The organism is Ensifer sp. 4252, assembly GCF_050434565.1.
In the GTDB taxonomy this organism is placed as follows: Bacteria; Pseudomonadota; Alphaproteobacteria; order Rhizobiales; family Rhizobiaceae; genus Ensifer.
Map to the genome: position 1 here is coordinate 56580 of NZ_JBNDIU010000006.1, position 112754 is coordinate 169333.

114 protein-coding genes and 4 pseudogenes (2 of these 118 cut by a window edge) are annotated in these 112754 nt (G+C 61.4%); 68 read left to right on the top strand and 50 right to left on the bottom strand.

Features of this window, described 5'->3' with window-relative positions; genetic code table 11:
- Positions 1-370, bottom strand: the 5' portion of a protein-coding gene (locus ABIE33_RS14645) for a GNAT family N-acetyltransferase (RefSeq protein WP_429126089.1). 218 nt of this gene lie to the left of the window's left edge; only the first 370 of its 588 coding nucleotides appear in the window; it begins with the start codon at positions 368-370; the stop codon falls past the left edge of the window.
- A 9-nt stretch (positions 371-379) separates the two neighbouring features.
- Positions 380-1018 carry an FMN-binding negative transcriptional regulator gene (locus ABIE33_RS14650; protein WP_429126091.1) on the bottom strand — a complete coding sequence of 213 codons (639 nt, stop codon included), beginning with the start codon at positions 1016-1018 and terminating at the stop codon, positions 380-382.
- Between the two features lie 74 nt (positions 1019-1092).
- Between ABIE33_RS14650 and ABIE33_RS14655 the strand changes: the two genes are divergently transcribed.
- The gene (locus tag ABIE33_RS14655; protein WP_429126092.1) at positions 1093-2571 is read left to right on the top strand and encodes a PLP-dependent aminotransferase family protein; all 1479 of its coding nucleotides are present in this window, start codon (positions 1093-1095) and stop codon (positions 2569-2571) included.
- Between the two features lie 13 nt (positions 2572-2584).
- On the opposite strand, the gene ABIE33_RS14660 is transcribed toward ABIE33_RS14655, so the two are convergent.
- From ABIE33_RS14660 to minC, 4 genes are all read right to left on the bottom strand, one after another.
- Complete coding sequence (locus ABIE33_RS14660; protein WP_429126094.1) at positions 2585-3685, bottom strand: NAD(P)/FAD-dependent oxidoreductase; 1101 nt, start codon at positions 3683-3685, stop codon at positions 2585-2587.
- A gap of 162 nt (positions 3686-3847) precedes the next feature.
- Positions 3848-4111 (bottom strand): cell division topological specificity factor MinE, encoded by a 264-nt coding sequence (gene minE, locus ABIE33_RS14665; RefSeq protein WP_429126096.1) that lies wholly within the window; start codon positions 4109-4111, stop codon positions 3848-3850.
- Positions 4108-4923: a septum site-determining protein MinD gene (gene minD / locus ABIE33_RS14670; protein ID WP_429126098.1), complete on the bottom strand. Its 816-nt coding sequence runs from the start codon at positions 4921-4923 to the stop codon at positions 4108-4110. Before minD ends, minE begins: the two co-directional genes overlap by 4 nt.
- Before the next feature lie 32 nt (positions 4924-4955).
- Entirely contained in the window at positions 4956-5699 is a 744-nt protein-coding gene (gene minC, locus ABIE33_RS14675) for a septum site-determining protein MinC (protein WP_429126100.1), read from the bottom strand.
- A 227-nt stretch (positions 5700-5926) separates the two neighbouring features.
- Here minC and ABIE33_RS14680 point away from each other — a divergent pair, with 227 nt between their 5' ends.
- Positions 5927-6214 carry a barstar family protein gene (locus ABIE33_RS14680; protein WP_429126102.1) on the top strand — a complete coding sequence of 96 codons (288 nt, stop codon included), beginning with the start codon at positions 5927-5929 and terminating at the stop codon, positions 6212-6214.
- Between the two features lie 46 nt (positions 6215-6260).
- Here the strand turns inward: ABIE33_RS14680 and ABIE33_RS14685 are convergent, their stop codons facing one another.
- The 6 genes from ABIE33_RS14685 to cyoA all read right to left on the bottom strand — a co-directional run bounded on the left by ABIE33_RS14685 (position 6261) and on the right by cyoA (position 12727).
- The gene (locus ABIE33_RS14685) at positions 6261-7574 is read right to left on the bottom strand and encodes an MFS transporter (RefSeq protein ID WP_429126103.1); all 1314 of its coding nucleotides are present in this window, start codon (positions 7572-7574) and stop codon (positions 6261-6263) included.
- A 132-nt stretch (positions 7575-7706) separates the two neighbouring features.
- A complete protein-coding gene (locus tag ABIE33_RS14690) occupies positions 7707-8450 on the bottom strand; it encodes an SURF1 family protein (RefSeq protein WP_429126105.1) in 744 nt (247 codons plus the stop codon).
- 22 nt (positions 8451-8472) lie between these two features.
- Complete coding sequence (cyoD, locus tag ABIE33_RS14695) at positions 8473-8880, bottom strand: cytochrome o ubiquinol oxidase subunit IV (protein ID WP_429126107.1); 408 nt, start codon at positions 8878-8880, stop codon at positions 8473-8475.
- On the bottom strand, positions 8877-9491 hold the full coding sequence (gene cyoC, locus ABIE33_RS14700) for a cytochrome o ubiquinol oxidase subunit III (RefSeq protein WP_429126108.1): 615 nt from the start codon (positions 9489-9491) through the stop codon (positions 8877-8879). Before cyoC ends, cyoD begins: the two co-directional genes overlap by 4 nt.
- Positions 9492-9501: 10 nt before the next feature.
- Positions 9502-11505: a cytochrome o ubiquinol oxidase subunit I gene (cyoB, locus tag ABIE33_RS14705; protein WP_429126110.1), complete on the bottom strand. Its 2004-nt coding sequence runs from the start codon at positions 11503-11505 to the stop codon at positions 9502-9504.
- Between the two features lie 31 nt (positions 11506-11536).
- A complete protein-coding gene (gene cyoA, locus ABIE33_RS14710) occupies positions 11537-12727 on the bottom strand; it encodes a ubiquinol oxidase subunit II (RefSeq protein ID WP_429126111.1) in 1191 nt (396 codons plus the stop codon).
- A gap of 264 nt (positions 12728-12991) precedes the next feature.
- On the opposite strand from cyoA, the gene ABIE33_RS14715 reads away from it, so the two are divergent.
- From ABIE33_RS14715 to ABIE33_RS14725, 3 genes are all read left to right on the top strand, one after another.
- Positions 12992-14314 (top strand): MFS transporter, encoded by a 1323-nt coding sequence (locus ABIE33_RS14715; protein WP_429126113.1) that lies wholly within the window; start codon positions 12992-12994, stop codon positions 14312-14314.
- 141 nt (positions 14315-14455) lie between these two features.
- The gene (locus tag ABIE33_RS14720) at positions 14456-15169 is read left to right on the top strand and encodes a DUF6065 family protein (RefSeq protein WP_429126115.1); all 714 of its coding nucleotides are present in this window, start codon (positions 14456-14458) and stop codon (positions 15167-15169) included.
- A 128-nt stretch (positions 15170-15297) separates the two neighbouring features.
- The gene (locus ABIE33_RS14725) at positions 15298-15462 is read left to right on the top strand and encodes a hypothetical protein (protein WP_429126117.1); all 165 of its coding nucleotides are present in this window, start codon (positions 15298-15300) and stop codon (positions 15460-15462) included.
- Between the two features lie 252 nt (positions 15463-15714).
- On the opposite strand, the gene ABIE33_RS14730 is transcribed toward ABIE33_RS14725, so the two are convergent.
- On the bottom strand, positions 15715-16920 hold the full coding sequence (locus ABIE33_RS14730; protein WP_429126119.1) for an MFS transporter: 1206 nt from the start codon (positions 16918-16920) through the stop codon (positions 15715-15717).
- Positions 16921-17053: 133 nt separating this feature from the next.
- On the opposite strand from ABIE33_RS14730, the gene ABIE33_RS14735 reads away from it, so the two are divergent.
- Positions 17054-17629: a TetR/AcrR family transcriptional regulator C-terminal ligand-binding domain-containing protein gene (locus ABIE33_RS14735; RefSeq protein ID WP_429126121.1), complete on the top strand. Its 576-nt coding sequence runs from the start codon at positions 17054-17056 to the stop codon at positions 17627-17629.
- Here ABIE33_RS14735 and ABIE33_RS14740 read toward each other — a convergent pair whose 3' ends face one another.
- From ABIE33_RS14740 to ilvD, 3 genes are all read right to left on the bottom strand, one after another.
- A complete protein-coding gene (locus ABIE33_RS14740) occupies positions 17630-18103 on the bottom strand; it encodes a DUF2809 domain-containing protein (RefSeq protein ID WP_429126123.1) in 474 nt (157 codons plus the stop codon).
- A 176-nt stretch (positions 18104-18279) separates the two neighbouring features.
- The gene (locus ABIE33_RS14745; protein ID WP_429126125.1) at positions 18280-23385 is read right to left on the bottom strand and encodes a cadherin-like beta sandwich domain-containing protein; all 5106 of its coding nucleotides are present in this window, start codon (positions 23383-23385) and stop codon (positions 18280-18282) included.
- A 507-nt stretch (positions 23386-23892) separates the two neighbouring features.
- A complete protein-coding gene (ilvD, locus tag ABIE33_RS14750; RefSeq protein WP_429126127.1) occupies positions 23893-25566 on the bottom strand; it encodes a dihydroxy-acid dehydratase in 1674 nt (557 codons plus the stop codon).
- A 110-nt stretch (positions 25567-25676) separates the two neighbouring features.
- Between ilvD and ABIE33_RS14755 the strand changes: the two genes are divergently transcribed.
- Entirely contained in the window at positions 25677-26585 is a 909-nt protein-coding gene (locus ABIE33_RS14755) for a LysR family transcriptional regulator (protein ID WP_429126128.1), read from the top strand.
- 61 nt (positions 26586-26646) lie between these two features.
- Here the strand turns inward: ABIE33_RS14755 and ABIE33_RS14760 are convergent, their stop codons facing one another.
- Positions 26647-27120: an Lrp/AsnC family transcriptional regulator gene (locus ABIE33_RS14760; protein ID WP_429126130.1), complete on the bottom strand. Its 474-nt coding sequence runs from the start codon at positions 27118-27120 to the stop codon at positions 26647-26649.
- 108 nt (positions 27121-27228) lie between these two features.
- Between ABIE33_RS14760 and ABIE33_RS14765 the strand changes: the two genes are divergently transcribed.
- The 4 genes from ABIE33_RS14765 (at position 27229) to ABIE33_RS14780 (ending at position 31668) form a co-directional block, all read left to right on the top strand.
- Entirely contained in the window at positions 27229-28710 is a 1482-nt protein-coding gene (locus ABIE33_RS14765) for an aminotransferase class V-fold PLP-dependent enzyme (RefSeq protein ID WP_429126131.1), read from the top strand.
- Between the two features lie 3 nt (positions 28711-28713).
- Positions 28714-29592: an MBL fold metallo-hydrolase gene (locus ABIE33_RS14770; RefSeq protein WP_429126133.1), complete on the top strand. Its 879-nt coding sequence runs from the start codon at positions 28714-28716 to the stop codon at positions 29590-29592.
- A gap of 97 nt (positions 29593-29689) precedes the next feature.
- Positions 29690-30466 (top strand): sulfite exporter TauE/SafE family protein, encoded by a 777-nt coding sequence (locus tag ABIE33_RS14775; RefSeq protein ID WP_429126135.1) that lies wholly within the window; start codon positions 29690-29692, stop codon positions 30464-30466.
- Between the two features lie 434 nt (positions 30467-30900).
- The gene (locus ABIE33_RS14780) at positions 30901-31668 is read left to right on the top strand and encodes a DUF899 domain-containing protein (RefSeq protein WP_429126137.1); all 768 of its coding nucleotides are present in this window, start codon (positions 30901-30903) and stop codon (positions 31666-31668) included.
- Between the two features lie 634 nt (positions 31669-32302).
- On the opposite strand, the gene ABIE33_RS14785 is transcribed toward ABIE33_RS14780, so the two are convergent.
- Positions 32303-32467: a hypothetical protein gene (locus ABIE33_RS14785; RefSeq protein ID WP_429126139.1), complete on the bottom strand. Its 165-nt coding sequence runs from the start codon at positions 32465-32467 to the stop codon at positions 32303-32305.
- 274 nt (positions 32468-32741) lie between these two features.
- On the opposite strand from ABIE33_RS14785, the gene ABIE33_RS14790 reads away from it, so the two are divergent.
- Positions 32742-33332 carry a 3'-5' exonuclease gene (locus ABIE33_RS14790; protein ID WP_429126141.1) on the top strand — a complete coding sequence of 197 codons (591 nt, stop codon included), beginning with the start codon at positions 32742-32744 and terminating at the stop codon, positions 33330-33332.
- 74 nt (positions 33333-33406) lie between these two features.
- On the opposite strand, the gene ABIE33_RS14795 is transcribed toward ABIE33_RS14790, so the two are convergent.
- The 9 genes from ABIE33_RS14795 to ABIE33_RS14835 form a co-directional block, all read right to left on the bottom strand.
- Entirely contained in the window at positions 33407-34426 is a 1020-nt protein-coding gene (locus ABIE33_RS14795) for a hypothetical protein (protein ID WP_429126143.1), read from the bottom strand.
- Positions 34427-34428: 2 nt separating this feature from the next.
- Entirely contained in the window at positions 34429-35325 is an 897-nt protein-coding gene (locus ABIE33_RS14800; protein ID WP_429126145.1) for an SMP-30/gluconolactonase/LRE family protein, read from the bottom strand.
- A gap of 9 nt (positions 35326-35334) precedes the next feature.
- Positions 35335-36453, bottom strand: a complete 1119-nt coding sequence (locus ABIE33_RS14805) for a mannonate dehydratase (protein WP_429126146.1) — start codon at positions 36451-36453, stop codon at positions 35335-35337.
- 20 nt (positions 36454-36473) lie between these two features.
- Positions 36474-37259, bottom strand: a complete 786-nt coding sequence (locus ABIE33_RS14810) for an SDR family NAD(P)-dependent oxidoreductase (protein WP_429126147.1) — start codon at positions 37257-37259, stop codon at positions 36474-36476.
- A gap of 19 nt (positions 37260-37278) precedes the next feature.
- Positions 37279-38271 (bottom strand): ABC transporter permease, encoded by a 993-nt coding sequence (locus ABIE33_RS14815; RefSeq protein ID WP_429126149.1) that lies wholly within the window; start codon positions 38269-38271, stop codon positions 37279-37281.
- Positions 38268-39803 carry a sugar ABC transporter ATP-binding protein gene (locus ABIE33_RS14820; RefSeq protein ID WP_429126151.1) on the bottom strand — a complete coding sequence of 512 codons (1536 nt, stop codon included), beginning with the start codon at positions 39801-39803 and terminating at the stop codon, positions 38268-38270. Before ABIE33_RS14820 ends, ABIE33_RS14815 begins: the two co-directional genes overlap by 4 nt.
- Positions 39804-39864: 61 nt before the next feature.
- A complete protein-coding gene (locus ABIE33_RS14825; protein WP_429126153.1) occupies positions 39865-40830 on the bottom strand; it encodes a substrate-binding domain-containing protein in 966 nt (321 codons plus the stop codon).
- 93 nt (positions 40831-40923) lie between these two features.
- The gene (locus ABIE33_RS14830; protein WP_429126155.1) at positions 40924-41676 is read right to left on the bottom strand and encodes a FadR/GntR family transcriptional regulator; all 753 of its coding nucleotides are present in this window, start codon (positions 41674-41676) and stop codon (positions 40924-40926) included.
- On the bottom strand, positions 41624-41848 hold the full coding sequence (locus ABIE33_RS14835) for a hypothetical protein (RefSeq protein WP_429126157.1): 225 nt from the start codon (positions 41846-41848) through the stop codon (positions 41624-41626). Before ABIE33_RS14835 ends, ABIE33_RS14830 begins: the two co-directional genes overlap by 53 nt.
- Before the next feature lie 33 nt (positions 41849-41881).
- Between ABIE33_RS14835 and uxuA the strand changes: the two genes are divergently transcribed.
- Both uxuA and ABIE33_RS14845 read left to right on the top strand, forming a co-directional pair.
- The gene (gene uxuA, locus ABIE33_RS14840; protein WP_429126408.1) at positions 41882-43087 is read left to right on the top strand and encodes a mannonate dehydratase; all 1206 of its coding nucleotides are present in this window, start codon (positions 41882-41884) and stop codon (positions 43085-43087) included.
- Positions 43084-43776, top strand: coding sequence for an RraA family protein (locus tag ABIE33_RS14845; protein ID WP_429126159.1), 693 nt, complete (start codon positions 43084-43086; stop codon positions 43774-43776). Before uxuA ends, ABIE33_RS14845 begins: the two co-directional genes overlap by 4 nt.
- A 66-nt stretch (positions 43777-43842) precedes the next feature.
- Here the strand turns inward: ABIE33_RS14845 and ABIE33_RS14850 are convergent, their stop codons facing one another.
- A complete protein-coding gene (locus ABIE33_RS14850; protein ID WP_429126160.1) occupies positions 43843-44346 on the bottom strand; it encodes a sterol desaturase family protein in 504 nt (167 codons plus the stop codon).
- Between the two features lie 392 nt (positions 44347-44738).
- Here ABIE33_RS14850 and ABIE33_RS14855 point away from each other — a divergent pair, with 392 nt between their 5' ends.
- Positions 44739-45278: a ribonuclease H family protein gene (locus tag ABIE33_RS14855; RefSeq protein ID WP_429126410.1), complete on the top strand. Its 540-nt coding sequence runs from the start codon at positions 44739-44741 to the stop codon at positions 45276-45278.
- Between the two features lie 141 nt (positions 45279-45419).
- Here the strand turns inward: ABIE33_RS14855 and ABIE33_RS14860 are convergent, their stop codons facing one another.
- Entirely contained in the window at positions 45420-45725 is a 306-nt protein-coding gene (locus ABIE33_RS14860) for a hypothetical protein (RefSeq protein ID WP_429126162.1), read from the bottom strand.
- A 374-nt stretch (positions 45726-46099) separates the two neighbouring features.
- On the opposite strand from ABIE33_RS14860, the gene ABIE33_RS14865 reads away from it, so the two are divergent.
- The 4 genes from ABIE33_RS14865 to ABIE33_RS14880 all read left to right on the top strand — a co-directional run bounded on the left by ABIE33_RS14865 (position 46100) and on the right by ABIE33_RS14880 (position 50063).
- Positions 46100-47707 (top strand): sensor histidine kinase, encoded by a 1608-nt coding sequence (locus ABIE33_RS14865; RefSeq protein WP_429126164.1) that lies wholly within the window; start codon positions 46100-46102, stop codon positions 47705-47707.
- A complete protein-coding gene (locus tag ABIE33_RS14870) occupies positions 47704-48303 on the top strand; it encodes a response regulator transcription factor (RefSeq protein WP_429126165.1) in 600 nt (199 codons plus the stop codon). The genes ABIE33_RS14865 and ABIE33_RS14870 overlap by 4 nt, the downstream gene beginning before the upstream one ends.
- Before the next feature lie 116 nt (positions 48304-48419).
- Positions 48420-48908, top strand: a complete 489-nt coding sequence (locus ABIE33_RS14875; RefSeq protein ID WP_429126167.1) for a GlcG/HbpS family heme-binding protein — start codon at positions 48420-48422, stop codon at positions 48906-48908.
- An 894-nt stretch (positions 48909-49802) separates the two neighbouring features.
- On the top strand, positions 49803-50063 hold the full coding sequence (locus ABIE33_RS14880) for a DUF1127 domain-containing protein (protein WP_429126168.1): 261 nt from the start codon (positions 49803-49805) through the stop codon (positions 50061-50063).
- Between the two features lie 173 nt (positions 50064-50236).
- On the opposite strand, the gene ABIE33_RS14885 is transcribed toward ABIE33_RS14880, so the two are convergent.
- Positions 50237-51040, bottom strand: a complete 804-nt coding sequence (locus ABIE33_RS14885; RefSeq protein ID WP_429126170.1) for an APH(3'') family aminoglycoside O-phosphotransferase — start codon at positions 51038-51040, stop codon at positions 50237-50239.
- A 340-nt stretch (positions 51041-51380) separates the two neighbouring features.
- Here ABIE33_RS14885 and ABIE33_RS14890 point away from each other — a divergent pair, with 340 nt between their 5' ends.
- The 8 genes from ABIE33_RS14890 (at position 51381) to ABIE33_RS14925 (ending at position 55018) form a co-directional block, all read left to right on the top strand.
- On the top strand, positions 51381-51785 hold the full coding sequence (locus tag ABIE33_RS14890) for a VOC family protein (protein WP_429126172.1): 405 nt from the start codon (positions 51381-51383) through the stop codon (positions 51783-51785).
- A 331-nt stretch (positions 51786-52116) separates the two neighbouring features.
- On the top strand, positions 52117-52443 hold the full coding sequence (locus tag ABIE33_RS14895; RefSeq protein WP_429126174.1) for an ArsR/SmtB family transcription factor: 327 nt from the start codon (positions 52117-52119) through the stop codon (positions 52441-52443).
- Positions 52440-52850, top strand: a complete 411-nt coding sequence (locus ABIE33_RS14900) for an SRPBCC family protein (protein ID WP_429126176.1) — start codon at positions 52440-52442, stop codon at positions 52848-52850. Before ABIE33_RS14895 ends, ABIE33_RS14900 begins: the two co-directional genes overlap by 4 nt.
- A gap of 76 nt (positions 52851-52926) precedes the next feature.
- Positions 52927-53139, top strand: coding sequence for a hypothetical protein (locus ABIE33_RS14905; protein WP_429126178.1), 213 nt, complete (start codon positions 52927-52929; stop codon positions 53137-53139).
- Between the two features lie 11 nt (positions 53140-53150).
- Complete coding sequence (locus ABIE33_RS14910) at positions 53151-53630, top strand: DUF1801 domain-containing protein (protein ID WP_429126180.1); 480 nt, start codon at positions 53151-53153, stop codon at positions 53628-53630.
- A 166-nt stretch (positions 53631-53796) separates the two neighbouring features.
- Positions 53797-54003, top strand: a complete 207-nt coding sequence (locus ABIE33_RS14915; protein ID WP_429126182.1) for a hypothetical protein — start codon at positions 53797-53799, stop codon at positions 54001-54003.
- Between the two features lie 91 nt (positions 54004-54094).
- Entirely contained in the window at positions 54095-54283 is a 189-nt protein-coding gene (locus ABIE33_RS14920; protein WP_429126184.1) for a hypothetical protein, read from the top strand.
- A gap of 204 nt (positions 54284-54487) precedes the next feature.
- Positions 54488-55018, top strand: coding sequence for a dihydrofolate reductase family protein (locus tag ABIE33_RS14925; RefSeq protein ID WP_429126186.1), 531 nt, complete (start codon positions 54488-54490; stop codon positions 55016-55018).
- 182 nt (positions 55019-55200) lie between these two features.
- On the opposite strand, the gene ABIE33_RS14930 is transcribed toward ABIE33_RS14925, so the two are convergent.
- The 3 genes from ABIE33_RS14930 to ABIE33_RS14940 all read right to left on the bottom strand — a co-directional run bounded on the left by ABIE33_RS14930 (position 55201) and on the right by ABIE33_RS14940 (position 59305).
- Positions 55201-57693 (bottom strand): TonB-dependent hemoglobin/transferrin/lactoferrin family receptor, encoded by a 2493-nt coding sequence (locus tag ABIE33_RS14930; RefSeq protein ID WP_429126188.1) that lies wholly within the window; start codon positions 57691-57693, stop codon positions 55201-55203.
- Positions 57694-57788: 95 nt separating this feature from the next.
- Positions 57789-58784 (bottom strand): FecR family protein, encoded by a 996-nt coding sequence (locus tag ABIE33_RS14935; protein ID WP_429126190.1) that lies wholly within the window; start codon positions 58782-58784, stop codon positions 57789-57791.
- Positions 58781-59305 carry an RNA polymerase sigma factor gene (locus ABIE33_RS14940; protein WP_429126192.1) on the bottom strand — a complete coding sequence of 175 codons (525 nt, stop codon included), beginning with the start codon at positions 59303-59305 and terminating at the stop codon, positions 58781-58783. Before ABIE33_RS14940 ends, ABIE33_RS14935 begins: the two co-directional genes overlap by 4 nt.
- Before the next feature lie 514 nt (positions 59306-59819).
- Here ABIE33_RS14940 and ABIE33_RS14945 point away from each other — a divergent pair.
- Positions 59820-60116 (top strand): hypothetical protein, encoded by a 297-nt coding sequence (locus ABIE33_RS14945; RefSeq protein ID WP_429126194.1) that lies wholly within the window; start codon positions 59820-59822, stop codon positions 60114-60116.
- 308 nt (positions 60117-60424) lie between these two features.
- Here ABIE33_RS14945 and ABIE33_RS14950 read toward each other — a convergent pair whose 3' ends face one another.
- Complete coding sequence (locus ABIE33_RS14950) at positions 60425-61036, bottom strand: hypothetical protein (protein ID WP_429126196.1); 612 nt, start codon at positions 61034-61036, stop codon at positions 60425-60427.
- Positions 61037-61391: 355 nt separating this feature from the next.
- Between ABIE33_RS14950 and ABIE33_RS14955 the strand changes: the two genes are divergently transcribed.
- The 5 genes from ABIE33_RS14955 (at position 61392) to ABIE33_RS14975 (ending at position 63392) form a co-directional block, all read left to right on the top strand.
- A complete protein-coding gene (locus tag ABIE33_RS14955) occupies positions 61392-61589 on the top strand; it encodes a hypothetical protein (protein ID WP_429126198.1) in 198 nt (65 codons plus the stop codon).
- A gap of 145 nt (positions 61590-61734) precedes the next feature.
- A complete protein-coding gene (locus ABIE33_RS14960) occupies positions 61735-61890 on the top strand; it encodes a hypothetical protein (RefSeq protein ID WP_429126200.1) in 156 nt (51 codons plus the stop codon).
- Between the two features lie 79 nt (positions 61891-61969).
- The gene (locus ABIE33_RS14965) at positions 61970-62179 is read left to right on the top strand and encodes a hypothetical protein (RefSeq protein ID WP_429126201.1); all 210 of its coding nucleotides are present in this window, start codon (positions 61970-61972) and stop codon (positions 62177-62179) included.
- A gap of 14 nt (positions 62180-62193) precedes the next feature.
- Entirely contained in the window at positions 62194-62643 is a 450-nt protein-coding gene (locus tag ABIE33_RS14970) for a hypothetical protein (RefSeq protein WP_429126203.1), read from the top strand.
- Between the two features lie 413 nt (positions 62644-63056).
- A complete protein-coding gene (locus tag ABIE33_RS14975) occupies positions 63057-63392 on the top strand; it encodes a helix-turn-helix domain-containing protein (protein ID WP_429126205.1) in 336 nt (111 codons plus the stop codon).
- A 31-nt stretch (positions 63393-63423) separates the two neighbouring features.
- Here ABIE33_RS14975 and ligD read toward each other — a convergent pair.
- Positions 63424-64184: pseudogene (ligD, locus tag ABIE33_RS14980) on the bottom strand (non-homologous end-joining DNA ligase); the annotation flags it as partial.
- Positions 64185-64223: 39 nt separating this feature from the next.
- Between ligD and ABIE33_RS14985 the strand changes: the two are divergent.
- From ABIE33_RS14985 to ABIE33_RS15000, 4 genes and pseudogenes are all read left to right on the top strand, one after another.
- A pseudogene (locus tag ABIE33_RS14985) lies at positions 64224-64718 on the top strand (transposase); the annotation flags it as partial.
- Between the two features lie 1218 nt (positions 64719-65936).
- Positions 65937-66227, top strand: coding sequence for a hypothetical protein (locus ABIE33_RS14990; RefSeq protein ID WP_429126206.1), 291 nt, complete (start codon positions 65937-65939; stop codon positions 66225-66227).
- A 150-nt stretch (positions 66228-66377) separates the two neighbouring features.
- Positions 66378-66563: a hypothetical protein gene (locus ABIE33_RS14995; RefSeq protein ID WP_429126412.1), complete on the top strand. Its 186-nt coding sequence runs from the start codon at positions 66378-66380 to the stop codon at positions 66561-66563.
- 171 nt (positions 66564-66734) lie between these two features.
- On the top strand, positions 66735-66974 hold the full coding sequence (locus ABIE33_RS15000; protein ID WP_429126208.1) for a hypothetical protein: 240 nt from the start codon (positions 66735-66737) through the stop codon (positions 66972-66974).
- 155 nt (positions 66975-67129) lie between these two features.
- On the opposite strand, the gene nusG is transcribed toward ABIE33_RS15000, so the two are convergent.
- The 3 genes from nusG to ABIE33_RS15015 are packed head-to-tail and all read right to left on the bottom strand — an operon-like array spanning position 67130 to position 68311.
- A complete protein-coding gene (gene nusG, locus ABIE33_RS15005) occupies positions 67130-67720 on the bottom strand; it encodes a transcription termination/antitermination protein NusG (protein WP_429126210.1) in 591 nt (196 codons plus the stop codon).
- A complete protein-coding gene (locus tag ABIE33_RS15010) occupies positions 67717-68025 on the bottom strand; it encodes a hypothetical protein (protein WP_429126420.1) in 309 nt (102 codons plus the stop codon). Before ABIE33_RS15010 ends, nusG begins: the two co-directional genes overlap by 4 nt.
- Positions 67961-68311 (bottom strand): hypothetical protein, encoded by a 351-nt coding sequence (locus ABIE33_RS15015; RefSeq protein ID WP_429126212.1) that lies wholly within the window; start codon positions 68309-68311, stop codon positions 67961-67963. Before ABIE33_RS15015 ends, ABIE33_RS15010 begins: the two co-directional genes overlap by 65 nt.
- A gap of 385 nt (positions 68312-68696) precedes the next feature.
- Here ABIE33_RS15015 and ABIE33_RS15020 point away from each other — a divergent pair, with 385 nt between their 5' ends.
- On the top strand, positions 68697-69125 hold the full coding sequence (locus ABIE33_RS15020) for an HNH endonuclease (RefSeq protein ID WP_429126214.1): 429 nt from the start codon (positions 68697-68699) through the stop codon (positions 69123-69125).
- Between the two features lie 48 nt (positions 69126-69173).
- Complete coding sequence (locus ABIE33_RS15025) at positions 69174-69878, top strand: hypothetical protein (protein WP_429126215.1); 705 nt, start codon at positions 69174-69176, stop codon at positions 69876-69878.
- Positions 69879-69924: 46 nt separating this feature from the next.
- Here ABIE33_RS15025 and ABIE33_RS15030 read toward each other — a convergent pair whose 3' ends face one another.
- From ABIE33_RS15030 to ABIE33_RS15050, 5 genes are all read right to left on the bottom strand, one after another.
- Positions 69925-70101, bottom strand: a complete 177-nt coding sequence (locus ABIE33_RS15030; RefSeq protein WP_429126217.1) for a hypothetical protein — start codon at positions 70099-70101, stop codon at positions 69925-69927.
- Positions 70102-70111: 10 nt separating this feature from the next.
- Positions 70112-70330: a hypothetical protein gene (locus tag ABIE33_RS15035; protein WP_429126219.1), complete on the bottom strand. Its 219-nt coding sequence runs from the start codon at positions 70328-70330 to the stop codon at positions 70112-70114.
- A gap of 305 nt (positions 70331-70635) precedes the next feature.
- Positions 70636-71325, bottom strand: coding sequence for a hypothetical protein (locus ABIE33_RS15040; protein WP_429126221.1), 690 nt, complete (start codon positions 71323-71325; stop codon positions 70636-70638).
- On the bottom strand, positions 71214-71783 hold the full coding sequence (locus ABIE33_RS15045) for a hypothetical protein (RefSeq protein ID WP_429126222.1): 570 nt from the start codon (positions 71781-71783) through the stop codon (positions 71214-71216). The genes ABIE33_RS15040 and ABIE33_RS15045 overlap by 112 nt, the downstream gene beginning before the upstream one ends.
- Entirely contained in the window at positions 71783-72298 is a 516-nt protein-coding gene (locus ABIE33_RS15050; protein ID WP_429126223.1) for a hypothetical protein, read from the bottom strand. The genes ABIE33_RS15045 and ABIE33_RS15050 overlap by 1 nt, the downstream gene beginning before the upstream one ends.
- Between ABIE33_RS15050 and ABIE33_RS15055 the strand changes: the two are divergent.
- From ABIE33_RS15055 to ABIE33_RS15065, 3 genes and pseudogenes are all read left to right on the top strand, one after another.
- Positions 72258-72584 (top strand): annotated as a pseudogene (locus ABIE33_RS15055) (DUF1643 domain-containing protein); the annotation flags it as partial. The gene ABIE33_RS15050 and the pseudogene ABIE33_RS15055 sit on opposite strands and share 41 nt — an antisense overlap.
- Entirely contained in the window at positions 72581-74170 is a 1590-nt protein-coding gene (locus ABIE33_RS15060; RefSeq protein WP_429126225.1) for a sensor histidine kinase, read from the top strand. The pseudogene ABIE33_RS15055 and the gene ABIE33_RS15060, both read left to right, overlap by 4 nt.
- Positions 74171-74381: 211 nt before the next feature.
- On the top strand, positions 74382-75602 hold the full coding sequence (locus ABIE33_RS15065) for an adenylate/guanylate cyclase domain-containing protein (protein ID WP_429126414.1): 1221 nt from the start codon (positions 74382-74384) through the stop codon (positions 75600-75602).
- Between the two features lie 60 nt (positions 75603-75662).
- On the opposite strand, the gene ABIE33_RS15070 is transcribed toward ABIE33_RS15065, so the two are convergent.
- Positions 75663-76301: an alpha/beta hydrolase family protein gene (locus tag ABIE33_RS15070; protein WP_429126227.1), complete on the bottom strand. Its 639-nt coding sequence runs from the start codon at positions 76299-76301 to the stop codon at positions 75663-75665.
- Between the two features lie 411 nt (positions 76302-76712).
- Between ABIE33_RS15070 and ABIE33_RS15075 the strand changes: the two genes are divergently transcribed.
- Complete coding sequence (locus tag ABIE33_RS15075) at positions 76713-77150, top strand: low affinity iron permease family protein (protein WP_429126229.1); 438 nt, start codon at positions 76713-76715, stop codon at positions 77148-77150.
- Positions 77151-77193: 43 nt separating this feature from the next.
- Here the strand turns inward: ABIE33_RS15075 and hutC are convergent, their stop codons facing one another.
- Together hutC and ABIE33_RS15085 are read right to left on the bottom strand one after the other, a co-directional pair.
- Entirely contained in the window at positions 77194-77922 is a 729-nt protein-coding gene (hutC, locus tag ABIE33_RS15080) for a histidine utilization repressor (RefSeq protein ID WP_429126230.1), read from the bottom strand.
- A 525-nt stretch (positions 77923-78447) separates the two neighbouring features.
- Positions 78448-78627: a hypothetical protein gene (locus tag ABIE33_RS15085; protein WP_429126232.1), complete on the bottom strand. Its 180-nt coding sequence runs from the start codon at positions 78625-78627 to the stop codon at positions 78448-78450.
- A gap of 403 nt (positions 78628-79030) precedes the next feature.
- Between ABIE33_RS15085 and repA the strand changes: the two genes are divergently transcribed.
- From repA to ABIE33_RS15105, 4 genes are all read left to right on the top strand, one after another.
- The gene (repA, locus tag ABIE33_RS15090) at positions 79031-80227 is read left to right on the top strand and encodes a plasmid partitioning protein RepA (RefSeq protein WP_429126234.1); all 1197 of its coding nucleotides are present in this window, start codon (positions 79031-79033) and stop codon (positions 80225-80227) included.
- A gap of 3 nt (positions 80228-80230) precedes the next feature.
- A complete protein-coding gene (gene repB, locus ABIE33_RS15095) occupies positions 80231-81235 on the top strand; it encodes a plasmid partitioning protein RepB (RefSeq protein WP_429126236.1) in 1005 nt (334 codons plus the stop codon).
- 155 nt (positions 81236-81390) lie between these two features.
- Complete coding sequence (gene repC / locus ABIE33_RS15100; RefSeq protein WP_429126238.1) at positions 81391-82695, top strand: plasmid replication protein RepC; 1305 nt, start codon at positions 81391-81393, stop codon at positions 82693-82695.
- Positions 82696-84621: 1926 nt separating this feature from the next.
- Positions 84622-85773 (top strand): RHE_PE00001 family protein, encoded by a 1152-nt coding sequence (locus ABIE33_RS15105; protein ID WP_429126240.1) that lies wholly within the window; start codon positions 84622-84624, stop codon positions 85771-85773.
- 280 nt (positions 85774-86053) lie between these two features.
- Here ABIE33_RS15105 and ABIE33_RS15110 read toward each other — a convergent pair whose 3' ends face one another.
- Both ABIE33_RS15110 and ABIE33_RS15115 read right to left on the bottom strand, forming a co-directional pair.
- Positions 86054-87208, bottom strand: a complete 1155-nt coding sequence (locus ABIE33_RS15110; protein ID WP_429126242.1) for an amidohydrolase — start codon at positions 87206-87208, stop codon at positions 86054-86056.
- A gap of 523 nt (positions 87209-87731) precedes the next feature.
- Positions 87732-88556 carry an IclR family transcriptional regulator gene (locus ABIE33_RS15115; RefSeq protein ID WP_429126244.1) on the bottom strand — a complete coding sequence of 275 codons (825 nt, stop codon included), beginning with the start codon at positions 88554-88556 and terminating at the stop codon, positions 87732-87734.
- A gap of 148 nt (positions 88557-88704) precedes the next feature.
- On the opposite strand from ABIE33_RS15115, the gene ABIE33_RS15120 reads away from it, so the two are divergent.
- The 6 genes from ABIE33_RS15120 to proC are packed head-to-tail and all read left to right on the top strand — an operon-like array spanning position 88705 to position 95886.
- On the top strand, positions 88705-89475 hold the full coding sequence (locus ABIE33_RS15120; protein ID WP_429126246.1) for an enoyl-CoA hydratase/isomerase family protein: 771 nt from the start codon (positions 88705-88707) through the stop codon (positions 89473-89475).
- 57 nt (positions 89476-89532) lie between these two features.
- Entirely contained in the window at positions 89533-90609 is a 1077-nt protein-coding gene (locus tag ABIE33_RS15125; RefSeq protein WP_429126247.1) for a polyamine ABC transporter substrate-binding protein, read from the top strand.
- Between the two features lie 11 nt (positions 90610-90620).
- Positions 90621-91700 carry an ABC transporter ATP-binding protein gene (locus ABIE33_RS15130; protein ID WP_429126249.1) on the top strand — a complete coding sequence of 360 codons (1080 nt, stop codon included), beginning with the start codon at positions 90621-90623 and terminating at the stop codon, positions 91698-91700.
- Positions 91697-93463 (top strand): ABC transporter permease subunit, encoded by a 1767-nt coding sequence (locus ABIE33_RS15135; RefSeq protein WP_429126251.1) that lies wholly within the window; start codon positions 91697-91699, stop codon positions 93461-93463. The genes ABIE33_RS15130 and ABIE33_RS15135 overlap by 4 nt, the downstream gene beginning before the upstream one ends.
- 21 nt (positions 93464-93484) lie before the next feature.
- Positions 93485-95014 (top strand): AMP-binding protein, encoded by a 1530-nt coding sequence (locus ABIE33_RS15140; protein WP_429126253.1) that lies wholly within the window; start codon positions 93485-93487, stop codon positions 95012-95014.
- Positions 95015-95064: 50 nt separating this feature from the next.
- Positions 95065-95886: a pyrroline-5-carboxylate reductase gene (gene proC, locus ABIE33_RS15145; protein ID WP_429126255.1), complete on the top strand. Its 822-nt coding sequence runs from the start codon at positions 95065-95067 to the stop codon at positions 95884-95886.
- A 24-nt stretch (positions 95887-95910) separates the two neighbouring features.
- On the opposite strand, the gene ABIE33_RS15150 is transcribed toward proC, so the two are convergent.
- Complete coding sequence (locus ABIE33_RS15150) at positions 95911-96837, bottom strand: LysR family transcriptional regulator (protein ID WP_429126257.1); 927 nt, start codon at positions 96835-96837, stop codon at positions 95911-95913.
- 287 nt (positions 96838-97124) lie between these two features.
- Here ABIE33_RS15150 and ABIE33_RS15155 point away from each other — a divergent pair, with 287 nt between their 5' ends.
- From ABIE33_RS15155 to ABIE33_RS15180, 6 genes and pseudogenes are all read left to right on the top strand, one after another.
- On the top strand, positions 97125-97901 hold the full coding sequence (locus ABIE33_RS15155) for a 5-oxoprolinase subunit PxpA (protein ID WP_429126259.1): 777 nt from the start codon (positions 97125-97127) through the stop codon (positions 97899-97901).
- A 148-nt stretch (positions 97902-98049) separates the two neighbouring features.
- Positions 98050-99117: an IS110 family transposase gene (locus ABIE33_RS15160; protein WP_429126261.1), complete on the top strand. Its 1068-nt coding sequence runs from the start codon at positions 98050-98052 to the stop codon at positions 99115-99117.
- A 275-nt stretch (positions 99118-99392) separates the two neighbouring features.
- Positions 99393-99635, top strand: a complete 243-nt coding sequence (locus ABIE33_RS15165; RefSeq protein ID WP_429126263.1) for an acetyl-CoA carboxylase — start codon at positions 99393-99395, stop codon at positions 99633-99635.
- A pseudogene (locus tag ABIE33_RS15170) lies at positions 99632-101013 on the top strand (acetyl-CoA carboxylase biotin carboxylase subunit). Before ABIE33_RS15165 ends, ABIE33_RS15170 begins: the two are co-directional and overlap by 4 nt.
- Entirely contained in the window at positions 101013-101888 is an 876-nt protein-coding gene (locus ABIE33_RS15175; RefSeq protein ID WP_429126265.1) for a 5-oxoprolinase subunit B family protein, read from the top strand. Before ABIE33_RS15170 ends, ABIE33_RS15175 begins: the two are co-directional and overlap by 1 nt.
- Entirely contained in the window at positions 101878-102849 is a 972-nt protein-coding gene (locus ABIE33_RS15180; protein WP_429126266.1) for a biotin-dependent carboxyltransferase family protein, read from the top strand. Before ABIE33_RS15175 ends, ABIE33_RS15180 begins: the two co-directional genes overlap by 11 nt.
- A gap of 109 nt (positions 102850-102958) precedes the next feature.
- On the opposite strand, the gene ABIE33_RS15185 is transcribed toward ABIE33_RS15180, so the two are convergent.
- The gene (locus ABIE33_RS15185) at positions 102959-103969 is read right to left on the bottom strand and encodes a GntR family transcriptional regulator (RefSeq protein ID WP_429126268.1); all 1011 of its coding nucleotides are present in this window, start codon (positions 103967-103969) and stop codon (positions 102959-102961) included.
- A gap of 574 nt (positions 103970-104543) precedes the next feature.
- Between ABIE33_RS15185 and ABIE33_RS15190 the strand changes: the two genes are divergently transcribed.
- From ABIE33_RS15190 to ABIE33_RS15230, 9 genes are all read left to right on the top strand, one after another.
- Positions 104544-105620 (top strand): ABC transporter ATP-binding protein, encoded by a 1077-nt coding sequence (locus tag ABIE33_RS15190; protein WP_429126270.1) that lies wholly within the window; start codon positions 104544-104546, stop codon positions 105618-105620.
- 69 nt (positions 105621-105689) lie between these two features.
- Positions 105690-106580: an ABC transporter permease gene (locus tag ABIE33_RS15195; RefSeq protein WP_429126416.1), complete on the top strand. Its 891-nt coding sequence runs from the start codon at positions 105690-105692 to the stop codon at positions 106578-106580.
- 2 nt (positions 106581-106582) lie between these two features.
- The gene (locus ABIE33_RS15200; RefSeq protein ID WP_429126272.1) at positions 106583-107428 is read left to right on the top strand and encodes an ABC transporter permease; all 846 of its coding nucleotides are present in this window, start codon (positions 106583-106585) and stop codon (positions 107426-107428) included.
- Positions 107428-108177 carry an SDR family NAD(P)-dependent oxidoreductase gene (locus ABIE33_RS15205; protein WP_429126274.1) on the top strand — a complete coding sequence of 250 codons (750 nt, stop codon included), beginning with the start codon at positions 107428-107430 and terminating at the stop codon, positions 108175-108177. Before ABIE33_RS15200 ends, ABIE33_RS15205 begins: the two co-directional genes overlap by 1 nt.
- Before the next feature lie 14 nt (positions 108178-108191).
- Positions 108192-108965 carry an SDR family NAD(P)-dependent oxidoreductase gene (locus ABIE33_RS15210; RefSeq protein WP_429126276.1) on the top strand — a complete coding sequence of 258 codons (774 nt, stop codon included), beginning with the start codon at positions 108192-108194 and terminating at the stop codon, positions 108963-108965.
- Between the two features lie 180 nt (positions 108966-109145).
- The gene (locus tag ABIE33_RS15215; RefSeq protein ID WP_429126278.1) at positions 109146-110378 is read left to right on the top strand and encodes an ABC transporter substrate-binding protein; all 1233 of its coding nucleotides are present in this window, start codon (positions 109146-109148) and stop codon (positions 110376-110378) included.
- Positions 110379-110503: 125 nt separating this feature from the next.
- Entirely contained in the window at positions 110504-111610 is a 1107-nt protein-coding gene (locus ABIE33_RS15220) for an ABC transporter ATP-binding protein (protein WP_429126280.1), read from the top strand.
- A 33-nt stretch (positions 111611-111643) separates the two neighbouring features.
- On the top strand, positions 111644-112525 hold the full coding sequence (locus tag ABIE33_RS15225; protein ID WP_065785125.1) for a polysaccharide deacetylase family protein: 882 nt from the start codon (positions 111644-111646) through the stop codon (positions 112523-112525).
- Between the two features lie 59 nt (positions 112526-112584).
- Positions 112585-112754 carry the 5' portion of a hypothetical protein gene (locus ABIE33_RS15230; protein WP_429126283.1) on the top strand. 163 nt of this gene lie beyond the right edge of the window, so 170 of the gene's 333 nt are visible here — the first part of the coding sequence; the start codon lies at positions 112585-112587; the stop codon falls past the right edge of the window.

Genomic DNA, 112754 nt, shown 5'->3' on the forward strand with positions numbered 1-112754 from the left:
GAAAGGCATGACCGAGCATCAGCCGTTTCAGCTCGAAATTGGTGCCGCCGCCCCAATAGGCATTATCAAGGAAAGTGAAGCCGATCGAGATGCTGTCCGGCATGTCGGGGGCGACGTAATAGCGGGAACATCCGATGATCTTGTCTTTTTGCCGATCGACGGCCACGAGCGTTGCCGCGCTTGCAAGCAGCAGCGCGAAATAGGGCTCGAACTTTTCCCGCTTGTAGCGATCCGTTGCCGGGTGCCCTGCCCAGACCTCGGGATGACTTGCGGCAGAGTACAGCCCCTCAAGGTCGTCCGGCCGCAGCGGCCGGAGGAGGATGGCTTCGCCGCTCAATGCCGGCTGTGGATCGAAATCATTCCTGAACATACTTCTGTCTCACGATGAAGAGGATGGAACGGGGATCATGGCCGCAATCGCGCGGTCGAAATCGCGACGGCTTTCCGAAAGGCCGTTCCTGACGCCCACCCGGTCCGGCTCGGGACGGTTCTGGCTCAGCTTGCGCTTGCCTGCCAGAAGCGTGATCGGCATTCGAATTCCGACGATGCCGCGCAATTGCGCTACGATATACGCCTCAGGGGCGTCGCCGACGGCCCACGGTTTCGCGGCCGTCCCCTCGTGTAGATCGGTCAGCCGCTTGACGACATCGAGCAGCCGGGCCGGATCATCGAAGAACTCGACCGGGCCTTTTGCCTGGACGGATGTGTAATTCCATGTCGGAACCACCTTTCCATGCTCGGCTTTCGCAGCATACCAGGCCGGAGTGATGTAGGCGTCGGGACCCATGAACACGGCCAGACCATCGCCGATCACGGGCGTTTGCCACTGCGGATTGGGCCGGGCGAGATGTGCGTAAAGTGTGCCGCTTTCACCTTCCTCTGCGTCGAGCAACATCGGTAGCGGTGTAGCCACAGGGCCGTGCGCCGTCGCTGTAATGAAATTGGCGATGCGGCATGCCCGCATCATCGCGTGTATTTCGCTGGTGTCGTCGACCACAAAAGCTGGCGGCGTGTACATCGAACTCTCCTTGAACTCAACGCAGCATCGGCGTTAACTGGCACAAAATAAACGTCCAGTTTTGGAGATTTTTATTGGGCCAGTTGAATGGCGGGAGATCGGGACGCACGGGCGCTGCCCGCCGTATTTACCTCGATCTACGCGAGCAGATCGGTGCCGGTGTCTATGCGCCCGGCGACCGGCTGCCATCGAGCAGGGCGCTCGCCGAGGAGCTCGGTGTATCGCGCACGACGGTGACGGCCGCTTTCGACCAACTCGTCTCCGAGGGCTACGTGATCAGTCACCAGGGCTCGGCGTCGATCGTCTCGGATATGGCCGGGCCAGGAGCACGGCACCGGCGACAGGCTGAGCATCGTCTGGAATGGCCGATGTCGGATTATGCCGCCCGGCTGATGGAACTTCCGATCCACTATGCCGGGAGGCGGTCGGCACTGGAGTTCGATTTTCGCTATGGCGATATTGCCGCCGCCGACTTTCCCACGCTTTTGTGGCGGCGGGCGATGAATGCCGCGCTGCTGCGCCGCCGCGACAGCCTTTCCTACGAGCATCCTGCCGGCTCCGCCGCCCTGAAACAACAGCTCCAGGGCTATCTCTGGCGTGTACGCGGCATCCGCTGCGATGCCGGTCAGATCGTCGTCGTTTCCGGCTCACAGCAAGCACTGGATCTCTGCGCCCGCGTTCTCGTCGATAGCGGTGATCGCGTCATCGTCGAAGAGCCGTGTTATGCCATGGCACGCAACGTCATGGCCGCTGCAGGTGCTGAAATCGTTCCAGTTTCCTGCGACAACGCTGGCCTTCTCGTCGAGGACCTGCCGCACCAGGGGAAATCGGCTCTGGCCTACGTGACGCCGAGCCACCAGTTTCCACTCGGTGGCGTCTTGCCCCAGAGCAGGCGGGATGCGTTGCTGCAATGGGCTTATGCGGTCGGAGCCTATATCATCGAGGACGACTACGACGGCGAGTACCGCTATGACGTGAAGCCGATACCGCCGCTGTTTCAATCGGATCATGACCGGGTCATCTATGTCGGCACGGTTTCGAAGACGCTCTCGCCGGCCCTCAGGCTGGGTTATCTCGTCGTTCCCCGGCCGTTGATCGACGTCTTCACGCGATGCAAGCAGATCGCCGACCGTCATAGCCCCAGCCTTGAGCAGGAGGCGCTCGCGATCCTCTTGGAAGCAGGCTCATACGAACGGCATGTCCGCAAGATGCGCCGGTCCAACGCAGAGCGGCGTGCCGCCCTGATCACTGCTCTGACCTCATACTTCGGCGAACGGATAGAAATCGTTGGCACATCGGCCGGCCTGCATGTCGTCGTCTGGTTCCAGGAAATCGGTGCACAATACGAGGCGGAGCTGATCGAAACCGCCCGGGCTGCGGGAATTGGTATCTACCCCGTCTCGCCGCTCTATCTTGAACGCAAGCCGGACCGGGCCGGCATGGTGCTCGGCTATGCCTCGCTTACGCCAGACGAACTGCGCCGGGGAACGGAAAGGCTGGCGTCGGCCGTCCACGGATTTGCCGAGCTGTCATGCGGCTCAAACGACGGTTGAGCGGCGCCAACGGCTAGATTTCGGCCACAAGCTTGGCCAGCGCCAGAGACGCGGTGAGGCCGGGCGACTCGATGCCGAACAGGTTGACCAGTCCGGGCACGCCGTGCACGCTTGGCCCTTGCACGACGAAGTCCTGGCTTGCCACCTTCGGCGGTACGATCTTCGGCCGGATACCGGAATAGGCCGGCACGAGCGCGCCGTCCTTCAGGTCAGGAAAATAGCGGCGGACACCGGCGTAGAACGATGCGGTCTTCGCCGGATCGACGTCGTAGTTCAATGTGTCGACCCACTCGATATCGGGACCGAAGCGACCCTGGCCGGCCATATCGATGGTCAGATGGATACCGAGCCCACCCTTGACCGGAACGGGGTAGATCAGCCGCGAGAACGGCGCCTTGCCGACATGCGCGAAATAATCTCCCTTGGCATAATATTCCTTCGGCACGAGCGCGAGAGGCATGCCCTCAAGAAGACGCGCCAGCTTCGGTGCGGCAAGGCCGGCGGCGTTGACGAACAGGCGGCAGGCAAGGCTCATCGGCTCGGCGCCGCCGACATCGACGACGATGCCGCTGTCGGTCACCTTGCCCCGTTCAACGGGACTGTTGAGTGCGAGAACCGCGCCGGCATTCTCCGCATCACCGAGCAGCGACATCATGTAGGCGTGGCTGTCGATGATGCCCGTCGACGGCGACAGCAGCGCGCCGGTGGTGGCAAGGGCCGGTTCGAGGACGCGGGCATCCGCGGCCGAGATTTGCCGGAGATCCGGCACACCATTCCGCGCCGCCCGCGCCGCGATATCAGGCAGTTGCTCCAATTCGGGGGCCGAGGTCGCCACGATCAGCTTTCCGCACTGCCGATGAGGGATGCCGCGTTGACGGCAATAGGCATAGAGCAGGGCCCGACCTTCGACGCACAGGCGCGCCATCAGGCTGTCCGCCGGATAGTAGATCCCGGCGTGGATCACTTCGCTGTTGCGCGACGAGGTCTCGCTGCCAATGCGATCCGCCGCCTCGACGATGATCACCTCGCGGCCGGCCTGCGCAAGCGCACGAGCGACGGCCAGCCCGATGACCCCGGCTCCTGCGACAATGCATTCCACTTGCTCAACTGACATGGCTGACCTCTACAGCGCCGCGGGGCAAACAGGGCGCGTCAAGGACGCTGCCAGACGATGCAGTAGCACAGGAATGACAGCATGCATCAGGCAGCACGGGAACGGATGATCTGAACCATCGATATCCCCCGCTGCCTGATGTCACATACTGCGGACCAGCGTTCAGGCCGCCCGGGCGCCTGCGGCGAGCGGGATCTCGATATCGACTTCCAGCGTCGTCACGTGTTCGCCGCGGTCCATCTTGACGGTGACCTTGTCGTCGTCGATCTGAACGTGCTTGGAGATGACCGCAAGGATCTCTTCTCTGAGGATAGCGACGAGATCCGATTGGCCGACCGAGGCCCGCTCATGCGCCAGCAGCACCTGCAGGCGCTCGCGCGCCGTCGGGGCCGAGGTCTGCTTTTTGAAGAAACGGAAAATGCTCATGCTGCCCTCCGTCCGAAGATCTTGCCGAATAGGCCGCGTTTTTCACCCGGGATGGTCATCGGCACGGTCTCGCCTGCAAGCCGGCGAGCTGCGTCGAGATAGGCAAGCGCCGGCGCGGACTTGCTGTCGGCGAGCGGCACCGGAGCGCCGATGTTGGATGCCCTGAGCACGTCCATGCTCTCGGGAACGATGCCGAGAAGCGGGATCGACAGGATCTCCAGGACATCTTCGACCTTCAGCATGTCGCCGCGCTCGGCGCGCAGCGCGTCGTAGCGGGTGAGGAGCAGGTGCTTCTCGACCCGCTCGCCCCGCTCGGCCTTTTCGGTCTTGGCGTCGAGCAGGCCGATGATGCGGTCGGAGTCGCGCACCGAGGAGACTTCCGGATTGGTGACGATGACAGCCATGTCGGCATGGCGCATGGCAAGCGTCGCGCCGCGCTCGATGCCGGCGGGGCTGTCGCAGATGATCCAGTCGAAATGCTTCTTCAGGTCGTTGATGACACGCTCCACGCCTTCCGGCGTCAGGCTGTCCTTGTCACGGGTCTGCGATGCCGGCAGCAGGAAGAGCGTGTCCAGGCGCTTGTCGCGGATCAGCGCCTGCGGCAGCTTGGCGTCGCCCTGAATGACGTTGACCATGTCATAGACGACCCGGCGCTCGGCACCCATGACGAGGTCGAGATTGCGCAGGCCGACATCGAAATCCACGACGACTGTCTTCTCGTTGCGCTGCGCGAGCGCTGCGCCTAGAGCAGCGGTTGACGTCGTCTTGCCGACGCCGCCTTTGCCCGATGTAACAACAACTACTTTCGCCATCTTCCGCTCCTGTTTCCTGGCCGGCAGCCGGCTCAGTTAAGTCTCTCTGCCATGATCGAGTCGTCTTCGAGCCAAAGCTGCACCGATTGTCCGCGAAGCTCGGACGCCATGTCGTCGGCGGTCTTGTAGACGCCGTCGATGGCCAGCAGTTCCGCCTCGAGCCGGCGGCAGAAGATCCGCGCCGAGGTGTTGCCCACCGAACCCGCCAGCGCCCGCCCCCTGAGCGCTCCGTAGATATGGATCGAACCGCCGGCGATGATTTCCGCACCCGACGCGACCGACCCGATGACCGTGACATCGCCTTCCGGAAAGATCACCGATTGTCCGGAACGAACGGGCTCCCTGACGATGATCGAAGCCGTTGCTTTGGCGCCCGGTGTTTCTTGTCCGACGACGGAGACCGTGTCGGGTGCCTTAGCCTCTCCGGCGATCAAATCGCCTGCCGCTGCCTCGAAATCCGGTGCTGGTCGGCCGCCTCTCATCGATGGCGGCATGCCCGGCTCGAACAGCGAAGGACGCCCGCCCTCGATACCCAGGACCCGGACGTTTCTCTTGGCGAGTTCGTCGAGCAGGCCCTTCAGTTGCGGCCGGTCGATTTCCAGGTCGACGATATCGAGCACCACCGGTCGGCCGAGAAAAAAGCCCGCCGAGCGGGAGGCCAGATCGTCGAGCCGCGTCAACCACGAATCGAGCGGCAGTTCCGGCGAAAGCGCGAGGCTCAGGAACGAGCGGCCCTTGATACGGATCGAGCGAGCGTCTGTTAGCACTTTGATCATCTTCGTTAATTTTTCGTTGCCAGGATCTAGGCGACGGATGGTTAACAAATGGTTAACGGTCACCTGTCGCTTCTCGCAGGCGGGCTTTTCGAATGGCTTCCCTTGGCACAACTTTAACAAGCGGTACGCTTCATCGCGAATGATCTATCATCGGGGCACCTAGCCGATTGAACCGGACACACCGGTGCCCTATCGGTGCTGACGACGGTTTCTGGAAAGCAGCATGAATGAAGCACTTTGTCATTGATTGTCACGGCATTGCGACCGATACGGATCTTTGGCGCCGCTACCTTGCCGTGACGAATCCTGCGGCGGCTGGAGATTTTGGCTGCAACCTCGACGCGTTCTGGGATGCGGTCGAGGCCGGCGGGCCAGGTTATCCTGGGCGATGCAAACTGACGTTCAAAAATGCAGCAACGCTCAGCCACATCAAGACCGGCAGTGGCGTATCCCTGTTGGATGCCTTGCAGGATATCGCGCGGGCCGCGACCGTCGTCGTAATTGAGCTCAAGTAGCCGAAATCATCAAAGGCGAGCGCTGGAACAGGCAGCATCTCACGTCTCACGTGAGACCCTTGTTGCGGGGTTCCGCATCAATCAGCAACACGCCCAGCGCCGCAAGCAGCAGCAGGCCCGAAATGACGCCGAGCGCGGTCGTGAAACTTGTCGCCATGATCGGGGCGACCATCGACGGCGCGAGCAACCCGCCGACACGGGCGATTGCGCCGGCCGTACCCATACCGCTTGCGCGCAGGCTCGTCGGATAGATTTCGGGCGTCAACGCATAGAGCGCGCCCCACGTACCCAAGAGGGCAAAATTCATCAAAAGCGTGGCCGCAACGACAAGCTCCATGCTCTGCCCAAGACCATAGGCCAAGGAGCCCGCCGCGCTGAGGAGGAGAAACCCGATCAATGTTGCCTTCCGCCCCCAGCGTTCCACGCCATAGGCAGCCAACGCGTAACCGGGCAACTGGGCGATCGCCAGAACGACGAGAAAGACTTCGCCGCGTATGAAACCGAAGCCTTCGCCGGCAAGCTTGACCGGCAGGTAAACGAAGATGCCGTAGTAGGATATGGAAATGAGCAGCCAGGCCGACATCAGAAAGATCGTTCGGCGGCGAAGCGCAGGTGATAGAAGTGCGGTGATCGATTTCCGCTCGGCAGTCTGAGGGACGATCGGCGGGATGGCAACATCCCGGCCGTTCGCCTCGGCGATACGCTTCAACACGCTGCGGGCCTCGGTCGAATGTCCTTGCCGGTTCAGGTAGAAGGGCGATTCCGGGACGTAGAAGCGCAGGACGACGCCGATCAGCGCCGGAATGCCGGTGACGAAAAAGATGGTCCGCCAGGCCTCACCACCCTGGCTGCCAGCCGTAAGCGCGAGGATCGCCAGCGCAACCGTTCCAACGGCCCAGAACCCCTCCAACAACACCAGCCAGCGCCCCCGCCGGTTGGCCGGCAGAAATTCGGCCATCATGGCGTAATCGACCGGCAGCGTCCCGCCAACCCCGAGCCCGGTCAGGAAACGCGCCGCAAATAGCCAGGTAAGGTCGGGCGCAAAGGCCGACGCGATGCCGAAAACTGCGTCGATGATGATCGCGATGAACAGCACGGGCCGCCTGCCGATGCGGTCGGCGAGCCGCCCGAAAACAAAGGCACCGACGAGCATGCCGAGAAAGAAGGACGTTCCCGACTGCAGAGCCTGCGGGATGGTGACACCGAATGTCGCAGCGATTGACGGCGCGCTGAAGCCAATTGCCAACACCTGCATCGCGTCAGCCGCCCAGACGAGGCCGAAGATGACGAAGAGGCGACGCTGAAACAGCCCGACGCCGGCGGCCTCGATGCCCTGTTCGATGCTGATGCCTGACTGCATGGGAGGCCTTTGTATTGAGCGTTGGTCTGCGACGATGCACTTGTCTAGCCGGGGATTTATCTGCGGCCATCGCACGTGGGAGATGTCTTCCTTCGCGGAACCTATCCGGGCAGACGCTCTCTCGCCAAGCGCTTAACTCAATCGCGAGCGACGAACGACAAAAATACCCGCCGCACTCAGCAGTGCCAGCACATACCAGGTTACCGCATAGACGAGGTGACTGTTGCGGAAGCGGACCACCGTCAGCCCGCCGACAGGAAGACCACCCGGATTGGGCGTGGCGTTTGCATCGATGAAGTAAGGCGCGACATTCGTCAGGCCTTGGGCCTTGGCGATCGCAACGACGTCGCGCGAATACCAGCGGCCGGCTGTCGGATCGTTGGAGCGCAGGAAGCCGCCATCCGGCTCCGTCATTCGCAAGAGGCCGGTGACCCCGACGACACCGGAAGTCCGGCTCTGTGAGCGCGCGGCAGCATCGCGACGATCGAGCGGGACAAAGCCACGATTGATCAGAATGGTCGACCGGTCGTCCTGGACGATCGGCGACATCACCCAGAAGCCGGCGCCACGCTCGGTAACCGCCTGGACCAGCACTTCCCGTTCGTGGTCGAAGATGCCCGTGGTGGCCACGCGACGATATTCGTCCTTTTCCGCGCTGATACCGGGCCATTCGGCCGGCGGCGGAGCAGGAACAGGTTCGGCATGCACGCGGGCGTCGACGCGGGCAATCAGGTCGAACTTCCAGAAGAGCCGCTGCACCTGCCAGGAGCCGAGCGCGATGAAGACCAGCGCCAGCACCGACAGAGCGGTGGTGAGGATGACGCGAGAGCGGGAGGTCTCTACCCCCGCCCCGACATCTGCCGCGCGCCCGTTCACGGCCGTCCCCGTCAACGGGCCGTCATGGCATGTTCTTCATCATTTCGTGGGTCATCGGCATCATGTTGACGTTGAGGTGGTGCATGACCCAGAGCGAACCGGCGAGCGCGATGCCGACGATGATGAGCGTGAACATCAGCGCCATCATCGTCCAGCCGCCTTCCGAGCGCGGGTTCATGTGCAGGAAAAAGATCATGTGCACGACGATCTGGATGGCACCGAGACCCATGACGACAACGGCCGTCGCCAGCTTGCTGTCGAGCGCGCCGCTCATGACCAGTCCGAAGGGAATGGCTGTCAGCACGACGGAAAGCGCGAAGCCGATCATGTAGCTCTTGAGCGAGCCGTGGCCCGCTTGGTGACCATGGCTGTGGCCGTGATGGGCCTGGCCGGCATCTTCATGTGTGAGGCTGTTTGGCTGTGAGCTCATCCGATGGCTCCGATCAGATAGACGAAGGAGAAGACGCCGATCCAGATGACGTCGAGGAAGTGCCAGAACATCGACAGGCACATCAGGCGGCGGCGGTTCTCGGGGATCAGGCCGTGCATCTTGACCTGCACCATCATCGTCACGATCCAGATGATGCCGAAGGTGACGTGCAGGCCGTGGGTGCCGACGAGCGTGAAGAACGACGACAGGAAGGCGCTGCGCGTCGGGCCCGCACCCTCAAGGATCAGGTGATAGAACTCGTAGAGTTCCAGACTGAGGAACGCCAGGCCGAAGACGGCGGTGACGCCGAGCCAGAAGATCGTCTCCATCTTGGCGTTGCGCTCCATCTGGAGCATGGCAAAGCCATAGGTGATCGAGGAGAACAAAAGCATTGCCGTGTTGATGGCGACGAGCGACAGATCGAAAAGATCCGCGGGCGACGGACCGGCCGCATAGTTGCGGCCGAGCACGCCATGGGTGGCAAACAGCACGGCGAAGATGAGGCAGTCGCTCATCAGGTAGATCCAGAAGCCCAGCATGGTGCTGCCTTCGGGATGGTGATCCTCCTCCAGGTAGAATTGCGGCGCTTCGGTTGCTTCAGCTTGGGTCATGTTCGCCATCTCAGGTCCGCTCCGCGAGAAGTTCGGACCGGGCGTCCTCGGTTGCCGTCACGGTCTCTGCGGGGATGTAGAAATCCCGCTTGTAGTTGAACGTATGTCCGATCGCCACGACCAGCATGGCAACGAAGGAGACGATCGCCAGCCACCAGATGTACCAGATCAGCGCAAACGCGAGGGCGACGCTGATACCGGCGAGGATGACGCCGGTTCCGGTGTTCTTCGGCATATGGATCGGCTTGAAACCGCCGAGCGGGCGCTCGTAGCCGCGGTTCTTCATGTCGTACCAGCTGTCGTGATCATGCACGACCGGGGTGAAGGCGAAGTTGTAGTCCGGAGGCGGCGACGAGGTCGACCACTCCAGCGTTCGGGCGTTCCACGGATCGCCCGTGGTGTCGCGCAACTGGTCGCGCCGCAGATAGCTGACGACAAGCTGAATGACGAAGGAGGCGATGCCGAGCGCGATCAGCACGGCGCCGAAGGCGGCGATGACGAACCAGATCTGCAGCGACGGGTCCTCGAACTGGCTGACGCGGCGGGTAACGCCCATCAGGCCGAGCACGTAGAGCGGCATGAAGGCGAAGAAGAAGCCGATCTGCCAGAACCAGAAGCTCATCTTGCCCCAGAAAGGGTCGAGCTTGTAGCCGAACGCCTTCGGCCACCAGTAGACAAGGCCCGCCATCAGGCCGAACACGACGCCGCCGATGATGACGTTGTGGAAGTGGGCGATCAGGAACAGCGAGTTGTGCAGCACGAAATCCGCCGGCGGGATTGCCAGCATGACGCCTGTCATGCCGCCGATGACGAAGGTGACCATGAAGCCGACGGTCCACAGCATCGGCACTTCGTAGCGGATGCGGCCGCGATACATGGTGAAGAGCCAGTTGAACATCTTCGCCCCGGTCGGGATCGAGATGATCATCGTGGTGATCCCGAAGAAGGCGTTGACCGATGCACCGGAGCCCATGGTGAAGAAGTGATGCAGCCAGACGAGATAGGACAGGATCATGATCACGCAGGTCGCATAGACCATGGAGGCGTAGCCGAACAGGCGCTTGCCGCAGAAGGTGGCAACGACTTCCGAGAAGATGCCGAAGGCGGGCAGGATGAGGATGTAGACCTCCGGATGACCCCAGATCCAGATCAGGTTCACATACATCATCGGGTTGCCACCAAGGTCATTGGTGAAGAAGTTGGTGCCGGCGTAGCGGTCGAGCGACAACAGCGCGAGCGTCGCCGTCAGGATCGGGAAGGTGGCGACGATCAGGATGTTGGTGCAGAGCGACGTCCAGGTGAAGACCGGCATCTTCATCAGCGTCATGCCGGGCGCGCGCAATTTGACGATGGTCGCGATCAGGTTGATACCCGATAGCGTCGTTCCGACACCCGCGACCTGCAGGCCCCAGATGTAATAGTCGACCCCGACGCCCGGACTGTAGTCGGCACCCGAAAGCGGCGGATAGGCAAGCCATCCGGTGCGCGCGAACTCGCCGACGAACAGCGACATCATGATGATCACGGCACCGGCCGTCGTCATCCAGAACGAGAAATTGTTGAGGAATGGGAAGGAGACGTCACGGGCGCCGATCTGCAGCGGCACGACATAGTTCATCAGGCCGGTGACGAACGGCATGGCCATGAAGAAGATCATGATCACGCCATGTGCGGTGAAGATCTGGTCGTAGTGATGCGGATTGAGATAGCCCTCGTTGCCGTTGAAGGCGATCGCCTGCTGCAGGCGCATCATGATCGCGTCGGCAAAGCCGCGCAGCAGCATGATGAGCGCCAGGATCACGTACATGACGCCGATTTTCTTGTGATCCACGCTGGTGAACCACTCGTTCCAGAGATAGCCCCATAGCCTGTACTTCGTGATCAGCGCCAGGATGGCGATGCCGCCGATCGCCACGGCGATGAACGTCGCGACCAGGATCGGCTCGTGATAGGGGATCGCCTCCCAGGTGAGCCGCCCGAAGATGAATTGTGTGAGGTTGGTGTTACCGAACATAGGGCTATCCAAATTCTCTTGTAATACGGCCTCAGGGCTTTGTGGTGCCGGCGTTGTTCAACTGCTCGGGCGCCGGACTGTCCTGGCTCTCGGCGGACGGCCTGTGATCCCCGTGCATGTTGTGCATATCGTCGTTCATCGACTGCGGCGCCTCGTCGATGCCTTCGGCCGGCTCTTCGCTCTTTGACGGGTTGCCGGTAGCCGGGAAGGTGGCGCCGGGTGCCGCTTCGCCTGCATGGCCGGTCTCACCCGCATGGCGGTTGTCATGCTCGAGCTTGGCGCGGTTCTCATGGCTTTCGACGCCGGCGCCGCCCATCATGTCGATATGCATCATATCCCTCATGCACATCTGGCCGGGGCGCACGCACATGTTCAGCACCGCCTCGTAGAGCCCGTTCTCGACGCTTGAGAAATAGCGGACCGGTTCTCTGGTGCTCGGCTTTTCGAGCTTCAGGTAGGCGTCGCGGTTGAGCATGGTGCCGTTACCCTTGACCCTTGCGACCCACTGGTCGAAGCCGGTCTGGTCCAGTCCATGGAACTTGAAGCGCATGTGCGAGAAGCCGTCGCCGCTGTAGTTGGACGACATGCCTTCATACTCGCCCGACTTGTTGATGACGGCGTGCAGCTTGGTCTGCATGCCCGGCATCGTGTAGATCATGCCGGCCAGCGCCGGCACGTAGAACGAATTCATCACCGAAGACGCGGTGAGCTTGAAATTGATCGGCACGTCCACGGGTGCTGCCATCTCGTTCACGGTGGCGATGCCATAGTCCGGATAGAAGAACAGCCATTTCCAATCGAGCGCCACGACCTCGACGTTCAGAGGCTTGGTATCGGCGGGAACAGGTCGATCGGCATCGAGCCGGTCGAGCGGCCTGTACGGGTCGAGCTTGTGCGTGCTGATCCAGGTGACGGCCCCGAGCGCAATGATGATCGCCAGCGGCGCAGACCAGATGACGACTTCGAGCCCGGTGGAGTGATGCCATTCCGGATCGTATTTTGCGGCCGTGTTGGACTGGCGGTAGCGCCAGGCGAAGAACAGCGTCAGGAAAAGCACCGGCACGATGATGATGAGCATGAGGATCGTCGAAACGACGATCAGGTCTCGCTGCTGCGCCGCGATATCGCCGGACGGCGACATCACGACCATGTCGCACCCGGCAAGGGCCAGGGTCGATAGAAGAACGGCCGATCGTCCGGCGAGCTTCAATGGAGTGGGCATTTCGGGCTCCATTTGCGTTTTGTCTAGTCGGCACTAATCGCGTATCGGGGTCGGCGGAATGAGGTTGTTCGTCGCACTGCAGCATTCTGTCGCATTGCAGCAGAATGGACAGTGACGTCCGCAAATGCCCAATCTAGAGCATCCTCGCCGGCTGACCATTGGGAAGATGCCGATGCGTCCACGTTTTTTTTCGCCGCTTCCTTGATCTCGGGCGTTGATTGATCAACATTTCGACGAGGCGGCACAAATCGCCGGGAGGAATTCATGAGCTCGGTCGTCAATCCTACGTCTTCAGGCCTTGAGCGGGACGCCCGTCGCATCCATGACGACAAGCCGTTGTCACCGGGCAGCATCGCCATCGGCGTGGTCATCGGCCGCATGTCGGAATTCTTCGACTTCTTCGTCTACGGCCTCGGCTCGATCCTGGTCTTCCCGAAGCTTATCTTCCCGTTCGCGCCCAGCCCGGTTGCTGCCACGCTGATGTCGTTCGCGATCTTTCCACTTGCCTTTATCGCGCGCCCGGTCGGCTCCCTCGTCTTCATGTGGATCGACCGCAATTATGGCCGCGGCACCAAGCTGACGATCGCCCTCGTGATCCTCGGGGGCTCGACCGCATCGATCGCCTTCCTGCCGGGCTACGAGACGATCGGCTTCTGGGCGGTGGCGCTTCTGGCGCTTTTCCGGCTCGGACAGGGTTTTGCGCTTGGCGGTGCATGGGACGGGCTTGCCTCCCTGCTCAACCTCAACGCGCCCCCGAACCACCGCGGCTGGTATGCGATGATCCCGCAGCTCGGCGCTCCCATCGGCTTTGCGCTCGCCAGCATCATCTTCTGCTATTTCGTTGCCAATCTTTCCGAGGAGGATTTCCTTTCCTGGGGCTGGCGCTATCCCTTCTTCGTGGCGTTCGCGATCAACGTCGTGGCGCTGTTCGCCCGGCTGCGCATCGTCGCCAGCAAGGAATTCGGTGCGGCGATGGAAGCGCAGGAACTGCAGGCCCGGCCGGTGTTCGAGATGCTGAGCAAGCACGCGCTGGATGTGGTGCTCGGCGCCTTCGTGCCGCTCGCCAGCTTTGCGATGTTCCATCTGGTGACGATCTTCCCGCTCAGCTGGGTGATCCTCACCGGCGGACAGTCGGCCGCCCGGTTCCTGTTGGTCCAGGTCGCGGGTGCAGCCGTCGGCGTGATCGGCATTATCGTGTCGGGCCTGATCGCCGACCGGATCGGCCGCCGCACCGAGCTGATGATCGGCGCGACCCTGATCGCGATCTTCAGTTTCTCCGCGCCCTTCCTTCTAGACGCCGGCGGGGCCGGACAGGACGCCTATATCCTGATCGGCTTTGCCGTTCTGGGCCTCACCTTCGGCCAGGCCTCCGGCGCCGTTTCCTCGCGCTTCACCCAGTATTACCGCTACACCGGAGCAGCGCTCACCTCCGACCTGGCCTGGCTGGTGGGCGCCGCCTTCGCGCCGCTGGTGGCGCTTGGGCTTGCGACCAGCTTCGGCATCGTCTTCATCGGCGGCTATCTCATCTCCGGCGCGATTTGCACGCTGGTGGCGCTCAGCCTCACGCGGGCGCTCGACCAGAACTGAAATGCCCTTTTCCTGGAGGAGGGAGGCGGTTCGGCTCCGCGTCTGGGGTTACCGACCAGGCTCTCTGCGCGCTCTTGTGAATGAGTGTGGAATAATCTCCGGCGCCATCCGTTCTTCCGTCCACCCGAACGGAGAACGAGCATGTTGCACTTTCTGAAGAAAGAACCGTCACGCATCCAATTCCTCTGCCAGCCGGAAGACCTGGGGGTCATCGCGCCGCCGGTTGCCGCCAAGGCCAATCTTCCGGAATGGTACCGCAAGCTTCCCGCGGTCGACCCGCAGCATCTTTCCGCCAGAGACAATGGCCTGACCATCAAGCGCTGCATGCCATTTCTGGATGCGATGACGACCGGCTGGATCCTGCCACTGGCAGCCACGGTGCGTCTCGAAATCAGGGAGGACGGGCGAAACGTCGAGGCCGGCTGGGAATTCGACAGGGTGATGGTCAGCAATCATGGCGCCCACCAGGTTGCGGGCAACCCGAAGGAACCGAGCCCGCCCTGCAAGTTTCACAATTACTGGTCGATCCGCACGCCTCCCGGCTGGAGCTGCCTGTTCGTGCCACCGCTGAACCGGCCGGCACAGCCGTTCGAATGCGTGGCCGGCGTCGTCGATACGGACACCTATTCCGCCAACATCCACTTCCCGTTCTTCGCGACCGCACCTGATGGTGTGCATGTGATCGAGAAGGGCACGCCGCTTGTTCAAGTGATCCCATTTCGTCGGGATGATGCCGCGATCAAGGCGGACATTCGCGTGGAAACAAACGAGGAAGCGACGAGCCGCAATGCGGTCTACCGGAACACCATCGCCGGCCCTGGTTGGTATCGAAAGATGGCACGCGCCGCGCGTTGACTTGGCGCCGACACAAGAAGCGGGGACCGACTGCCCGGTCCCCGCTCTCTTTTTTGCGATCATCCTGTCAGCGCGTATGCCACAGCTTGCCGGAGCGATACGTCCGGTCCGAGCCGTTCGAGCTGGAATTGGACGAGCTGTTCGATGACGAGTTCGAACCGGAGTTCGAGGAACTGTTCGACGAGGAATTGGAGCTCGAATTCGACGAACTGTTCGACGAAGAATTCGAGCTGGAGTTGCTCGACGAGTTGGAGGAGCTGTTGCCCGCAACGATGATCGTGCCGTCGTTGTGACCGCCCGCCGGCCTGCCGACCGACTGCGCCGGCGCGGTGCTCTGCTTTGCCTGCGCTTCGGCGCCAGCAAGGGCGGTTACGCCGGCGATGAGGGCGGCGCTTAGTTTCCAGTGGTTCTTCATGCCCGTAACTCCTTGTTGAAAAACGAACCGGCATCTCCGGTCCGAAGGAGTAACGGGCGTCACGAAGTTCTATTCCATCGGGAGGTGTTTTCTCCGTTCGAACTGTTTTCAGGCGCACCGAGACGATTGGTCATGAAGCAGCCGACATCCCTACCCGGCGCTCGCGGCTTGCCATCAGCCCGGCGACCGCTGTGACGATGATGACGGCGGCGTAGATGTCGGTCGTCGCCTGATAGCCCAGCGTCTTTGCTAGAAAGCCGGCGGCCATCGCCGGCAGGCTGAAGGCAAGATAGCTCTGGATGTAGAAGGCGGAAAGCAGACCCGCGCGCTCATCCGCCTTGGCGAGCGGCATGATCGACCCCATGATGCCGAGAAAGCTGGTGCCGAAGCCGGCACCGGTCAAAAGCGTGCCGAGGATCATGACCGGCACATTCGCAAGGTGCGTGCCGCCAACCACGACCATCATGCCGATGGTCGTGGCCGAGACGCCGAACGTCACATTTGCCCGGGGACTGCATGCGCGGCGCAGGAAGACGCTGACGGCACCGGCCGCCATCAGCGCGGCGACAACGGCTCCCCCTGTCAGCGGAGCCCGGCTGCCGGTGACGGACGCGACGAGCGACGGCATCAGCGAGAGATAGAAGCCGCCAAGCGCCCAGTTGGCGATGTTGATCGGCGTCATCAGTGCGAGCGGCCGCTTGATCTGGGGCGGTATGGCGATCGTCGGCTTGAGCGAGGACAAAGCGCCGGCGCGTTTGCCGCCCGTCTCCGGCGTCAGCCATATCGCCACCGCCTGCAATGCAAAACCGATAAGGAGCAGGCCGTAGACGAGGTGAAGCGGAAACGGTCCGTATTGGATGAGCGCGCTTGTTCCCAATGCACCAACGGCCATGCCGATCAGTGGGGCAAGCGAATTGACGAGCTGGCCCCTGATGCGATCGACGTCGACCAGCGACGCACCGATCGAGGCACCGGCGATGCCGGTTGCGAGCCCCTGAACGATGCGCGCCGCAATCAGCCAGGACGGTGCGTCGGCAACGACAAAGAGCGCCATTGCGGCGATCTCAAGAAGCAGTGCAGCGAAAATCACCGGTTTTCTGCCGAGATGGTCGGATATCGAGCCGGCGATCAGCAGCGCGGACAGAAGCGCGAAGGCATAGACCGCAAAGATCCCGGTCATCGTCACAGGCGAGGCAGCAAAGCTCTCCTGGTAGATGCGGTAAAGCGGCGTCGGTGCGGCCGACGCTCCGAAGAACGTGGCAAGCGTGACCGCGTGGAATGCGATGGGGTTGGCGGCCGGACCGCCGCTCTCACTGGATTTGACAGAGGAGAACATCTATTATGACCCTTAACGCTAAATCGTTGCGTTAGGCCATGTAAGGACGAACATCCGTAAAAGCAAATAATTTGCGTTTATGATGCAGTGAAAGTTTCTGATCCATACGCGGCACACGGAAGGAAGGATTGGAATGGCAGGCAGGGAAGGTCCCCGTCCGGGCGGGCGAAGCGCCAGGGTGCAGGCATCGGTGCACGGGGCCGTGCAGGCCCTTATGACACGAATGGAGCGCACGGAGATCACCATTCCGATGATCGCCATCGAAGCGGGCGTCACGCCGTCGACCATTTACCGCCGTTGGGGAGGCATCCAGGAACTGTTGGCCGATGTCGCTGTCGAACGGCTGAAACCCGACATGGAACCGGTCGATACCGGAAGCGGCGGAGAGGATCTGCTGGCCTGGGCCGAGCAGTATGCCGAGGAAATGTCTTCGAAACCCGGGCGCGAGATGATACGCGACGTGCTTGCGGCGCAGGATGGCAGCGGCGCCTATCAATGCTGCAACTTCACCAAGCAGCAGATCGAGGTGATTGCAGGGCGCGCGCAGGGCCGTGGCGAAGCATTTCCGGATGTCGACGCCGTGATGGACCGGGTCGTCTCGCCCATCATGTACCGCATTCTGTTTGGCGAGGCGCCGGACACGGCGCATGTCGCGCGTCTGGTCTCAGGGGCAATGGGGCTGGTTTCGCCAACGCCCGCTTCCGTCTAATCAAAGCGCATGTGCGCGGACGCGACGGCGCTGCCGGAAGCGGCCGAGCATTGCCATAGCCAACACGAGGACGGCACCGAGCGCATAGGCGAGCACATCCCACCAGTCGGGCGTGGCTCCAAGCACGATCCTCAAGACGGTATTGGAAATGCGGATATCGAAACTGGCCGCCAGATGCTGGGCAAGTTCGATCGCCACGCCCAGCAGGAATGCGATACTGGCGAGCAGCTGGGGTCGAGCTTTCACCATCGATCCGAGCGTGAAGTAAACCCACATCACGGCAAGGACATCGCCGGAAAAACCGCGAATCCAACCCCATCCGGCCCCACGCGTCGCCAAGAGGACGAGGACGAGGAACAGCAAGATGGAAAATAACAAGGCGGTGCGGTCAAAGCGGAGTTCCATGGCAAGCGATGTAACGAGGCGCGACCCGCCTGTCGAGCTATGCGTCTCGGCAATTGGTACGGCTGCCAAACCGAAGATCCATTTGCATCAGCAGGCCCTCGTGAGAGGCGGTCGCCAAGACGTTCGTCGGTCGCCGCCACAAGAGCCGAAATCGGCAGGTGCCCGCTATCAATCGAACGGCCGCTGTCGAACCGACAGCGGCTGAGGAAAATTGGCCAATCTCACCCGGACGTTGGAGGGCCGTGCTAGAACCGCCCACCGACCCCCAGGCGGGCGCCGACATAGGTTTCGCCATCGCCTTCGACGGTAGCGCGCAGGTTTGCGTCGATGACCCAGCTCTCGTTCGCCTGCAGCGAGACGCCAGCCAGAAGCGAGCCGAACGTGCCGCTGCCATCGAGACCGGAGTAACCGGCCGCGGCACCGACCCGTGGCTTGAGCGTCATGTCGTTCTCCAGTGTAAACTGCCGCTCGATCTCCGCCCCGAGGCTCACCCGGAACTGTTCAAGGGCGAACCCTTCCAGCCCAACCTCGCCGCCGGCGTCATTATGGACACCGTAGTCGTCGACATCCTCATTGAGATAGACCGCGCGCAGCTTCGGCGTCACGACCGTATCCTCATCAAGGTCCCATTGTCCGGTGATGGAGCTGTCCCACATCCAGCGACTGCTATCGAAAGAGCCATCGAAGAACGCCGTATCGATGTCGTTGCTGGAACCACCGTAGAGGAGGCTGGTATTGAAGAAGATGCCCGTTGTGAGCTCAAGCGAGGTATACGGACCGGCAAGCCAGCCGGTACCACGGATTTCGGCGTCGTCAGCCGTCGGATCGGTCATATGATCGACATGGAACGAGAAGCCGATTAACGCCTTCTCGTTGATAAGATAATCCACGCCTGCCGAGAACAGGCCAAAACCGCCCCAGCGATCGTCATTCTGTTTCCGGTTGTGGAGCATCATCGTGGCGTCAAGCCATGCGTTGAACGGCGAGACTTCGCCGCCTTCGATACCGTCTGCTGCGTTTCTCGCCGCTTCGAGCTGTGCCAGGCTGGTGGCAAAGCTCATGCCGACCCCATCCGTCGAGGGCGACAGACGCATCGTTACCGGGTCGGTTCCGGCCTGCAGTCGGCGCCGCTCCAGCAGGCCCGGGACCTGAATGCTTGACGCCAACAGATTCTGCCGGGCCTGGACAAAACCGCGCACGAGGGAATCGATTTCACCGACGACGGCGTCCGCATCGAAGCGCAGATTGTAAGTGATCACCCCGACATTCGAGGGCCCGGCGGCGGCCGTCAGTTGGTATCCAATCTTTGCCTGGCCGGAGAAAGCAGGATCCGGCGTAAACTTGAGATAGTAGCCGACCGGTGCGAACGCGCCGACCTGAGCCAGCTCTCCTTCGATGATCTCCGCCTTGCCGGCGTTGGCGGGCGTGATAGTCACGATCTGAGCGTCGCTGAACGGTCCTCCGGTCGCCCCGCCGTTCAAATAGACATTGGGCGGCGAAGAACCGGCGGGAACGTTGACGATCTGGTCGGCGACGCTGACCTCGCGAGCCGTGACCTTCAGCGAATAAGCGGCGCTCGCCGTGCTGCCGGCAGCATCGGTGACGGAAATCGTGAAGCTGTAATCCGTGACCTCGGCATCTTCGCCGAGCGGCCCGGTCAACTCGCCGGTCGAAACGTTAAGGACCATGCCTTTGGGAAGTGTCCCGCCACCGACTGCATAAAGCAGAGCGCCGCTGCCGCCTGTGGCTGTAATCGGCTGCGCATATTTCTCGCCGGCCATCGCCGATGGAAGGGCCCCCGCAGCAGGCGAAAATGTGAACGTTGCCGCCGGCGGCGCGCGGGTGACGGTTATGGTATAGGTGTTCACGGTGCCGTCCTCGGCCGTCACGACTGTCGCCAGCGTGTTCGAGCCGATAGCGAGCGCGATCGAACCGGAAGCAGCACCCGATGCGACCGGCACCCCGTTGACTGTGACCGTTGCCGCTGCATCACTCACTGTCGGTGTCACCGTCAACGACGCCGTCGCGTTGGAAACCGATGCAGTGTAGGACGCCACGCCCGCCGAAAAGCCCGGAGACAGCGTGCCGGTGCTCAACGACAGGCCCGCAAGCTTGGCATCGGTCGAAGCCGGAAGCGCGCGGGTGACGACGACGGTGTAGCTCGTCTGCGTCGTGCCATCTTCAGCCGTGACCACCGTCGTCACCGTGTTGGAGCCGACCGCAAGCGCGATGGCGCCGGATACAGCACCCGATGCGACGGCCACGCCGTTGACCGTCACCGTCGCCGTTGCGTCGCTGACCAGTGGCGTCACCGTCAACGATGCCACGGCATTGGGAACCGAAGCCGTATAGGACGTCGTGGCCGATGCGAATGCCGGCGACAGCGTACCGCCGCTCAAGGTCAGGCCCGATAGCTCGGCATTCGTCGAGGCCGCGCGCGTCACCGTCAGCGCATAGCTCGACTGCGTCGTGCCGTCCTCAGCCGTCACCACCGTCGTCACGACATTGGTGCCGACCGCAAGCACGATTGAGCCCGAGGCAGCACCCGATGCAACAGTTGTTCCATTGACCGTGATCGTCGCCGTCGCATCGCTTGCCGTCGGCGTCACCGTTAGCGACGCCGTGGTATTGGGCACCGAGGCCGTATAGGCCGTCGTGCCCGATGAGAATACCGGAGACAGCGTGCCGCTACTCAACGAGAGGCCGGACAGGTCGGCATTTGCCGACGCCGCGCGCGTCACCGTCACCGTGTATGTCTTCGTCGTGCCGTCCTCGGCCGTCACGACCGTGGTCAGCGCATTCGGGCCGACCGCAAGCGGGATCGAACCGGAGGCAACGCCCGATGCTACCGTCGCGCCGTTGACCGTAACCGTTGCGGTCGTATCGCTGACATCAGGCGTGACGGTCAGCGACGTCGTCGCATTCGGGACGGAAGCCGAATAGCTGGTCGTGCCTGAGGCAAACGCCGGAGACAGCGTGCCGGCGCTCAACGAGAGGCCGGACAGATCAGAATTTGCCGACCCAGCACGTGTCACCGTCACCGTGTAGGTGTTCACCGTCGTACCATCCTGAGCCGTGACCACCGTCGTCACGACGTTGGCGCCGACCGCAAGAGCGATCGTGCTCGAAGCTGCACCCGAAGCGACAACCCCGCCGTTGACCATAATCGTCGCAGTCGCATCGCTTACATCAGGCGTCACCGTCACCGACGTCGTCGCATTGGGAACCGAGGACGTATAGGTCGTCGTACCGGAAGCAAAGGCGGGAGACAGCGTCCCGGCGCTCAGGCTCAGGCTCGAAAGGTCGGCATTCGCTGAAGGCGCACGGGTCACCGTCACCGTATATGTCTTCGACGTGCCATCTTGAGCCGTGACCGCCGCCGTCACGACATTGGTACCGACCGCAAGCGTGATCGGGCCCGAGGCCGCACCCGAAGCGACGGCGGCTCCATTGACGGTGACCGTCGCGGTCGCATCACTCACCGTCGGCGTTGCCGTCAACGATGCCGTCGCATTGGGAACCGTGGCCGTATAGGATGTCATGCCGGAGGCAAACACCGGCGACAGCGTACCGGCGCTGAGCGAGAGGCCGGACAGGTCGGCATTCGCCGAAGGCGCACGGGTCACCGTGACGGTATAGGTTTTCACGGTGGTGCGATCTTCAGCCGTGACGACCGCCGTCACCGTGTTCGAACCGACTGCGAGCGAAATCACACCGGAAGCCGCGTTCGAGGCAACCGGGTCGCCATTGACCGTCAATGTCGCCCCCGAATGGCCGATCACGGACGTCACCGTCAGCGATGACGTCGCATTCGGCACCGAGGCCGTGTAGGAGGTCGTCGCCGCGGCAAACGAAGGCGATAGCGCGCCGTCACTCAAGACCATGCTGTCAAGGTCGGCATTCGACGAGGCCGCACGGGTCACCGTTACGGTATAGGTCTCTGTCGTCGTTCCGTCCTGGGCGGTCACGACGATCGTCAGTGTGTTGGAGCCAACGTTGAGCGAAATCGGACCGGAGGTGGCACCCGATGCGACCGTCGTGTTGTTGACGGTGATCGTCGCATTGGCATCACTTGCCGTCGGCCTCACCGTCAGCGACGCCGTCGAATTGGAAACTGCAGCCGTATAGGACGCCGTGCCCGACGCAAACACCGGAGACAGCGTGCCGCTGCTCATAACCAGGCTCGACAGGTTGGCATCTGCCGAAGCGGCGCGGGTCACCGTCACCGTATAGGTCTTCGTGGTCGTGCCGTCCTCAGCGGTGACCACCGTCGTCACCGTATTGGCGCCAACCGCAAGTGCAATGGCACCCGAGGCAGCGCCGGATGTAACCGCCACCCCATTGACCGTAACCGTCGCCGTGGCGTCGCTGACATCAGGCGTTACCGTCAACGATGTCGTCGCGTTAGGAACTGAGGCGGCGTAGGACGTTGTGGCAGAAGCAAACGCCGGCGTCAGCGTACCGCTGCTCAAGCCCAAACCTGACAGGTTCGCGTTGGTCGAGGGCGGTTCGGCGCGCGTGACCGTTATCGTGTAGGTCTTTGTCGTGATGCCATCTTGTGCAGCCACGATTGTCGTCAAGGTATTCGCGCCAACCGCAAGCGGAAGCGCGCCCGAGGCGATCCCTGACGTCACTGTCACGCCGTTGACCGTAACCGTCGCCGTGGCGTCGCTGACATCAGGCGTTATCGCCAACGATGAGGTCGCGTTGGGAACTGCGGCTGTATAGGACGTCGTGCCCGAGGCAAACGACGGAGACAGCGTGCCGTTGCTCAGAGCCAGGCCCGACAGGTTGGCATTCGTCGAGGCGGCACGGGTCACCCGCACCGTGTAGGTCTTCGTGGTCGTGCCGTCTTCGGCCGTCACCACCGTCGTCAGCGTGTTCTCGCCGGCGTTAAGTTGGATCGAAGCGGAGGCGGTACCGGACGCGACGGCCACGCCATTGACGGTGACGGTCGCCCCGGCGTCATTGACCGTGGGCTTCACCGTCAGCGATGCCGTCGTATTGGGAACAGAGGCCGTATAGGATGTCTCGGCCGACGCAAAAATCGGAGACAGGGTGGCGCCGGTCAGGACCAGGCCCGAGAGGTTCGCATCGGTCGAAACCGGTGCGGCGCAAGTGACCGTTGCCTCTACCGTAGCATCGCCGGCTCCACTCCAAGCATAAACGCTGTAGTGATCGTTTGAAAGCACTGTGTGCGTGCTGTTGAGGTCAAGTTCGTTGCCAACCGTGGCATAGGTCTCGACAATTGTCTCATTCCCGGCATCGGCGTAGATCGCAAACCCACCGCCATTCGCCCAATTGCCAGCGCTGTTTGTGCTGCCCGAGCTGGTCGCCCGATAGGTTATCACTTCGCCCGCTCTAAGGTTCAGAGGATCGTCCCATAGTTGGTCTCCACCTGTTAGAGTTTTGCCCGCACCCCAGGTCGAATTGATCGCCGTGCAACCGGCTGACGGAGCCGCCAGAGCGACTTGCGGCACACCCAACGCAACGACAAACAGGGCCAACAACGCCCACAGAACAGAAGCGAAACGCGACAATGACTTACCCCTCCCGCATGAATCACCAGCGGACGTCCCCAGCACACAACTAGCAATTGGGCAGGAGCGGGCCAAGCCCCATTTCAAATATACGTAAAGTCGCATTCTCCTATCGTTAGCCGCCTTTTAACGAAGGGCCGGCAGCGCCTGCGGACCTCTGGCTGGCCAGGCGCTTGAAGGTAGCGGAAAGGCAGCGTGGGTCCTTTTCATGAGAGCATCGGCCCGAAAGACCGACGCCGTTTCAGACTTTGGAAACAACAGCATGGCGTTTTCGCAGACCCGGCTCGTAGTAGCGACGGACCGAAGCCAGGATGACATTCAGCCGGTGACCGCCCCTTCGTTGGCTGGGCGCACCAGCGCTGCAAATTTGGCCAGCACGCCGCGTTTGTAACGGGGTTCCGGCTGTCGCCACTGGATGCGCCTTCTTGCCAGTTCTTCCGGGGCGACATCGAGTTGCAGCAACTGCTGATGGGCATCGATGACGATGCGGTCGCCGTCCTCCACCAGCGCGATCGTGCCCCCTTCGAAGGCCTCCGGCGAGACGTGGCCGACCACCATACCCCAGGTTCCGCCCGAGAAGCGGCCGTCGGTGATGAGACCGACGCTGTCGCCGAGGCCTCTGCCGATGATCGCTGAGGTCGGCGCGAGCATTTCGGGCATTCCGGGGCCGCCCTTCGGCCCGAGATAACGCAACACGAGGATATCGCCGGGCCTGATCCTGTCCGACAATATGGCATCCATCGCCGATTGTTCGTCTTCGAAGACCCGCGCAGGCCCGCTCATGACAGGGCTTTTCAGGCCGCTGATCTTGGCAACGGCACCGCCTTCGGCCAGGTTCCCCTTCAGCACCGCGAGGTGGCCCTCGCTGTAGATCGGTCTATCATAGGGTCGGATGACCTCCTGGTCCGACCGCGGCTGGTCCGGAACGGCTGCGAGTTCTTCGCCGATCGTCCTGCCCGTGATCGTCAGACAGTCGCCATGCAGAAGGCCTGCATTCAGAAGGATCTTCAACACCTGGGGTACGCCGCCCGCCCGGTGCAGGTCGACGGCCATGTATCTGCCCGATGGCTTGAGATCACAGAGGACGGGGACGTTGCGGCGAACGCGCTCGAAGTCGTCCAGTGTCCATTCGACTTCCGCCGCATGCGCGATGGCGAGATAGTGCAGCACCGCGTTGGTCGATCCGCCCGTCGCCATGATCAGGGCGACGGCATTTTCGATCGACTTGCGCGTGACGATATCCCGGGGCTTGATGCCCTTCTTGACCGCCTCGACCAGGACCTTGGCGGATTGAGCTGAGCTCTCCATCTTCTCCTGGTCGGGATTGGCCATGTTGGACGAGTAAAGAAGCGACATGCCAAGCGCCTCGAAGGATGAGCTCATGGTGTTGGCGGTGTACATGCCACCGCAGGAGCCGGTCGACGGGCAGGCATTGCGTTCGATGCCTTCGAAATCCTCCTCGCTCATCTTGCCGGCCATGAAGGCGCCGACTGCCTCGAAGGCGGAGACGATGGATAGGCTCTGCCCCTTCCAGTGGCCCGGCTTGATCGTGCCACCGTAGACGTAGATCGCCGGAACATTGGCGCGAAGGATGCCGATCATGCCGCCCGGCATGTTCTTGTCGCAGCCGCCGATCACAAGCACCCCGTCCATCCACTGCCCCTGCACCGAGGTTTCGACGCAGTCGGCGATGACCTCGCGCGACACGAGCGAATATTTCATGCCTTCGGTGCCCATCGACATGCCGTCGGAAATCGTCGGCGTTCCGAAGACCTGCGGATTTGCGCCGGCAGCCTTGATGGCCGCAACCGCTGCGTCGGCGAGCGGTTGCAGCCCGGCATTGCAGGGCGTGATCGTCGAGTGACCGTTGGCAACACCGATCATCGGTTTGGCGAAATCGGCCTTTTCATAGCCGAGTGCATAGTACATCGCCCGATTGGGGGATCGCGCGACACCTTGCGTAATGTGTTTCGAGCGCTCGTTGTAGGCCATGGTTTGCTCCCTCAGCTAATTCGAGGTCGAGTTTACTAGCGTTCAACATGCCTGTGAAATATACTTTTCCCGTGCAAATAAGTCGCATAACATATCAATCGGAACGCATCATGGATTTGAGGCAACTTCGCCAGTTCCTCGCTGTCGCCGAAGAACTGCATTTCGGCCATGCGGCCGCTCGCCTCAACATGACGCAGCCGCCGCTCAGCCAATCGATACAGGCCTTGGAAAAGGAGTTGAAGGTACAGCTCTTCCAGCGCACGAAGCGGAACGTGGAGCTGACATCTGTCGGCAGGCAATGGCTTATCCATGTCCGTCAGGTGCTCGACAGCGCGAACGGCCTTGCCGACACCGCAAGAAGGCTCTCGCGCGGCGAGATCGGGCACCTGCGTCTATCCTTCGTCAGCACGGCCGACTACAGCGTGCTGCCCGACATGGTTAGCCGCTATCGCGCCGCCTATCCGCATGTGGAACTGACGATGCGCGAAGCCACCAGCGATATCCAGATCGAGGCGCTGCTCGATGAAGAGATCGATGTCGGGCTGATCATCGCCCCCGGCCGCGCGTCGCTTCATCCGGCCCTTTCCTACCTGTCGCTGCTGCGGGAACCGCTGGTTGCCGCAGTGCCGACGGCCTGGATCGAGGAACAGCGAGTGGGTTTTGCAGGAAGTGTTCTGGAACCAGCCGACTTCTTCAAGGCGCCCCTCATCGTCTTTCCGCGGCGGGCCGCACCGGCCTTTCACGATATCGTCTCGGGATATTTCGCCGAGCACGGAATGGCATTCTCGACCTATCAGGAAGCCATACAGATGCAGACGATCGTCGGTCTGGTCGCATCCGGCCTTGGGGTCGCCTTGGTCCCGCAATCGATGACCAACCTTCAGCGGCGTGGCGCAAGTTATTTGCCGCTGGCCGGCCGCGTACCGGAGGTAGAAACCGGCCTTGCCTGGCGCAGTTCAGACCAAAATCCGGTGCTCGACAGTTTCCTTGCCGCGGCAATGCCGGCCGATAACAAGTGACCGCGCGCTGTCGGCTCGCAGAGCTGCAACGCAACGGCATCTCTGGAATGCCAAGGGTACGCTACCGCATGAGGCCGCGCAGGTCAGGCATGCGGTTGCTGATGATGGTTTCCATCGAGAAAAAGCCGGTGACTGTCATCAGGTCGAAATCGGTGATGAGCTTCTGATAGAAGGCGTCATAGCCGCCCATGCCGCGTGTCACCACCTTGATCAAATAATCCCAATCGCCACCGATCCGGTACAAGTCCGTCACCTCCGGCAGACGCTCGACATGCTTGCGGAAGTTGTCGGCCCATTCCTTGGAATGGTGACGGGTGCGGATCATCACGAACACCGTGAGATCGAAGCCGAGTGCTGCGACGTCGATCGCAGCATGGGTACCAAGGACGAGCCCGCTGGCGTTCAACCGCTGCAGGCGCCGCCAGCAGGCATTCTGCGACAGGCCGACTCGGTCGGCCAGATCACGCTGCGAGATCGTGCCGTCCTTTTGCAGACAGGACAGTATCCGCATATCAATTTCGTCAATTTTTTCCATTTTACCGATCACATGACCCGATTGAGACACACTTGAGCATAAGAATGATGAGGTTTGCACGCAACCGATCGATTAGACTTATCGTCTGTCCGACCCCAGGAGGAGACAATGACGACGCCGTGCCCACGCCAGCCACACCTTACCGGCCCGCTCGGAGCGTTTCGGGAAAGCCTTGCCGGCGACAACGCAATCGCGGCCCTGCGGGCCGGATTGGTCGGCAAGAATGCAAAGATCGAGGGTCCCTTCGGCGTCAGGAACCTCGTCTATGCCGATTATGTCGCGTCGGGCCGGGCGTTGATGCAGATCGAGCATTTCATCCTCGAACAGGTCCTGCCCTATTACGCAAACAGCCACACCGAGGCGTCTTATTGCGGCGGCTCCATGACCCGGCTGCGCCGCGATGCGCGAGCGGTGATCGCCGCCTGCTGCGGCGCAGGGCCAGAGCATGCCGTCATCTTCGCCGGCTCCGGTGCCACCGCCGGCATCAATCGGCTGGTGAAGCTGCTCGGGGTTACCGACGCGGTCACCGGTGGTCGGCGCGTGCGCATTCTGATCGGACCTTACGAACATCATTCCAATATCCTGCCCTGGCGCGAAAGCGGTGCCGAGGTGGTCGAGATCGCCGAGTGTGCTGCCGGTGGGCCGGATCTTGCCGCACTCGACGAAGCGCTGAGGCAATCGGCCGATCTCGTCGTCTGCGCGTTCTCCGCCGCTTCCAATGTCACGGGCATCGTCACCGACGTTGCGACGGTCACCCGCATCGCCAAGGCCGCGGGCGCAAAGATGGTCTGGGACTATGCCGGCGCAGGCCCCTACCTGCCGATCGACATGTCGCCCGATGACGCTGCCGCGATCGACGCCGTGGTCGTCTCGCCGCACAAGTTCATCGGCGGGCCTGGCACATCAGGTGTGCTGATCCTGCGACGTGATGCGGCTGTTACCGTGAAGCCATCCTGGCCCGGTGGCGGCACCGTCAAATTCGTTTCGCCCACCGGCCACGACTACAGCAACAGCCTCGAGGCGCGCGAGGAAGCCGGCACACCGAACGTCGTCGGCGATATCCGCGCCGCACTCGCTTTCCTCGTCAAGGAAGCGATCGGCGCCGAGGCAATGCAGGCCAGAAACGCGGAGCTGACCCGTCGCGCTATCGCCGCATGGCAAGGCATCGAGCGGCTGGAACTGCTTGGCCCTCTCGGACCGAAGCGGCTGCCGATCTTTTCCTTTCGCATCAGGGACGGCAAGGGTGGCCATGTCCACCAGCAGCTGGTGACCCGCATGCTCAGCGATCGCTTCGGCATCCAGGCGCGCGGTGGCTGCGCCTGCGCCGGTCCCTATGTCCACCGGCTGCTGGGCATCGACGATGAAGAATCGCAGCGGCTGCGCGAGGCCATCCTTGCCGGACAGGAAATGCTGAAGCCGGGTTTTGTCCGGCTGAACTTCAGCGTCCTGCTTTCGGACGAGGACGTAGCGTTCATCCTCGACGCCGTCGCCAAGCTTGCGGCCGACGCGACCAGCTACGAGCGACACTATGATTTCGATCCGGCGCGCGCCATTTTCTTCCCGCGCGCAGCACTTGCAATGGGGGCGTGAGCCATGGCGAGGCCTGACATCGCAGCGTTCTTCGACCCGCGAACCTGGTCGGTGCAGTATGTGGTCAGCGACCCGAAAACCCGGGCCTGTGCGATCATCGATCCGGTGCTCGACTTCGACGAGAAGTCCGGCTCGATAGCCACGGACAATGCCGACCGGCTGCTCGACTTCGTGCGGGAACAGAACCTTGACCTCCAGTGGATCCTCGATACCCATCCGCATGCCGACCATTTTTCCGCCGCCGCCTATCTGAAGGCCAAGACCGGCGCGCCCACCGCCATCGGCACGCACATCGTCAAGGTCCAGAAATTGTGGGCCGACATCTACAACTGGCCAAGCCTGAAAACGGACGGATCGCAATGGGATCGGCTGTTTGATCGTGGCGACGCATTCCGGATCGGCAATCTCGAGGCCGGCGTGATGTTCTCCCCCGGCCATACGCTGGCATCGATCACCTATCTCGTCGGGGACGCTGCCTTCGTGCACGATACGGTGTTCATGCCGGACAGCGGAACCGCGCGCACCGATTTCCCCGGCGGCAGCGCCAACGCGCTGTGGGCGAGCATCCGCGATATCATGGCCCTCGCCGACGATACCCGCATCTTCGTCGGCCATGATTACCAGCCGGGTGGACGCGAACCGCGCTGGGAAAGCACTGTTGCAATGCAGAAGGCGGACAACATCCATCTGACCCGCTATGCCTGCGAAAACGAGTTTGTCGCGTTCCGCGAGGGACGGGACCGAACGCTGCCGATGCCCAAGCTCATCCTCCATGCCCTGCAGGTCAACATCAACGGCGGCCGGCTTCCCGACCCGGAGGAAAACGGCCGACGCTACCTGAGATTCCCCATTGACGCCCTGCAGGGTGCGGCATGGTCCTGACGCCGCTCCGTTCGCGGGCACGTTCCGTGTCCGGGCTGTCTTCCGGTTTCGGTGTATCTCGGGCGGCAACTTTCGCCCCCCAGCCCGGCGCCGAACCATGACGCTGGATCTTGTCCAATACATCCTGGCAGCGCTGTGCGGCGGCCTCGTCGGCTTCAGCCTCGGGCTGTTTGGTGGCGGCGGCTCCATTCTCGCCGTCCCTCTGCTCGTCTATGTCGTCGGCGTGAGCAATGTGCATGTGGCGATCGGCACGAGCGCCGTCGCCGTCGCAGCGAATGCGCTCTCGGGGCTGGTGATGCATGCCCGGCACGGCACGGTGAAATGGCGCTGTGCTGCAATGTACTGTGTCACCGGCATCGGCGGCGCCTGGATCGGCGCGGCGCTCGGCAAGGCCCTGGACGGACAGCGGCTCCTGCTGTTGTTCGCGGCGCTCATGGCCGTCGTCAGTGTGACGATGCTGAGGCGGCGCCACATGGTTGGCGATCCGGCATCGAGCTGCACGCCGAGAAACGCGCCGAAAGTTCTCTCCTTCGGGGCCGGAACAGGTATCGTCTCGGGCTTCTTCGGGATCGGCGGCGGGTTCCTGATCGTGCCGGGCCTGATGGTTTCGACCGGCATGCCGACGATCAACGCAATCGCCACGTCGCTGGTCGCCATTTCCGCTTTCGGGCTGACGACGGGAGCAAGCTACACGTTCTCCGGCCTGGTCGACTGGCCGCTCGCCTTTTCCTTCATCGGCGGCGGAGCACTTGGCGCACTGGCGGGCTGTCGCGCGGCCCACAGTTTCAGCAAGTACCAGTCCACGCTGAACCTGCTGTTTGCGGCACTCACCTTCGCCGTCGCCATTGGCCTGGCGTCCTATGCCTCACGATAGGGTCTTCCGTCCGGACCACATAGATATTCGGCGACGCGCCGCTGCTGAATAGCCTTCTTCGCCGAAGGTGCAATCGGTCGCTTGCTTTCCGTGTTCGGCGACAAATGCAGCTAATCTACATTTCCCTTGACACATCGATGAGACGATCAGGCGATCTCCTCGACGGCACGGTCGAGGATCGGCGGACCGCCGCGTTTCAGGCGAACCACCGCCTACCGGTCGGCCACAACAGCAGCATCGTCTCGCTCGCGTCCTCGCGCCCGCAACGCGTACGGTTGCCACGCATGCCGACAAGCCGGCGCCCGGTTTCGCACCGGGCGAGGTAATGCCGCCATACTTGTTACTCCCATCGTTTTCATTCCGGTGCGAAACTACCTCCAGACCAACAACGAGCAATCCGCGGCGAACGCGCCAACAAGGAGGTTTTCAACGCCATGACGTCATCAACGGAAAAAGGCGGACACCCCGCCATGCAAACACCACCGATCGTGTCTTCGCGAGCCTGGGAGGAAGCCCGCCAGCAGCTGTTGGTGAAGGAAAAAGCCCAGACCCGCGCCCGGGATGCCCTGGCCGCCGAGCGTCGGCGAATGCCATGGATGGCCGTTGAAACGGCCTACGCCTTCGACGGTCCTGCGGGCAGGGCCAGCCTCACCGACCTGTTTGCCGGCCGGCGCCAGCTAATTGTCTACCGCGCCTTCTTCGAGCCGGGTGTGTTCGGCTGGCCCGATCATGCCTGCAGAGGCTGTTCCATGGTCGCCGACCAGGTGGCCCACGTCGCCCACCTCAACGCGCGTGACACCACGCTCGTCTTCGTCTCGCGCGCACCGCAGGCGGATATCGTGCGGCTCAAGGCGCGGATGGGCTGGCAGATACCGTGGTTCACCCTCACCGACGATTTCGACGCCGACTTCGGCGTGGCCGAATGGCACGGTACCAACGTGTTCTATCGCGACGGCGAGCGCGTATTCCGCACCTACTTCATCAACAACCGCGGCGACGAACAGATGGGGAGCACCTGGAACTACCTCGACATCACACCGTTGGGCCGGCAGGAAGTCTGGGAGGATTCACCTCAGGGCTATCCGCAGACGCCGACCTACAAGTGGTGGAACTGGAACGACAGTTACGTAGCAGATGCCGCGCCCGACAGAAAATGGGTCGAAGTGTCGGACGCGGGCGAAGCGGCGTTCCGAGACCGATAGGCGGGCAATCAGGCTTGAGCCTGCGCATGGGGAAAAGGCGAGACGGGCCCACAGGCGGTAGGGTGGGCGTCTTCCTTTCGCGCGAGCATTTCCAGGAAAGGGCAGAAGCCGTTTTCCGCCTGGAAGTGCATGCAAGCAAAGAGATAAAGCGGCTTCGTGCCTACGTCTCAGGCACAGGCGCTCTAGTTCCCGGGAACAATTGCCGGGCTCGGGGGTGGAGCCACGTCGGGGCTCGGCCCGATGGCGAGAATGCTTAGCGCGTGCGACGAGCAGGCAGATGAGGATGAGGAAGGCTATTCCGGCTCTGTCCATGGCCTTACATCAAGCCTTCAATGTGGGGAAATCGAGACGAGAGAAATGTTCCTCCCCCAAATTGGGTCAGGCGGCGACCGTTGGACATCCTCCGTACCCTAGCCGTTCTGCACCTGTTCAGGGATGTTTAGGATTTACTATTTTCCGGCCGCGAACTGCCGACCCCATCGGCAGATCGCGCAGCTGAACTCTCTCTTCAGCCCTGGACAAGGTAAGGTGCTACAGCAATCCTCGGGAAAAAGTGCGAAGCGGTTCTCCGACAGGAATGCCTAAAAACAAGGAGATAGAGCGTTTCTGCGACCCCGTCTAAGCCGGAGACATTCTAGTAGCTGGCACCCATGCTATCATTGCCCGTGCCGGTCGGATCGATATCGGGATCAACCCCTTGCGCTTGCGAGTAGGTCGTATTGCCGGAGCCACTGGTCGCACACCCTGATATCGCCAAGAGTGCCGTTAGTGCAAATGCCGTGAGAAATCTGGTGGACATGGTTTCCTCCACTTGCGGGGCTTCTGTTGCAGCCTGGGGTGTCCGGCAGCGGCCTAAGCCTTTTCTGTCCTGATCGGAAGGTTCGCTTACGCCGACGGGAAACGCAAGTCGCATGCGCGCAAGATCACGCCTGCGCCGAGCGCCCGACCGGAACCCCTTGCGGTCTTTGCAGAATCGCCCGCACACCGCTACAGCATCCTTCGTGCGTGCAGGTGCGCGCGAAGAATGCTGTAGCGCTTAGCCCTTGCTGCGCAAGAACAGTCGGGACACCGCCTTGAAGACCATCGCCATTGATTTCGAAACCGCCAACGAGCAGCGCGGCAGCGCCTGTTCGGTCGGCCTGGCCTGGATCGAGGATGGCCGGGTCGTGCGGATCGAGGAGCGGCTCATCCGTCCGAAGCGCATGCGCTTCTCTTCCTTCAACATCGCAATCCACGGCATCCGCCCGGAGCATGTGGAAGACGCAGGCGAGTTTCCCGAAGTCATGGACGAATTCGCCGACGACTTTCGCGGCGCCACCATGATCGCCCACAATGCGGCCTTCGATTTCAGCGTCTGGCGCTCCTGTCTCGATCTCTACCGCCAGGATTACCCGGACCTGTCCTATCTCTGCTCGGTGAAGATGGCGCAAAAGGTTTGGCCGCATCTCGGATCGCACAAGCTAAACATCCTGGCCGGCCATCTCGGCCTGACCTTCGCACATCACAATGCTGCCGAGGACGCGGCGATCTGCGCCGAGGCTGCGATTGCGATTGCCGGGTCTCTGGGCGTTTCGCGGGTCCGCGACATCCCAGTGATGATCGGCATGAGGGCCGGCCGGCTGTTTCCCAATGGCTACGACCCCTGCACCTGCCGGAAGAAATGAGCCCGCTTCCAAGGCACGACGGGGGTGGGTGAGACCCGATGCAGCGGACCTCCCGTGAAACACGCTGTCAGCTGTCAGCCCATGGTGGCCGCTTCGACCGAGATCCGATAGCGCGTGGTGAATGGCTGATCGGGATCGAACGACAGCGAAGTGGGCGCGGCTGGTGATGCCAAGGGGTTGTCGGCTGACGAGACCGCCGGGCCGAGATCGAAGGCCGAGCAAACCGGCTCGACGCCAAGTGCCAGATGTTTCCCGTCCCACGGATAGGCCCTGCGCCCGCAATTGCTGTACCAGAGCAGTAGGCTCGGAAAGTGCTCCTTCTGCCATTCAAGCCGGACACGAAAACCTTCGTCACGATAGTGCAGGGCGGCCGCGCCATCGATGCCGACCAGTTGCAGCAGTTCCTCGGCATTCTGGTCAAGCGGTACGGACGCCGCATCGATGATGGCGCCATCACGGGCATCGACGCTCTGAAGCTTCGGCCATCGTCCCCCGGGCGCAAACAGCGTCGCCCCCGGCTCCACATCGCCGGGAAAACTGCAGACCTCGCGATAGCTTCCGGGCTCGAGCCTGACCGACCCCGGCCGGGGTGACAGGCGGAAGGTGGGGTGCAGGCCGATCGGAAGCGTGCAGGGGCGCCGCACTTCGATTTCGAGCGTGATATCGAGGGCGGCGGCGTTGGGGTCCGGCACGATGCGCCGGCGCAATTGCCTGACCGGGTGGCTGTCCGGATAGCTGCACGTCAACACGATCTGCCGCTCGTCGCAGTCGCCCCAGTTCCAATGTGCGTTCGAACCGTGGCCGTGCGGCACATCCGCTCCAGCGAAAGTCTCGCCTGCGTCCGACCAACCGGCGGCGAGCGGGCGCGAGCCGTCACTGCCGAAAGGAACGCAAGGCCATTCGCCACGCAATTCCCGCAGGATTGGCGGCAGTGTCGTTCTGCTCGGATCCCGGCCCCAGGGTGCCACATGCAGCGGGCTTACCTGCCGCCCGTCGGGCAACAGGAAAAGTACCGGGCCCAGCATGCCGCCCAGGGATTGCACCGCCAGGCATCCATGCGCCCAGGCAAGGCCGCGCCTTGTCGTCTCAGCCATCTCTAAGCCGCCCCGCCAAAACGGTTCTCCACCAGCCCGGGGGTATCGACCTTCAGGGCATAGAGGCTGCCGGCGAGCCGTTCTCCGGGCTTTGAGAGGATGCTGGCCGTCGTGACATAAAGCGTCTTCAGATCGGCGCCGCCGAAGGTGCAGGTCGTAATATTGGTGACCGGCATTTCGATGATCTCAGCGACGGAACCGTCGGGCGATAGGCGCGCGATGCAGCCGCCGCCGAAACGGCAATTCCAGAGATAGCCATCGCTATCCATCGCTGAGCCATCAGGCGAACCGCGCAAGAAATCGCCAACGAAGATCCGCTCGTTCGAAATCGAGCCGTCCGCCATTGCGTAGTCGAAGGCGTAGATCTCGTTGGCAAGCGTATCGCCGAAATAGAACGTGCTGCCATCGGGGCTCCAGCAAAGCGTATTGGAAATGCCGAGCCCACGCCGCCACTCGCTCACCGTTCCATCAGGCGCAAGGCGATAGAGGATGCCCTCGCCTTCTGCCGTCTCGCCAAGCTCGCCGTCGGGCAGAACATTGTTCTTCATCGACCCAACCCAGAAGTTTCCCGCCGGGTCGGGGCGACCGTCGTTCAGGCGCACGCGCGGATAACCGGGCAAGTGGAAGCCATGATCCACGCGCCGGTCGGTTTCCGGCCACCACCAGACGAGTTTTGAGGCGAGCGCCAGAAGCAACCGTCCCGGTTCGTCGCTCAAGGAGACCGCGACCACCGGCTCGTCGAATGTCCAGAAGCGAACCGAACCGCTCGCCTCATCATACCGATGGACAAGGAAGCGGTTGACGTCGCTCCAGTAGAGCGCCTGCTCGGATGCCGACCAGACGGCGCCCTCGCCGCATTTGTCGCCGACCGGGGCAACGCAGATCACCGACCTCTCCATCCGCGCCTCCTATTCAGCTGCGAGATCGTGGGCAAGGGATCGCGACGGTCCGAGAGCATGGGCGTTTTGCACCAGCGCGCGCATGTACCCAAGCGCGAAGGCCTTGCCCGCATGCCATGAGGCGGCACAGGTCATTGCCGGCGTATGGTCGGGGATCATCACGCCCTGGTAATTCTCATCGCGCAGGATGCGCACGATTTCGGCCATGTCGATATCGCCTTCGTCGACGAAGGTTTCGACGTAGCGCGGCATCTTGCCCTTCACATTGCGGAAGTGGATGTAGCCGATGCGCCCCGAGCGCGCGAAACGGCGAACATGTTCGTAGATATCGCCGCCGGGCATTTCCTGCAGCGAGCCGAGACACAATTCGAGCCCGTTCGATGGAGAATCGACGATCGACATGAGCCGATCATACTTCTCCGGCCGGTTGACGAGGCGAGCCGTGCCACGCAGCGCCTCGGCCGGCGGGTCATCGGGATGCGCGCCGAGCATGACGCCGGCTTCCTCGGCGACAGGAACCACATCCTTCAGGAATCGGGCGAGGCGATCCCAGATCTCGGCATTGCTGACCGAGACGGGCTTAGCGCCGGCCACGCCGCGTCGATACCGCATGTTCCAGACCATGCCGTCGGGGATGGGCGCGTCCGGATCGGGCACGACGCCCGGCGCATCCTCGACGCCGAAGCCGACGGATTCCGCACCACCGCGCGCATAGGGACCACGGGTCCAGCCATAGACACCGGCGAGCGAAAAGTTGTAACCGATGCAGGGCACGCCTGCGCGTCCGGCGTCACGGATCAACTGCTTCAATGCCTCGACCTGCGCATCGCGTTCCGGTCCGTCGAGCAGGATATCGTGCCAGAAGCGCGGCGAAAAATTCTCGATCGCGGCAAGTTCGAGCCCAGCTGCGCGCACGTCCTGAACCAGAGCCGACAGCTCCTCATAGGTCCAAAGGCGGTCGGTGGAGCAATCGCCCCATCCGCCGTTGTCGCCGCTGTCGATCTTCGGATCCTTGCCGGCAAAATAGTTGGTCAGGTGCGCAACGATATGGGTCGCGCCGGACTGAAGTGCGAAGCGATAATTGTCGGGCGTGAGCTGTTCACGATAGAGGCCAAGGCCGATTTTCATCCTGTTCTTTCCCTGTGCGATTATTTCACGCCGATGCCGGCGGTGAGCCCGCCGTCGATGCGGAAGTCCGATCCGGTGATGAAGCCGGCGCGATCGGATGCGAGATAGGCGACGAGTTCTGCTACCTCCTCCGGCTCGCCTATGCGGCCGATCGGATGGGCAGCGCCGAAGCGGGCGAAGGCTTCCTCCTCGCTGACACCTTCGCCGCCATAGGTGCGAGCGGCCAGCGACAGAAGCGGCGTGCGGACGGAGCCGGGGCTGACGGAATTCACCCGCACCCTGATGTCGGCATGATCGAGCGCCATCGCGCGGGTCAACGCATGGATGGCGCCCTTGGTGGCGACGTAGGCCGCCACGTTCCGCTGGCAGTTGTGACCCTGAACCGAGGAGATGTTGACGATCGCCCCGCCGCCGCGCTTGGCGATTTCGGGAATGGCAAAGCGTCCGGTCAGGTAGATCGAGCCGACATTGACGGACAAGCACCTGTTCCAGGTCTCGAAGCTGGTATCGAGCACGGTGCCAAAGGGATGAACGGCGGCGGCGTTGACGACGATATCAAGGCCGCCGTGACGCGATACGACGTCCGCAACGGCATCCGCCACGTCTGCCTCGACCGACACGTCGGTCAATCGCGATGCCATTGCCAGGCCGCGCTCGTTTGCGATCCTGTCGAACGCCTGGTTCACCGCGACATCGTTGCCGCAGGCCAATAGCTTCGCGCCGGCCGTGGCAAGCCTAATGGCCGATGCCAGCCCGATGCCGGAGGTTCCGGTCACCAGCGCTACTTTTCCTGCAAATTCAGTCATGATCTGCTCCGAACTCCTCTTAGCGCACACGTTCCAGGACCTGGTTGAGAAGCACGGCGCCGAGGATGATCCCGCCACGCACGACGTACTGCCAGTACTCGCTCACATTCATCAGGGTCATGCCGTTGGAGATGCAGCCGAGAAACAGCACCCCAATCAGGGTTCCCCAGATCCGACCCTTGCCACCGAAGAGCGAGGTGCCGCCGATGATGACGGCCGCGATCACGTCAAGCTCCATGCCGGTTGCGGTCGTGCCGGTGCCGGCACCGATCTGCGACGCGATCAGCGTGCCGGAAATCGCCGTCAGCGCGCCGGTGAGGCCGAGCGTCAGCGCCTTGATCTTCCAGATGTCGATACCCGAGAGCCTTGCTGCCTCCATGTTGCCGCCGACGGCGTAAACCTCGCGGCCGAAGCTGGTGTATTTCATCAGGAAGTGCATGGCGGCAAAAGTGAGCGCGAAAATATAGACCGGGAAGGGAATGCCGAAGAGGTAGCCGCCGCCGAGGAAATCGAAGCCGGTTGGAAACGTCGACAGCGGAAATCCGCCGGTAATGAGGTTCGCAACACCGCGAAGCGCCGCAAAGAGGGCGAGCGTGGTAATGAAAGTCGGGACGTTGAACCATTGCCGGAAGCGACCGGTGAGATAGCCAAGCGAAAAACCGACGGTGAGCGCGACGGCAAAGCCGAGGATGACGGCGCTCCAGCCGCCAATTGCATCCGTGTAGGCGTCAGCGAACCAGGCAACGATGCATCCCGCCAGCGCAACCCCAGCGCCGACCGAAAGATCGATCTCGCCCGAAATGATCACGGCCGTCATGCCGAAGGCGATGATCCCCAGCATCGCCACGGTTCGCAGCACATTGAGGATATTGGCGGTCGAGGCAAAGCCCGGCGCCATCAGGATCAGAAACAGGACCAGACCCGCCAGGATGATCTCCATCGGGTAGGTCTTGAGGAGGCGGAACGATACGTTCTGTCCGCCGGCTTCGGCGCTTTGGCTGACAAGTGTCATTGGGAGGCCCCTTCCATGCATAGGCCGTAGAGTTGGGTAAGATCGGTCCGGGTGGGGTCCACCTCCGCCACCACATTGCCGTGGTGCATCACGAGAATGCGGTCTGCCACTTCGAGGACCTCCTCGAGTTCGGTCGAAACGAAGATGCTAGCCAGGCCGTCTGAGGCCTTTTGCCAGATGATGTCGAAGATCTGCCGCTTGGCCTGGACGTCGACGCCGCGGCTTGGCTCGTCAAAGAACATCACCGAGGGATGTCTGTTGAGCCACTTGCCGATCACCACCTTCTGCTGGTTGCCGCCGGATAGCGAAGAGACCGGCAGTTCCGGATCGCCGCATTTGATGTGCAGATCGGCAATTTGGCGGCTGACATGCGGCTGCTCGCGACGGCGGGAAATGAGGCCGTTCCTTGCGATCGGGCCGAGACTTGCCATGCATAGGTTGTCGGCGGTCGACAACGATTGCACGAGACCGACCTCCTTGCGGTTCTCCGGCGTATAGCCAAGGCCGGCAGCGCGCATCTGGCGCGGCGTGGCGCCTGTCATCGATCGTCCTTCAAGGTGAACCGTGCCGGCATCGGTACGGTCGGCGCCGAAGATCGCGCGCATCAGCTCGGTCCGGCCCGAGCCCAGCAGGCCGGCGATCCCGAGAATCTCGCCGCGATAAAGGTCGAAGGATACGTCGTTGAAGTGTCCTGCGCGGGTCAAGCCGCGCACTTCAAGCACCGGCTTGAGCCTGTCGATCGTCTGGCGCGGCGGACGGGTCGTGCGGGCGGCGTCGCCAAACATCATGCCGACAATCTCGGCAGGCGAGGTCGCGCGCATCTCGACCGCGCCGATATAGTGCCCGTCGCGAATGACGGTGCAGGTGTCGGCGATCTCGAAGAGCTCGCTCATGCGGTGCGTGATGTAGATCATCGTCACGCCGCGTGCCCGCAATCGCTCGATCAGTGCGAAAAGCTGTTTGACCTCTTTCGAGGCGAGCGCCGATGTCGGTTCGTCAAGCAGCAGGATCGATGGGTTGAAGGACATCGCCTTGACGATCTCGACAACCTGCTGCTGCCCGACACTGAGGGCTGAGACCGGCTGGCGGGAATCGATCGAAAGCCCCATGTCGGACAGAAGCTCGGTCGCGCGCTTGTGCAAGCCCTTCCAGTCGACGACACGCAGGCCGGCGCGCCTCATGTGTGGCAGGCGGCCGAGAAAGATGTTCTCGCCGACGGACAGTTCGGGAACCAGCGACAGTTCCTGGTGCACGGTCACGATGCCCGCATCGAACGCATCATGCGGCGAGGTAAAGGTCTGATCCCGTCCGTTGACACTGATCGTGCCGGAGGTGGGTTCGGTCACGCCGGCAAGAAGCTTGATCAGCGTCGATTTCCCCGAGCCATTCTTTCCCATCAGGGCATGAACGCGGCCTGGGGTAAAATCATGAGTAAACTCCGACAGGGCAACCGTCGGGCCGTAACGCTTTGTGACGGATCGGAACTCGAGCCGCCCTTGGGCGGCATCTGTCCGGGGCTGAGAGTAGGTCATCCGTGGTTCCCGGTTGGCGCTGAAAATGGTGGGCAGGGCCGGCAGGCCCCGCCCCGCAGCCTCATTTCAGAGCCTTCAGGCCTTCCTTGTAGGCGGCCACGCCGTCGGCATTTGCGCGCGTCAGAGGAAGGACGGGAACATTGACCTTCGTCTCGAACGTCTTGCCCTCGAGAAGTTTCTGCGCCGCCTCGATCGCCTGCTTACCGACTTCCAGAGGCTGCTGCGCCGTTGTCGCCTGGAGCACGTTGTCCTTGTCGAGAAGCATGTTGGCGAGTTGCTCGGAACCATCGGTCCCGAAAACAAAAACCTTGCCCTCGAGCCCAGCCTTCTTCACCGCCTGGACGGCGCCGATCGTGCCGCCTTCGTTGGCGGCGTAGATCACTTTGATGTCCGGATTTGCGGTCAGCATGTCGCTCGCGACTGCCAATGCTTTTTCGGCCAGCCAGGCGTCCTGCTGCGCAACGATCTCGACCTGAGAGGACACCACGTGAAGGAAACCATCGACGCGGGCGTTCGATTGCTCCGGCAGCAGCGCCTTGAAGGCGAGCGTGCCGATCTTGACCTTCTCGCCGTTGCCGAGCGTCTTCAGGAATGGAGCAGCCGCCTCGCCGGTACCGATGCCGATATCCCTGTCGGAACTCGTCACCGTCGCCTGAGCGACGTCGCCATTGGCAGACGTGCCGTACGTGACCACGGTGATACCGGCATCGCGTGCCTTCTTGAGCGCGGGAACCGACGCGTCGGCCGACAGCGGCGCGACCACGATCGAGTTGACGCCGCGGGCGATATAGGTGTCGATCAGCTGCGCTTCCTTTTCGAGCTTGCTGTCGCTATTTCCGGCGAGCAGTTCGTCGTTGGCAGCTTCCGCCGCCTTCTCCATCCCGATCTGGATGCCGCGGAAATACTGGTCCTGCTGGAAGACGATGCCGGCGATCGCCTTGCCGTCGGCAAGAACGGCGCTCGGTGCGAAGCTGACGCTCACCAGAAGTGCTGCGAACGCCAGGACATGGCGTTTTGCATTGATCATATTGGGTCTCCTCCCCGATGCCCTTGATCGTATTGCCGGACCCGCGGGCAGAGGGGCCGGTTCTGACTGAATGCTGGAAACGACGACGACGCCTCAAGTCTTGGTCGTGGCGGGTTGGCCCGATGGCGCACCGACGAATTTGAGGCCGAATTCGAGATGGCGGCTCATGAGATAGGCATAGGCAATCCGGTCGCGCGCCCTCAGCGCGCCGATGATTTCGGCATGGGCCTCGTAGGTCGCCGACTGGACTGGCCGCTCCGCCTTGCCGAGACGCATGACTTCTTCGATGACGGTGCGCATCATGCGGTAGGCAGCAAGGGTCGTCCTGTTACCTGACAGTTCGACGATCGCCTCGTGGAATTCGTAGTCGTAGCGGGCTGCGTCCTCGGCCTTCTCAGCCGTCCGGATACGAGCATTGGCCGCCTCCAGCCTGTCGAGGTCAGCTTCACTTGCATGAAGAATGATGTGATCGCCGACGCCGGTCTCGATGATGCGGCGAAAACCCTGAAGATCGCGGAAGGAATCGGGCGATATGCCGTTGTGGAAAGCAAAAAGCCTGCGGATCGCCTCACCATGACCCCCGCTGATGACGGCACCGACCTTGGGTCGTGTCTCGATCAGGCCATAGGCGCGCAGGACCTGAAGCGCCTCGCGAACCGTGTTCCGGCCCGCCTGAAACTGTTCGCCGAGATCGCGCTCTGTCGGCAGCGCATCGCCAATGCCCAGTCCACGTTCGGCAATCAGATCCCTGATCTGCTCGACGAGCCTGTCGACCGCCGACGTCTTGCCGACCTCAGCTGGTTCGACACCTGTCGAAAGCTCCGGTTTTGCCGAATTGTGCGCCACGCTCTCCTCCTGTGTGCAGCTCTATTTGTTGGTCCAGATTGAATAACAAGTCAAGCATGACGTCGGAAATTTGATTATTTCGCTGATAAAATGCCAACTTCAGCTTCTTTTCACTTGAATACGCGCCGGAGACGATCCTTAATGCATCATCTGGTCCAACAATAAAGATCATCACGAGATCGCAGGAGTTTAAGAGATGAGGCCGATGGAAGAGTGCTTTCGCTGGTATGGCCCGGATGATCCGGTGCCGCTCAGCCATATCCGGCAGGCCGGCGCGACAGGCATCGTCTCAGCGCTTCATCACGTCTATGACGGCTCGCCCTGGTCCGACGATCAGATCCTGAAGCACAAGGCATTGATCGAGACGGCGGGTCTGCGCTGGAGCGTCGTCGAGAGCATTCCGGTGCACAATTCGATCAAGCTCAAATCGTCCGGCAGCGCACGCTACATCGACTGGTACAAGGACACGATGCGCGCGCTGGCGCGCTGCGGCATCCGCACGGTCTGCTACAATTTCATGCCGGTCGTCGACTGGACCCGCACCGAACTCATGCACCCCCTGCCGACCGGCGGATATGCACTGCGTTTCGATGCCATCGATTTCGCGGCCTACGATCTCTTCGTCTTGAAACGGCCGCGTGTCGAACAGAGCTATTCGCCGGCCCAGATCGAAACGGCTGAGACACGCTTTGCAGCGATGGATGCTGCAAAGGTCGACCGGATCGAACGCAATCTGATTGCCGGCCTGCCGGCGTCGGAGCGCAAGTTCGACCGCGCCGGCTTTCTCGGAGCGCTCGCAGAATACGATGGCGTCAGCGCCGAGGACCTGCATGAAAACCTCGCAGGCTTCCTGCGCGAGGTCGTGCCGGTTGCCGAAGAGATCGGGATAAAACTCTGCATTCATCCCGATGATCCGGCCTTTCCGCTCTACGGCCTGCCGCGGATCGTTTCCACCGCAGATGATGCGCGCCGCATCCTGGCTGCCGCCGACAGCCCCGCCAATGGCCTGACCTTTTGCACCGGATCCTACGGCACCCGCGCCGAGAACGACCTGCCCGCGATGGTGCGTGAATTCGGGTCCCGCATCTATTTCGCCCATCTGCGCAACGTCCAGCGTGAAGCTGACGGGTCGTTTCATGAAGCCGACCATCTCGGCGGCTCGAGCGACATTCCGGCCGTCATTCTCGCCCTCCTTGAAGAGCAGGAGCGCCGCCACGCTGCCGGGCGCGACGACTGGCAGATCCCCGTTCGCCCCGATCATGGCCATCTGCTGGCCGACGATATCGGCAAGGAAAGGATCAATCCCGGCTATTCGCTCATCGGCCGCCTGAAGGGGCTCGCGGAGATCCGCGGAGTGATGCAGGGCATTTCAGCGGTCAGGGCCGCACAGAGTGAGCAGGTGATACTATGAAGACTTTCGAAGACGATACCGACTTGTTTGCGGCGATGCGAAGCCGGCTCTTTACCGCCGTTGTCGGCGACATTCTCGACACGATGGGTCTGCAGCATCAGTTCCTGCCGCCCCGGATCCGCGCCTTGCGCGATGACATGGTAGCGGTCGGCCGTGCCATGCCGGTGCTTGAGGCGGATTTCTTTGCGACTGCCGGAACCGATGGCCACGCCGAAATCAGCACCAAACCCTTCGGCTTGATGTTCCATGCGCTCGATAGCCTGAAACCCAACGAAATCTACGTATGTTCAGGCGCCTCGCCGCGCTACGCCGTCTGGGGAGAACTGATGTCGACACGCGCGATCCAGCTGAAAGCAGCAGGCGCAATCTGCGACGGCTACTGCCGAGACTCTGGCGGCATCCTGGCTCTCGATTTCCCGACCTTCTGCTACGGCTCCTATGCACAGGATCAAGGACCTCGCGGCAAGGTCGTCGACTACGCGGTTCCGATCGAGATCGGCGGCATCCGCATCCGGCCCGGAGATATTCTCTTCGGCGATCGTGACGGTGTTCTGGTCATTCCGCGCGAGGCGGAACAGGAAGCGATCGCGCTGGCGTTCGAAAAAGCCGAGACGGAAAACAAGGTTCGTCTTGCCATCGAAGCCGGCATGTCCACGGTCGAGGCATTCGAACGCTTCGGCGTCATGTAGCCGTTCGAGAGCGGGGACGGCGTCTTCATCGACCTTGCGAGGGATAAATCTGTGGCGCGAACGCGTCTACCTCTCTGCGAGGCGACGCCCGTTGGGTTGGGCGCGCCTTGGATTGCGGCGCGGCTGGATATCGGTTCCAAACACCCGATCCCAGACGCCGGAGGTCACGCCGAAATTGCCCTCCCGCGTCACGTGATGGTGCAACGCATGGCGTCGCTTGAGCGCAAAAAACAGCGACCCTTGGCGCGCCGGCCGATGATGCACGAGATGGTGGACCGTGACGTACCAGAGATAACCGAACAGGAAGCCCGCTGCGAGGCTGAAAGCAAATGCGAGACCGCCGCCCCACCAAAGCGGAGAGACCAACAGAACGAGATATGCAGGCCCACTGACAAATGTCGGCGTCTTGATCAACGCTTGTTGATCGCGATGGTGCGCCTCATGCATGTCGCGAATCCGCGGAATGCGGTGAAGCACGAAGCGATGCAGAAGATATTCGACGAACGTCCAGGCGATGATACCGGCGAAGAATAACAACTCGCAACGCCACCACTCCGTGTCGGGCGTCATCCGCAAAGCCAGGGTCGCGAGGAGAACGACAACGGATAGACGAGGAAGTCACTGTAATAATTCCACCGATTGAGCTGCATCGAGCACATCCCTGCGACCATTGATAGACAAGGTCGTTTGTGTGCATCGCCACCCGTTCGATGGCCATACGGCGGATGCCGTAGAAGCGCAAAGGAGTGGCCGGTGCTTCACAGAATAATCAATCGGCTGTTTACGCATCGACGCAGCCATCATCGCCGGACGTCGAGGGGCCCGCCAAGATCCCGGCTGCGAAACCGGCTTGCGATAGCGGCCGAAAACGTGGAGACCCGACATTGCCGACGATGGTGTCGCAACATATTCGATCGTCTGTTAGAGACAGGCAACGTTACGCGACAGGATTGCAAGGCGAGATGAACCGCATTCCCACCGAGCTCTGCGCTCCCAGCCATACCGCCGGGATGCTGCCCTCTTGCGAAGGCCTTCACATCTTTACGGACGGCTCGTATGAACCGACCTCCGGCAAAGGCGGATGGGCATTCGTCGCCTATCGCGATGGCGCGGAAATCGCTTCAGAGTTTGGCGGCGCCCAATCTTCCGCCGACAACACAATGGAGTTGACCGCGCTCTTCAAGGCAGCGCTGTGGGTCAACGGCAATGCCTCAGGCGAACGCGCAATCGTCTGGTCCGATTGTGTTTACGCGGTGAATGGCTGCAACAGCTGGCGCCACATCTGGAAGAACAACGGCTGGAAAAAGATTGTCCCGAATGCGAAAGCCCGAAGCCGGACAATAGCCAATGTGGAGCTGTGGATGGCGATCGATCTTCAACTGTCCCGCAATCCCCAACTGGCGATCGTGTGGTGCAAAGGCCATTCCGGGCTCGTTGGCAACGAGCGTGCGGATATCCTTGCGGCACTTGGGCGCCAATCTGCCCGAAGCGGCGACCGTTGAAACGGTCAGTGCCTTTCGCCAGTTTGGCCATGCCAAGGACGGCATTCCCAGGACAGCGAGGGCGTTTCCGCGAAACGCCCCGGCCGCTTGTTTTGCGCATTTCCGGACGGAAAACCGCTTCGTACTTTTCCTCGAAAGGATCTAATGGCACGCTTCCGGATTGTCGGTCATCGCGGCCGCGGCACCACCTGATCTCGTCGAGGACAGATGTACGAGCGTAATCCCCATCTCGAGAATTAGTTCGGCCGACTTGAGATCATGCGCTCCGAAGTTGTCGGCGTATCCGCGGATTGTACCTGCGACGCATTTCGAGTTGGCGGCAAAACGGGCGTCGCCCAGATCTTCGGCCTCTTCGGCGACAGCCTCGAGCGCACCGGCCACCGTTTCGAGCATGCAGCACCGTTCGCGCACGCTCATGTCTTCAAGTGTCTTTGGGATCCCGACCATGTTATCTCCTTCGCGCCCGGCAGGATGAGCCGCGGCGCTGGTATCACGTTCGAATTCAGGTGTTGCACCTCATATGGAAATCGCTGTGGCCATAAGCAAATCATGTCGGCCATGCGGCTGCTGCATGGCACACGCCAGGGGCCGCGGCGGCATGTCCGATCGCGCCCTTCAGCTCCCGCCTGGTTTCATCAGCACACGTGCGTGGTATGACGTCTCACGGCCCAATGTTCCGGGCACCAGTGTTGAGGATGCGGTAGACCGCGAAGCAGAGACATGTTTGAATTGAGCGCTCATATTGCATTGCACGTGTTGGATCGGGCCGAAGATATCGGCAGCCGGCCCGCCACGTCATGTCCGATTCTGGTTGAGTTTGCGTGAGCAACGCCCTCTTGAAATCCTGGTTGTTCGGCGTGGCGTTGTGGTTCGCTGCGATCTCGGCGTTTGCGCTCTACTCCGTCGAAGCGTCGCGGCAGCGACTGACCGATGAACTGGCGGTGGCCGGCCGAACCCTGCACCGCTTGATATCCCAGCGCGCGGCGCAGCACGACGCCCACATGACCAGCCTGATCGCGTTGACCGGCGACACCGAACCCGCACGCTTGGACGCCACCCGGCAGGTGATGGAGAGTGTTGCGCGCTTCTATCCGCGCATCGCCTGGCTCGCGCTTGTTTCGCTCGACGACAAGGCCGGACAGCAAGGTGCCGCAGCGGCACGAAGCGGCGGCGCGCCCGGGCTGTTGCTCAAAGTCCCCTCCGGCGGCGGCGAAGATCTTTCCCGGCTGCGCGACGCGATCACGCGACAACAGCGCGGCAAGGTCGAGGCCTATGTCGGCCGAAATGGCCGGTATCTGCTGGCCAAGCGGGCACAGGCGCCTTCGGACACCGCGCTGGTGATATCCATCGACACGCGTCATTTGCTGGAGCCGGAGGAACGCCCGCAATGGGCCCACCTCAAACTCACGCTCAACGAGCAGCCGTTGCTTGACGTGCCGGCCGAGGATGCTGTCAGAGACAAGACATCATTCGTTGCGCCCGCGCATTTCGAATCGACGATAGACAGTGAGAGCCAAAAGATCTCGCTGTCACTCGACCGGCCGATGCCGACTGAGGCGCTCTTGCCTTTGCGACCGTTGATCGGCTTTGCCGCAATGGCCGGACTGGCGTCTTTCGCGCTAGTGTTTGCACTGCGCCAGCGCGCCGCCGTCCAGAAATCCCAGAGATCGACGCAAGAGGCCGAAGCCCGAGCGCTCTTGCAGGAGCGGCAGACGCTGCTTGCCCATGCTTCGCGCGTCAACGCCATGGGCGAGCTGGCGTCAGGCATCGCGCATGAACTGACGCAGCCCCTGACGGCAATGCTGAGCCGCAGCCAGGCGGCGCTAAGGTTGGCCGGCACGGCGAAGCCCGATATCGGGCTGATCTCTGAGGCGCTTGAAGTCAATGTCCGCGAGGCGAAGCGTGCAGGAGAGATGTTGAGGCGCATGCGCGACTATGCCTCCAACCGTACACCGGAACCTGTCACGAGCGCGATCAACGGTATCGTTGCCGAGATCGCGGCGCTCACAGGCGCCGATCTTCAGCGACGCGGCATCCAACTTAAACTCGACCTGACGAAGGAACCGCTTGCGGCCGAAGTCGACCCGATTGAGCTGGAGCAGGTATTGCACAATCTGATCCGCAACGCGGCCGACGCCCTGGAGGGTGCGGAGACCATGAACCCGCGGGTCGAAATCGAGACACGAACCATTGGCGACGAGGTAAAGATCATCGTGCGTGATAATGGACCGGGGATCGCCGCAAACGCGTTTCCCAAGCTGTTTCAGCCGTTTTTTACGACCAAGTCCGATGGCATGGGTCTGGGGCTTTCGCTGTGTTCGACATTAATCGAGCGCGTCGACGGCCGAATAGAAGCGGAAAACGCTCCCGGTGGCGGGGCGTGGTTTACGATTACGCTGCCGCGTGCGCAGGAACAGGAGCAGCAGTGAGCAAATACCGGGTCTATCTGATCGACGACGATGAGGCGGTGCGCACAGCGATCGCCTTTCTGCTCGGCACCTACGGCATCAATGTCGAAACGTTTGGCGATCCCCAGACTTTTCTGACGCATATCGATGAGGAGAAGCCGGGATGCCTTATCGTCGATCTGCGCATGCCCTTGGTTTCGGGGCTGCAAATGCACGCAAAACTGGCCGAGCGCGGCATTGATTGGCCAACGATCATGATCACCGGTCATGGCGACGTTGCAGCCTGTCGGCGCGCCTTCAAGGCGGGTATCCAGGATTTTCTGACCAAACCAGTGGACGGGGAAGTGCTGGTGGAGGCGCTGCAGCAGGCATTCGCCAGCTTCGATGCACGGCTCGAAAAGCGCGAGGCGCGACTGCAGCTCGCACGGCTGACCGAGCGCGAGCGCGAGGTCCTCGATATGGTCGCGTTGGGCTGGGCAAGCAAGGAGATTGCGGCCGCGCTCAACATATCGGCAAGAACCATCGATGCGCACCGGGCGAAGATAGCTGAGAAGCTTGGCACCAGTTCGGTGGCCGAGTTCGTTCGGCTGACGCTGGCTGATAAAGGGTCGGCATAGGTTGTCCTACCTATGTGTGGTGGTGGCATCGCGGATTCTGCAGTCGGGTCCGATTGGGTAGTTCTGGTTTCGGAAAAGCGAAACGCTTCCTCCGGAAAAAGGACAGGAACCACGCCATGATCAAGACCCTTCTCGCAACGGCGTCCGCGCTCGTCATCGTCAGCGGCACCGCTCGGGCCGAACTGCTCACCGAAAAGAACATCCCGTCGAACCTTGCCGTCGAGATCGCCACGAATGCGGTCCAGGCCTGCGCCGCCGACAAGTACAACGTGACGGCGGCAGTGGTTGATCGCGCGGGCGTGTTGCGCGCGCTCGTACGTGCCGACAACGCCGGCCCGCATACGGTTGAGGCGGCTCGCTCCAAGGCGTTCACGTCGGCATCCTCGCGGACACCGACCTCGAAAATGGCAGAGAACGTCGCCAAGAACCCGGCAGCCGCCGAGCTGGTCAACATCGAAGGCTTTCTGGTACTCGCCGGCGGTGTACCGATCAAGGCCGGCGACGTCACCATCGGCGCAATCGGCGTGGGTGGCGCTCCCGGCGGCAACTTCGACGAGGCCTGCGCAGCGGCTGCCATCGAAAAGGCTGCCGGCCAGCTGAAGTAATTCAGGAGCATGTCGCGCAAAGACGCCCAGCCGTTTTGCGCGACATGCAAAGACAAGGCGCAAAGCGCAGCGACAGAATTCTCGAGATCGCGACGCGCTGTAGGCCACCGCTGGTCGGATCCTCCCTTCCGGTGCGATCGAGCGGCCTCTGATCACACTCCTCTGCATGATCCCGGGCAGGCTGGCATCGCTCGAAAAGCGAAGCCGGCCTGCCCTGCCGCTTACGGGCAACGGTCGCCATCCAAATGCAGGATCACACCCCTTGGGCCCCGGCCGATAGATGCGGTCGCGATTAATCAGCCAATAGATGCCACGCCGGAAAAACGCGCCCGGCCAGACAAGTCTCGTCTTTCCGGTTTCATCTAGAATTTCGGCAGGCAAAGGGAGCGAGAAGAACGGCAGGACGTTTCCGGGATGAACGTTCCAGCCGACGGGCACCAGCGGGCGATAGCACAGAGGCAGTCGTTGCGGCGGCGCCTCTCTGCCATCGAAACGGCAGAGTCGGCATGTGCAGATCTATCGATGCCCGGGCAATAGAACAGTGTTGCAACTCAGCAACATATCTCACGTCAATATTTGCAATTCGAAATTGCGACTTGCGGAGAGAATACTCTCATGCGACGTTGCATTGTCAGCAACCCACACTATAGGAGGCGTGAGATGACATATACTCTCTTTAATATGCGCACTTCTGGTGGATTCGTTGCTGTGCTCGGGATGCATCGAGCATGCTGCGTCGACCCATCGGGTTCACAACGCGCCTAAACGCTGACCTTCAACGGTTCGGCATTTCCCAACTGACCTAACGTTACCGGCCCACCGCGCGAACATTCGCGTTCAAGCCCAAATCAACTTTTAGAGGACCCGATCGCGTCGCAGCATCGGGATGAACACATGCGTGAAACATCATTTCCGGTCGCCGGCACTCTGCCGGCAGCCCTCGACGAACTGTGCCGCACATTTGGCATCTGGAGCACAACCACCGGCCTTATTCGGGCAGCCTGGCGGCACCACCGACTGGTCAACCAGACGACCGGCCTCTCCAACCGGATGCGCCGCGATATCGGGCTTCCCGAAATCGACGAACCACCCGACGACCCCTGGATCACTGCGTGGGCATCACCTCGGTGGGCTCCGTCGGTTCTGATCAACTGAATGTGGAAGGCAACCGCCAAGTCCGACGGGCGAGACGGTTGACGCCACAGTTGCAACACGGGCACGACGGCAGTCGTGCCTGTGACCTGCCGTGTGGACAGCGACGAAAACATCATAGCCGCCAGCAAGCCAGCCGGCTCATGCTGGAATCGGCTCTTCGACCGATGGCTCCATCAGCCCCACGTCAGTGGATCGAGACGCAGGTAGAAATCGAGACGCGCACGATCCGGTGCTGCAATTCCCAATATATCAAACAGGACGGCAGAAGCCCGCTCTTCCTGATCCGGCCCCGTCCAGCTTTCCCGGGCGTTGGCGGTCATCAGCGCCAGGTCGGCGTAGCGATCAGCCGTCCCAAGACGACCGAGATCGATCATGCCGGTGCAGCGAAGGGTCCGAGGGTCAATCATGAAATTCGGCATGCACGGGTCACCGTGACAGACGACCCGCCCCCTTGTTTCCTGCTCGAGGCGGACCGGGAGTTCGCGCTCCACGCGGGCCAAAAGCTCGCGAGCCGGCGTCTGCTGATCATCGATCGAAAGGAAATCGGGGTTCACGGCATCCCGGGCAACCACATCCGCGGCACGCGCGAACATCGGTGCCAGACCGCGATCGAATGGGCATTGGCCGGCATCCAGCGCGTGGAGAGCACCGAGCTGCTGCACCATGGACGGCCAGGCCTCGAGCAGGTCGGCAGCCGAAAGATCCGCTGCCGGGATGCCTTCGATTGCGGAAATAATCAGGCAGGCGCCTTCATCGGCAATGCACCAATCGATAACTTCAGGGGCCAGGATCCCTTTGTCGTGCAACCACAAAAGCCGATCGCGCTCACCTGCAAGCTCCGAGGACCGTTCCATCGCAGCCGCTTTGGCATAGGCTCGCCCGTCGCTGCGTCGATAAACGAAATCCCCCGATTCTCCCCTGATGGCCGGAATCCATTCGGCGGTTGAACGTCCGAGCAATGCAACTGTCCAATCCAAAACGACGGCTCCCGGGTTTCGAAACTGCTGTGTTAACTGGGTGCGGCGAACGACGATTGCAACCATCGAGGAGCCGTCAGCTTCGGCGCTTCTGCTTCCAGGGTCCGAGCGTCGTGGCAAGCATGCCTACCGGCCGACCGCGCAACTTGCCGGCCGCAAAATGCGATATAGAACTTGGCTGGAATAACGCTTCGGTGGATACCTGAAGGGTAATCGCTTCAGGCGCCGATATCGCGAACTTATCCGCCGGTCGGTCGGCAGCAGGACAACGGCCTGCATTCGATCGGACGGGTGTGTCGCAGCGCGGAGCTGTACCCCCGGCAGAAAACAAAGGACAGAGATGAACCAGGCGCTTGCACTAATTGCCATTGTTGTTCGGGACTATGATGAGGCGATTGATTTTTATGTAAACAAGCTGAATTTCGCTCTGATCGAGGACAGCTATCAACCGGAACAGGACAAGCGCTGGGTCGTCGTCAAACCTGTCGGCGACGGCAATACCTCCTTGCTTCTCGCGCGCGCTTCCAATGCCCATCAGGAAAGCTATGTCGGCGACCAGGCGGGTGGGCGGGTCTTTCTCTTCCTGCGTACCGACGACTTTTGGCGCGACTACAACAATCTGGTGGAGCGAGGCATTGAATTCGCCCGCGAACCCAAGGAAGCGCCCTACGGTATCGTCGCGGTGTTCAAGGATCTCTACGGCAACCTTTGGGATCTTGTGCAGTTTACCGATGGCAGAACCTGAAGACGCCTGTTTTCAGAATTCTCGACAGCGCGACACGTCGCGGCTCAAGACGGGCCTGTCCGTAGCATTCGTCATCGGCGCAGCTGCCGGTCCAGCGGAGTCGCTTGCCTTGGCAGCGACCGCGCTCGAGCAATCGGGCTCACGCAAAGTTCCGAACGAAGACCCGTATCGATCGCGATGACCTGAACAAGCGATGGCCGTCAGCCTTCGGCGGGTCGGGTTCGATGCTTCCGAAGATTTGACGATTATCGTTGGGGCAGCCCGGCTGGACTTGACTAACACATAGCTCGGTGGTTATTGATTTAACCCATAGCCAACGAGTTATTCAATTGTGACGCCGCAACCGCACGAAATCCTGTTCAAAACGCTTGCCGACCCGACGCGACGGGCGATCTTTGAGCGACTATGCCGCGACGGCGACCAGACGGTCGGGGCACTTACGGCCCATGCCGGGATCTCGCAGCCGGCCGTTTCCAAACATCTCGCGATCCTGAAGCGCGCCGGCCTGGTGCAAGATCGGCACGAAGGCCGCCTGACCCACTATAGCGCGCAGCAAGGCGCGCTTGACCCGCTGATCGGCTGGGCAAACCAGATGGCCGGATTCTGGCAAAACCGCTTCGACGACCTCGAGGACCTACTCAAAAGGATGGACCAATGACCGAAACATCAACCGAAACGCTCACCGTCGTCGTCGAACGGGAGGTACCCTATCCGGCGGAGAAGATCTGGCGGGCTCTCACCCAACCTCACCTAATCGAGGAGTGGCTGATGAAGAACAATTTCAAGCCAGACCGTGGGCACCGCTTCAATCTTACTGCCGACTGGGGCGCCGTCGACTGTCAGGTGCAGGCGGTCGAACCCAACAAATCGCTATCCTATAGCTGGGACACCAAGGATCTGAAGAGCGTCGTCACCTGGACGCTCACCCCGACGGGTGCCGGTACCCGCCTGCGCATGGAACAATCAGGCTTCCGGCCAGATCAGCAGCCGTACTATCAGGGTGCGACGGCCGGATGGCCGAGATTCCTTTCGGCCCTCGAACAGGTTTTGGGCCGGCTAGACTGAAGACCAACCCTATTCTTTGAGTTCGCGCCACGCGGATCGCCCGATCCGTTGCGGCTGGTATTGTGAGGAGGTGCCAATGAACTGGAACAACTGGATTCGTCAAATTCACCGCTGGACGTCGCTTATCTTCGCAGTGGTCGTCGCCGCCATCTTCATCGCTTTGGGAGTAGGAAAGCAGCCGGCCGAATGGGTCTATTTCCTGCCGCTGTTCCCGCTCGCCATTCTCGTGCCCACCGGTCTTTACATGTTCGTGCTGCTTTACCTTAGCGTGCGGCACACGGCCGGATAGGAGAAAGCGCGATGCCCAGCAAGATTCCCAAAAAGCCGGCGGCGGCGAAGGCAGACAAGCCACAAGGAGCGTCGCCGGTTCAGTCCGGCGACGTGCCCCTGCTCTCGGGCGGCAACCCGCAGATCGCCAAGGGCTATGGCGACGCCCCCGTCCAGGCCTATATCGCCGCCATGCCGGGCTGGAAGAGCGATGTCGGCCGGCGCCTCGACGCGCTGATCGAACGCTCCGTCCCCGGCGTATACAAGGCCGTCAAATGGAACTCTCCGCTCTATGGCCTTGAAGGCGAGGGCTGGTTCCTCGGCATCCATGTCTACACGAAATACGTCAAGGTGGCGTTCTTCCGCGGTTCGTCTCTCAATCCGATCCCGCCCGGCCAGTCGAAGCAGAAGGACGTACGCTACCTCGACATTCGCGAAGGCGACCAACTCGATGAAGAGCAATTCGTCGACTGGGTAAGGCAAGCCAGCCAATTGCCCGGCGAACGCATGTGACGGCCTGCGGGTGGCGTGACCTGACGCCGCTGACGCTCAACAGTTGCCCTTAAGGTTTGATTAAGCATAGCTTGAACAGGGCCATCCGATGGACTTGGGGACGCCCGCAGCTTCACCTAAGTACACGCTCCTCACCCGATGCTGGGTGATTTGTTGGAGTGACATGATGTCAATGGAAAATGAGGCAGCCGCTCAGGCGCTGGCGCTCGACCGTTCGGTCAGCGATGCCGAAATAAATATCGCCATCTCCCATGCGCAGAACGCAATCGAAGCTGCGGGCGAGACACAGTCCCCGGGATTGCGCCGCGCGATACAGGTCAAGGATGCGCTCGAGGGCGCGCTGCGCATCCGGGGCAGGGCGAACCACCGGTGAACCGTTGAATTCCGCAGGCCTGATGGTCGCCGGTCCGTTCAATTCCACCGTGCGCGTCCGATAGATTCCGCACCGTCAAACAGGATTCACGATGCAACTGATGTCCATGCCGGTGGTCGCCGGCATATCCTTGGGCGTTGCGATCGCCACCGTCTTCGCCCGAAAGCACCGTGGCAAACCTGCCGGTGAAAGGGCGCTCGTCTCCCTCGGAAGCTTTCTCGCGACGCTTCTTGCGCTGTTCATTCTCAATTTCGCGATCTTCTGCGTCCAGCAATCCTGATGGATAGAATCTGACGCTTGGTACCCGCGCAGAAACCTCCGACCTTTCCCGGAAGCAGAAATTCCAATGTCGCACGTGGGTGGTTAGCGGTCCTTTGGTTATTCGTCGCTCCGACAAAGCGGCGCGCAGTTTATGCCCAACCTCACTTTTGCGGAATGCCGCCTCAAGCTATTCTGAATACCCCGCGGTGGAGATTTTGCAGCAATGGCGAACCTCGTCTTTGGAATGAACCAGTCCCTGGACGGCTACGTCGACCACCTGGAAATGTCGACAGGCCCCTCGCTCTTTCGTCACTGGATAGAGCAGGTGCGCGACCTGACGGGCAGTGTGTACGGTCGCCGCATGTACGAGATCATGCGTTATTGGGACGAAGACCGTCCTGAGTGGAGTGCGGAGCAACGCGAGTTCGCGGCGGTGTGGCGGCGCCAACCGAAGTGGGTCGTGTCGCGCTCGTTGAAGTCAGTCGGCCCCAACGCCACACTTGTCGAGGATGACATCGAGGCAGTGATACGTGACCTGAGGGCTCGGCTCGTTGGGGAGATTGCAGTGTCCGGACCAGACCTGGCACGAAGCCTGACCGACCTTGGTCTTATTGATGAGTATCGACTCTACTTCCACCCCGTCGTGCTTGGTCGTGGCAAGCCATTCTTCGCCGGCCCGCGACCACCACTCCGCCTTGTTTCCACCGATCACGTTGGCGAGGACGTGATTAGGTTGACGTACGTTCCCGCTTAATCGCGCGTCTCGCCAGACGGACCGCGCCGACGCGTCAGGTCCGCTTTGGGTCGAGTTTGCCCCTTTGGTCGCCGGCCGAAGATCGGACATCCGGTGCGGCGACAGGACCGCCGCACTGACATGGCGGCGCATCGTAGCGGGCAACCGGCCCGCTGACGGGCCGGTCGAATTCGGTAGAAGGATTAGAACTTCCGGCTGATCGCGATCTTGAAGTTCCGCCCCGGCATCGCCGAAATCCCGTCGCTGAGATAGGGCTCGTAGTATTTGTCGAAGATGTTGTCGACCGCGAGATGCACCTCGCCGCCGTCCATGAGGCCCGATGTCGGCGTCCAGTCGAGGAAGAGGCCGTGCACCGCGTAGCCGGCGCTCGGCGGGCGGGCATAGGTCTGTCCGCCCTGATTGTAGGGCGTGCGGTTCTGGTCGTCGACGAAAGTGCCCGTCCAACCAAAGGCGAGGTCCTGATCCGGCACCTTGATTCCGGCTGTGGCGATGACGGTCAAGGGGGCGAGATCGTTGATATAGGTATCGGGACCCCAGATGTTGTTGACGGCTCCGGTCCGCTCACCCGTCATCCAGGACACGCCGATGTCCGCGAACATGCGTTCGGTCTCGTAGTGCGATTGCAGTTCGATGCCGCGGATATCGTAGGACGGCGTGTTCCAGTAGAACGGGACGTTGCCCGACACGCCAGCGAGGTTGACCGACCCGAACCGACGCGTCACCGGGTTGGAGACGTGGTTGTTGTAGAGGGAAATCCGCGTCGACAGCATGTCGTCGCTCGTCAGGACGTCATTGAAGCTCATATCGACACCAATGTTGAAGGTGCTGTTGCGTTCGACGTCGAGATCGCGGCTGGTGCCGGAGGCCTTGGTCTGAACACTTTGGGTCGAGTAGATCTCGTCGATGTTGGGAACCCGCATCGCATAGGCCCAATCGGCAAAGAACCGCACCGAGGGCGTTGCCTCCCAGGACAGGCTGATCGCCGGCGTCACGCCCCGATGCGAGACGGCAGAATAATCGTGTCCGGCCAGCGGATTGTTGAAGCGCGGCGCCTCGTTCGGCACGCCCTTGGAACGCACATGGTCAAAGCGCAGGCCCGGCGTCACGGTCAAAGTGTCCGTCAGCTCGATCCTGTCGCGAACGAATGCGGCAAGGGTCTTCTGCCTGCCTTCCGGCATGAACCAGGGGGCGTAGTAACCGTAGTTGTATTGCGCCTGGGTGCGGTTGACGACATCGTACATCCAGATGTCACGATCATGGTCGAAGTATTGGACGCCGTAGTTCAGGCTGTGCGACAGGCCGCCGAGCGTGAAGTTGGATGTGTTTTCGGCCTCGAACTTGATGTCGGTATACGCAGCATCGCTTTCGTAGCCGCCGACGGATGCGCTCGGATTGAGCCCGGGAATATCGGGCCGCGTCGCGTGCTGGCTGGTCGACGAGAAGCTCGCCATCATCCGATAGTTCACCAGGTCGCTGTCGCCGGTATAGCTGTAGTTCAGCGTTGAGGTGAAATCCTCGATCTCGCGCCAGGTAAGAAGCCGGCGCATCGCTTCCTTGTAGCCGTATCGGGCGATATTGAACTCCGATGGCGCCGACTGGCCGCGGATGGCGGCCACCGGCCCCCAATTGTCGTTCTGGCCGTAGGCGACCGTGCCTCTGATCTCGTGGCCGTCATACTCGGCGCCGACATTGGCAAGCAACGTGGTGAGCTTCGAGTTGGAATAGTTGTAGATCTCGCCACCGCCGACCCGCATGTCGTCACTCTTGCGCCATGTCGCCGCCAGAAGGCCGTCATAGGTCACCGGACCGCCGAAGTCCGACTTTCCGTAGAGCGCGCCGGTTTCCAGAAACTGCTTGTTGGCGCTCTGGAAACCGGACTTGGCCCAGACGCCCCATTCTTCGCCCGGCCGCAGCATGTCGGCCGCATCCTTGGTTTCCATCAGCACGGTGCCGCCGAAACCGCCATTGCCGTAACGCACCGAGGTTGCACCTTTTTCGATCTCGACGCGCTTGAGCAGTTCGGGCTCGATGAACACCGTGCCCTGGTCGTATTTTTCGAAATTCTTCGGCGCGCCGTCGAGGATGATCCGGACGTCGGACTGCCTTGCAAAGCCGCGGATGGCGAGCGTCTGTCCTTCGATGCGTACGCCACCGCCCATCGACACGCCAGGCGTCTTCTGCAGCAATTCCGGAAGGCTCGATGCCTGCGCCTTCTCGATGTCTTCGGCATCGAGAACGGCGACATTCGGCGCGCGATCACCGTGCTTGGCTTCGCCGCGCACGACGATCGGCGCGAGCTTGGTGCCCTCAGCGTCGACCGGCGCGGATGATTCGGTGGCGCCCATGAGCTTCACTGTCGAGCCGCCGACGAACCGGTAGCGGACGCCGGTTCCACTCAGCAACCGCGACAGCGCCTCATCCGCCGTCATCTCGCCGGAAAGACCTGACGTGCTCACGCCTGATGCAACCGAGCTGTCGAACACGACCTGAAGCTTGAGCTGGCTCGCCAGGCGGTTGACGGCGGCGGTCAGCTTGCCGGCTGGCACGTCGACGTGATGCACCGAGGCATCCTGGGCGAAGGCACCGGTGCTTGCCAGGGCAAACACGGTACCCGCCATAAGCAGGTTGAAAATTCCGGAGTGGCGGCGTCCGCCCGTCGCATTCGAGTATGGCATGATGGTCCCAGACAATTGGAGATGGCCGAGAAAAGGCCGGTCTGGTTTCTGGACGAACGAGGCGCCGCTTCAGGGACACCTCGTCTCGATATTTTTTAACGCAGGATCGTGACGTAGGGTCCGATCCGGGTGAGCTTGATGTCGAAGGCTTCGGCAAGACCCTGCAATGCCCTGACGGGATCGGAGAGGTCGAAGCTGCCGGACACCCGTCTGGCGCCGATGGTAGCGTCGGCCACCACTATCGTGCCCGGTACGTAGCGCCCGATTTCCTTGATGACCGACGCGATCGTGCGTTCCTCGAAGACGAGACGCCCGTCCCGCCAGGCCGCCGCCAGCAGGGGATCGATCGGCTTTATGTCGCCGAGAGTGCCCTGGTGGTCATAGCTCACCTGCTCGTTGACCTCAACGCGACGGGACGGCGCCTCCGTGCCGGTTGCAACCGACACCGCGTGCTCGAGCACCGTAACACTTGCCCCATCATCGGTCAGGTTGACGTCGAAAGCCGTTCCGAGTGCGGTCGTCGTACCCGCCCCGGCCTCGATGACGAAAGGCCTGTTCCTGTCGGCCGCGACCTCAACGAATGCTTCGCCGCGCAGCAGAATGATGCGGCGTTCGCTCGCGGTGAACTCGTAGGCAACTGCAGATTGGGCGTTGAGCTGCAGCGTCGAGCCGTCGTCGAGTCTCAGGATAGGTCTTTCACCCTTGCCGGTGATGACGTCCGCCCGCATCCACATCGCGCCGTCGAGCGCGAGAAAGATGCCGGCACCGGCAACGAGAATTGTCGCGAGCGACGCGAGGGTCTTTCGACGATTTTGAGAAGCCGTCACCGCCCGTTGGGCAAATTCCGGTTCGCGCCTGATCAACAGCGTGGCATCGCCGACCGCCCTTTGTGCCCGCGCAAAAATCTCGGCATGTGCAGGGTCCTCGGCGCGCCACCGTTCGAACGCCAGCTGCAACTCTTCATCCCCAGGGTTATCCGTAAGGCGCACGAGCCAGTCCACCGCCTGCTCGCGCACCCGCTTTTCAAGCGCCTTGCGTTCGCGCTCAGGCGCGCTGCCGGTTGGCGCATGCCGTCCGTCGAGCGCGGTCACGACGCCTCCTCCAGACGGTCGAGGCAATGCAGGTATGCCTTGCGCAGATGCCGGTCCACCATGTTGCGGCTGATGCCGGTGCGCATGGCAATTTCGTCGGAGGTGAGATTGCCGATCCGGCTGGCAAGAAACACCCGCCGTCGCTGCAGCGACATCTCCATGATCGCCGTCTTCAGGATCGACAGCCTGCGGCGAAGGTCGATGTTGGCGTCGGGAGCGGCGATATCGCTCGCAACCGCAAGGGCTTCTTCTTCGCTGCCGGAGAAGAGCTTGAGTTCGAATCGGTCACGCCGCAGCCAGTCGATGCCGAGATTGGCACAGGCGCGGCGCAGGAATGCCTTCAACGAGGATTTGCCTTCAAGCGACGTCCGGCGGTCCACCAGACGGACATAGAGCTCGTGAACGACCTCGTTTGCCGTGGCCGGCGCGTGACCGCGCCGCCGCGTCACCGTGCAAAGCTCGTCGTAGTAGGCCACGATCGCGTCGTCGAGCATCAAATGCGAAGCTGATTTCTCTGGCATGTTTGTTTTCAGGACCGATCAGAAGCGACCGACGGGAAGAAGATGGACGGCAAAGCGCCTGCAAAAGGCCGGCGCCGGCGTTCATTAGCGCGTACCTGCCGCGCTTACAACAAATATGAGAATAATACTCATCTTTTATTGCGGGCACGCCTGCCCGTGTTTCTCCGCCACCCTTCTGCCTGAACCCGCTTGCCACGCCGCGCCTCGATAACCCCGCCAGTGTCGCGGCCAAGGCCGCGTTGAATCCGGCGACTTTCCCGCACGACCCTTTACGGTTCCCTTATTCCCGAGCCACATCTTCCCAAACGATTACCTATGCGCACGCGGGTTAGTCTCCGTGTGTTATCGCCGCATCGCCCGGCTGATCAGCCGGACCAAGACTGTGCTCTACCGCTGTTGCCATGCTCGTGCCGCTTTCAGGTGGCTTGAGACGCCAGCCTCTTTCTTCGCGGCGTTTCGCCCGGCAGCAATGCCTCAAAGAGCAGACGACAAGATCTATAACGAGTATCAGACGATGAAGATGAAAGCCCCATTCAAGCTCGCGCCAAAACAAAGCCGGCGATTGCCTACCGAATATTTCATTCTGGCGAATGTACGTTTCCAAGGGCAGGTTGTTGGATACCTCGCCGGGCGGCCGATCCGTGAGATGGCGACAGACGACAGCGGGCTTCGATACCGGTTCGTCGGCGTCGCCGCGCGCAATGCCGCAGGCGGGCCGGATGTACAGTCACTGCGCAAGGGCGAGTGGATCGTTCAACCGGGACTGGTTTATGCCAGTATCGACGACGCTCCGGCCAACCGAGCCGCCTGACAAATGTCGAAGTGTCGGGGAAGCACTCGAACATGACCGCAATGTCTATGTAATCTTGGCAGATTAGCTCCGGGGCAGACAATTCGAACCCGGAATTGAATTCCGCTTTTTCAATAAGCTACAGCGACATGCTGCCACACTTTGTTGAAATAATTCTCTTTAGAAATCAAAGGACTGTGCCACACGCTGCCACACCTGTTGTGCTGTCGGAGATCATCCAGCAATTCGATCGGCTGCCGTGCGGTGGCGCAACCGATAGAGAACAAAAATCGTGACATTCGGAAGATTTGGAGGCGAAATAAGGTCCTTCAGAAATTGAACCGCACGCCAAGGACATTTGCATTGGAGCCGCCGCGCATCTCGCCGAGCGTCCCCCAGGCTCCGGATCGGTGGTGAACCCGCCAGAAGAAATCGACGTTGGGCATGGTGTCGAAGGAAAGGTTTAACTCGGGGCCGAGATAGAACAGGGTTCTGGCGTTTCCGTCGCGTTCCAGCTCCTTCTGGCGCTCCCGTCCCTCCTGGGTATGCGTGACATAGCTGATGCCAAACGTAAGGGCTGGCGAGATACGGACGACATCGCCAATCTCGAAACCGTCGTAGCGACCGACGACGCCGCCCCAGAATTCCGCATTCGGATGCCCGCCGAATCTTCCGGCGAGCCCCACTTCCAGTCCGAACCTGAAGGAGCCCATCCTTGCCGGGAAGTACTGATAGCCGAGGCCGGCGATCGGGAGGTCGGCGTATGTGACGCCGAAAGGATTGCCTGCCTGGAGGATGTCCGCGTCGACCATTGTGCCGCCGAAGGCGAATACCGACTGATCGACGTCGCGGTTCTGTGCCTGCGCGTCGGCTTTTCCCAAGAATGGCATCGTGGCAGCGCCGAGCAGCAGAGCAAGCGGGATGGCAGTTGAAGCCTTCATATCGGATCTATTACGAATGAGCGAGCGCCGAGCCGCGGCTTGGGCTGTGGTTTCGGCACGCGTTTGAATGGAAGAATTTCTGCCATCTGCACCTCTCAGCATTGCAGAACAGATTGTCTGCACGAGAAGTTAAATTGCAATGTATGGCCAGGACCCTTGCCCCCCAGGAGAGGGCGCTAGTTTGGCACAGCCCTTGTATCGCAGGCGATTGAGGCGTGTCTAGTGGGGGTGTTCGGGACTTATTTCGGGACTCTGTGTCGCGGTTTTGTTTTCACCCAGCGCCGCCACTACTGTGAATCCTACAATAGCCAACGCGTGCCGTTACGACATAGCCTCTGCCCAAGAGGAGAAACGCATGGATGAAATTCCTTCAATCACCGACCTTGCCGACAACGAATTGCGCGAGGTCTGCCTGGTGGCCGTCTTCCTACTCGCTCAAGCAAATTGGGCCAACGGGTCCGACGACGATATGTGGCGCGACGTCCTCGATGAGGCCTATCGGCGCGGCTGGACAGACAGGCGCGTCTCGATCGAGACAGTTCCTATAAATTAGCGCCGACTTGCAGAACGTCTTGCGCGCCCTACCCTCCTGTCCGGGAGGAACCGCCATAGCGAAAATACCTGCGCCGAAGCACCCGAAGTCTCACCCAGATCGCGACCTACTTTGCCAGGAGGCGCTCGAAGCTGAATTTCAGTCGTTGGCCTATCGAGCTCAGGCGGCCGGCTGGTCACGCGAGGAGGTAGCGACGGCGCTGATGGAACTGGCCGACAACCACTTCCTCGCGACGAATTCCAATGCCGAAATGTTCGAGCTTGGCGCCGGCATCGTGTTGCTGGCCCGCAAGCCACACTAAGCCCTCCCCAAATATTGGTGTTGACTCTCGGCCACAATGAGAACATTTGTAGAACAAAGCCCTTGAGAAGGCCTGCACGATGAGTGACGAAGGCGGCGCTACCAAAAGACCGGAAGGCGGCATAGTCGAGCATCTCTGCGAGCATCCCGGCTGCAAGAAGTGGGGAAGCCTTGGTTATGCCGTCGGTCGAGCCCTTCCTAACTGGTACTGTTTCGAACACAAAATCGAATGGCCGCCGGCCGAGAAGTTTCAGGGAATTCTCCTGCCTCCCAGAGGCCGTGCGACGTAGAAAAGGAGGCGACCATGTCAGATGACAACATTGTCGAGTTCGTCCCACCCAAAAAAATCGTCAAGTTCGATGACGACTATGATGACAGCTTAGGCTCGATGCCGCTCAACCCCATTGCATACGAAAAGCTCCACCACGCCGTTCAGCAAGCAATCAACGAGCGCGAGGATCGGGGAGGCTTTGAAGCGTTCGGCGCAACGGCCCTTATGTTTCCGGATTGTCATCCGAGCGGGGTCATTTACGTCGCCGTTAACCGGGCGGCAAAAATGGCCTGCTGCCTCTACAAGGACCACCGCCTGCTGAGCAAAATACACCCTGACCAGATTGATATCGCGATCGGGCCGGTTTGGATCGAAGCAGATAAGTCCGAAGACCAGGGTGAACAAGAATTCACTGAGGTGCTCGCGGCCAAGAAGCTCTTCGAGATCCTGAACGATATCGAGGGGTATAGTAAACTCGCTTGACATGCCGAAGAACGAAGAGCCCAAGCCCCAGTACAGATGGGTGCTCACATGGCCCGGCGAGGCCGAGCACGATTTCATCGGCTTCGACGGCGACCAGCTCGTCGGTAGGATCTACCGCGTTGACCATTCTCCGCTCAACGGCAGATGGAAATGGCAGGTCGGACGAATCCCGGGAGTGCGGGAGAACGTAATGCCGCATAGTGGGTGGGCTGATACCGCGCGCCAGGCTGCGGCAAAGACCGAACAGAACTTTGGTCAAACGATGGAGCGGAACGCTGCGTACAGCGGCGCCCCTAAATAGCTGCGCCGCGACCGGCATGGTCAGGACGGCATGTCTACCCGCAGATCTGTGGGTTGAGAGCAAGGATCAGCTGCTCCATATAGGCCCAAGTTTCAAATGCGGAGTGCGTAACATGGGCAAGACGATGACCGAAACCGCAATGGCGCTATCCCTAGAGATTGGAGAGCGTCTTAAAATACTCCGCCAGATGCGGGGACTTTCGCAGGAAAAGGTCGCGACAGCGCTTGGCATTACATTCCAGCAGGTTCAGAAATATGAGCGTGGAGCCAACCGCATCTCCGTTCCGACCTTGCTTCAAATCTGCGAGATCTTAGGTGCCCATCCAATGGAGATCATTGGTGACGTTCCTGCGGACAACACTGAGCGGCCGAATGTGTTGCGTCAGCGACTTGATATCGCCGAAAGCAAGCTCGCGAGGATGCAAAAAATCATCGCTGAGCGCACGTGATGCGAGAGCCGCAAACTCCGCGGCTTGCCGAGGTAAACTCCGTATAGGTGATTTCGGCGACGAATACCGGTTCGCAGAACACGGCGTTCTTTCGCTTTAGCGCGACCGGCGGCACCTTCGCCGGCATGGCCGACAGTTGCTTGCGGAGATCGCGGGCCATCTTGGCGGTGAAGCCTGTGCCGACCCCGCCGACATACACCAGATCGTCGCCTCGCCGAGCCGCCAGCAACAGCCGCGAGATCGCTCCGGTCACTTTCGTTGAAGGTTCGAATCCAACGACGATGAAACCGTCGCTCTGGATGCACTTCAGCTTGAGCCAGTCGCCCATTCGGCCAGATCGGCAGGGTGCTCGCCTGTCCTTGGCGATGATACCTTCAAGCCGAATTCGCAGGCCGCTTGCAGAATAGCGACGCCGTCGCCTTCGATCTCTTCCGCCAGCCGAATGGCCGAGCCGTCCTCGTCGATCGCATCCTCTAGCATCATCCGGCGCTCCTGCTGTTCCATGCCGCGCAGGTCGTGGCCATCGAAATACAGAACGTCGAAGGCAAGAAACAGCGCCTCACCGGCGACGCGCTTCCCACCCCTGCCGCCGAGCGCCGCCTGCAGCATCCCGAAGTTCGAACGGCCGACGTCGTCGAGCACGACCGCCTCGCCGTCGAGGATCATGGTGGTGGGGCCGAGTCCCCTTGCCGCCGCCTCGATTGCCGGGAAACGGTGCGTCCAGTCATGGCCGCCGCGCGTCAGGATGCGCACCCGGCTCGGTTCGACATGCACAGCCAGGCGGTATCCGTCCCGATCAAAAGCGCTGAAAAGCAGGCCTCCTCGATGACGTTCAAGGTTCGCGACCTTTTGGTCCGACAGCGAACGCAAACGATCAACGCGTTGCGGGGGCATCTGATGGAATACGGCTTAGTCGCCGCGCAAGGGATGCAAAACGTTCCCCGTCTCCGGCAAATGATCGAAACGCATCCGGACCTGCCAGAGATCGCCAGAAGCCTCAGCTTCGGACTTTTGCAGCACATCGATTTTGCGGCGTGGATTGGGCTCACGCCTAAACAGAACTCGTCCGGAGGCAAGGAGCGTCTGGGAAAGACATCGAAAATGGGGCAGCGGGATTTGCGGCGGCTGCTCATCATTGGAGCCACGACCGTCGTCCGCTGGGCGAGGCGACGCGGCGCCCCGGCTGGTACCTGGCTGGCAAGAATGCTTCTGACGAAACCGCCAAAGCTGATTGCAGTAGCTCTGGCCAACAAATTGGCGCGTATCGCCTGGGCTCTCATGGCCCGCGGGGGCGTCTACGAAGCTCCGGCCCCTGGCTCTGCCTGACGCAGCAGCCAGAAGTCGCGAGACGTCGGGCATGTGGTGAGGTCTAACGGAGGATTATGGGCAATCGGTCAGAGAACGGGATCGGATAAACCAGTAGTGGGATGAGTGCGCACAAGCACGCGTATCCGATTTGGTTCCGATCCACGAACTCCATAAAGGCCCGCGGCGTCTCGATCTCGCCACATGAGGCCGGACACACGTCAGCGCCTGACCACGTGCCTGTACCGAAGTAAGATTCCGCTTGCATCTTCCGGGGCGTCCACACACATCCCATTTGATTTCGAATGCCCAGTCGCCACCAGCCGGCGCCCTCTTCGCAAGCAGCGCAAGGCAAGGCTCGACGCGGTCCGGCATGGGTTCAAATGGCAGACGAGGCTGATCCGGGTAGCGCGGCTTATGTGGCTGGCCGCGCAACACTTCATTGTCGTTGTGCAGCAGTCCCTTAAGTCGAGAACCATTGATGGGTACTTTAGCCATGACGCATTAAGGCACGCACGCCCAATAGAGTCACGATACATTCGCGATCGGAACAATGTCCCTCCGCCCGCGTTTTTTAAGCGCATAAGCGTTGGCGTACTATGAAGGCAATCCAACGCGGACTCCCGGACGGTCTGGCTACCGGCCGCCGTCCGGCCTGGGTCCTCCGCACACATTCACCAGCTTATGAGGCTGGCGAGCTACTGGGCTGCTCTACTCCGACGAACGCGGAAAATTCTACGTATTCCGCTGATACTCGGTTTATCGACTTCACAGTCTGGCGTTGCAAATGCTTCGCGCTGTGGTGTCATGCCTTATGCGACAGCGTCCTGCACAATATCGATCCAGGCAGAGAAGACCGCCCTACAGCCGAGCAACTTCAAAATTTGCGGCTGTTTTCGGCGTGTTTGCCATGCTCTTGCTTGCTGATGCTCTAAGCGGGTCACCGCTGGTCAAGCAACTCTACGCGACCGCTTCAGGCTGCCACATCAAAGGCAACATCAGCATCAACAGTGGACAGGCGATCTTCCATGTTCCAGGGCAGGAAGACTACTCCTCAACGACAATTCGTCCGGAATACGGGGAACGATGGTTCTGCTCAGAGGCAGAGGCCCGGCAAGCCGGCTGGCGAAAAGCCAGTAGATAGCACCGCCCTACCGAATAGACGGTAGTCATTGAGTGGTCGCGTGCCTTGGCACGAGCTTAACCGCGCTTTAGCGCCTTCATGTTAAGGGCTTTCGCATGAGCGAAACCGAAGTGTCGCCGAAGCAAGAGCGGTTTCCCCGCCTCAAAACGATTGCGGCGGAAATCGGCCTCGCCGCATTTGGCCCTGCAACTCTGTATGGAGTGATCGAGGCGCTGCTGGACGGCGTAGTCCGTAATCGCGGGCGGGTCATCGCGTCTGCCAAAGACGACCCTTTCGAGTTTTACTCGATGATGCTCGTAGGCGGGCTCGGTGCACTATTTGTCACAGGGCCGAGCCTTCTCTTCCTCATCCTGCTGCTTAAAGGCCGTGCATCCCGCCGAGCGTGATCTGTGACCGGATTCATCCACCTCTCCGGCGGGAGGCAAAGGTCGCCACTACCAATGGCGCTGGAACTTAAATATTGCCTTCGGCCGCAAGTCGCGCGAACTTTCGCGCCGTTCGAGCCTGGAATGGCAAACTCGGGAGAAATGGAAGTGATGGCCTATATTGACCAGATCATCATGTTTTGCGCCGGTCTCTGGATGACGGCGGCAGGATTTGGCTACGTTCAGACCAACACTCAGGTTCCGTGGCTTGCTCAACTCACGAGGCACTTTCGATGGATGGGGCCGCTGCTGATCGTTATCGCCGTTGTTCTCGTGCTTGCCTCCCCTACCGTATAAACAGCGGTCATTGGGTGGTCGCGCCTTAAAGCTATAGGTAACCAATCCCAGATTTCTCTGGTCTTCGCGCCGTCGAAATACGACACCTGCCGTATGTCGCTCGCTCGGCAATAGTCCTAGGCCAAGTCTCCCGCACTCCTTGGCGGGAGGTTCGAACCTAGGAGACTACCAATGAAGATCGTTATCGCCGCCCTGGCGTCGCTCGCTTTTGCGACTTCCGCCATTGCTGCTGTGCCGTCGACGCCAGCCGAAAAGCAGTCCACCGTCAAAACAACCGGCCAGATTGAATTGGCCTTCGGATCGTCGCGCGGCCTTGCCGCATCAACCAAGCACGTAAACACCGACCCTGGCAAGAAGAGCTCGGCCAAGGGCGGTGCACCGACTGGTGGAAAGACAACGTTCGCCAAATAATGATACGAGAAAGGGCGGCTTCGGCCGCCCTGAATTTCGACAATATGCGGCTATGGCGGGAGGCGGTGACATCCTCCCTAAGGCCCGGCGAGTTTTCCCTCTAATCGAGGTCCGCAATCAGAAAAGCCAGCAAATCACCAAAGATTGCAGTGATTCTAAGCGACTTTGTCGATTAGTTCAAGCGGCAGATCGACATGAACGAGGCCGCCGAGATACTCGACCACAGCTTTGACAGTGTTGCGGCCGGTTACATCGAGGACGGACGCAAGCATGCCCCCGACGAGGCGATGTTCCGGAGCGACCCGAACGACTGTCGAACGCGGGAACTCCTCCTGCAATTGCTTGCGGCTCCGCTTCTTTCGCGCATCCCGCTCTCGCTGCAGGGCGGAATCCGCCATGGCCTCAGCGTCTGGCAGGCTCTCAACCTCGAAATCCGAAATGCGCAGCGGATACCCCGCAACTCCGAGGATCGCCGTCACCCCGTCAACGCGTGATAGGTGGTAGAAATCCCTCGTGGGCAGATAGACGAACGAATATCCGGTGATCATAGCGAAACGGCGCTCGATCAGTTCCTTGGTCCGGTGGTGCTTGATGTACTTCCGGAACGACGGCATGAAGATTTCGAGGTCGGCGTCTGGGACATTACGCTCGATGATGAACTCGCCCTTGCGGTCCTCGATCTCGCCGACGCGCGGGGTTGCGGGGCGCTGTGTTCCTGTTCGGGTTTTGATTGCGTACCAGCTCATCGTGCCGATTCCTTTCGTGTGGTGATGATCGTCTTGGCGCTCTTGCGCTTGCCGGCGTAGTCGCCCTTGATGAGCTTCTGGGTTGCGATGTTCAGTCCGCATGTCGGCACACCGTCGAGGGCGTAGCTGTAGATCACGTCGAACTTCTGCGCATCGATACCCTGAGGAAGGCTCATCCCGGCGCTCTGCATGACGCCGAGGCTCCGAACGATGGCATCAGCGCGAACCGGAGCCAGGCGCTCAGTGAGCGTTGTAATCTCCCGCTTCAAGGTCGAAAGCTGGGCCGGTGCTGGCAAATTCGTCATGACCTGGATTCCCGTTCAGTTTCTGCTGGATGGATTCTCGGACCTCCCGCTGATGGCGGGCATGCTCGGTTTCCCGCGGCGGGGCTTGCTGGTGAGGACGGTTGCGAGGCTTGGCAGCGTTGCGAAGCCAGTTGCGCCAGGTCGCCGGCCAATCGAGCTTGGTGGCGTCCTTCCCCGCTTTGGCGTTCCAGTAATCTCGGAACTTGTCGAACTCGGCCATGGCTTGGGAGCGATCGAAACCGAGCTCGACGGCAAAAACTAGATTGGGCTGGAAATCGGCAGGCAACCGCGTCCCGCGTTTGTTGTCCGAGCGGAGCGAGGATGGGGTGGGGTTAATTTCTTTAGGGGGTGTGGGGGACCTTTCTTTATCAGGGGTGGGGGAGCCGTCTGAAAGGTCTGAATCAGATGGGTTAAGACGGTTTTCAGACGCTTTAAGACGTTCATAATAGCGGCGGTTCCGCTCCTGCCTTGCAGTTCTCGCCGGCACGGCAGGCACAGCTTCCCGCTCCATTTCCGCAACTGCGAAACGGGGAAACGCTAGGATCGCCAACCATTCGGGGAATGGCGCGAGCCTCCTGCTCTTCCGCAAATCTCAACACGGCCTTCGCTTCGAGGACGAATATGTTTGCGAGGGGCACCACATTGAGCGCGCGCCTGACCAAGCAGGCGAAATGCGCGATGCCATTGTTTTCGAACTCCGGCCTGTCTCCACCATAGTTGAAGTAGTTGAGGGCCACGCTCCCGTGGATCTGGACCTCGCCCAGCTTCGCCAGCGCGCTTTCGCCGCGGCAAATCCCACGCCTGGCAAGGCTCAATCCGTTTCCACTGTGTTTGAGCGTAGCCGCGATGTGCGCGACTACGTTGTCGCTCGAGCGAAGGGCAATTGTGAGGGGTGCAGTCAACCGGCTCCGTTCCTTCGGGCGAACGGAGTTCCCTATCTCGAGCCACACCACATTCGAAGGCTTAGCGATGGCGGCCCGGACGACCCTCGGTTTGTCATTGGGCTTTGTCCGAACTGCCACCGACGCGTTCATTCTGGAGCCGACGGTGAATCCTTCAACGGACAACTTCTTCTTTTCATGAGCACCATCGAGAACTGATGGCACGAGCCAAACAGAGTTGACGCGCCTTCGGTGCGAAGTGAGAACATGTCTAGAGATATGAAGCCGGCGAATTTTTGGGACTGGTTGGGGCCATTCCTGGTTATAACTGCGTTTATCGCATACCTTTGCCTCTCGTCCGCAGACGAGGTCATCGTATGCCGAAAAGATGATATGGACTGTTTCCGTGAATGGGTAAGCGCATTGAGCGGCTGGTTTGCCGGTCTCGCTGCCGTCGTTACGGTTCTCTTCATCGTGCAACAGATCAGATCCGCGGACCGAAATCATTTGGATCTCGTCGAACTGGAACTTGAGCCGAAGTTCGCTTGCGCACGCAGAGCGGCCTATCACGCTGCCGTCGTCAAAGGGCGTGCTAGCCACCTGATCGGCTTTTTCGGAGAAAGTGGTTCCTGGCGCACTGGCGAGAAGCTCAACTATAGAGAGGAGCTTCAAAAGCTTCGCGAGTATATAATGGACGCTGCGTTCGAGGAGTTTGAACGCACTGTAGGGACGCCTGAGCCATACAGCCTTCAAACAATCCGAACTATGATTGATATCTGGCTCGAAAGATACGAACCCGACCAAGTAGAGTTCCAAGACTCGGGTGATTTTCCGATAGTGAGATCTGTCGCCAAGCAAGTAGCACTCTATTGCGACATGTGCATTTGGCGCGCTCGCGACTACACCGCCCGATGGGAGGCGATCATCGGTCGAGAGATCAATCCGATGCGAGAGGACGGGTACCCGGTTTAGGCCCACGACATGAATGTGGCGCGCCAAAGCCACCTGCTTGCATGGCCTAAGAACACACATTCTCCGTTATCTCCTCTTCCTTGAGTTCCGGTGCCAGATACTCGGCCCAATCCAGCCTACGGCCGGCGATCCGCTGCCACCGGCGGGCGAGCCGGAGCCGCATCGACGCGGGCAAGCTTCGCATCCAGCGCAGCCAGACGGGCACGCAGTTCTCTTTGTTCACGCTTGCTCTCCTAGATTGCTGCTGCCCGCAGCGCATCCATTTCCTCGGCGTCGATCCGCCGTGCGGTGCCCTCCCAGATCGAGCGCGCCCTACGTTGGGTGAACTCCTTCTGGACAAAGCGATTGACGAACTTGCTGGCCTCGAAAAAAACGTTGTCCAGCTTGCCGTAACGGCCGAGGGGGAAAGCCCCCCTCAATAAATCTCTTGCCTCTAAAACGTCCGCGCTCATGTCGCCGCCTTTGGGGCGAGACCCCAAGGGCTTGTCGTGAGTTCCCAACACCTTGTCGTTCTCCTGTGCGATCTCTGGTCTCGTTGAAGGAGACGTTGATGCGCACAGGCATTACTTCCGACGGAGAGGATGGCGCCGCGCCAACGGCAGCCGGTCCCTCCAATGTCATTCCGTTTCGCGAGGCTGCCGCCGCAACACTCGGCCTCGCCGCCGGTGACGACCCCCTGTCGTCACCGGCCATTTCATTGGGAACCGCTGTTCAGGCCGTCGTTTTGAAACTGGCGAACAAGCGCCGCGGTAGGCGTTCAGCAACTCCTCGTCCGATAGCATCGGCATCGAGTAGAACGTGGCAGACGCCTTGTCCCGGCTCGTGCCAAGCTTGGCGACCATGGGCGAAGGAGTTGGACGACGTCCACGCCTCCCTCAGTGAATGTCCGCAATGGTTTATTGCTTCCACCAGTCGGCGCGCTCGTATCCTCAAGATAGAGCATGAACCGAGCGCGCATCGCTTTTGTCGCGTTGAAACCGATATCCGTCCCGTCAAACCAATATTCCGCGCCGAAATCGAGAACCTGCGGATTGGACGGGTACATGATCGCCGCGCTGTCGTAAAAATGAACGTCCAGCACGGTGTCCGGGAGGGGAACTCCGGTGTTGAAGTAGCTCACGCCAGCGGGAAGCGCGATGTCCGCCGCTGCGATCACCTTCACCGGCATCTTCGAGGCATCGAAAGCCATCTGCTGCGCCGTTGCGGTGTCGACGTTGTAGCCCGGCTTGGCAATCTTCATCTCGGTTGAGGTGATCTTGATTGTCTTGGTGCCGTTCGGCGTCAGGACCGGAACGTCATCCGGCGCAACATTGTTCCCCGGCAAATTCCAGACGATCAACCGCTTGTCGCGTGATCGGAATTTATTGAACGCGTCAATGGTGTCGTTCGGCGTGACGACGATCGGGGTCCCGTAGGAGTAGTTCCCCAGATTATTGTTGAGAACCATGTTTTCCGCCCATCCAATTGAGCGAAATTTCCCACGGCGTAATAGCCGCCTTGCCCGTGGTAGTATTCACTACTGTCGGTCCAAGCGACCATCTGTTGATTGTAGACGTTACTACCGCCGCCCTTCTTCGCCTTCACGTCAAACAACGGAACATTGTACCGGAGCGTCGGGAACGCAATGTTGCGAAAGCCCCAAAGCGTTCCCTGCGCAACAGTGACTGACATGTAAGTGAACGTCGCGGAATTGCTTCCCGGTGGATAGTAGGTGACGCCGCTGCCAGCCTGGAACGTGTTCACCACCCATATGTCACACAAGCTCGCTTGAATGCCGAACTTGCTGTTGTAGAGGAACTTCCAGCGCTCACTATCCGGCGTCGAATAGGGATCGTCGGCGTTGTTCTTCATGACCTTGAAGGCACCGCAACCGGTGTAGTCGTTGCCTATTCGAATTCTAGCCATCAGGTATTCACCTCTATGCCGCCGTTGTTGAAGTCCAGCAAAAGCTTGCCGTTGATGCTCCTGGCGACACCGGAGAAGTAGGCGTCGCCGAAGCTCGCCGAGATCGCCGAAAGGCTTACGACTGAGAGCTTTTCAGCCGTGATGGAGCCATCCACGATGAGATTGGCCGCTTTCATCCGCCGCACGACGATGCGGTCGATGATGAAGTTTTGCGTCACGGTATTGGAACTGTGGTTGTACACCTGCAGCGTGGCATAGCGGGCGTTTGCGGGGGCGGTTGCGCGACCCGAGCGAGTTTCGAACCCGTTCCCCACCGGAGCGTTACTCACCATATCCGTGTAGCCGATATAACCGGTCTTGTTGGCGTCATACCAAAGGATGCGGAAATACAATCCGGCCGAAGCGGACTGCCCGTTCGTCATGGCCGAGATCTCGCCATAGAGCTGCTCGCCGCCAGTAACGGCGATCGCATACGGAGCGCTGGTAGTCGGAAACCTGTTCGCCTTGCGCTCCACTGATCCGAAGGCTCTCTACTGCCACTCCGACCCGATCGGACCGGACAACGACCGGCATTTGCTCGCGATAGCTCAGAGCGCGCGGAAGATCATTTGCGCATGGGGAACGCACGGCGCGTTTCGTGACCGTGGCCGGGAAGTAGCAGAACGCTTCGAGTTCTTCCCGCTTGCCGCGCTCACGGTCACGGCAGACGGTCACCCGGGCCACCCGCTGTATGTCGCTGCCCGCACTCAGCCGAATGAATACTTCGCGCCACAACTCGCAGCGCAAGGGGAACAGCCATGACAGCGCGCACATCGATCTTCCGGCACGTTCCTCGCCTCAGCCTGAACCGCGATGAGGTTGCCTTGGCGCTGGGCTTCAGCGTCAACACGGTGGACGAGATGGTAGATGAGGGCTACCTTCCTCAACCGAAGTCGCGCTCGCTGCAATGGGTTCTTGTACGCCGCCTCATCCTGCTGCAGGCGGCAACGTTCGTCGCCTTCATCGCCCTGCTGGTCGCGATCCTGACAATTGCCCAGCCTCGGCTGATCATCGACAACGAGGCGGCGATCAAGCACCTGTCCGGGGCCGTGGCCCGTAACGAGAGCGCCGGCCTCATTGTGCGCGAAACCGAGGAACTGCGTGCATTCCGGGAGGATTTCCCCAATCTCTGGTTCATCATCCGCGATACCGACGGGCATGTGGTCGAGCAAGGCAGCATTCCCGCTGCCTATGAAGCGGCGGGCGGAGAGCTCTTGAAGAATATCGGCCGCGCAACGCTGCGGTTCGATCAGGGCGACCGGCGGCCGGAAGCCGCCCTTGCCAATGTCGAAACTGACGTTGGCCGCGTGCAAATCCTTGCCTCTTCGATATCGTCGCGCGACGAGAACGATGGGCTCGAAGTCGAGATCAACGTGAATGTCGACATGGCGAAGGATGCCAACAGCGATCCCGACTGGCTGCGTGTGCTGCCGGTCCTGGCGCTGCTTATCCTTGGCCTGCTGCTGCCGATCATTCTGGTCATGGGCGTCGCCACGCTGGTCACCACGCCGGCGGTCGTGCGCCGGTCGCTTGCCGGTCTCGTTGCGACAGCCGATCAAGCCGGGCGGATCGATATCGACAATCGCGCGGTACAATTGGAAACGGCCCAGGTTCCGACGGAAATCGCGCCGATGGTGCATGCCTTCAACAACGCGCTTTCTCGCCTCGACGAAGGTTACGACCAGCGCAACCGGTTCCTGACCGACGCGGCGCACGAATTGCGCACGCCGATCGCCATCCTTCGCACCCGCGCCGAACTCCTGCAGGAAGATCCGCAGAGCGCGCGTCTGAGGAAGGACATCGAACGCTTGTCGCATCTCGCCCAACAGCTTCTGGAACGCCAGGTGCTTGAGCACGGCAGCGGCACCCGCGAAGTCGTTGGCCTCGTGGCCCTGGCCAAAACGCTTGCCGCCGACATCGCGCCGCTCGCCTTCGAGGCCGGCTACGAACTGGCCTTCGAGACGAATGCGACGCGGCCGGTGCTGGTCAAAATTCATGTGCAGCAGATCGGACAGGCGGTCGCCAATCTGCTGCGCAATTCCGTCGAGCACGGCGGCAATCGCGGAACGATCACCGTGCTGGTCGACGCCCGCGGCGGAATCGAAATCCACGACGAAGGCCCCGGCATTCCCGAAGCCGAGCAAGAACGTGTCTTCGAACCCTTCTATCGGCTGCGCCCGCGTTCGAGCGGCGCTGGCCTCGGGCTCAATCTGGCCCGCGAGATCGCCCGGCTGCATGGCGGCCGCATCGATATCCTCTACGGCTCGTGGTCCGGCGCGCGCCTAAGGCTGCAATTGCCGGGGCTCGAGGCAGATCTTCCGGCGGCGCTCTCGACTACCAGCGCCTGAACAGCGAATATCAAGATTTGAAAAGGCCGAACCGAGGTCGGCGGCCTTTCAACTTTTCAGATCACTTTTCACCTTGGCCCTTACCAATGGCCGGTTGATGGTCCACATATGTCTCGGTGTTGAGGCCAGCGTTCTCCGGAGCTCCCGTTTCGAGAGCGGCAAGGTCGCAAGAACAGAGTGGAGAATTGCGATGCAGACTTCATCCGAGGCAATGGCCGGACCGCTGGATGAAAACGGCCGCCGTCCCATCGAAAGCAAGGGAATTCTCGACTGGCTGGTCACCGAGACCCGCGACCAGCGCTTCATCGACAACATCTTTGTGGATTTGTGCGAACGGCTGGTGGAGGCAGGCGTGCCGCTTGCGCGGGCGACGCTGCATTTCCGCATCCATCATCCGCAATGGCTCGGCGCACGCATACTTTGGCGCAAGGGCCTGACAGAGGCCGACATTCGCATGTTCGACTATGGCGTCGAAGACACGTCGCAGTACCTGAACAGCCCGCTTTACGCCGTCAACAATGGCGCCAGCCAGGTCCGCAAGGACCTCGAGGCGGCAGCTGACGATGAGGTGCCGAACTCGCTCTATGATGAGCTGCGCGACGACGGCCTCACCGACTACATCGCCTTGCCGCTCGAACACACGCTCGGCAAGCGCCATGTCGTCACCTTCGCCAGCGATCGAAAAGGCGGCTTCGAGAAGGCACATCTTGAGGTTCTCACCGGGCTGTTGCCGGTTCTCGCCCTTGTCAGCGAAATCCGGCTGAAGAACAGGATGGCGCGAACGCTGCTCGAAACCTATGTCGGGCCGCATGCAAGCGAGCAGATCCTTGCCGGCGCGACCACGCGCGGAAGCGGCGTGACCGTCAGCGCCGCGATCCTGATCTGCGACCTTCGCGACTTCACCAAACTGTCCGACCTCTGGCCACGGGACGACGTAATCGAGCTTCTCAACGGCTATTTCGACGCCATGTCGGAGCCGATCGAGCGGCATGGCGGCGAAATCCTGAAATTCATGGGCGATGGACTGCTGGCGATTTTCCCGCTGAGTAACGCGCAGGCCTGCGATAACCTGCTGCAGGCAATCGGCGAGGCGGAAACAGCACTCGCCAAGCTGAACCAGGAAAACCTGGCAAAGGGGCGCGAGCCTCTGGGCTACGGCATCGGCGTTAACGTCGGCGATGTGATGTACGGCAATATCGGCTCGCGCCGTCGGCTCGATTTCACGGTGATCGGGCCAGCTGTCAATATCGCTTCGCGCCTGGAGAGCCTGACCAAGCAGGCGAAACGCCCGGTGCTGCTGTCACGCGCCTTCGTCGAATTGGCGGGCCGTACGGGCGACATGGAACACCTGGGCGCCTTTCCGGTGAAAGGCCTCGATGACCCGATCGAGGTCTTCGCATTTTCGTCCGGCACCGCTCAAGCGGCGGAATGATCGGGGGTGGAGGCTGAAAAATACCGAAGGCCTTTCACGAGGGAAGCGCTGGCTGGCCGTTTACGTCGCGCGCTCGCGCGCCCAGCGCGCGACGGTCTGCGCCATCATCTTCAGATGATCCGCAGAAGAATAGCCGGATATCGTCTTGCGCGGCTTGAGATCATGATCGCCATCTGCAAGCCATAGGATTTCTATCGCAGTGGACAGGAGGTATCCAGGAACCTCCTCGCGCGCGCCGAATTCATCGCGCGTGCCCTGGCAGATCAGCGTCGGCGTCTTCAGCTCTTCGAGGTGCTTGGTGCGCAGTTGATCGGGTTTTGCTGGCGGGTGGAAGGGATAGCCCAGGCAAAGCAGGCCGATGATTTTGCCTTCGGCATAGAGTTCGTCGGCAATCATGCTGGCGACGCGCCCACCCATCGATTTGCCGCCGATCACCAACGGCCCGGTCGCACCAAGCGCCGCCACGGCGGCCCTGAACTGCGGATTGAGCGTTTCGGCCCGTGGTGGCGGTTTGCGACCGCCCGACCGGCGCGCCGCCATGTAATCGAATTCGAACCGGGCGACACGAAAACCTTCGGCGGCAAACGCTTTGGCCGATGCCGTCATGGAAGCCGAATCCATCGGTGCGCCGGCGCCATGCGCCAGCAAAATGGTCACGGACGCGTCCTCTGGCCCATCAAGCAGCATGATCTTTTCCATCTCGCCACCTTCCGGCGTTTCCGCCCTCAAACTTCAAACTCATGTCAAACCTCGCGCCAGAGACCTGTCGCCCGCATGGTTTGGGGCTAAAGCGCGTCGCGATCCCCAGGATTCGCGTGCAGCGCTTAAAGCTCTTCTTTTTGCTCATGTCGTCATCGCAAAACCGCTGAACGAGTATCTAGCATGTCGAGCGCCGCCAGCCAGGAGTGCCCGACGCCGTAGGTGACCATGATCGATCGCCTCAGCCAATCCCGTTGTCCGCTGCTCAGATGTGGCAAGCAAGCCTCGATATTCATGTTCTTTCATCCGCGGATCATTCCCGTCTTGCTATTCCAGCCCCTGTAACACGGCACGGAACTTTCTCTGCCACTTGACTGTTAGAGAACAGTTGAAAGCCGTTCAGGTGCCCAGATGTACGGCAAGATCGATGCATTTTCCCGATTTTCCAACGCCGTTTCCAGACGGTCCGGTAAACCCAGCACGTTTGCCCTAGCGGTCGGTGCCGTCCTCCTGTGGGCGGCCACGGGTCCGATTTTCAACTTCTCCGAAACCTGGCAATTGGTGGTGAACACAGGGACGACGATCATTACATTCCTGATGGTCTTCGTGCTGCAAAATTCCCAGAACCGCGACAGCGCCGCACTTCAGGCCAAACTTGACGAACTGATCCTGACCAGCTCGGCCGAAAACGAGTATATCGGGATCGAGAAGCTGGAAGAACATGAACTGGAACGGCTGACGGAACTCCTGAAAGAGCATGCGCGGGACGCGCATGATCACGCGCTTCACCGGAAAATTTCAAATGCCGTCGGCAAGAAACGCAAACAGCGAACCGAGCCGGTCGCTTGAGACAGCGCGTTGGCGCGTCACGACACGCGCACAGCCGCTCAATCTAGCCAAGCGGGCTCGGCGCGAATTGCGCCACCAGTTCATGCCGGTCACCAGGGTAGGTCAATCGGACATGGGTAACCGGTGCGCGGCCGCTCCAGGTGCGCCGCTCGATGACAAGACAAGCGGCTCCCGTCGAAATATCGAGCGCCTGCGCCGCGTTGCGGCCTGCCGCCACGGCCCGGATGCGATGTTCGGCCGTGCTCCACGGCACCTTTCCGAGCAGCCAGGAACCGGGCGCTGACGTCTCGAAAAGCTCCGTCTCTGCCTCTGGAACTGCCGCGAGGCTGATAAGCCGCTCTTCGAAGCAGAACGGCCGACCACCGGCGAAATGACGACAACTCACTTCGAGCAGTCTTGCAGACGGCGGCAGATCGAGCCGGCCGGCATCCCTGCCCTCGGCCTTGCGGATGCTGCGTTCATCCAGGTGAAAACTGTAATCCAGTCCAAGGGACTGAACCTCCAGTTTGACATCGTGGATTTCCATCACCGCAGACTGCACATGCGGAAAGGTAACGTAGCTCCCGGACTTGCGCCGTCGCTCGATCAGTCCGCGTTTGACCAGCTCCGTCAGCGCCTTGTTCACGGTCATGCGCGAACAGCCATATTGCTCGGTCAACTCGTGCTCGAACGGGATGCGATGTCCAGGCGGCCACGCGCCGGAAAGAATATGACCTTCCACTTCCCCGAGGATTCTCTGGTGCAACGAAAGCGACTGAGGCTGGTTGCCCACTTCGTCGGCTGGCTGATCGCTCGGAATGTTGGCACCCTCAATGGTTTGCTATTGACGGCAAGCTTAAACATTTCCCAGCGTCGCGACAGCCCTCCCCTCACCCTTTCCCGCTTTTTCGCCGAAGCTTCCCAAGCCCAAGGGTCACGACGGGTCGCCGCAGCTTACGCATGCGGTGCCAGCGGACGATGGCCGCTCTGCCATTCGCTTCCTTCCAGCGCTTCCCGTTATCCGACTAACATCTTGTAATTTATGGATTATGTTCGCGCTCTTGCAATGTTTTGTAGCCGAACATTCACCCGTTGTCGCCGAGTTGGCTCAAGCCCGTGCGTGGGCAAGAAACGCGTGGCCAGTTGACAGCTGTCAACGCTGCTGGCCAACCATTTGGGGGAACCGCAAGCTATTCATTTCGCGACAAGAAGGCAGAACGCAAAGTCCGCTGCACACTTTGCGCGACATGCTCTAAGCAAGTGCATTGCGACCGAAGTCCAGGCCAGACTACGTGTAGCGGTGATATCGGCTACCGTGTCAGTAAAACAGATGCCAGGGCGTCAGAAACGCGCGGGCCCATTCCTGATCGCGCTCGCGCTCACGGTCGTCTGCCGGTTCGCGTGGCGTCAATTCGATGCGCGGCTTTACCGACTGCACGACGGCCTTCGGCGCTGGCGGCTCGAGGTAACCAAGTGTCATCCCGCCGAGATAGAACATGCTGCATCCCTTCCAGTCCGCCTGACACCATCGTCATTGCATCACGATCTTGCCACAATTCAACCCGCTGTCAATAGTCGACTAAATCCATATTCTAATAGCCACCATTTGCGATGCAACGACGAGACGGCGCCTTTCTTCCTCATGCTCCAAAACAGCGGTTCGCGCCGTTCGCCGGGATCTTCAGTTGCTGGTTGGAATCGGGCCGTCATGGTAACAGTCTGGTCGACCATCGCACCAGTTGTCCGCGGACAACTGGTGCCCATTGCGCACCCTCCCCTTGCTTGAGGCGGCAACACGGCCATTCGGCTATCCATTTGTACATTCACGCCGAATCGGATCATAGTGCATCTGCGCATATTGCCCCGATATGACAATTTTTGCGCAGTTTTTGGAGAACGCGATGTTGCAGCAGAAAATCCACGGCCTCGATGTACAGGAGCATTTACCAACGCTCCTGGCTGCCGATGCCCTGGAACTTGCGCATCAACTCCAGCAGCATCAGAAGAAAATCTTCCCGCCGCAGGCGCAAAAGACGTTGCGACTTTTCAGTCCCGCCGAGGCAGCCGCCTTCATCGGGATCGCCGAAGGTTACTTGCGCCAGATCGCCTCGGAGGGCCATGGCCCCGACCCGTTGCCGAACGGACGCCGCATGTATGCGATCTCGGACATCGAGCGCATTCGCCGTGTTCTCGACGAAGGTGGCAAGTCGGGAAAATACATCCCGCATCGCCGCGGCGACGAGAGATTGCAGGTCATCTCGGTCATGAACTTTAAGGGCGGATCTGCGAAGACGACCACCTCGGCGCACCTTGCCCAATACCTCGCTCTCCGAGGCTATCGGACGCTGGCGATCGATCTCGATCCGCAGGCATCGCTTTCGGCCCTGTTCGGTCACCAACCAGAACTGGACGTTGGCGAGGCGGAAACGATCTATGGCGCCATTCGCTACGAGAACCCTCGCCCGATCGCTGAGATCGTCCGTTCCACCCATCTGCCCAATCTGCATCTGATCCCCGGCAACCTCGAACTGATGGAATTCGAGCACGAAACGCCGAAGGCCATGACCAGTGGCTCGGCGGAAACCATGTTTTTCGCGCGTATCGGCGACGTGCTCGCCAATATCGAGAGCTTTTACGACATCGTCATCATCGACTGCCCGCCGCAACTCGGCTTTCTCACCATGTCGGCGCTGTGCGCGGCGACATCGGTGCTGATCACCGTGCACCCGCAGATGCTCGATGTCATGTCCATGTCCCAGTTTCTCTCGATGACCAGCGAATTGATGCGTGTCGTCGAGAATGCCGGCGGTCGGACCAGCTACGACTGGATGCGCTACCTCGTCACCCGGTTTGAGCCGAACGACGGACCGCAAAGCCAGATGACCGGGTTCATGCGGTCAATCTTCGGCAACCGCATGCTCCACAATGCCATGGTCAAATCAACGGCCGTTTCCGACGCCGGCGTGACCAAGCAAACGCTCTATGAGGTGGAACGCTCGCAGTTTGTCCGCGGCACCTATGACCGCGCGATGGATTCCCTAACGCTCGTCAATAGCGAGATCGAGGATCTCCTGCGCAAGGTATGGGGAAGGAAGTAATCCATGGCCCGCAAGAACCTGATCGGTGTTTCAGACAGCCATGCCGCAGGCGGCGAGGATGACCGTCCGCTTGCCGGACGGCCGATCGTTGGCCTCAATCCCGGCCAGCGACCACCCGGCCCGATCGGCGGCATCACCCGGTCTCTGTCGAACATCACGCAGAAGGTGGAGCGAGCGCAAGAGCTCGAACGCCAGCTCGCAGAAGGCCTGGCGGTCATTGAGCTCGACCCGGCTCTGGTTGACGCTTCCTTCATCGTCGACCGACTTGGCGTCGCGGCTGATGTCGAACGGTCCCTCCTTCAGCAGATCCGGGATCACGGACAACAGGTGCCGATCCTCGTGCGCCCGCACCCCAACGAGGACGGGCGTTACCAGGTGGCTTATGGCCATCGTCGTCTTGCCGCCACGCGTGAGCTTGGCAGCAAGGTCAGAGCTGTCGTTCGCGACCTCAGCGACGAACAGTTGGTGATCTCGCAAGGGCAGGAAAACAACGCTCGTACGGACTTGTCCTTCATCGAGCGGTCGCTGTTTGCCACCCGTCTCGAAGACCGCGAATTCTCGCGCGACGTTATCATGTCGTCGCTTGGCGTCGACAAGGCGGCTCTGTCGAAGATGATTACGATCGTGCGCCGCCTACCTGTCAATGCGATCGAAGCAATCGGTGCCGCACCGTCCATTGGACGACGGCGCTGGGCTGAACTTGCAGATCTCGTTGAAGACGACGACAAGCTCGCCAAAGCCAACGCGTTCGTAGGACGCCCTGAATTTCTAGCAAAGGAGAGCGATCAGCGGTTTGAGGCGCTGGTTTCCTTCCTGAGCACCGTCAAGGCCAGGAGCCAGCCAACCGCTTGGGTGGCGCCAGATGATACGCGCCCTGTGCGCATCCGAGAAACAAACAGCGAAACAACGCTTTCCTTCAACAAGAAGGCTGCGCCGGGGTTTGCAGATTTCGTGAGGCAGAGGCTCAAATCTCTGTACCTCGAATATCAAGAGGAAACAGGAGACTAACAGAGCAAAAGAAAAAGGCTTCCGAACGACTAGCGCAGCGGAAACCCTTCTCTCGTGTAGCAACTAGAGAATCCCATTTCCGCGAATCACTGTCAAGCGTTTTTAGCGTCGTTTCGGCGAACGGACTTCTTTTGCCTTTGAAAAGGTGAAGAGAGATGGAGCGTGGAAATGTGACGACGCCCTTTGGGCGGCGCGCGATGACGCTTGGCATGTTCGCAAGCCAAGTCACCGCGAGCGAAATCGATTCGCAGCAGCCAATCGATAAATGGAAACTGTTTCGTACCGTCTGCGAAGCTAAGGCTGTCGTCGGCGTGTCCGATCGTGCCTTGGCCGTGCTCAATGCGCTGCTCAGCTTCTATCCGAAGGTCGAGCTGACCTCCGGCAAAGGTTTGGTTGTGTTCCCATCAAACAACCAGCTGGCCCTGCGCACCCATGGCATGGCTGGCACGACGCTGCGTCGCCATCTGGCGACATTGGTGGAAGTCGGCCTTATCCTTCGCAAGGATAGCCCCAATGGCAAACGTTACGCTCGTAGAGATACCAAGGGCACGATCGGCGATGCCTTCGGCTTCGATCTGTCGCCGTTGCTTGCACGCGCCCATGAACTGCAAACGGCCGCAGCCTCAGTCGCTCTGGCTCGACAGAAGGCGCAGCTTGCCCGCGAGCGTCTCAGCCTTTGCCGTCGCGATCTCAGCAAGCTCATAGACGTGCTGCGCGAAACCGACCAGACCTCCAACTGGAACGACCTTCAAAGCCGTTATCTGCTCGCCGTCGATACCCTTCCGCGGAAGCCTGGCCTTGCTGAAATCGAGCCTGTGCTCGTGCAGCTCGACGCCTTGCGCGTGGAAGTACTCAACCAATTGGAAAAACTGTTAAATCTTGAAAAATCGGGCGCCAATGATAGCCAAAATGGCTGCCACATACAGAGTTCACATCCAGACTCTTCTACTGAATCTGAACCGGGCTTTAGAAACGAAGCTGTGACCTTTTCGTGTTCGGCCCGAACCAAGACTGTCGCCCTTGTGCAAGAAAGCCACCACGAGGCAATTGGGACAGATGCCGCATCTCAAACAGAACCGCGGGAGCGGGCGCGTGTTGAGATGTGTCGCTCCACCCAAGCTTTCCCGCTATCAACCGTGCTGAAAGCTTGCCCCGATATCGCCGACTATGGTCCTGGCGGCAGGGTCCAGTCCTGGCGGGATCTGATGATGGCCGCAGTTGTGGTCCGCTCCATGCTCAATGTCAGTCAGGGGGCGCATGATGAAGCCTGCCGGGTACTCGGCCCAGAAGTAGCCGCGACCGTTCTTGCGTGTATTCTACAGCGCTCGCCGCATATCACGTCTGCTGGTGGTTACCTGCGGGACCTGACGCGGCGATCTATGCGACAGGAATTTGCGGTTGGGCCGATGGTCATGGCGCTGTTGCGGGCAAATTCCGGAAATGTGCCGTTAGCCAGCTGAATTAGGTAACTCGATTGTTTCGACGGATGTTGACAGCTGTCAACTGCGTTTAGTTGTGCGCATCCTTCAGCAATCCATACCGATGAGATATGGCAAGGCTGATGGATGGGTGCCCGGTCGCAAGAGACGAGATCAAATGCATTTCGCCACCCTGACCCTAATCAGGGCGGCGGCTGCTGATAGCTTTGACAATCCCCGCGCGGCCGGGTCTTGGATAGGCCGTTGTTTATGAGGAGCAACAAGTCTGTAGGGGAAGCCAAACTGCCAATAATTTCCCCCACCGACCTCTTCTGCTCAGGGCGACAAACGAAGAGACATTGCGTCTTAAATCTCATCCAGCTACCAAAATTCGGCGATGGGCGTGCGTGCATCTTCCGGAATGAAACCAGGCTGGAGTTTGCAAGGAGTAGAATGATATTGCATTTGCCAAGCTTTGAGCGGTCCTATCCGGTGCATAGGGATGCGCGACAGCAGCGATCTTGCGGTGAGTTGACAGCTGTCAACGCCATCACGTCCGGACGCGTTGAACAGGGAATACCAGCACGGCGCATGATGAAGCACTCGTCATAGGCTTCTACACACAGCCTCTAACCGAGGGTACTGATCAGCCAGTTGGTTCGGTGTCTTGCCCTCAATGTGCCTGCGATGCGCCCGGAGCTTTCTGGCAGTCACACGATGCCCAACTGCACGGGATGCATGATGTCTGAGCCCTCCGGCTTCACAGACTAGGACCGCGTCCCAATTCGGATCGAGTTCGACAGTATCCGAGCCGGAACGCCCGACGAGCATCGTCGCGCGAGCTATTGCATGAAGCCTCCAACGCTGTCGCGCGCCCGCAGTGAAATACAATCCTGCGAAGTTGGCGATGTGCGGGCTGCTCCCTTTAATCTTGGCAGAGCTGACCAGTCGTTGCGCTCCGGTTTTTGTGCCTCTCCAGATTGGAGCTCGCATCAGAGTTTTGCTACGCTAGGGACTAACGTTGACAGCTGTCAACTCGCTTGGAGACACAGCGCCACACCCGAAAGCGCCTCGCTCCAGCCTTTCGAGAGCGCGAGCGAATGCAAGCCGATGGGGCGGCAACACGCCCGTGACACCGCCGACGCGAATTGGTCTTCGCGGCGTATCCAGGCAGATTGGGCTTCCGTGTGGTCGCTTCCGCGGACGTTTTCGCTCGGAGACGGCTGGCCGGTGGGCGACAATGCCTGAGCGGATGTCCGCTTGTTGCCGATTGCAGGGCCACCGACTCTACCCAGGCGCAGTCATCACCATCTGCCCTCGGAGCTTTGGGGACGCCCGCTTTCGGGCAGGGTAGGCGCTTAATACCCATCGGAGACTGAAGTCTCCCGCTTGCCGCCGATTTTCGGATCGGCAGACGTGGCGGCATCATGCCGGTCATCGTTCTCGATACATGGTCATGGTAAGCGGTCGGCATGGAGGATGGGGGGCAACGGTATCGCAAAAGCTGGGATCCGGTCGCAACATCGATGACAGTTGACAGCTGTCAACAAACGGCCCTCGGCGTGAATTGCGACCTGCGGTCCACAACAGGTTTATGACTTCTTCCAGAACGCGTTGTTCATTCGCAATCCTGTCGTGCGCAACCCGCCGACTTAGATGGCGAAAATCCCTTCGCGACCGTCTTTCGAGCCGTTATCCGATTGGCAAGGAAATGTTGCTATGATGATGATGCAGGCCTTCATGCGTTGCGAATGGCGCCCAAGAGCGTACAATGGAATGGTCGAATTCGTCGATTCGAGCCCAGTTTGCGCTTAATTGAAGCGCCGGGAAGGCCAATCTAGCCTTCCGCATGATCGATGCAGAAACTCGACGACAATCAACGCGGTATCCGCTAAAACGGCATGTCATATGTGTCGGAAGAAAACCGGCTGTTTTCCTTCCGTTTGCCAGAAATAGCGTGTGATTGTAATGCGATACGATATTCCGGAATTAGTTCTGCAGACGCTGTTTTCCGCGACGATCGAGGCCGAAGATCGCCTCGCGCGGCTGGATGAGCGCGCCGGTCGTCATCCGGTTGCCGAGGGCTTCCGCGAGCGTGGTCAGTTCTTCGATGCGGCCGGTGCCCTCTGGGTTGCCGGCGAGCTTGTGCATGTCGAGGATCTGGTGCTTCATGATGCGCATATGGATGCCCGTGCGCCGACGCATGAATTGACGATCGCGCATGCAGTCTTGCGCGCGCGCCGGAGGATCTGGTTGTCCGAACCGGATTGGGCGCTGTCGACTGCGGGCCTCGCGGTCCTGCGCGGCGAGCAGGTCGGCGGCGATACACCCTCGATCGAGATGGACCGAGGTGGTTCGCCCGGGGTAGCGGACGATGATGGGGTCATCGTTGACGGCGATGACGACGACAATCCACTTTCCCTCGAGTTCGCGGAGATCGACGCAGCGATCGCGCGATCGCAACGCTTGCTCGATGAGCAGGTGGGTGAACTCGGTGACAGCGGATTTGGGGGGGAGCGTCCGTCTGCCTCAGAACCCAAGGGACAGTTGGGGCTGCTTTTCGATGACGAATGGGACGAGGGCGCGCGACTCGATGCGTGGCGATCCTTAATCCCGGCGGCGGACCGACTGCCGGCCTGCCTCGGCGCTGCGATCCTCTTCGACGCCTGGGAGCAGATCGAGCCGCTTCGCAGGCAACATTGGCTGGGAGGATTGCTGGTTGGTGCCTACCTGCGCATGCGCGGCAAGGTGACGTCGCACCTCATCAGCTTCCATACCGGCCTGAAGACAATCCGCCATGAACGGCGCCGAGCAAGGGACCAGGAGGTTCGGCTGAGGGCGTTTCTGGAGGCTCTGGTTCTCACTGGCGAACTTGGCCTCAAGGAGTTGGATCGACTGTTTCTCGCCAAGACGCAGATGGAAATGCGCGTGCGCGACCGTCGCTCAAACAGCAGCCTGCCAAGCCTGATCGAGCTTCTGCTGTCTCGACCAATCGTTTCCGCAGGACTGGTGGCGCGCCATGTCGGCGTCACCCAACGGGGTGCGCTTAATCTGGTCCGCGAACTCGGCGCCAAGGAAATGACGGGCAGGGGGCGCTACCGCGGCTGGGGCATATTGTAGCCGGCCGCCCAAACGGCGGTCGGCAAACGGTCTTGACCATGATGTTTCGGGTCGCCGAGGCTTTATGGGCCAGCGCAGGCGCCAGCGGTTGATCGCCACACAAGGTTGCGACAGGCGACGATGGGGCAGCACAAAGTGCACGCGCGCAACTCGCTTGTCCGGGATGGTGAACCTGCAAGCGATCCGGGCCACAGTTCTGATTTGGCGCACCCGCGGAACCTCTAACCGACACGGACCGTGGCGGAAGCTGGGATCCGCCCCGCTCGCTCCCTGCCGGCGATCAGCCGAGCAGGTTGCGGATCGTTCGCATGAAGGCGCGCGCACCCACTTCGATCAATGCATCAGGAAAGTCATAGTCCGGATTGTGCAGGCGAGGGTGGTTCTCGCCTGCCCCCAGGAAGAACATCGCCGAGGGTGCGACACGGCCGAAAAGGCCGAAGTCTTCCGACGCCTTCATCGGCAGCGCGGTTGGGCCAATGTCGTGGCTAATCTGTTCCTCCTTAAGAGCGCGGCGCAATTCGTTGACGGCCGTCGGTGCGTTGCTGCATTGATGGAAGATGTCCTCGTAGCTGATCGACGAGGTGAGCTTGCCGGCTGTCGAATGTTTGTGAACCAGAGCTTCGGCGCGCTGCACTAGGTCGCCCATCCTCTCGTCCGTCAACGTGCGCAATGTCGCCCAGATCTCGGCATGGCCGGGGCTGATGCCGAAGGCGGGCTCGCCAAGGCGCGCATGGGTCACCGTCACCAGGGTGAAGTCGGCATTGAGCGCACCACCGGCACCAAGCCCGGTCAGTTCGCCCAGGAGATGGGCCATGGCGAAAGTCGGGGCGATGCCATCCTCCGGGCAGGACGCGTGCGCGGTCTTGCCGGAAAGCACGATCTTCATGCCGCGCGAGGCGCAATTGACCGGCCCCTGCGCAAGCGCGACGTGACCCAATGGCAGGCCGGGAAAGTTATGCAGCGAAAACACGAAGTCCGGTTTCAGTGCCTCGAATTTCGGGTCCGCCAATACGGCGGCGGCGCCGGCACCATTCTCTTCGGCCGGTTGGAAAAGCAGGATCGCCCGCCCGCGTGCCGGTCTTTTCTGGGAAAGCCCTTTGGCGAGTGCCATCAGGATTGCCGTGTGGCCATCATGGCCGCAGAGATGTCCCTTGCCGTTGATCCCCGACCGGTGGGGCAGGGTGGAGAGTTCCTCGATCGGCAAGGCATCGAGTTCGGAGCGGACCATCACGGTCGGACCGTCGGCCGCTCCCTGATAAACGGCCGCCACCCCATGCCCGCCGAGATCAGTGATGATCGCGTCCGGTTCGCTCGACCGCAGAGCCTGTGCGACCATCCTGGCCGTCTCGACCTCTTCGCCTGATAGTTCCGGCATGCGGTGAAGTTCGCGCCGAAACGCGATGATCTCGTCCAGTTCGCCACCATTCAAAAACATGCGCAATACCCCAATCAGTGTCCGCCTCAGTGGGGCGTGTCGACTGACCCCAGTATAGGCAGGGAATGTGAAGCGGCGCTCCAGCTCTGTCTAGTTGCGAAAGTGCAAAAGGCGGGGATGTTCGCACCTCAGGTCCTGCCTGCGCTTGTCTATCGCCGGCGTTGGCTCGCGGTGCTTTCCGCCAGCTCTTTCGATGAGATACCGACGTTTTCCCGTGCTGCTCGCGCCCTGCTGGCCGAAGCAGATGAGGCGATGAGACGGCAAGCCTTTACCGCTTAGGGAAGGCGCGGAGCGCTACAGCGCCGCGCGTCTTATTAGACGCGCAAAGGCCGCTGTAGCACTTTGAATTGCTGCATGTTTTTATCCTTAAATCGAATAGGATTTAAGGAAACATGCAGTAGGGCGGTTATCTGCTCTATCCAGAGCCGAACGATGCCGGACCCGGTGCTCGCCGGTTCGGGATATCGTCCTGTATGAGGCTGCGGGCATCACGTCAGGCAGGCCAATTAACCCTCTCGATTGGTTATCTTCGGGCGCCGCCGATGAGCGAGATCGAACGCGCCGCGGCGGTCACCAGCGGGGCAAACCGCTCCTCTGTTTCTTCGGGTGTGTAGCGGCTGCGGGATACCGCGATGTTGATTGCGCCGTAAGGTATGCCGTTGGCATCCAGCACGGGTGCTGCGATCGACAGGTCGCCGTGGAAATATTCCTCGAACGCCGTGGCGTAGCCTTTGGTCGCGGATTGCTTCAGCTTTGCCTTCAGCGCGTCGATGTCCCATGTCGTGTGAGGCGTGAACGGGTAGAGATCCGACTTTTCCAGGATTGCATGCGCTGTCTCCTCCGGCAGGCCCGAGAGGATGGCGATGCCCGGCGCGGTGCAATAGGCCGGCAGCCGCGTGCCGGTGATGACGTCGTTGTTGAGGACGTGGCGGCTCATGAAGCGCGACACGAACACGATGTCGGTGTCGTCGAGCACGGTCAGGTTGACCGTTTCCTCGGTCGCTTTGCTTAAGTGCAGGAGATAGGGCATGCCGCGTTCGACGAAGCCGCTGGCGCGCGTGTAGTGGTAGCCGAAATCGAGCGCCTTCACCGTCAGCTCAAAGCGCTTGGTGTCGGGGTTCTTGCCGAGATAGCCGAGCTTGGCGAGCGTGTGCGTGAAGCGCTGGGCGGCACTCATGTCGAGCCCGGTTTCCTCGGCGATCTGTGACAGGCTGAGGTTCGGGCGGCGACCGTCGAAGGCTCTGAGAACCCTGAAGGCCTTCTCAACCGACTGCACCAGCAAGGGATCGCGGTCTTCTCCCGACGTTTCGTTTTCGTCTGTCGCAGCCTTGCTCGCCTTGCGTGCCATGTATCCCCGGTCCCTGCGGTTTCCCACATATCGATAACAGAATCGCCAAGCATCGGAAAAGGTGCTTGACAGCTAAAATAAACATAATCACACTATGACATAACAATTATCGCATTGCAATAGTTGTTTAATTGCAACGGAGAATATCATGGATCGCTTCATCCTGACTGAACGGCGTGGCGAGGTCGGCGTCATCACGCTGAACCGCCCCGAAATCCTCAATGCCTGGCACAGCCCGATGCGCCAGCAACTGGTTGCCGCCTTCAAGGCTTTCGAAGAGGACGAGACGGTTCGCGCCATTATCCTCACCGGTGCCGGGGACCGTGCGTTCAGTGCCGGCCAGGATCTGAACGAGACCCGCACGTTCGACGGCACCCGCGGCCAGGAATGGGTGGGCGAATGGGAGCGGCTCTATGATGCGATGCGCTCGCTGTCGAAGCCGCTCATCGCCGCTCTCAACGGCGTCGCCGCCGGCTCGGCGTTTCAGGTGGCGCTTCTCTGCGATTTCCGCGTCGCGCATCCGGGCGTGCGCATGGGGCAGCCGGAAATCAACTCCGGTATCGCCAGCACCACTGGCCCCTGGATGATGCGCGAGATGATCGGTCTTTCCCGCACCATCGACCTGACGCTCAGCGGCCGTCTGATGGAATCGGACGAATGCCAGGCCATCGGCATCATCAACCGCATCGTTCCGCAGGAACGCGTCATGGAAGAAGCCCTGTCGCTCGCGCATGAACTCGCCGCCAAGCCGCCAGTCGCCATGCGGCTTGACAAGCAGCGCTTCAGGGAGATGACAGAGGCTGGTTTCCGCGACTGCCTCGAAGCCGGTGCTCGCATCCAGCGCGAAGCCTACGCCTCCGGCGAACCGGCGCGGATGATGGAACAGTTTCTCGCACGGCGTGCGGCAAGCAAGGCCTGACAAAGGCCAGGCCGCTTATGGGAGGCGGCGCGCAATCCAAAACAAGAGGGTAGAACAATGACCAACGACAAACGCATACTGATTGATCGCCGCAGCCTGTTGAAAATCGGCGGAGGCCTGGGCGTCGCCCTGGCCGCGCCTGCCGTCTTTACGCGATCGGCCTTTGCCGCCGAAGCGCTGACCGTCGCCGATCCCGGCGGTCCTTATAGCCCCGGCTACCGCAAGGCATTCTACGACCCGTTCGAACAGGCGACCGGCATCAAGGTTATCAATGTTGCGCGCGATGCCGAACCGACCGCGCAGTTCCGCGCGATGGTCGAGACGCAGTCCTATAGCTGGGACGTCTGCACGCTGACGCTTTCTGCCCGCGACATCCTTGAGAAGCGCGACCTGCTCGAGCCGATCAACCTGCCGGCAGCCGACGTGCCCGGGCTGATGCCCGACGCGCTCACCGAGCTGTGGCTTGGCGTTGATGTCTATTCCACCATCATGGCCTACCGCACCGACCGTTTCGATGCTGCCAATGGCCCGAGTTCCTGGGCAGATTTCTGGAATGTCGAGAAATTCCCGGGCCGGCGCGCCCTGCGCAAGAACCCGATCGATACGCTGGAGCAGGCGCTGCTTGCCGATGGCGTTCCGCTCGCCGAACTCTACCCGCTCGACATCGAGCGCGCCTATGCCAGCCTCGAAAAGATCAAGCCGCATGTCGATGTCTGGTGGACCGGCGGTGCGCAGTCGAGCCAGCTGATCCAGAGCGGCGAAGTCGACCTCATCGCGCTCTGGAACGCCCGGGCACAGGCGGTCATCGACGGCGGCGCGCCGGTCAAGATCGGCTGGAACCAGGGGCTTTATTCGATCGAGGGATGGGGCATTCCCAAGGGCTCGCCGCGTGCCGATATCGCACGGCAGTTCGTCCGGTTCTGCGCCGACCCGAAACAGCAGGCGCTCTTTACCGAATTCCTCGCTTACGGCCCGACGAACCTGAAGGCCTATGAGCATATCCCGGCAGAACGCGCAGCGACCCTTCCGACCTCCGAGGCCAATCTGAAGGTCATGACCATCGCGCGCGAAGACTGGTGGAGCGCCAACCGCTCCGAAATGACCGAGCGCTTCAACGCCTGGATCCTGGGTTAAGGGGAAATCTGATGCTCGCGAAGCCCGAACAAGCCACTCGGCCAAAACTTCTCGTCGATGGATTGGCCAAAAGCTACGGAGCCACCGTTGCTCTCAAGCCCACTCACGTCGCGGTCCAGACCGGCGAGTTCCTGACGCTTCTCGGGCCTTCGGGCTCCGGCAAGACCACCTTGCTGCAGATGATCAGCGGGCTGGTCCTGCCGACTGAGGGCCGCCTGTTCATCGATGGCAGCAACGAGACGGACACGCCGGTGCACAAGCGCGACATCGGCCTGGTCTTCCAGCACTACGCCCTGTTTCCGCATCTGACGGTCGCCGAGAACGTCGGTTTCCCCCTGAAGATGCGGGGCAAGAGCAGTGCCGAGATCGACAGGCAGGTCAACGGAGCCCTGGACATGGTTCAGCTCGGCCATCTGGCCGGGCGGTTCCCGCGCGAGCTATCGGGCGGGCAGCAGCAGCGCGTGGCGCTTGCCCGCTGCTTCGTCTACCAGCCGTCGATCATCCTGATGGACGAGCCGCTCGGAGCCCTCGACAAGAAGCTTCGCGAACATATGCAGTTCGAGATCAAGCGGCTGCACCGGCAAACCGGCGCCACGATCATCTATGTGACGCATGACCAGGAGGAGGCGCTGGCGCTTTCCGACCGCATCTGCCTGATGAACCACGCCATGGTCGAGCAGATCGGTCCGCCGCAGGAAATCTATGCGCGGCCACGTACCGCCTTTGCCGCCGATTTCATCGGCATCTCCAACATCTTCCGCGGTCGCGTCGAGCTCGGCTCGGGCGGTGCCGCGCATCTTTCGACCGCGAGCGGCCGCTATCGGATCGATGGCGCCAGCCTTTCCAACAATGCCGAAATGGCGCTTGTCGTGCGGCCCGAGCATCTCGAACTCGGCTCGACCGGCGCAAACGAAATCAGCGGCCGCGTGGCCGAGGTCGTCTATGCCGGATCGGAAACCCGCCTGCTCGTCGACATCTCGGCCGAACAGCTGGTCACGGTTCGTGTCCTTCCCGGCAAGCCGTTGCCAAGCATCGGCGAAACCATCACCCTGAGCTGGGCGCCCGAAGCGGCCGTTTTGGTGACGCCATGAACGCCACGGCCATGACCTCAGTGCGCGCCGCGCGTCCCAACCGCTTCCGCTTCGGTCCGCTTTGGCTGGCAGTACCCGGCATCGCCTTTCTGCTGATTTTCTTCCTCGTCCCCGTCGCAAGGCTCATGGGCCTCAGTCTCGAGGACGCAGACACCGGCGCGATGACTGCAAGCCATTATGCGCGGATCTTCGAGACGGACGTCTATTTCCGCGTCCTCCTCATCACGTTTCGGATCGCAGGGCTGACGACGCTCTTCTCCCTGCTGCTCGGCTATCCCCTGGCCTACTGGCTGTCGCGGCTGCCGGACCGGACGCGCGGGACGATGATCTTGCTCGTTATGGTGCCATTCTGGACGAGTTACCTCGTCAAGAGTTTTGCCTGGGTCATCGTGTTGGGCCGCACCGGCGTCATCAACCAGATCGGCCTTGGGTCGGGTCTGCTCAGCCAGCCGCTCGAGCTCTTACACAATGAACTCGGCGTGATGATCGGCATGGTCCATGCCATGGTTCCGCTTGCCATTCTGACCATGCTGCCCGTGATGACCGGCATCGATCGCCGGCTGACGCAGGCATCGGGAACGCTGGGTGCGACGCCCGCGAAAGGTTTCTGGCTCGTCTATTTCCCGCTTTCGCTTCCGGGCGCTGCGGCTGCCGGCCTGCTGACCTTCATCTCCTCGCTCGGCTTCTTCATCGTTCCGGCCCTGCTTGGCGGCCGTCAGCAGACGATGCTGGCGCAGCTGATCATCGTGCAGGTCCAGGAAATCCTCAATTGGGCCTTCGCCGGCGCTCTCGCCGCCATGATGCTGGTGGCGGCACTGGTGACGTGCTGGCTCTACGACCGGGTGTTCGGCCTTTCGAGCCTCTCGGGCGAACCGTCCGATGGCAAGGCCGGAAAAACGGGTTTCCTGCGTGGCTTTGGTCTGGCGATCCTCGATCGGGTCGCAAATGTCAGCAGCGCCATCGCGGCTGGCAGTCACCGGCTGCTGGGAGCGGCGGTTTCAAGCCGCATACTCGGCATCTACAGCCTGTTGATGTTCGCCTTCCTGATGCTGCCGACGCTTGTTGTCCTGCCGATCGCCTTTACAAGCTCGCAGTTCCTCGAGTTTCCGCCGCCGGGCTACGGCCTGGAGTGGTTCAGAACCTACTTCACCTCCGACCTCTGGGTTGCTGCAACGATCCGCTCGTTCGGCGTCGCCTTCGCGACGGCCATCGTTGCAACGGTGATCGGTGGGTTTGCAGCACTTGCGCTTGCCCGTTCGCGTTCGCGTTGGCGGGGCATCATCTTCGCCTTCTTCCTGGCGCCGATGATCGTGCCGCGCATCGTCATCGCCGTCGGCCTGTTCTATCTCTTCGCCCAGATGGGACTGGTCGCCACCGACGTCGGTCTGGTGATCGGCCACACGGTGCTGGCGCTGCCCTTTGCCTTCGTCGCCATCGCCGCTGTTCTGAAGAGCTATGACTGGCGGCTCGACCAGGCGGCCGCGACGCTCGGGGCAAACCGGGTTCAAGCCTTACGCTTCGTCACGGTGCCGCTGATCAAGAGCGGCCTGACCGCGGCGTTCCTGTTTGCCTTCATCACCTCGTTCGACGAGCTGACCGTGGCGATCTTCGTCAGCGGCGGCGTCAAGACGACCCTGCCGAAGCAGATGTGGGACGACATGATCCTTCAGCTCAACCCGACGCTCGCGGCGGTTTCGGTCGTCGTCTTCATCGTCGTGACAACACTTCTCCTGGCGGCGGAAAAACTCCGCCGCTCCACCTGACACCATATCCGAGATCCTCCCATGACCGTATCTCTCGAAGGCTTCCTCGGAAGCTTCACGACCAAGGCTGCCCGCAAACCGGAACAGGTTTTCGCCCGTTTCAACGGCGAGCCGATCACCTTTGCCGCCCTTAATGCGATGTCGGCAGCACTTGCCGCCGAGCTGCGCCAGCGCGGCCTGAAATCCGGTGATCGCGCCGCGGTTATGATGCGTAATTCGCGCCTGTCGCTTGCCGTCCTCTTCGGCCTTGCCAAGGCCGGCGTTGTCTGGGTGCCGGTCAACGCCCAGCTGCGCGGCGAGGGCCTGCGCTATATCCTGGAGCATTGCGAGCCGGGCGCCGTCATCTGCGACGCCGAGCTTGCTGAAACCATCGCCGAAAGCGGTGCTGCTCTACCTGCGACTGGGCTTATTCTCGCCGGAGAGCATGTCGGCGCGGCGTCGCTTGAGACGATTCTCGCTTCGGGGGCCGCCTTCAACGAGGAGCCGCCGGCGGCCGACGACCTGTTTGCGATCATGTACACCTCCGGCACCACCGGGAGGCCGAAGGGCGTGTTGGTGACCCACGGCATGATCCGGCTCGCCGGCGAGGCGGTGCGCACGCTTTCCGTGGCCGGCCCCGGCGATGTCTTCTTCGTCTGGGAGCCGCTCTACCATATCGGTGGCGCGCAGCTGATCGTGCTGCCGATCATCGAGGATCTTTCGCTTGCCATGGTCGACAAGTTCAGCGCCAGCCGCTTCTGGGATCAGGTGCGCAGCTATGGCGCCACCCATATCCACTATCTCGGCGGCATCCTGCAGATCCTGCTGAAGCAGCCGGAAAGCGAACGCGACTGCGAGCATCCGGTGCGCGTCGCCTGGGGCGGCGGCTGCCCGAAGGAGGTCTGGCCACTGTTCAAGCAGCGCTTCGGCGTCGAGATGCGCGAGTGCTACGGCATGACCGAAGCCTCCAGCATCACCACCTGTAACGCCACCGGTGTTGTCGGCGCCGTCGGACAGCCGATGCCCTGGTTCTCGGTCGATATCCTCGATGAAAAAGGCGAGCCGGTGCCGGCGGGCGACAAGGGCGAGATCGTGGTGCGCACCTCGCTCGCGGGCGCGCTGTTCAAGGGGTACCTGTGCAATCCGGAGGCGACGGAAAAGGCTCTTCGCAACGGCGCGCTTCACACCGGCGATTCCGGCTCCTTCGATGCCGACGGCAATCTCTGGTTCCATGGCCGGCTGACCGATAGCGTCCGGTGCAAAGGCGAGAACGTTTCCGCCTGGGAGGTAGAGCATGTTGCCGCCGCCTATCCGGCCGTGGAGGATTGCGCCATGATCGGCGTCGCCGCCGATGTCGGCGAGCAGGACATCAAGCTCTTCGTCAAGCCGAAGCCGGGCAGCGCAATCGATCCGATCGACCTGTCGGGATGGCTCGCCCATCGGCTCGCACCCTACCAGAACCCCCGCTACATCGCCGTTATCGACGAGTTCGAGCGCACGCCGAGCCAGCGCATCATGAAGCACCGGCTGCCTGCCGGCCTAGACGGTTGCTGGGATCGGCTGGCACGGTAGTAGGCCCGAGGTGTTTTGGGCGACCACGGCGAATGAAGGGAAGCGATGAGATGGATCAGTCTGACGAAATCGTGCTTGTCGGCTGCGGCAACATGGGCTTTGCTCTGCTCGAAGGTTGGGTCGGGCGAGCCGGCATTCCCGCCGGCCGCGTTCACGTGGTCGAGCCGGCGGAAGCCCTGCGTAGCCGCGCAGTGGCAGTGGGGGCCATTGTCTACGCCGATGCGGCCGACTTGCCGCAGGCGTTGTTGCCGCGCGCCGTCATTGTCGCCGTCAAGCCGCAGATCGTCGGCACAATGCTTGGTGCTTACCGTCGGTTCAGCGGAACTGCTGCGTTCGTCAGCATTGCCGCCGGTGTGCCGATCTCGAACTTCGAGGCTACCCTCGGCGACAGTGCTATCGTTCGCGCCATGCCGAATATGCCAGCTTCGATCGGACTGGGAGTAATTGCCGCTTTTGCCAACACCCACACCGGCGACGTTCAGTTGGCGTACGTGACCGACCTTCTGGCGGCCGTGGGAAACGTGCATTGGCTGGCGGAGGAAAGGCTCGTCGATGCGGCAACGGCGATATCCGGTTCGGGACCGGCCTATCTCTTCCATTTCATCGAATGCCTGACTGGCGCGGGCATCGCCGTCGGTCTGCCGGCGGAGACCGCCCATGCTTTGGCAAAGCAGACAGTCAGTGGTGCCGCCGCTCTCGCGATGACGAGCGCCTTTTCTCCGGCAGAGCTGCGCCAGCAGGTCACCAGCCCGAACGGCACCACCGCTGCCGCGCTTGAGGTCCTGATGGCTGAGCCGGGTCTGGCCGATCTGGTGAAGCGGGCCGCCACGGCCGCGCATCACCGGGCGCTGGAACTTGCGATGCCCGCCTGATCGCTAGCCGAAGACGTACCCGTGTCAGGGCGTGGCGAACGACGCGTCGCGCACGCCCGGAAGATGAAACGTCTGCTCGAAATAGGACCGCAGCGCCTGCATGGGCGGCGTGAACTCCGTGCCGCGGCGCCAGGCAAGGCCGACATCCATGGCAGGCACCGGATCGCGCACGGTGATCGTCTCGATGCGCCGGCCCTCGAGCGACCAGGGGCGGTGGACCATGTCCGACAGAATGGCGACACCCTGGCCGTTGGCGACCAGCGAGCGCACCGCCTCGACCGACGAGGTCCGGAGGATGACACGCGGCTGATAGGTCGAGGTGCTCCAGTATTTTAGCGATGAGTGCGCCGCCTCGTCGACCGTCAGCATGATGTAGGGCTCCTCGGAGATCTCGCGAAAGCCGACGCTGTCGCGTTGAAGCAGCGGATGCTGGGCCGGCACCCAGAGCCGGCGCGTCGAACTCATCAGCTTTTCCGTCGTCAGCGCCGGGTTGAGGATGTTTGAGGTCAGAAGCACCGCCATGTCGTAGCGGTTGGTGAGCAGGCCCTCTTCGATCGATTCCCGCTTGAGTTCGAACAGCTGTAGCTCAAGTTTTGGAAACAGGCGCCGCAGCCGCTCGATATGCTGCGGCAGGAAATAACCGATGACCGTATAGGTGGCGGCGATCGCCAGCGTACCCTCGACGGCGCTGCTGACGACGCTCAGATGCGTCGCCTCGTCCACCTTCTTCAGGATCTCGTAGGCGTGCGAAAGGAACTCCCGCCCCGCCATCGTCAGGTCCATGCCACTCGGCGTGCGCAAAAAAAGGTTGGCGCCGACGATGCGCTCCAGCTCCTTGATCGCCGTGGTCACGGCGGACTGGGAGATCGAAAGATCGACCGCCGCCTGTGATATCTGGCCAAGTTCAGCCGTTGCCACGAAGTAGCGAAGCTGGCGAAGGCTGATCGACATGGCGCATCTCCCATCTGATTTTTTGATATTGCGAGTGAGAAAATCAGAAAGCCTGCCGAGACTTTGAGCAGTTTACTGATCGTCCATCAGGCATTTCAACGTAAGCCACTCTAAAAACGTCAATTTTCACGGGAGATTTTTGCAACTGCGAATTCTGAATTTCAGATAATCTGCATGTGAAAATAGAATTTTTCAAATGCTTTGTTTCGCCCTAGCGTTCCCTGGAGGTCAGGGTTGCCGGTAGAGCAATCTCCAGGGAGAGCGACCCGCAAGAGAGGGATGAGGCATTGCTCGACGTCGTCGACATCAATTGCGACATGGGAGAAGCGTTCGGCCGCTGGCGCATCGGCGATACGGACGACGCGGCGCTGATGTCGCTGATCAGCTCTGCCAATATCGCTGCCGGCTTCCATGGTGGTGACCCCAATCTGATGGATGAGACGGTTCGGCTCGCCGCCGAACATGGCGTCGGCATCGGCGCCCATCCCGGCTATCGTGACCTGCAGGGGTTCGGCCGGCGCACGATTGCGGGCACGCCCCGTGAGCTCGTCAACGACATCGTCTATCAGGTCGGCGCGATCCGAGAATTTGCCCGCCGCCACGGCGCGCCCTTGCAACATGTGAAGCCGCACGGCGCGCTCTACATGGAGATGGCGGTCAATCGCGAGCTGTCGCAGATCTTCATGCAATACATGCGCACGGTCGCGCCGAACGCCTTTGTCTTCTGCATGGCCGGATCGGCGACGGAGCTAGCGGCACAGGAAGTCGGCCAGCCCGTTATCCGCGAGTTCTATGCCGATCGCGACTACGACGACAGCGGCTCGATCGTCTTTACCCGCGATGCCGGCCGGCCGGACGCCGCGACAATCGCCCGCAAGGTCGTTCGCGCCTGTCGGGAGGGGCGCGTGCGCACGGTCACGGGCGCCGACGTCGAAGTCCCGTTCGAATCCATCTGTTTTCATTCCGATACGCTGGGCGCGCTCGATATCGTGCGCCTCATGCGGGAGGCGCTGAGTGCCGAGGGCATCCGCATCGCTCCCGTCTCTCAGGTCAAGACCAGATAACATAGCGGAGGTGGCATGAAAGAGGCCGCGCCCGCTGAGAGAACGGACCACTGAGATGGAGATGATAATGATCGAGGGACAGTCACGCTTCCGGCCTTTCGGCTTACCTTATTGGGGGTTCGCAGATCTCAACAAGGGAGTTGGAAGCATGACTGCCTCCTATGATTACCATATCGGCGTCGACTACCACAAATCCTATAGCCATCTGGTGGTGCAGGACAGCAGTGGCAAGACGCTCAGATCGGGCCGGGTGAAGAACGATCGCCAGTCGCTCGGTGGGTTTCTCGAGCGCTACCGCGAGAACTCGCATGCCGTGGTCGAGGCGACGCGCAACTGGATGGTGATGTACGACTGGCTCGACGACATTTGTGATGATGTCGTTCTCGCCCATCCGTTGAAGGTCAAGGCGATCGCCGACGCGAAGATCAAGACCGACAAGATCGATGCGACGGTACTGGCGCATCTGCTGCGAGCCGACCTAGTGCCGGAGGCCTGGGCACCCGGCGAACGCGCAAGAGACCTGCGCATAGCGTTGCGCGAGCGGATGTTTTACGTGCGGCTGCGCACGATGACCAAGAACCGGATCGTCACGGTCTTCGATCGCTATCCGGAGCAGACGGCGCAGCTGAAGAAGCTCGGTGATCTGTTCGGCAGGGCCGGCCGCATCCAGTTGGCGCAGGTCAAGGTCTCGGAAATCGACCGCATCCAGATCGACCGTGGCCTCGAGTTCATCGGCGACATCGACGTGCGGATCAAGCAGTCTGATACGACGATCCGGGCGATGACCAAAGCCAACGCCAATGTGAGGCTTTTGAAGACAATCCCCGGCATCGGTGAGTTCTTCGCCCGGCTGATCGACGCGGAGATTGACGATATATCCCGCTTTCGCAATGCCAAAAAGCTGGCCGCCTATGCCGGGCTTGTGCCGTCGACCTATTCGAGCGGCGGCAAGACCTTTCATGGCAAGATCATCAAGCAGGGCAACAAGTGGCTGCGCTGGGCTTTCGTCGAAGCAGTTGCTCCAGCCATCACCAGCGATGCACAGCTGCGAGCCCAGTACGAGCACCTGAAGATCAGAGGAACCAACAAGGCGCGGGTTGCGATTGCGCGCAAGCTTTTGACGATCGCCTTCCAGATCCTGCGTGACCAGCGCGCTTTCGAGCCGCGCGACACCAGCACCACGGAAGGCGCGTCAATGAAATCCCGGTTGTCCTGATGACAGTCTAGCGAGCCCGGCAGGACTGGGCTGCGCTCTTGAAGGAGAATGGGAAACCGGGAGCCGAACGCCACGCTGTGACCGAAGCCGAGAAGGCATCAGGGTCACGAATTGGAGACTGGTTCAAAAACCGAAGGACAGCCAAACGCGGTCTGCCCGGCGGAGAGCAGGATTCTGCCGATCGGCGCCAATGCCGGTCAAAATATAACCGAACCCAGGGAAAAGCCGCCAAATGAAGGTGTTTTACCCCTTGAGTTCTTTCATTGGAGGCAACCATGAGCAAACACGAAATCCGATCGCCCCTTCCAGGAACCTTCTATCGCTCGTCTGCTCCGGATGTCCCGCCGTTCAAAACCGATGGCGATGCCGTTTCCTCCAGCGATGCGATCGGCCTGATCGAAGTCATGAAGACCTTTCAGGAGATCCAGGCCGGTGTGGCCGGCGGCAGCATCCGCTTTCTCGTCGACAACGAAGAGCCTGTCATGGCCGGCCAGGTGCTCGCCGAGGTCGAACAATGAAGCTGCGCTCCGTTCTCGTTGCCAATCGCGGCGAAATCGCCGTCCGCATCATCCGCGCCGCCAAGGCACTCGGTATCCGCACTATCCAGGTCTATAGTGCTGCCGACGCCGACATGCTGGCGGTCAAGCTCGCGGACGAGGCGATCGAGATCGGACCGCCGGCGCCAAAGAAGTCCTATCTCGACATTGCGGCCGTGATCTCGGCGGCCAAGCGCGCCAATGTCGATGCGGTTCATCCCGGTTACGGTTTCCTGTCGGAAAACGGCGATTTCGCCGACGCCGTGGTTGCTGCCGGCCTCATCTTCATCGGCCCGTCCGGCGATGCGATCCGCCTGCTGGGCGACAAGGTCGCTGCCCGCGCCGTCGCCGAGAAGGCCGGCGTGCCGACGGTTCCCGGCAGCGACGGCCGGATCTCCAGTCTTGCCGACGCACTTGAGGTAACGGAGCGCACCGGTTTCCCCGTGATGATCAAGGCTGCCGCCGGCGGCGGTGGCCGCGGCATCCGCATCGTCAACAACGCGGCTGAGCTGGACACGCAGTTTCCCCAGGCATCGGCCGAGGCGTTGGCATCCTTCGGCGATGGCGGCCTCTATCTGGAAAAGGTCATCACCCGCGCACGCCATGTCGAGGTCCAGATCCTCGGCGACGGCCAGAACGTCGTGCATTGCTATGAGCGCGAATGCTCGCTGCAGCGCCGCCGGCAGAAGGTCTGGGAGGAGGCCCCCTCCTTCCTGCTTCCGCCCGAGGTCAGGCAGAAGCTCTGCGACAGCGCCGTCGCGCTGGCGCGCTCCGTCGGCTACCGCGGGGCCGGAACGGTCGAATACCTCTACGACGATGAGACGCGCGAGTTCTACTTCATCGAGGTCAACACCCGCATTCAGGTGGAACACCCGGTGACGGAATCACCGGCATCGATCTGGTCGAAGAGATGTTCCGCATCGCCGCCGGCGCACCGCTCTCGGTCCGCCAGGCCGGCATCGCCGTCAAGGGCCATGCTATCGAATGCCGCATCAATGCCGAGGATCCGAGGCGCGGTTTCATGCCGGCGCCGGGCCGGATCGAAAGACTTGAAGTGCCTGAGGGTGAGGGCATCCGTTTCGACACCATGCTCTACGAAGGCTACGTCATTCCGCCGTTCTACGATTCATTGCTCGGCAAACTGATCGTCTGGGGCGAGGACCGCACGGCGTGCCTCGCCCGGCTTTCGCAGGCGCTGGCGCAGTTGAAGATCGAGGGCGTGCCGACGACGATCCCGTTGCATCGCGCACTGGCTGCCGACGCGCAGATCGCTGCCGGCGCCTTCCATACCCGCTTTCTCGAGACATGGCTGGAAACTGAATTTGCCGCCGATGGTGGCCGTGCCGCGGAGGTCGCGTGATGCCGACACGATATACGTTCGGAGGCGACGAGCACCTGTTCGTCGAATGCAGCGACGAGATGTCGTTGGAAGCCTTCTTCAAGAGCCTCTCCATGGCCAGCGGCGTCAAGGAGAGCGGCATCAAGGGCATCACCGAGATCTGTCCGGCCAATGCATCCTTCCAGATCAAGTTCGACCCGGATCAGATCAAGCCGGATGATGTGCTGAGGGAAGTGCGGGCGATCGAGGGCGCAGCCGAACGGGCAGAACCCGTCATTCGCACCCGCATCGTCGAAATCCCGGTGTTCTACAACGACCCCTGGACGCACGAGACGCTGATGCGCTTTCGCGAGCGCCACCAGGAGCCGTCGGGCACCGACCTCGATTATGCAACACGGATCAACGGTTACGGCGACGTTGATGATTTCGTCGCCGCCCATTCGGGATCGCCTTGGTTCGTGTCGATGGTCGGCTTCGTTGCCGGACTACCGTTCATGTACCAGATGGTCGAGCGGCAACGGCAGATCCAGGTGCCGAAATATCTGCGCCCGCGCACGGACACGCCGCGGCTGACCGTTGGCCATGGCGGCTGCTTCGGCTGCATCTATTCGGTTCGCGGTGCCGGCGGCTACCAGATGTTCGGCATCACGCCGATGCCGATCTTCGACCCGACGCAGACCACCAGCTATCTCCGCGATTTCATGGTGTTCTTCCGGCCGGGCGACATCGTCAAGTTCAAGCCGATCGATCGCGATGCCTACGATCAGGCGGTCGAGGACGTCGACAAGGGGCGTTTCAGCCCACCGGTTCGCGAGGTCAGCTTCGATCTGCGCGAATTCCAGAAGGACATCACTGGCTACAACACCCGGCTGGAGGGCATGATCAATGGCCATTAAGGTGCTGCATCACGGTCTTGCGACCACCGTCCAGGACCTTGGCCGTCCCGGTTACTTCCATCTCGGCATCCCGCTCGGGGGCGCGATGGATCGCTATGCGATGCGTGCCGCCAATCTGCTCGTCGGAAACGAGGAGGGCGCGGCCGGTCTCGAAGCGGTGTTCCTCGGCCCCAAGCTCGAATTTACCGAAGACGCGCTGGTTGCGGTGACCGGAGCCGACATGCCGGCAAAGGTCGATGGGGTGGAGCAATCCGGTTGGACGGCCTTTCCTGTTCGCGCCGGCCAGACCCTGACCTTCGATTTCCTCAAGTTCGGCGCCCGCATCTATATCGCCGTTGCCGGCGGTATCGATGTGCCGCTGGCACTCGGCAGCCGCTCGACCTACCCGATCGGCGCGCTTGGCGGTTACAACGGCCGCCCGCTTCAGTCTGGCGACGAACTGCCTGTTGGTGCCGGCAACGGTTCCGGCGAGGGGCGCTCGGTCGGCGCGCAATTGCGGCGTCTGCCGGCCGCACCCGTGGCGCTGCGTGTCCTGCCCGGTCTCTACTGGGATCGGCTCGCCGACGAGGCGAAACAGAGTTTCTTTGCCGACGAATGGAAGGTGGCGCCGGAAGCCGACCGCATGGGCTACCGCTTCCGCGGCGGCCGCAAGCTTTCCTTCGTCGAGCGCGAGCAGCCGTTCGGCGCCGGTTCCGACCCATCCAACATCGTCGACAGCTGCTACCCCTATGGCTCCATCCAGGTTCCCGGCGGAACCGAGCCGATCATCCTGCATCGTGATGCGGTCTCCGGCGGCGGCTACTTCATGCTCGGAACGGTGATATCAGCCGACATGGACCTGATCGGGCAGATGCAGCCGCATACGCCGACCCGGTTCGTCGAGGTGACGATGGACGAGGCGCTGGCGGCCAGGGCTGAGGAAAACGCCCGGCTGGAAGCGCTGCGCACCGCGCTGCGCTGACGGTTCCGGGGAAACGGAGGGCAAGATGGAGCGTGGGCCTCGGGACAGGAAATCGGCAGCCGCGCTCATTACGGCGCGCCGGCGAGGCGATGGTTCCGCGCGGCTCTGCCTATTCGACGACGCGCGTCAGGTAGGCGGCCGTGACGCTCGGGCCTGGTATGATCGCGACGATTTTCATCTGCGCAATCGTCCGGTTCATCGAGGCGTCGATGTGGTTCTCCAGCATCGCTGCCGCCGCGGCGGTCGCACCGCGTGTCATCAGTTCGACGATCAGCCTGATTTCCGCGATCACCGCCGGATCGCCGGGAAGGCCGAGTTGCCGCAGCAGCCGCTCGGTCGCCGTCACCGGCAAAAGGTTGTTGCGGATCAGTTCGCGCAGGCGCTCGTTCGGCATTGCCAGCACACAGCACTCGGTAAACTGTGTACGGATGTCCTCGAGGTCCTGCCAGGCGTTCGCCGATTGCGAACTGTTGAGTTCGCTAAGCCGGCTAAACAAGGCGGCAAGCCGATCCCTGTCGATATGGCTGGCGCCAAGGGCAAGCGCCTGCGGCTCGAGCAGACGGCGCAACATGAAATGGTCCTTGACGGTCTGGGCCGTCAGCGGACCGGCGATCCAGTGCGAACTCTGGTTTTTGCGCACCAGCCCGCGCTCGCGCAGCCGCGTCAGCACGTCGCGCACCACGGTGCGGCTGACGCTGAAGTGGTTGGCAAGCTCGTTTTCGATGATGCGATACTGGCCGAAGATGACGCAGCCGGCGACGTCGTTCTCGATCTCGGTGTAGATGCGCTCCCACGACGAGCGGCTTTGCAGCGCCTCGTCGGCATGTTGCGGGATGGTGAGCCCGAGCGACTTGATGTCGGTACGGTTGGGCTCGATCGCGCGGCCCGGCGGCCCAACGAGATAACCGCGTCCCTTGAAGCGATGAACGAGGCCATCGCTTTCCAATTGCAGGAGTGCGCGCTGAACCGGCGCCCGCGAGATCTGCAGGATTTCCGCGATCGGCCCTTCGAGCAGAACCAGGCCGGGCGGCAGGATGCCGTCGGCGATGTTGCTGCGCAGAACGTCCTCGGCAATTTCGTAGCGGCGCTGGGTATTCTGGCCGAGGCGTGGCTCGCTCATGCGATCGGGCGTCTTCCGTTTGGCTGGCAATTTTGTCCTCTTTCTTACGCCACTTGCCGGGGAATGTGACAGCTGAAAATAAATGCATTTTGCATACAAGTTGGCAAATTAAATGTGCATTTTGCCATCACAATTGGTGTTGAAGTGTGGAGCGCAGGGCATTGGTCGACGGATTTTTGGCGAATTGACCACTGTCATTTCGCGTCTACATGAATAGATCGCGCCGGCACACACCGCAGATTGCATAGGGTCCGGTGCGGGTCGGTGCGATTTTGCGCTGGGTCCGCATCGCTAGGCCGCTGGCGGTGTGATGGACGTATTTCGTTCTGATCTAAAAGACGAATAAAAGTCTATTGCATACAAAAATCATTCATGTCATTGTTCGTGACATGCAAGCGCTCAGAAGAAGCGTGCAGGTGGAACTAATTTTTTGAACCGCAAAGGACCTTCATCCCCAACGCGCATGTGAGCATGCGCGAACGCAATCGCATGTCCCGTTCGGATGCCTTGTCGGCTCCGGCGATGGCGAAGCTTTGGGTGGTGAATGTCCGGACGGCAAACTGGCAGGAAACCAATGTCGACGGTCCTTCAGCTCAAGAACATCACCAAAACCTACGGCGACATGCGCGCGCTCAGCGGGATCGATCTCGCTCTGCCCCGCGACGCCTACATCTCGCTTCTCGGGCCGAGCGGATCCGGCAAGACGACGCTCTTAAGGGTCATTGCCGGTTTCGAGCATCCGGATGGCGGCGCGATCCTGTTTGACGGAAAGCGCATCGACACCGTGGCGCCGCACAAGCGCGGCATCGGTTTCGTCTTCCAGAACTTCGCGCTCTTCCCGCATCTGTCCGTTGCGCAGAACATAGCCTTCGGCCTGGAAAACAGGGAGGACGACCCGGTCACCGAGCGGCGCGTCGTCGACGCCAGGGTGCGCGACATCATCAGCCTCGTCGGTCTTTCCGGCCTTGAAGGCAGGGCAGTCACGCAGATTTCCGGCGGTCAGCGCCAGCGCGTCGCATTGGCGCGCACGCTTGTCACCGAACCGCGTATGGTGCTTCTCGATGAGCCGCTCGGCGCGCTGGACGCCAATCTGCGCGCCCGGATGCGGGCGGAATTGCGGGCAATCCGGGAGCGCTGCGGCGTCACCTTCCTGCACGTCACCGGCAGTGAGGCCGAGGCGCTGGCCATGGGCGACACGGTCCTGGTGCTGGAAAGCGGCCGCATTGCCCAATCGGCGGATTCCGACACCGTCTACAACAGGCCCGCTTCGCCGGCCGTCGCTCGCTTTCTCAATTGCTACAACCTCTTTCCGGGACGGATCGAAGGTGGTGACTTCGTCGGCGGCGTCGGGCGGTTTGCGCTTGGCGCAGCCGCGCCGGCGCGGGCGGCATCGCCGGCTTACGCGATCCGCTACGACCGGGTTTCCGTCCGGCCGCGCGAAGCCGCCATCACTGAGGACGAGATCCGCATCGAGGCGAATTTCGTCGCCAGCGAATATTCCGGTGCCGCGGTCAATTCCTTCTTTGCGCTCGATGACGGCAGGGTTTTCGAGGTCGAAAGCCATCTCAGCCATGCAGCGCCCGAGACCTATGCCGAACAGGGTCGCTACGCGCTCGTTTGGAAGCGGGAGGACGCCCTTGTCTACGCCTGAGATCGTTTTTGCAAAACCCGGCGCCTGCGCGCCGCATGGTTCCCGCCCGGAGAATGAGAGATGAGCATGATGGCCGTTGCGGAGCAGACGGAAACAGAGACCGTCGCCGAGAAGAAACTACCGGGAAAGGCGCTTTGGTTGCTTGCGCCGGGCGTCATCTGGATGAGCCTCTTCCTCGTCCTGCCTATGCTGATGATGGTCTACGTGTCCTTCTGGACACAGACGACCTTCACCATCGAGCCGACGCTGACGTTGAAGAGCTGGGTCACCTTCTTCACGAGCGACACCTATCTGGGTGCCTTGTGGACGACGGTGCGCATCTGGCTGATCGTGCTCGTCGCCACCGTGCTGGTCGGCTATCCCGCTGCCCTTTTCGTCGGGCTGTTCGTCAAGAACAAGGCGCTGCAGACGGTGCTTCTGGTTCTGTGCGTCATTCCCTTCTGGACGTCGTTCCTGATCCGCGTTCTTGCCTGGCGGCCGATGCTCGGCAAGGAGGGCGCGATCAACATGATCCTGATGAACCTCGGCATCACCGACGCGCCGATCGAGGTGCTGCTGTTTTCCGAGCTGTCGGTGATCATCGGCATGACGCAGATCTACTGCGTGTTCATGGTCGGCCCGATCGCCTTCATGCTCGGCCGGATCGACGCTTCGATCATCGAGGCGGCCCAGGATCTCGGTGCCGGCTTCTGGCGCATCTTCCGCACGATCATCCTGCCGCTGTCGATGCCGGGCGTCGTCGTTGGCGCAATCTTCGTCTCGGTCATGGTTCTCGGTGAATTCGCAACCTCGGCCGCGCTCTCCGGCCGCAAGGTCAACCTGCTCGGAAACATCATCGTCACCCAGGTCGGTTCGCTGAAATGGGCCTTCGCGGCGGTCGCCGGCGTCGTCCTCACCATCCTGATGGGCGCGGTCGTGGCGGCGCTCCTGAGGGTCGTCGATCTCAGGAAGGAGCTCTGATCATGAATGCCAGCGGCATGAAACTCAGCCTTGGCGCCTATACCGCGCTCTTCCTCGTCTTCCTCTATGGCCCCCTCGTCGTGCTTGCCATCCTGTCCTTCCAGACGGGGCCGGAAGGCGGGCCGCAGTTCCCGATCATCGAATGGTCGACCTATTGGTACAAGCATCTCTTCGGCCTGACACCGCCCTCGCGCATCGCGCCGTTGCCGATTGAGCAGGCTCTGGTCCGCTCGCTGGGGCTCGCGGTCATGACCATGATCGTCTCGACGGTGTTGGGAGTCTCGGCGGCTCAGGCTTTCCGCCGCAAGTTCCGCGGCTCGGGCGTGGTCTTCTACCTCATCGTTCTCGGCATGATGGTGCCGGGCGTGCTCGTCGGTCTCGGCATGGCGCTCGTTGCCAATACGCTCGGCATCGACCGCCATTGGTGGAGCACCGCCTTCGTTCTGCACGTGGTCTACACCTTTCCCTTCGCCTTCCTGGTGATGCTGGCAATCTTCAACCGGTTCGATCCGAGCATGGAGGAGGCGTCCTGGTCGCTCGGCGTCACGCCGGCGCGCACCTTCCGCAAGGTGACATTCCCGCTGATCTTCCCCGGCGTGCTTTCCGCCATGCTCTTTGCCTTCACGCTCTCCTATGACGAGTTTTCACGCACGCTTTTCGCCTCGGGCCGCGACCTGACACTGCCGCTGGCGATCTACGGCACTTTCTCCGTCGAAGTGCATCCGAACGTCTTTGCCTTCGGTGTGCTGACGACGCTGTTCTCCTTTGCGCTGCTCGGTACCTATGCTGCACTGATGATGCTTTCGGTGCGCCGTGCCAAGCGCATCGCGATCCAGGAGGAGGCGTGATGGCCGGCTCTTCCCCACTCGGCTCTGCGATCGTCACCGGTGCCGGCTCCGGCATCGGCCGGGCCATCGCGCTGCGGCTGGCGGCCGACGGTTATGCCGTCGTCGTCAACGATCTTTCGCCTGAAAGCTCAGCGGCGGTTGCCGGCGAGATTGCGGCTGCCGGCGGCGTGGCGACCGCGATCTGCGGCGACGTCTCAAGCGAAGCCGACGTCAAGGCGACGGCGGAGAAAGCTGCGCAACTCCATGGCCCCGTGGCACTGCTCGTCAACAATGCCGGCATCGCCCATCAGGCGCTGTTCGAAAATCTCGAGGTCGCCGATTTCGACCGGATGTTTGCGGTGCATGTACGCGGCACCTTCCTGATGACCAAGGCGGTGCTGCCGGAAATGCTGGCTCGCCGCGAGGGCGTGATCGTCAACATGGCCTCGCAACTCGGCCAGATCGGCGGCGTCGAGCTCGTGCACTACTCGTCCGCCAAGGCCGCGATCATCGGCATGACCAAGGCGCTCGCCCGCGAAGTGTCGAGCCGCGGCGTGCGCGTCAACGCGGTCGCGCCCGGCCCTATCAACACGCCGCTCGTGATGGGGCTCTCCGAGGATTGGCGCGCCGCCAAGAAGGCGCAGCTGCCGCTCGGGCGGTTCGGCGAGCCGGACGAAATCGCCGCGACCGTTTCGTTCCTGGCTTCGCCATCGGCGGGCCTGTTCGTCGGCCAGACGCTCGGGCCCAATTCCGGCGACGTGATGCTCTGACAGGAAAGATGAAAATGCCAAATCCTCCCAAGACGTCCCGCATTGTCATCGTCACCGGTGCCGCCATCGGCATTGGCCAGGCGACCGCCAGGGCGTTTGCTGCCAAGGGCGATCATGTCGTCGTCACCGATATTCTCGAGCGGGAAGCATCGGCCACTGTCGGCGCGATCCAAGAGGCTGGCGGTTCCGCCGAGTTCGCCTATTACGACGTCCGCTCGACCTCGGCGACCGACGCGCTGGTCGCTGACCTGGAAAAGCGCCATGGCCGCGTCGACGTCGTCGTCGCCAATGCCGGTATTGCCCATCGCACCCCGCTTGCCAAGCTCACCGACGACAAGTGGGACCTGACCTTTGACATCGACCTCAAGGGCATCTTCCGCCTCGCGCGCGCCGTTGCACCCGGCATGCGCCAGCGCGGCGAGGGCAGCATCGTCGCTCTCTCCTCGATCATGGGCGTTGCCTATGGCTGGGACGAGCATGTGCACTACTCCGCCGCCAAGTCCGGCGTCGTTGGTCTGGTGCGCGGGCTCGCGGTCGAACTTGCCGGCGACGGGGTTCGCGTCAACGGCGTAGCACCAGGCTACATCCGCACGGCCCAACTGCTGTCGGAGGAAAACTCGCTGGGGCCGGACGGCGCGGAAGCGGCTGCAGCCTTCATCCCGATGAAAAGGCTCGGCACGCCTGAGGATATCGCCGACGTCATCGCGTTCCTGGCTTCCGACTGCGCGAGATACATGACCGGCCAGGTGCTGGTCGTGGATGGAGGCCTCCTCGTGGGGCGTTACTAGCGCATCGGCCCGAAAATCGATCCCGATTTTCGGAAAGCTCGATGCGTCGATTGAAGGCGTTAGAGCGTCCTTTGTGCGTCCGAATGGACGCACGGCGCTCTAAGGCGCCGCGTTGCGCGGCGAAAGAACAAGGGGCTCGCATCAAGCGGGCGCCGGGGAACAACAACTGGAGAAGAGACAATGCCAAATCTGGAAATCAATCGCCGCTCGCTCCTCAAACGGTCCGCCGGGCTGATGGCGCTGGCCATGGGGGGCGGCACGCCGTTCCTGTCGTCGCGGGCCGCCTTTGCGCAGGCCGCCGATCTGGCGGGCCTGCAGCTGCGCACGATCGGCCTTTCGGTCACCGTTCAGGAGCGCATTCTCGAACAGTTCAAGGCTGCTGCCGGCGTCGGCGGCACTTCCGGCACGGCGGCCACCTTCCCGGACGCCCAGACGAAGATCCTCTCCGGCTCCAAGGACTATGATTGCTGGGAAATCATCGCCGAGCGCCTGCCGTCGATCGTCATGACCAACAATGTCGAGCCGATCCCGGCCTCGGCGCTGAAGAACTGGGCCAACATCCGCGACACCTTCACCACCGCCAGCGATAAGTGGGATCGATCCGCCCAGATCATCGGCCAGATCTGGACCGACGAAAGCCAGACGGCGCTGAACATGGTGCCGGCCGTCTATAACTACGATTCCATCGGCTACAATCCCGATGTGCTGTCGGCCGAAGAAGCCAACAGCTGGACCGCGATCTTCGATCCGAAGTGGAAGGGCAAGTCCGGCATCAACACCGACCCCTTGATTGCCATCGGCCAGGCGATGATGGCGATGAACTCGCTTGGCCTTTCCGACGTCAAGAACCCGGGCAATGCGACCGCAGCCGAAATCGACGAGGCTGCGGCGTTCCTGATTTCCAAGAAGAAGGAGGGCCAGTTCCGCGCTCTCTGGGGCGATTTCGGCGAACTCGTCAACCTGATGGCATCGGGCGAAATGGTTGTCTGCGACGCCTGGCAACCGGCGGTCATGGCCGTCAAGGCGCAGGGCAAGCCCTGCCGTTACGCCGTACCGAAGGAAGGTTACCGCGGCTGGGCGATTGGCCCCGCGATGATTGCCGGCACGGCCAACAAGGAGGCGGTCATCGCCTATGCCGACTACTGGCTCTCGGGCGAGCCGGGCATCACCGTTTCGGAGCAGGGCTACTACTCGCCGTCGACCAACATCAAGAACGCCATGGCACCGGAGAAATACGCCTTCTGGTACGAGGGCAAGCCCTGGGTCGGCGCCGAAGAGCGCGGCATCAAGGAAGGCGACCTGCGCGACGGCGGCTCGCTCGAAGAGCGCGCCAAGAACGTCGCATACTGGCATCAGTGGCCGGATGAATACGACCACCTGATCCAGAAGTGGGACGAGTTCCTCAACGCCTGATCGAACAGGCCGGGAGGCGGACGCCTCCCGGTTTCTCCAGATAACGCGTGGCCTCGCCCGAACGACCGTGCGGCCAGGGCCACGCACCCGATACCAGTGATTTCAGCAAGCTCCGGAGAGCCACGATGATCTTCGACCTCGAACTCAATAACGTCGGCAAGGTCTACGACAACGGCACGCCCGCCGTGATCGATTTCAACCTGTCGGTTTCCAAGGGCGAGTTCATCGCGTTTCTCGGGCCCTCAGGCTGCGGCAAGACGACGACGCTGCGCATGATCGCCGGCTTCGAATCGATCTCCTCCGGCGAGATGCTGATCAAGAGCAAGCGTATGAACGACATCCGACCGGAGCACCGGCCGACGTCGATGATCTTCCAGAGCTACGCGCTCTTTCCCCATATGACCGTGCGCCGCAACGTCGGCTACGGGCTCGACGTCAAGGGCATGGCAAAGGCCGAGCGCGACGCCAAGGTCGACCGTATCCTGGCAACGCTTGGGCTTGAGGACATCGCCGAGAAGAAGCCGGATCGGTTGTCGGGCGGCCAGCGCCAGCGTATCGCGCTCGCCCGCGGGCTTGTGGTCGAGCCGGATATTCTGCTGCTCGATGAGCCGCTGGGCGCGCTCGACGCCAACCTGCGCAAGGCGATCCAGAACGAACTGAAACTGCTGCAGAAGACGCTCGGCGTCACCTTCGTCTTCGTCACCCATGCCCAATCCGAGGCACTGGCGCTCTCCGACCGCATCGTGGTGATGAACCAGGGCAAGGTTGAGCAGATCAGCCCGCCGCATCAGCTCTACACTCGGCCGAACACGGCCTTCGTCGCGCAGTTCATCGGCAACAACACGATCTTCCAGGGCGAAGTCGAGGGCGCATCCGACGACCGGACGCTGGTCTCGACGCCGCTCGGTCAGCTGTCCGGCCGGCCGAACGGCACGCTTGCCAGGAGGTCACGGGTCAATGTCGTCATCCCGGCCGAAGCGATCGAGGTGCATCCGGCCGCCCGGGTCTCGCGTGACCAGATTGCCGACACTGTCGGCGGCAACGTCGTCAGCGCCAGCGTCAGCCGCTTCGACGTCGTCGGCCACGTGTCTCATCTGACGGCAGCGCTTGGCGACGGGCGCACCGTCTCGCTCGAAGCCCATGTCGACAAGTACCAGCCCGACGCCTTCCCCGTCGGCGCGGACATTCTTCTCAGCTGGCAGCCAGGCGAAGCCACCGTCATTCCAGCCTGATTTTTGAACGATAAAACACGAAGGAGACATACCATGGCCAAGGAAATCCTCTGCAGCTTCGGCATCGACGTCGATGCGGTCGCCGGCTGGCTCGGATCCTATGGGGGCGAGGATTCGCCGGACGATATCTCGCGCGGCCTTTTCGCCGGCGAGGTCGGCAGCCCGCGCCTGCTGAAACTCTTCGAGCGCTTCGGCATCAAGACCACCTGGTTCATTCCCGGCCACTCGATCGAGACCTTCCCGGAGCAGATGCAGGCCGTCGCCGACGCCGGCCACGAAATCGGCATTCACGGCTACACCCATGAAAACCCGATTGCCATGACGCGCGAGCAGGAGACCGAAGTCCTCGACAAGTGCATCGATCTCGTCACCAAGCTTTCGGGCAAACGGCCGACCGGCTATGTCGCGCCGTGGTGGGAGTTTTCCAACGTCACCAACGAGCTGCTGCTCGAGCGCGGCATCAAGTACGACCACTCGCTGATGCACAACGACTTCACGCCCTATTATGTCCGTGTCGGCGACAAGTGGACCAAGATCGACTACTCCAAGAAGCCGTCCGACTGGATGGTGCCGCTGCAGCGTGGCAAGGAGACCGATCTCATCGAAATCCCCGCCTCTTGGTATCTCGACGACCTGCCGCCGATGATGTTCATCAAGAAGTCGCCGAACAGCCACGGTTTCGTCAATCCGCACGACATCGAGCAGATCTGGCGCGACCAGTTCGACTGGGTCTATCGCGAGATGGACTATGCGGTGTTTCCGATTACCATCCATCCCGATGTTGCCGGCCGCCCGCAGGTGCTGATGATGCTGGAGCGGCTCTATGCCCACATGATCAAGCATCCCGGCGTAAAGTTCGTGACCATGAACGAGATCGCCGACGATTTCGCCAAGCGCTTCCCGCGCAAGAAGTGAGCAACTGACGGGGGCGGCGGTCAAACCGCCCCTGTCTATCAGACAGATTGGATGAGACGATGTGCTCTCTTTGTGGCGTCCTTGGAGGCAACGAACACTGGGCCGATGCCGTTGCGCGGCCGGGTGTCTACACCCGCAATGTCGAGCGCATCGACCGTAGGCGCGAACGCGCCAACCGCGTGCGGATCGCCAATACGATGCTGGCGCGTTTCGGTCTGACCATCTCGGA

Coding starts and splice junctions, on each gene's coding strand:
- ABIE33_RS14650 (WP_429126091.1), bottom strand. CDS start 1,018: ATGTACACGCCGCCAGCTTTTGTGGTCGACGACACCAGCGAAATACAC.
- ABIE33_RS14660 (WP_429126094.1), bottom strand. CDS start 3,685: ATGTCAGTTGAGCAAGTGGAATGCATTGTCGCAGGAGCCGGGGTCATC.
- minE (WP_429126096.1), bottom strand. CDS start 4,111: ATGAGCATTTTCCGTTTCTTCAAAAAGCAGACCTCGGCCCCGACGGCG.
- minD (WP_429126098.1), bottom strand. CDS start 4,923: ATGGCGAAAGTAGTTGTTGTTACATCGGGCAAAGGCGGCGTCGGCAAG.
- minC (WP_429126100.1), bottom strand. CDS start 5,699: ATGATCAAAGTGCTAACAGACGCTCGCTCGATCCGTATCAAGGGCCGC.
- ABIE33_RS14680 (WP_429126102.1), top strand. CDS start 5,927: ATGAAGCACTTTGTCATTGATTGTCACGGCATTGCGACCGATACGGAT.
- ABIE33_RS14685 (WP_429126103.1), bottom strand. CDS start 7,574: ATGCAGTCAGGCATCAGCATCGAACAGGGCATCGAGGCCGCCGGCGTC.
- cyoD (WP_429126107.1), bottom strand. CDS start 8,880: ATGAGCTCACAGCCAAACAGCCTCACACATGAAGATGCCGGCCAGGCC.
- cyoC (WP_429126108.1), bottom strand. CDS start 9,491: ATGACCCAAGCTGAAGCAACCGAAGCGCCGCAATTCTACCTGGAGGAG.
- cyoB (WP_429126110.1), bottom strand. CDS start 11,505: ATGTTCGGTAACACCAACCTCACACAATTCATCTTCGGGCGGCTCACC.
- cyoA (WP_429126111.1), bottom strand. CDS start 12,727: ATGCCCACTCCATTGAAGCTCGCCGGACGATCGGCCGTTCTTCTATCG.
- ABIE33_RS14715 (WP_429126113.1), top strand. CDS start 12,992: ATGAGCTCGGTCGTCAATCCTACGTCTTCAGGCCTTGAGCGGGACGCC.
- ABIE33_RS14720 (WP_429126115.1), top strand. CDS start 14,456: ATGTTGCACTTTCTGAAGAAAGAACCGTCACGCATCCAATTCCTCTGC.
- ABIE33_RS14730 (WP_429126119.1), bottom strand. CDS start 16,920: ATGTTCTCCTCTGTCAAATCCAGTGAGAGCGGCGGTCCGGCCGCCAAC.
- ABIE33_RS14735 (WP_429126121.1), top strand. CDS start 17,054: ATGGCAGGCAGGGAAGGTCCCCGTCCGGGCGGGCGAAGCGCCAGGGTG.
- ilvD (WP_429126127.1), bottom strand. CDS start 25,566: ATGGCCTACAACGAGCGCTCGAAACACATTACGCAAGGTGTCGCGCGA.
- ABIE33_RS14755 (WP_429126128.1), top strand. CDS start 25,677: ATGGATTTGAGGCAACTTCGCCAGTTCCTCGCTGTCGCCGAAGAACTG.
- ABIE33_RS14760 (WP_429126130.1), bottom strand. CDS start 27,120: ATGGAAAAAATTGACGAAATTGATATGCGGATACTGTCCTGTCTGCAA.
- ABIE33_RS14765 (WP_429126131.1), top strand. CDS start 27,229: ATGACGACGCCGTGCCCACGCCAGCCACACCTTACCGGCCCGCTCGGA.
- ABIE33_RS14770 (WP_429126133.1), top strand. CDS start 28,714: ATGGCGAGGCCTGACATCGCAGCGTTCTTCGACCCGCGAACCTGGTCG.
- ABIE33_RS14775 (WP_429126135.1), top strand. CDS start 29,690: ATGACGCTGGATCTTGTCCAATACATCCTGGCAGCGCTGTGCGGCGGC.
- ABIE33_RS14780 (WP_429126137.1), top strand. CDS start 30,901: ATGACGTCATCAACGGAAAAAGGCGGACACCCCGCCATGCAAACACCA.
- ABIE33_RS14785 (WP_429126139.1), bottom strand. CDS start 32,467: ATGTCCACCAGATTTCTCACGGCATTTGCACTAACGGCACTCTTGGCG.
- ABIE33_RS14795 (WP_429126143.1), bottom strand. CDS start 34,426: ATGGCTGAGACGACAAGGCGCGGCCTTGCCTGGGCGCATGGATGCCTG.
- ABIE33_RS14800 (WP_429126145.1), bottom strand. CDS start 35,325: ATGGAGAGGTCGGTGATCTGCGTTGCCCCGGTCGGCGACAAATGCGGC.
- ABIE33_RS14805 (WP_429126146.1), bottom strand. CDS start 36,453: ATGAAAATCGGCCTTGGCCTCTATCGTGAACAGCTCACGCCCGACAAT.
- ABIE33_RS14810 (WP_429126147.1), bottom strand. CDS start 37,259: ATGACTGAATTTGCAGGAAAAGTAGCGCTGGTGACCGGAACCTCCGGC.
- ABIE33_RS14815 (WP_429126149.1), bottom strand. CDS start 38,271: ATGACACTTGTCAGCCAAAGCGCCGAAGCCGGCGGACAGAACGTATCG.
- ABIE33_RS14820 (WP_429126151.1), bottom strand. CDS start 39,803: ATGACCTACTCTCAGCCCCGGACAGATGCCGCCCAAGGGCGGCTCGAG.
- ABIE33_RS14825 (WP_429126153.1), bottom strand. CDS start 40,830: ATGATCAATGCAAAACGCCATGTCCTGGCGTTCGCAGCACTTCTGGTG.
- ABIE33_RS14835 (WP_429126157.1), bottom strand. CDS start 41,848: ATGATCTTTATTGTTGGACCAGATGATGCATTAAGGATCGTCTCCGGC.
- uxuA (WP_429126408.1), top strand. CDS start 41,882: ATGGAAGAGTGCTTTCGCTGGTATGGCCCGGATGATCCGGTGCCGCTC.
- ABIE33_RS14845 (WP_429126159.1), top strand. CDS start 43,084: ATGAAGACTTTCGAAGACGATACCGACTTGTTTGCGGCGATGCGAAGC.
- ABIE33_RS14850 (WP_429126160.1), bottom strand. CDS start 44,346: ATGACGCCCGACACGGAGTGGTGGCGTTGCGAGTTGTTATTCTTCGCC.
- ABIE33_RS14855 (WP_429126410.1), top strand. CDS start 44,739: ATGAACCGCATTCCCACCGAGCTCTGCGCTCCCAGCCATACCGCCGGG.
- ABIE33_RS14860 (WP_429126162.1), bottom strand. CDS start 45,725: ATGGTCGGGATCCCAAAGACACTTGAAGACATGAGCGTGCGCGAACGG.
- ABIE33_RS14875 (WP_429126167.1), top strand. CDS start 48,420: ATGATCAAGACCCTTCTCGCAACGGCGTCCGCGCTCGTCATCGTCAGC.
- ABIE33_RS14880 (WP_429126168.1), top strand. CDS start 49,803: ATGCGTGAAACATCATTTCCGGTCGCCGGCACTCTGCCGGCAGCCCTC.
- ABIE33_RS14890 (WP_429126172.1), top strand. CDS start 51,381: ATGAACCAGGCGCTTGCACTAATTGCCATTGTTGTTCGGGACTATGAT.
- ABIE33_RS14900 (WP_429126176.1), top strand. CDS start 52,440: ATGACCGAAACATCAACCGAAACGCTCACCGTCGTCGTCGAACGGGAG.
- ABIE33_RS14905 (WP_429126178.1), top strand. CDS start 52,927: ATGAACTGGAACAACTGGATTCGTCAAATTCACCGCTGGACGTCGCTT.
- ABIE33_RS14910 (WP_429126180.1), top strand. CDS start 53,151: ATGCCCAGCAAGATTCCCAAAAAGCCGGCGGCGGCGAAGGCAGACAAG.
- ABIE33_RS14915 (WP_429126182.1), top strand. CDS start 53,797: ATGTCAATGGAAAATGAGGCAGCCGCTCAGGCGCTGGCGCTCGACCGT.
- ABIE33_RS14920 (WP_429126184.1), top strand. CDS start 54,095: ATGCAACTGATGTCCATGCCGGTGGTCGCCGGCATATCCTTGGGCGTT.
- ABIE33_RS14925 (WP_429126186.1), top strand. CDS start 54,488: ATGGCGAACCTCGTCTTTGGAATGAACCAGTCCCTGGACGGCTACGTC.
- ABIE33_RS14930 (WP_429126188.1), bottom strand. CDS start 57,693: ATGCCATACTCGAATGCGACGGGCGGACGCCGCCACTCCGGAATTTTC.
- ABIE33_RS14940 (WP_429126192.1), bottom strand. CDS start 59,305: ATGCCAGAGAAATCAGCTTCGCATTTGATGCTCGACGACGCGATCGTG.
- ABIE33_RS14945 (WP_429126194.1), top strand. CDS start 59,820: ATGAAGATGAAAGCCCCATTCAAGCTCGCGCCAAAACAAAGCCGGCGA.
- ABIE33_RS14950 (WP_429126196.1), bottom strand. CDS start 61,036: ATGAAGGCTTCAACTGCCATCCCGCTTGCTCTGCTGCTCGGCGCTGCC.
- ABIE33_RS14955 (WP_429126198.1), top strand. CDS start 61,392: ATGGATGAAATTCCTTCAATCACCGACCTTGCCGACAACGAATTGCGC.
- ABIE33_RS14965 (WP_429126201.1), top strand. CDS start 61,970: ATGAGTGACGAAGGCGGCGCTACCAAAAGACCGGAAGGCGGCATAGTC.
- ABIE33_RS14970 (WP_429126203.1), top strand. CDS start 62,194: ATGTCAGATGACAACATTGTCGAGTTCGTCCCACCCAAAAAAATCGTC.
- ABIE33_RS14975 (WP_429126205.1), top strand. CDS start 63,057: ATGGGCAAGACGATGACCGAAACCGCAATGGCGCTATCCCTAGAGATT.
- ABIE33_RS14990 (WP_429126206.1), top strand. CDS start 65,937: ATGAGCGAAACCGAAGTGTCGCCGAAGCAAGAGCGGTTTCCCCGCCTC.
- ABIE33_RS14995 (WP_429126412.1), top strand. CDS start 66,378: ATGGCCTATATTGACCAGATCATCATGTTTTGCGCCGGTCTCTGGATG.
- ABIE33_RS15000 (WP_429126208.1), top strand. CDS start 66,735: ATGAAGATCGTTATCGCCGCCCTGGCGTCGCTCGCTTTTGCGACTTCC.
- nusG (WP_429126210.1), bottom strand. CDS start 67,720: ATGAGCTGGTACGCAATCAAAACCCGAACAGGAACACAGCGCCCCGCA.
- ABIE33_RS15010 (WP_429126420.1), bottom strand. CDS start 68,025: ATGACGAATTTGCCAGCACCGGCCCAGCTTTCGACCTTGAAGCGGGAG.
- ABIE33_RS15020 (WP_429126214.1), top strand. CDS start 68,697: ATGCGCGATGCCATTGTTTTCGAACTCCGGCCTGTCTCCACCATAGTT.
- ABIE33_RS15025 (WP_429126215.1), top strand. CDS start 69,174: ATGTCTAGAGATATGAAGCCGGCGAATTTTTGGGACTGGTTGGGGCCA.
- ABIE33_RS15035 (WP_429126219.1), bottom strand. CDS start 70,330: ATGAGCGCGGACGTTTTAGAGGCAAGAGATTTATTGAGGGGGGCTTTC.
- ABIE33_RS15040 (WP_429126221.1), bottom strand. CDS start 71,325: ATGGTTCTCAACAATAATCTGGGGAACTACTCCTACGGGACCCCGATC.
- ABIE33_RS15045 (WP_429126222.1), bottom strand. CDS start 71,783: ATGGCTAGAATTCGAATAGGCAACGACTACACCGGTTGCGGTGCCTTC.
- ABIE33_RS15060 (WP_429126225.1), top strand. CDS start 72,581: ATGACAGCGCGCACATCGATCTTCCGGCACGTTCCTCGCCTCAGCCTG.
- ABIE33_RS15065 (WP_429126414.1), top strand. CDS start 74,382: ATGGCCGGACCGCTGGATGAAAACGGCCGCCGTCCCATCGAAAGCAAG.
- ABIE33_RS15070 (WP_429126227.1), bottom strand. CDS start 76,301: ATGGAAAAGATCATGCTGCTTGATGGGCCAGAGGACGCGTCCGTGACC.
- ABIE33_RS15075 (WP_429126229.1), top strand. CDS start 76,713: ATGTACGGCAAGATCGATGCATTTTCCCGATTTTCCAACGCCGTTTCC.
- ABIE33_RS15085 (WP_429126232.1), bottom strand. CDS start 78,627: ATGTTCTATCTCGGCGGGATGACACTTGGTTACCTCGAGCCGCCAGCG.
- repA (WP_429126234.1), top strand. CDS start 79,031: ATGTTGCAGCAGAAAATCCACGGCCTCGATGTACAGGAGCATTTACCA.
- repB (WP_429126236.1), top strand. CDS start 80,231: ATGGCCCGCAAGAACCTGATCGGTGTTTCAGACAGCCATGCCGCAGGC.
- repC (WP_429126238.1), top strand. CDS start 81,391: ATGGAGCGTGGAAATGTGACGACGCCCTTTGGGCGGCGCGCGATGACG.
- ABIE33_RS15105 (WP_429126240.1), top strand. CDS start 84,622: ATGCGATACGATATTCCGGAATTAGTTCTGCAGACGCTGTTTTCCGCG.
- ABIE33_RS15110 (WP_429126242.1), bottom strand. CDS start 87,208: ATGTTTTTGAATGGTGGCGAACTGGACGAGATCATCGCGTTTCGGCGC.
- ABIE33_RS15115 (WP_429126244.1), bottom strand. CDS start 88,556: ATGGCACGCAAGGCGAGCAAGGCTGCGACAGACGAAAACGAAACGTCG.
- ABIE33_RS15120 (WP_429126246.1), top strand. CDS start 88,705: ATGGATCGCTTCATCCTGACTGAACGGCGTGGCGAGGTCGGCGTCATC.
- ABIE33_RS15125 (WP_429126247.1), top strand. CDS start 89,533: ATGACCAACGACAAACGCATACTGATTGATCGCCGCAGCCTGTTGAAA.
- ABIE33_RS15130 (WP_429126249.1), top strand. CDS start 90,621: ATGCTCGCGAAGCCCGAACAAGCCACTCGGCCAAAACTTCTCGTCGAT.
- ABIE33_RS15135 (WP_429126251.1), top strand. CDS start 91,697: ATGAACGCCACGGCCATGACCTCAGTGCGCGCCGCGCGTCCCAACCGC.
- ABIE33_RS15140 (WP_429126253.1), top strand. CDS start 93,485: ATGACCGTATCTCTCGAAGGCTTCCTCGGAAGCTTCACGACCAAGGCT.
- proC (WP_429126255.1), top strand. CDS start 95,065: ATGGATCAGTCTGACGAAATCGTGCTTGTCGGCTGCGGCAACATGGGC.
- ABIE33_RS15150 (WP_429126257.1), bottom strand. CDS start 96,837: ATGTCGATCAGCCTTCGCCAGCTTCGCTACTTCGTGGCAACGGCTGAA.
- ABIE33_RS15160 (WP_429126261.1), top strand. CDS start 98,050: ATGACTGCCTCCTATGATTACCATATCGGCGTCGACTACCACAAATCC.
- ABIE33_RS15165 (WP_429126263.1), top strand. CDS start 99,393: ATGAGCAAACACGAAATCCGATCGCCCCTTCCAGGAACCTTCTATCGC.
- ABIE33_RS15175 (WP_429126265.1), top strand. CDS start 101,013: ATGCCGACACGATATACGTTCGGAGGCGACGAGCACCTGTTCGTCGAA.
- ABIE33_RS15180 (WP_429126266.1), top strand. CDS start 101,878: ATGGCCATTAAGGTGCTGCATCACGGTCTTGCGACCACCGTCCAGGAC.
- ABIE33_RS15185 (WP_429126268.1), bottom strand. CDS start 103,969: ATGAGCGAGCCACGCCTCGGCCAGAATACCCAGCGCCGCTACGAAATT.
- ABIE33_RS15190 (WP_429126270.1), top strand. CDS start 104,544: ATGTCGACGGTCCTTCAGCTCAAGAACATCACCAAAACCTACGGCGAC.
- ABIE33_RS15195 (WP_429126416.1), top strand. CDS start 105,690: ATGGCCGTTGCGGAGCAGACGGAAACAGAGACCGTCGCCGAGAAGAAA.
- ABIE33_RS15200 (WP_429126272.1), top strand. CDS start 106,583: ATGAATGCCAGCGGCATGAAACTCAGCCTTGGCGCCTATACCGCGCTC.
- ABIE33_RS15205 (WP_429126274.1), top strand. CDS start 107,428: ATGGCCGGCTCTTCCCCACTCGGCTCTGCGATCGTCACCGGTGCCGGC.
- ABIE33_RS15210 (WP_429126276.1), top strand. CDS start 108,192: ATGCCAAATCCTCCCAAGACGTCCCGCATTGTCATCGTCACCGGTGCC.
- ABIE33_RS15215 (WP_429126278.1), top strand. CDS start 109,146: ATGCCAAATCTGGAAATCAATCGCCGCTCGCTCCTCAAACGGTCCGCC.
- ABIE33_RS15220 (WP_429126280.1), top strand. CDS start 110,504: ATGATCTTCGACCTCGAACTCAATAACGTCGGCAAGGTCTACGACAAC.
- ABIE33_RS15225 (WP_065785125.1), top strand. CDS start 111,644: ATGGCCAAGGAAATCCTCTGCAGCTTCGGCATCGACGTCGATGCGGTC.